The sequence below is a fragment of the Pseudomonas sp. GD03944 genome (genome assembly GCF_029839275.1).
GTDB lineage: Bacteria > Pseudomonadota > Gammaproteobacteria > Pseudomonadales > Pseudomonadaceae > Aquipseudomonas.
In genome coordinates, this window is sequence record NZ_JAOCAH010000002.1 from 396,028 (window position 1) to 495,824 (window position 99,797).

Sequence of the window (99,797 nt, forward strand, 5' to 3'; positions counted from 1 at the left end):
GGCTCAGTTCGGAGGTGAATTCGCCGCCCGGGACGACGATCGAGAAGAATTCGAGAAACTCGTCGTGGGGCGCCGAGACCATGGAATAGGCGCGCCAGACCACGGAGCCGTCGGCTTTCGTCACCCCGAGCCGGGCGAATTGCCCGGCGCGGAAGCGGAAGCCCTGGCCGCGCGTGGTGCGCAGGGTGAACAGGCTCGGCGTCAGGGTCTGCACGTCGAGCAGGGTTTCGCGGGTGAATTTCTCTTCACTGGCGGACATGGGGGCTCCCGGTCTGGTTCATGCCCCCAGTGTCGCGCAAAGGCCGCCGGCGAAACACCCGCAACCTCAAGGGCCTTTGCAGCCGATCAGCGACGGTTGACGATCTGCGCGGCGCGGATCACGTCGGCACCGATGTCCGCTTCGAAGGTTTTCCACAGCGGGCGCATGGCAGCGCGCCAGGCTTCACGCTCGGCCTCGGTCAGGGTGACCAGCTTGCTGTGGCCGCCGGCAGCGATCTGCTCACGGCTCTTCTGGTTCAGCGCCTCGGCTTCCTGGTTCACCGCGAAGGACACTTCTTCGATGATCGACTCCAGCTGCACGCGCACCTGGTACGGGATGCTGGTCCAGAACTTGGTGTTGCTGATCAGCATGTAGTTGAGCGAACCGTGGTTGCTCTCGGTGATGAACGACTGCACGGTGTCCAGGCGCTGGCTGGCCAGGTTCGACCAGGGGTTCTCGGCACCTTGCACCGAGCCGTTCTGCAGGGCCTGGTACATGTCGCCGAAGGCGATCTTCTTGCTGGTCGCACCGATCGCGCCGAACTGCGCCTCGATCACCGGCGACGGCTGGATACGGAAGGCCAGGCCCTGGGCGTCGGTGGGCACGTGCAGGGCGCGGGTCGCGGAAAGCTGCTTCATGCCGTTGTTCCAGTACGCCAGGCCATAGATGTCGTGCTTGGCCATGGAGCGCAGCAGTTCACGGCTCTTTTCCCGCTTCTGGAAGCGCTTGACCGCCTCCAGGTCGTCGAACAGGAACGGCAGGTCGAACACCTGCAGCTGCTTGGTGTACTGGTCGAACTTGGACAGCGACGGCGCCAGCAGCTGCACCTTGCCGGCGCGCAGGGCTTCCAGCTCGTCGGCATCGCCGAACAGCGTCGAGTTCGGGTAGACCTCGACCTTGACCTGGCCGCCGAGGCGCTCGTCCACCAGTTTCTGGAACATCAGGGCACCGCGCCCCTTCGGTGTGTCGTCGGCCACCACGTGGGAGAACTTGATGACGATCGGTTCGCGGGCGTTCGCGGTCGAGGCGAACGCCAGGGTCGTGGCGAGGACGGCGGTAAAAACGGACTTGAGCATGGTGCACCCTTGAGCAATAAAACATCGGCAAGCGAGCGCACAGGCGCTGGCCCGACATGGAAAAAGTTGGCGGTATGGAGCGGCGAGAGCCCGGTCAGGCGCTGCGCGTCCAAGGAGATACTGGGTCTGTTCAGGCTGCTGGAGCCGACGCCCAGTTATTGTTGGCATGCTGCCCGGGGGGATGACTTGTCAGTCTTCGACGCGCCCCATGCGGACAGGTGGGTGATTTTTCGTGAAGTGGCGCTGCACGACAAGTGCGCATAACTCCAACCAACTCGCACTTTAAGGAAAATTCTCACGCGCCCGTGCCAAAATACCCGGCTGATGCCGCCCCTTCGTCTTGCGAGCCCCTTCGATGCCGTTATTCGTCACCCCCTTCGCCCAGCTCGACCTGGTTCGCCAGCCCGAGCAGCAGGCCGACCCACTGCAGGCCTTCGATGCCGCCGACGAGTACCTGCTCGCCCACCTGCATGAACAGGGCCTGGCCCCCGACGCGCGGGTATTGGTGCTCAACGACAGCTTCGGCGCCCTGGCGGCCAGCCTGGCCGGCCGTGCCACGGTCATCAGCAGCGGCGACTCGCACCTGGCGCACCTGGGTCTGACACTCAACCTGGCGCGCAATGCCCTGCCGGCGCAGGCCGTCGAGTTCGTGCCGGCCAGTGCCGTGGCCCAGGGGCCGTTCGACTGGGTGCTGATCCGCGTGCCCAAGACCCTGGCCCTGCTCGAAGAACAATTGATCCGCCTGCATGGGCAACTGGCGCCGGGCGCGCGGGTGGTGGCGGCCGCCATGATCAAGCACCTGCCCCGGGCTGCCGGCGACCTGCTGGAAACCTACGTCGGCCCGGTCCAGGCCTCGCTGGCGGTAAAGAAGGCCCGCCTGCTGCACGCCACGCCGAGCGAGCGTCCGGCGCCGCAATCGCCCTACCCGACCCGCTACCGCGTGGACAAACCAGCACTGGAGCTGCTCAACCACGCCAACCTGTTCTGCCGCGAAGGCCTGGACATCGGCACCCGAGCCTTTCTGCCGCACCTGCCCAAGCACCTGAGCAAAGTACGTGCGGCCGACCTCGGCTGCGGCAACGGCATCCTGGGCATCGCCTATGCGCTGGGCAGCCCGCAGGCCGAGCTGACCCTGGTGGACGAATCGTACATGGCCGTGCAATCGGCCCAGGTGAACTGGCAAGCGGCGCTGGGCGAGCGTCCCGTGACGGTACGGGCCGGGGATGGCCTGGCCGAACAGCCGGCCGATTCACTGGACCTGGTGCTGTGCAACCCGCCGTTCCACCAGCAGCAGGTGGTCGGCGACTTCCTGGCCTGGCGCATGTTCCAGCAGGCCCGCGCCGCGTTGGTCACCGGGGGAGAATTGTGGATCGTCGGCAACCGCCACCTGGGTTACCACGCCAAGCTCAAGCGCCTGTTCCGCGGCGTCGAGCAGGTGGCGGCCAACCCCAAGTTCGTGGTGCTCAAGGCGACCAAATAGGTTCGTGCCCAGCGGCCCGGCCACCTGCCGCAAACCGTAGGGTGGGTTAGCGGCACCGTACGCTTGCCTCAATGCCACACTGCCATTCGCGTGCCGCGTAACCCACCAGACAGGCTCAAACCCAACAACCGCTGGCGGGTTACGGCGCGACAGGGATAGGTGTGGGCTGAAGCCCACCCTACGGGGGAAACGGCTGCTGCCTGTAGGGTGGGCTTCAGCCCACCTGAACTGTGCGCAACGCCTACTTTCCAGACATGCACCTGACCCACCCTACGAACAACCAGATCGTTGCACCCGGCAGAAGCGCCAACCGGCCGAGCCTTATGGCGTGCCCATCCCCGCGGCCTGCATGAACTGGCGCAGCAGCCAGGACACCGTGCCGAGCGCCAGCACGCTGCCGGTCCAGATCACCACCAGCCAGCCGAGGCGCTGCCAGAGCGGCTTTTTCTCCGAATGATCGCTCATCGCACGCCCCTCAGTGGTAGCCGTCATCCTGGGTCACCTTGCCGCGGAACACGTAGTAGCTCCAGGCGGTGTACATCAGGATGATCGGGATGATGAACAGCGCACCGACCAGCATGAAGCCCTGGCTCTGAGGCGGCGCCGCGGCTTCCCAGATGCTGATCGACGGCGGGATGATGTTCGGCCACAGGCTGATGCCCAGGCCGCTGTAGCCCAGGAAGATCAGGGTCAGGGTCAGGATGAACGGCCGGTAGTTGGCGTTATCCGCCACCGCCCGCAGCAGTTGCCAGGTGCACAACAGCACCAGCACGGGCACCGGCATGAACCAGAACAGGTTCGGCAGGCTGAACCAGCGCTCGGCGATATCGGCGTGGGCCAGCGGCGTCCAGATGCTGACGACACCGGTGACGGCCAGCACCACGAACACCAGCGGGCGCGCCAGGTCGTGCATCTGCTTCTGCAGGCGGCCTTCGGTCTTCATGATCAGCCAGGTGCAGCCGAGCAAGGCATAGGCCGCGATCAGCGCCACGCCGCAGAAGATCGAGAACGGCGTCAGCCAGTCGAACGCGCCACCGGCATAGGCCCGGTCCACCACCTGGAAGCCATCGATGTAGGCCCCCAGCGCCACCCCCTGGAAGAAGGTCGCCGCCAGCGAACCGCCGATGAAGGCCTTGTCCCAGATGTGCCGCTTGTTGGCCTTGGCCTTGAAGCGGAACTCGAACGCCACGCCACGGAAGATCAGCCCCAACAGCATGAAGATCAGCGGCAGGTAGAGCGCGCTCAGCACCACCGCGTAGGCCAGCGGGAAGGCACCGAACAGCGCCGCGCCGCCCAGCACCAGCCAGGTTTCGTTACCGTCCCAGACCGGTGCCACAGTGTTCATCATCACATCGCGCTCCCCTTCGTCCTCGACGAAGGGGAAAAGGATGCCGATGCCCAGGTCGAAGCCGTCCATGACCACGTACATCATGATCCCGAAGACAATGATCACGGCCCAGATCAGCGAGAGATCGATACCCATATTCAGCTCCTTTCCCGGGTGGCGTCGTCGGTACCGCCGTCATCGAGGTCTTCCTTGGCGGCGGACAGCGGACGGGCAGGTGTGCGTTTCTGGCCCGGTCCGCCATCGGCGGTTTCCTTGCCTTCGTCGGTGATCGGCCCTTTGCGCACCAGGCGCAGCATGTAGCTGATGCCCACGCCGAACAGGGCGAAATAGACCACCACGAACATGATCAGGGTCAGGCTCATCTGCGCGAAGCTGTGCCCGGACGACGCATCGGCGGTGCGCATCAACCCGTGAATGATCCAGGGCTGGCGACCGATCTCGGTGGTGTACCAGCCGGCCAGGATGGCGATGATGCCCGATGGTCCCATCCACAGCGCCATGTGCAGGAACGGCCGGCTCTGGAACAGGCGCCCGCGCAAACGCAGCCACAACGCCCAGATACCGGTGACGATCATCAGCATGCCGAGGCCGACCATGACCCGGAAGGTCCAGAACACGATGGTCGAGTTGGCCCGGTCTTCCGGGGCGAACTCCTTCAGCGCGGGCACCTGTTTATCCAGGCTGTGGGTCAGGATCAGACTGCCCAGGGCAGGAATCTCGACCTTGAAGCGGGTTTCCTCGCGTTCCATGTCCGGCCAGCCGAACAGGATCAGCGGGGTCGGCTCGTCGCCGACGTTTTCCCAGTGCCCCTCGATCGCCGCGATCTTGGCCGGCTGGTACTTGAGGGTATTGAGGCCGTGGAAGTCGCCGATCACGGCCTGGACCGGCGCTACCAGCAGGGCCATCCACATCGCCATCGACAGCATCTTGCGAATCGCCGGGTTATCGCGGCCACGCAACAGGTGCCAGGCCGCCGAAGCGCCGACGAAGAACGCCGTGGCGAGGAACGCCGCCGTGGCCATGTGCGCCAGGCGATACGGGAAGGACGGGTTGAACACCACCGCGAACCAGTCCACCGGGATAACACGGCCGTCGATGATTTCGTAGCCCTGCGGGGTGTGCATCCAGCTGTTGGAGGCGAGAATCCAGAAGGTCGAGACCAGCGTGCCCAGGGCCACCATCACCGTGGAGAAGAAGTGCAGGCCCGGGCCGACGCGGTTCCAGCCGAACAGCATGACCCCCAGGAAGCCGGCCTCCAGGAAGAACGCGGTCAACACCTCATAGGTCAGCAGCGGCCCGGTGATCGCACCGGCAAAATCGGAGAACGCGCTCCAGTTGGTGCCGAACTGGTAGGCCATGACCAGGCCAGAAACCACCCCCATGCCGAAGTTGACGGCAAAGATCTTGGACCAGAAATGGTAGAGGTCGCGGTAGACGTTTTCGTGAGTTCGCAGCCATAGGCCTTCCAGTACCGCCAGGTAACTGGCCAAGCCGATGGTGATCGCCGGGAAGACGATGTGGAAGGAGATGGTGAACGCGAACTGGATTCGGGCGAGATCTAACGCCTCTAAACCGAACATAGAACATCCTCAGTCAGGTTACTCGGAGCACTGTCCTGTGCAAGGGTTGGAACTTGATTGCACGGAATTGTTCTTGTTTTTCAGCGGGGATGATTGAAGAACGAAGCCCAGCGGGCTCACCATCAAAAACCGAAGCGCGGTTTTGACCTGGATCAACCATGCCACAAAGAGTACCCCCAGCCACCCCGTGCACCGCTGTGGTTATTTGTCGCGCAAGTCGCACCGATGCAACAGTGTTTCCCTCCCCAACCATGAAACCCAAGCCCTGCAGTCATGCTAGGCTGGCCATCCTTTCCAATAGCTAGCTATCTATCCATGAGCACCCACGGCACGCTTCTCCTGCGTCACCACCGGCCATTCATCTTCTTCTGGCTGGCCCGCGTGTTCACCGCCAGCGGCTTCCAGATGATCACCGTGGCCATCGGCTGGCAGATGTACACCCTCACCGGTAGCGTGCTCGACCTGGGCCTGGTGGGGCTGATCGAATTCTTGCCGAAGATCCTTTTCATCCTGATTACCGGGCATGTCGCGGACCGCTTCGACCGGCGCAAGGTCGCCGCGCTCTGCCAGGGCGCCCAGGGGCTGATTGCCATGGCCCTGCTGATCGGCAGCAGCACCGGCGGCATCAGCCGCGAGATGATCTTCGCCATTGCCTTCCTGCTCGGCACCGCCCGTGCCTTCGAGATGCCCACCACCCAGGCACTGCTGCCGAACATCGTGCCGCCGGGCCTGTTCCCCGCGGCCGTGGCCGCTTCCGCCTCGGCGATGCAGAGCGCGACCATCATCGCCCCGGCCCTGGGCGGCCTGCTCTACGCCGTGGACTCGGCCTGGGTCTACGGCCCGGCCATGGTGCTGTACGTCATCGCCCTGAGCCTGATGCTCAGCCTGCCGTCGCAACAGAAGCCGCTGAAGCAGAAGGTTTCGGTGGAGTCGCTGCTGGCCGGCTTCCGCTTCATCCGCAGCCGGCCGGAAGTGTTCGGCGCGGTGTCCATGGACATGGTGGCGGTGCTGCTCAGCGGCGCCACCGCCCTGCTGCCGGTGTTCGCCAAGGACATCCTGCTGACCGGCCCCTGGGGCCTGGGCCTGCTGCGCTCGGCCCCGGCAGTGGGCGCGTTGCTGATGTCGATCTGGCTGGCACGCCACCCCATCGAGCGGCGGGTCGGCCCGGTGATGTTCACCTCGGTGGCGATCTTCGGCGTCGCCACCATCGGCTTCGGCCTGTCCACCTCGCTGTGGTTCAGCCTGGCGACCCTGGTGGTGCTCGGTGCCGCCGACATGATCAGCATGGTGATCCGCGGCGCCTTCGTGCAGTTGCAGACCCCGGATGAAATGCGCGGCCGCGTGGGGGCGGTGAACGGCCTGTTCATCGGCGCCTCCAACCAGCTCGGCGACTTCCGCGCGGGCCTCACCGCCAGCTGGTTCGGCACCGTACCGGCGGTGATGATCGGCGGCGTCGGTGCGCTGGTGGTGACCGGGCTGTGGATCAAGCTGTTCCCGGCCCTGGCCACCCGCGATCACATGCGTGATCCGCTGGTGGGCGATACCAAGGCGCCCTGAGGCGCCCTCTCGGTTACGGTGCCTGCCACTCGGCAGGCGCCTGCTCCACCCCCTCCATCACATCACGCACCATTCGCCTGGCCTCGTCGCAGGCCTCCTGGGCTGCCCTGTCCGACCGCTGCAGAGCGCCAGCGGGTCCCATGACAGGGGCGTATTCACCTCGCGCTCCTGCTGCTTCGATTCGATCACCCTCCGTGACAACGCGAAGGCCAGCGCCAGGATCACCACCCAGACCAGAATCTGCTTGCCCACTGGGGCCATCTGCCGCCAGACGAGTACTGGCCAGGCAGCCGGCGCGCCACCGCGCGAAGCGAGATCGAGGAAGCAAGCACAGGGTGAACGTCAGCAGCCCCAGCACGGCCGACAGGATCGGCCCGACACCCAGTCGGCCGCGGGAAAACGCACCGGGATCGGGTCGCGCATCACACGGTGCACCCTGTCGGCACCGTGCCCAGAGAAGACGCACCGACGGCTAGCCGACCAGCATGGCCTCCGCCACCTGGCGCCGGGTGCCTTTGCCGCGCAACTGCTCGACCAGGGTCAGGGCGAATTCCAGGGCGGTGCCAGGGCCCTGGCTGGTGATGCAATTGCCGTCGACCACCACCGGCTGGTCGACGAAGGTGCAGCCGCTCAGGCGGTCGCTGAAGCTCGGGTAGCAGGTCATGCGCCGCTGCCTGAGCACACCGTACTGCTGCAGGGCCACGGCAGGCGCGGCGCAGATGCCGGCGAACAGCTTGCCGGCCTTGGCCTGCTGGCGCACCCGTTCGGCCAGCGGTTCGTGCTCGGCCAGGCGCTGGGCGCCCGGCATGCCGCCGGGCAGCACGATCAGGTCGAAATCCTGGGCCAGCACATCGACCAGCATGGCATCGGCGGTCAGCCGGGTGCCGCGGGCGCAGGTGATCATCCGGCGGCCTTCGATGCTGGCCACCACCACCTCGACCTCGGCGCGGCGCAGCACATCGATCAAGGTCACGCATTCGAGGTCTTCGACCCCATCGGCAACGGTGATTACGGCACGTGTGGTCATGGCCTTCTCCTTGCGATACAGAACCCGAACAGCCCGTCCGGTCATAAATTCACCGGCCCGGGGCATGCTGTTATGATGCGCGCCTTTTTTCTGATCGGCAGCACAATCCTGCATCTGGCCCGGGATGTGCTTTGCTTTCGATCAGTTAGTCAACGGCGCGATTGCCGCCCTGGGGAGCCCAGCATGCTGGAAAGACTGTTCCAACTCCAAGCCCACAACACCAACGTGCGTACCGAGGTGCTCGCGGGCGTTACCACCTTCCTGACCATGGCCTACATCCTGTTCGTCAACCCGAGCATCCTCGGCGAAACCGGCATGGACAAGGGTGCGATCTTCGTCGCCACCTGCCTGGCGGCCGCGTTCGGCTCGGTGGTCATGGGCCTGATCGCCAACTACCCGATCGCCCTGGCACCGGGCATGGGCCTCAATGCCTTCTTCACCTACACCGTGGTGCTGGGCATGGGCCACACCTGGCAGGTGGCACTGGGCGCGGTGTTCCTCTCGGCGTGCCTGTTCTTTCTGCTGTCGATCTTCAAGATCCGTGAATGGATCATCAACAGCATTCCGCTGGAGCTGCGCTCGGCCATCGCCGCCGGCATCGGCCTGTTCCTGGCGCTGATCGCCCTGCAGAACGCCGGCATCGTCGTTGCCAACCCGGCCACCATGGTCGGCATGGGCGACATGGGCAGCCCACAGGCGCTGCTGGCAATCCTCGGTTTCTTCCTGATCATCGGCATGGAGGCCATGCGCGTGACCGGCGCCGTGCTGATCAGCATCCTGGTGGTCACCGGCCTCAGCATCTGGCTTGGCGTCAGCGAGTTCGGCGGCGTGGTGTCGATGCCGCCCTCCCTGGCCCCGACCTTCATGCAGCTGGACATCGCCGGCGCGCTGGATGTGGGCCTGATCAGCGTGATCTTCGCCTTCCTGTTCGTCGACCTGTTCGACAACTCCGGCACCCTGATCGCCGTGGCCAAGAAAGCCGGCCTGATGCGCAAGGACGGCCACCTGCCGAAGATGGGCCGCGCCCTGATCGCCGACAGTACCGCGGCGCTGGGCGGCTCGCTGCTGGGCACCAGCACCACCACCAGCTACATCGAATCGGCTGCCGGCGTCAGCGCGGGCGGACGTACCGGCCTGACCGCCATCGTGGTCGCCGTGCTGTTCCTGTTCGCCCTGTTCTTCGCCCCGCTGGCCGGCAGCGTGCCGCCCTTCGCCACCGCACCGGCGCTGCTGTTCGTCGCCGTGCTGATGGCCTCGGGGATGGCCGAGATCGACTGGGACGACATCACCGTCGCCGCCCCCGTGGTCGTCACCGCGCTGGCCATGCCGCTGACCTACTCCATCGCCACCGGCATCGCCTTCGGCTTCATCACCTGGGTGGCCGCCAAGACCCTGGCCGGCCGCGCCCGCGAGCTGAACGGCATGCTGGTGGCACTGGCGGTGTTCTGCGTGATCAAGCTGGCGCTGTTCTGAGTCCCTGGTGGGCTGAAGCCCACCCTACAGCCAGCAGCCACTCCCCCGTAGGGTGGGCTTCAGCCCACCACACAAGCAGCAGCCACTCCCCGTAGGGTGGGCTTTAGCCCACCACACAGCCAGCAGCCATTCCCCGTAGGGTGGGCTTTAGCCCACCACACAAACAGCAGCCATTCCCCGTGGGGTGGGCTTCAGCCCACCACACAAACACCACCCCGCCTGATCGTTCCCACGCCCCGCGTGGGAACGACTCCCCGGAGCTCCGCGTCCCGCCTCACCGATGATCGACGACGGCGGCACGCTGGCAAGGGAATCGCTACAATGGCGCCCCGTTTTCCTGCCCCATGAGTGACCGATGAGCCGCCCTGCATTCGACCCTGCCCTCTATGACGCCCAACTCGCCGAGAAGAAGGCCCGCCTGGTCGAACTGCTGGCGCCGTTCGACGCCCCCACCCCCGAGGTGTTCGAATCGCCGCGCGAGCACTACCGCCTGCGTGCGGAGTTCCGCCTGTGGCGCGAGGGCGAGGACCGGCACTACGCCATGTTCGAAGCCGGCGACAAGCACACGCCGATCTTCTTCGACGACTTCCCGATCGCCAGCGCCCGCATCAACGAGCTGATGCCGCGCCTGAAAGCGGCCTGGCAGGGCAGCAAGGCCCTGGGTTTCAAGCTGTTCCAGGTCGAGTTCCTCACCACCCTGTCCGGCGACGCCCTGATCACCCTGTGCTACCACCGCCCGCTGGACGACGCCTGGCAGGCGGAAGCCGAGAAGCTGGCCGCCGCGCTGCAGGTGAACCTGGTCGGCCGCTCCCGCGGCAAGCGCATCGTCGTTGGCAAGGACTACGTGGAAGAAGCCCTGCAGGCCGCGGGCCGGACCTTCCGCTACCGCCAGCCGGAAGGTGCCTTCACCCAGCCCAACGGCGAGGTGAACCAGAAGATGCTCGGCTGGGCCTACGAGGTGCTGGGCGAGCGCCAGGACGACCTGCTGGAGCTGTACTGCGGCAACGGCAACTTCACCCTGCCCCTGGCCACCCGCGTGCGCAAGGTGCTGGCCACCGAGATCAGCAAGTCCTCGGTCAACGCGGCCCTGGCCAACCTGGACGACAACGGGGTGGATAACGTGACCCTGGTGCGCCTGTCCGCCGAGGAGCTGACCGAAGCGCTGAACGAGGTGCGCCCGTTCCGCCGCCTGGCCGACATCGACCTGAAAAGCTACGACTTCGGCAGCGTGTTCGTCGACCCGCCGCGCGCCGGCATGGACCCGGATACCTGCGAGCTGACCCGGCGCTTCGAGCGCATCCTCTACATCTCCTGCAACCCGGAGACCCTGGCCGCCAACATCGCCCAGCTCAACGACACCCACAAGGTCACGCGCTGCGCCCTGTTCGACCAGTTCCCCTACACCCACCACATGGAAAGTGGCGTGCTGCTGGAGCGGCGCTAGTCGCGGTCCAGGCCGCGTAGCGCCCAGAAGCACAGCCCGGCCGACACCACCTCCAGCAACAGGGCATAGAGGTTGAAAGTCTGCTGGGTGCCGCCGTCCAGCCACAGGCCGCCGATGCGCGCCATGGCCAGCGCGCAATAGAGCAACACCATCAGCATCAGCGCGCCCCGCATCAGTTCCAGGCGGCTGAGCGACAACGCCAGGAAGGCCGCCAGGCCGATCTGCAGCCCGCCGTAGTAGGCCCGCACATCGGTGGCCGCCGCCGGCGCCAGCAACAGCATGCCGCTCAGGTTGGCCATTTCATGGGGCCGGATGAAATACGCCAGCCCCAGGCCCGCCAAGGCCAGGATCTGGATGATCAGGATCACGCGTGCGAGCAGCATGGCCGGTTCACCTCGGGGTCATCGTGTTCGCAGCATAAGCCCCCGGGGCCCATCCGCAAACCACGGCCCTTGGGGCCGTGCTGTCGGCGCGCTATGCTCGCCTCTTTATCCTCAGGAGTAAGCCGCATGCGCCCGATCATGATGCTCACCGCCCTGTTCGCCGGGTTCGTCCAGGCCGCCGAGCCCTTGACCATCGACGTGCACCGCGACGCCAACTGCGGCTGCTGCACGGCCTGGATCAGCCACCTGCAGGACAACGGTTTCACCGTCAACGACCACGTCGAGCCGGACATGGCCGCGGTCAAGCAGCGCCTCGGCGTACCGCCGCGCCTGGGGTCCTGCCACACGGGTGTGATCGACGGCAAATTCGTCGAGGGCCACGTGCCCGCCGCTGACATTCTCAAGCTACGCGCCCGGCCGGATCTGCTGGGCGCCGCCGTGCCCGGCATGCCCACCGGTTCCCCGGGCATGGAGCGCGGTAACATCCGTGACGCCTACCAGGTCATCGGCCTCGACAAGCAGGGCGGCGAACAGGTGATCACCGCCTACCCGGCCCAGTGATGCGCTGACGGCCGGGCTGGCGCGCCCGCCGGACTGCGACGACACTGAGGAACGGGATTGGCAGCAGGAGCCGGGCAATGCGCTGGAAACGGGCACGACGCAGCGACAACGTAGTGGATGCGCGCGGCAGCGGTGGCGGCATGCGCATGGGCGGTGGCAAGGGCCTGAGCCTGGGCGGCGTCGCCATCGTGGTGATCGTCGGCCTGCTGATGGGCCAGGACCCGCTGCAGATTCTCGGGCAACTGGCCGGCCAGGCCACCCAGAACAGCGCCCAGGCCCCTCGGCAGGCGCCACCGGCCAACGACGAGCAATCGGAATTCGTCCGGGCCATCCTCGGCGACACCGAAGACACCTGGCGCGAAATCTTCCAGGGCGCCAACCGTCAGTACCGTGACCCGACCCTGGTGCTGTTCAGCGGCGGCGTGAATTCCGCCTGTGGCTTCGCCAGTTCGGCGGTCGGTCCCTTCTACTGCCCGGGCGACCAGCAGGTGTACCTCGACCTGGAGTTCTTCCGCGAGCTGGAGCAGCGCTTCGCCGCGGCCGGCGACTTTGCCCAGGCCTACGTCATCGCCCATGAGGTGGGCCACCACGTGCAGACCCTGCTGGGCGTGTCGGCCAAGGTCAACACCGCGCGCCAGCGCGGCGAGAAAATGGAGGGGGACAACGGGTTGCTGGTTCGTCAGGAGCTGCAGGCCGATTGCCTGGCCGGGGTCTGGGCCCACCACGCCCAGCAGCGCCTGGACTGGCTGGAGCCGGGGGACCTGGAGGAAGCGCTGAACGCCGCCAATGCCATCGGCGACGATCGCCTGCAGAAACAGACCCGTGGCCAGGTGGTGCCGGACTCCTTCACCCACGGCACCTCGGCGCAGCGCATGCGCTGGTTCAGGCTGGGCTTCGACGAAGGCAACGTCGCGCGCTGCGACACCTTCCAGGCGGCCCGCCTGTAACCCTCAGCGCATCCAGGGCGGCGTCGGTTCCTCGCCCTGGGGCGCGTCTTCGGCATTGAGCAGGGCCTGGCGCCGCGCCTCTTCGGCCAGCGCCGCCTTGATCTCGCGCATCACGGCGTCCACGTCGGCGCTGTCTTCCTCGTCCTTGAATTCGCCGGTCAGCGGGGTGTCCGGGGTCAGTTTGCCTTCCTCGTACAACGCCCACATTTCCTTGGCGTACTTGCTGTACTTGAGCTCGGGCGCGTACTGGCCGAAATAGGCCGCCATGTTGCCGACGTCGCGCTCCAGCATGCGGAACGCGTGGTTGTTGCCGGCCGCGTCCACCGCCTGGGGCAAGTCGATGATCACCGGCCCTTCCGGGCCGAGCAGCACGTTGAATTCGGACAGGTCGCCGTGCACCAGGCCGGCGCACAGCATCTTGACGATTTCCTGGATCATGAACGCGTGGAACTCGCGGGCATCCTCGGGCAGCAGGTCGACGTCGTTGAGGCGCGGCGCCACATCGCCCTCGCCATCGGTGACCAGCTCCATCAACAGTACGCCTTCGAGAAAGTCGTAGGGCTTGGGCACGCGCACGCCGGCGTTAGCCAGACGAAACAGCGCCGCCACTTCGGCGTTCTGCCAGGCTTCTTCCTGCCCCTTGCGCCCGTACTTGGAGCCTTTGGCCATGGCGCGCGCGTCACGGCTGTTACGAACCTTGCGGCCCTCCTGGTACTCGGCGGCCTGGCGGAAACCCCGCTTGTTGGCTTCTTTGTAGACCTTGGCGCAGCGCAACTCGTTGCCACAGCGCACTACGTAGACCGCCGCCTCTTTGCCGCTCATCAGGGGGCGTATCACCTCATCGACCAGACCGTCTTCGACCAGGGGTTCTATACGTTTTGGCGTCTTCATCAGCTTTGACCGCGGATCCTTTGTTGCCCAGTTCCTGTTTGTTGCCCGTTATACGGCAATCCTCCGGCAGCGCCCAGCCCATGGCGGGCCTCAGGTCTCAACCGTTGAACAAATGCCGGCGCAATGCCTCGATGGCATAACGGACCTTGGCCGGCTGCGCATCCCGGCGTGGCGTGACCAGGTACACCCCGGAAGCCGGCAGGTGCCACTGCGGCAGCAATTCCCTCAGGCTGCCGCTCGTCAGTTCTTCGCGCACTTCCTGCTCCGGCTGCAGCGAGATGCCCATGCCCGCGAGGGTGAAATGGCGCACCGCGAGGATGTTGTTACAGCCTACACGACTCTCGACGCGCAGCTTCTGCACCTCGCCGTCGGTGGCATGCTGCAGGCTTAGCACGCTGTTGTGGGGCGCACCGTTGAGCGTTACCCAATCCTGCCCGATCAGGTCTTCAGGGTGGTTGATCGGCGCTCTGCGCGCCAGGTAGGCGGGGGCTGCGCACAGCAGCATGCGGGTATCGCCGATATGCCGCGCCACCAGGCTGGAGTCCTCCAGGGTGCCCACCCGGATGGCCAGGTCGATGCGCTGTTCGATCAGGTCGATCTGCTCGTCCTGGAAGAACAGCTTGATGCTGAGCCCGCTGTGGGCCTGCAACAGCGGCGCCAGGGCGGCACTGATCGGCCGGCCGGAAAACCCCACGGGCGCGGCGATGCGCAACTCCCCCACCGGCGCGTCGCGCAACTCGGCCAGGCGCTGTTCGGCCTGCTGCGCCAGGGCCAGGACCTGGGCGCAGCTCTGGTAAAAGGTATGCCCCGCCTCGGTCAGGGTCAGCTTGCGGGTGGTGCGGTGCAGCAGGCTGACCTGGGTGCTGTCCTCCAGCTTGCGGATCTGCTGGCTGACCGCCGAGGCCGTCATGCCCAGCACCTCGGCCGCCGCCACCATGGACCCGCGATCGACCACCGTGGCGAAGATCGCCATGCGCTTTAGCTGTTCCATTAATAAGATCCGCTTAATAGTCAAAGCAGTTTTAGCCTATTTTTCCGCCATTTATCCAGCTGTCATTATCTTTCCACCTCAACACAAGCGGATAACCCCCTATGAAAATCGCCTTGATCGGCGCCAGCGGCTTCGTTGGTGCAGCCGTCCTGCAAGAAGCCCTGGACCGCGAACACCAGGTCACCGGCATCGTGCGCAACCCGCAGAAACTGCCGCAGCATGCCGCCCTCACGGCGGTTGCTGGCGACGTGCATGACGCAAGCGCCCTGGCGGCGCTGATCGCCGGTCACGATGCGGTGATCCATGCCTTCAACCCGGGCTGGGGCAATGCCAACATTCGCGCCGAGTTCATCCAGGGCACCGAGGCCATCTATGCCGCCGCCAAACAGGCCGGCGTGAAGCGCCTGCTGGTGGTCGGCGGTGCCGGCAGCCTGTACGTGGCGCCCGGCCTGCAACTGATCGACACCCCGGACTTCCCGGCCGAATACAAGGACGGTGCCGAAGGCGCACGCCAGGCCCTGAACCTGCTCAAGACTGAAACCAGCCTGGACTGGAGCTTCATCTCACCGCCCGCCCACCTGCACCCCGGCGAGCGCAGCGGCCAGTTCCGCATCGGCGGCGACGAGCTGCTGATGAAGGGCGACGAGCCGGCCGGCATTTCCGTGGCCGACCTCGCCGTGGCGATCATCGATGAACTGGAACGCCCGGCTCACGTCCAACAACGCTTTACCGTCGGTTATTGATCCACCGTGCGGGCGTGGCACCGGCCACGCCCGCGCAACCTGCGAGGAACTTCCATGCTGTCCAGCAGTGCATTCGTCACCACCGAAACACCCGGGCGCTACATCGGCCGCCTGTGCAAACACTTCGCCCACAAGATCCCCGTCGAATTCGACGAGCAGCACGGGCGCATCGAATTCGAAATGGGCCTCGCCCTGCTCACCGCCGAAGCCGGCGGCCTGCGCCTGAGCGTGCAGAGCAACGACGCCGCCGGCCTGGAAAAACTCCAGCACGTGGTCGCCAGCCACTTCGAACGCTTCGCCTGGCAGGAAGCCCTGACCCTGGACTGGCAGTAGCCATCCATCCCAGGATCGCCTCAGACCGTGGGAGGGGCTTCAGCCACGACAGGCTGCGCGGCCTCCCGTACCGGCAGCAGTTGGGCGATGCACCAGGCGAGTTCGAGGGCCAGGAATACCGCGATCAGCACCGTGGCGCCCTGGCTCAGGGCGTAGGCCTGCCAGGTGGCGAACAGCAGGCGGCCGGCGGCGTCGTAGCGGCCGAAGAGGATCTGTGGCTGGCGGATGCGCAGTACCGACCAGACGCAGACGATCGAGCCCATCAGGTTGGCCATCAGCATGTGCATCGGCTCGAACGGCGGCAGCGTGCCCGGCAGATCCAGGCTGCGGCTGATCAACTGCAACGCGCCGTGCAGGGCGGCGAAGCTCCAGGGCGTGACGAAGGCGATGGTCACCAGCAGGTCGTACCAGCCGCTGACCCGCACCAGGCGGCGGTAACGTTCGGGGGTCCACATGGGTACAGCTCCATTGATGTGAGGAGCCGCGAGGCTAAAGCCTGGAGTACACTCCAAGGTCAAGCCCCTTCGAGTTCACCCCATGCGCATCGGACAACTGGCCCAGGCCTGCGATGTCAGCCGCGACACGCTGCGTTTCTACGAGCAGCGTGGGCTGATCGCCGCCCGGCGCACCAGCAACGGCTACCGGGATTACCCGGCCGACATGGTGCAACTGGTGCTGTACATCAAAACCGCCCAGCGCCTGGGCTTCACCCTGGGCGAGATCGGCGACAGCGTCGGTGCGCTGTGGCAGGCGAGCGACCCGGACAGCGCCGTGACCCGCCTGCTGCAGGACAAGCTGGCACTGATCGAGACCCGCATCGCCGAGCTGGAACACCTGCGCCACGAACTGCGACAACGGCTCGGCCAGGCCTGCCCGTTGAATCCCGAACCCCGCTAATACTGCTTTCATGCCAGGGCGATGGCCCGGCGGCATGAAGCCCGTTTCGTTATCAGGAGAAACCCCATGCGTTCGACCCGAACCGCTCTGATCATCGGCGCCTCGCGCGGCCTTGGCCTGGGCCTGGTGCAGCAGCTGCGCGCCAACGGCTGGCAGGTCACCGCCACCGTGCGCGACCCGCAACGCGCCGACGCCCTGCGTGCCGTGCCCGAGGTGCGCATCGAAACCCTGGACATCGACGACGGCGCCTCACTCGATGCCCTGGTCACCCGCCTGGACGGCCAAGTGTTCGACCTGCTGTTCGTCAACGCCGGCATCCTCGGCCCCGACCACCAGTCGGCCAGCGGCGCCACGGCCGCCGAACTGGGCCAGCTGTTCATGACCAACGTGGCAGCACCGATCCGCCTGGCCGAGCGCTTCATCGGGCAACTGCGGCCCCAGGGCGCGGTGCTGGCATTCATGAGTTCGGGACTGGGCAGCGTGGCCAACCCGGAAGGCAACAACCTGGCGCTGTACAAGGCGAGCAAGGCGGCGCTCAACTCGTTGACCAACAGCTTCGTCTGCACCCTGGCCGAGCCACGCCCCACCGTGCTGTCGCTGCACCCCGGCTGGGTCAAGACCGACATGGGCGGCGACGGTGCCGAACTGGAAATCGTCGACAGCTGCCGCGGTCTGGTGGCCCAGGTCGAGGCCTACAGCGGCCGCGGCGGCCACCACTTCATCGACTACCAGGGCCAGACCATCCCCTGGTGATTGCCCCTTGCGACGATGCCGCCTGTGCGCGTATCGTCGCCACCACGCCCTCACCGGGCGCACCTGGATCAGCAGACAGGGTCAACACTGAGCTGGCTTACCTGAACTCACCCTCAGAGGAGCCTGCTCAATGGCAGCTACCCGCACCCGTATCTGGATCAAGAACCCCCTCGCTATTTTCACCGCCAATGACCTCGACGCCGCCGGCGGTCTGGTCATCGAGAACGGCGTCATCGTCGAATTGCTCGGCGCCGGCCAGCGTCCTTCGACACCCTGCGACCAGACCTTCGATGCCCGCGAGCATGTGGTCCTGCCGGGCCTGATCAACACCCATCATCACTTCTACCAGACCCTGACCCGCGCCTGGGCGCCGGTGGTCAACCAGCCTCTGTTTCCCTGGCTCAAGACCCTGTACCCGGTGTGGGCGCGCCTGACGCCCGAGAAGCTGGCGCTGGCCAGCAAGGTGGCCCTGGCCGAGCTGCTGCTGTCCGGTTGCAGCACCGCGGCCGACCACCACTACCTGTTCCCCGGCGGCCTGGAGAACGCCATCGACGTGCAGGTCGAGGCGGTCCGCGAGCTGGGCATGCGCGCCATGCTGACCCGTGGTTCCATGAGCCTGGGCGAGGCGGACGGCGGCCTGCCGCCGCAACAGACCGTGCAACAGGGCGAGGTGATCCTGGCCGACAGCCAGCGCCTGATCGAGCGGTATCACGAGCGTGGCGACGGCGCGCAGATCCAGATCGCCCTGGCGCCCTGCTCGCCGTTCTCGGTGACCCAGGACATCATGCGCCAGAGTGCCGAGCTGGCCGAGACACTCGACGTGCGCCTGCACACCCACCTGGCGGAAACCCTCGACGAAGAAGACTTCTGCCTGCAGCGCTTCGGCCTGCGCACCGTGGACTACCTGGACAGCGTCGGCTGGCTCGGCCCGCGCACCTGGCTGGCCCACGGCATCCACTTCAACCCGGATGAAATCGCCCGGCTCGGTGAAGCGGGCACCGGCATCTGCCACTGCCCGAGCTCGAACATGCGCCTGGCCTCCGGTATCTGCCCGACCGTGGACCTGGAAGCCGCCGGCGCACCCATTGGTCTCGGGGTCGACGGCTCGGCGTCCAACGATGCCTCGAACATGATCCTCGAAGCCCGTCAGGCCCTGTACATCCAGCGCCTGCGCTACGGCGCCGAGAAGATCACCCCCGAGCGAACCCTGGGCTGGGCCAGCAAGGGCTCGGCGCGGCTGCTGGGGCGCAGTGACATCGGCGAGCTGGCGGTAGGCAAACAGGCCGACCTGGCCTTCTTCAAGCTCGACGAACTGCGCTTCTCCGGCAGCCACGACCCGCTGTCCGCCCTGCTGCTGTGCGGCGCCGACCGGGCCGACCGGATGATGATCGGCGGCACCTGGCGGGTCATCGACGGGCAGATAGAGGGGCTGGACGTGGCGCAACTGATTGCCGACCACCGCCAGGCGGCCCGTGAGCTGATCGCGGGGTGATGGGCTGGGCGCTTCGCGGTGATCCACGCTCTGCAAGAGAAGCGCATCGCCGCTGAAGCGCCTCCCTCGGGATGGGGTTGCTGCCCGTGACGCCAGCCGTCGCGGCTGGCGTCACGGGGCGAGGCGAAATCCTGTCCTAGCGGTTAAACTTTGCGGCTAACCCGCCTGATTGATGAGATACGCCCCCATGTACGACTGGCTCAACGCCCTGCCGAAAGCCGAACTGCACCTGCACCTCGAGGGGTCGCTGGAGCCCGAGCTGCTGTTCGCCCTGGCCGAACGCAACAAGATCGCCCTGCCCTGGAACGACGTCGACAGCCTGCGCAGCGCCTATGCGTTCAACAACCTGCAGGAGTTCCTCGACCTCTACTACCAGGGCGCCGACGTGCTGCGCACCGAGCAGGACTTTTACGACCTGACCTGGGCTTATCTGCAGAAGTGCAAGGCGCAGAACGTCATCCACACCGAACCGTTCTTCGACCCGCAGACCCACACCGACCGTGGCATTCCCTTCGAGGTGGTGCTGCGTGGTATCCAGCAAGCGCTGGTCGACGGCCAGAAGCAACTGGGCATCAGCCACGGTCTGATCCTCAGCTTCCTGCGCCACCTGTCCGAGGAAGAAGCCTTCAAGACCCTGGAACAGGCCATGCCCTTCCGTGACGCCTTCGTCGCCGTCGGCCTGGACAGCTCCGAGATGGGTCACCCGCCGAGCAAGTTCCAGCGGGTGTTCGACAAGGCACGCAGCGAGGGCTTCCTGACCGTCGCCCACGCCGGCGAAGAAGGCCCGCCCGAGTACATCTGGGAAGCCCTGGACCTGCTGAAGATCCAGCGTATCGACCACGGCGTGCGCGCCATCGAGGACGAGCGCCTGATGCAGCGCATCATCGACGAGCAGATCCCGCTGACCGTGTGCCCGCTGTCCAACACCAAGCTCTGCGTGTTCGACCACATGGGCCAGCACAACATCCTCGACATGCTGGAGCGCGGCGTGAAGGTCACGGTCAACTCCGATGACCCGGCCTACTTCGGCGGCTACGTCACCGAGAACTTCGCGGCCCTGCACGAGCATCTCGGCATGACCGAAGACCAGGCCAAGCGCCTGGCCCAGAACAGCCTGGACGCCCGTCTGGTCTGATCGCCGGATCGTCAGGGCCACCTCACCGCGGCGGCCCTGGCGAACGGATCAATGGTGGTGCTGGTGCTCGGCCGCCGGCGCATCGCTCTGCACCGCGACTTCCACCTCCACCTTGCCCGCCTTCTCGAAGGTCAGGGTCAGCGGAAAGCGCTCGCCGTCCTTGGCCTGCTGCTTCAGGTTGAACAGCATCACGTGGTAGCCCATGGGCTCGAACTTCACCTCGCCGCCCGCCGGGATGTCCACCGTCTGCACGTGCTGCATCTTCATCACGCCATCGGCATGCACGTGCTCGTGCAGCTCGGCCTTGCCGGCCACCGGAGTCTGCACGCTGAGCAGGCGGTCGGCGCCCTGCCCCTTGTTCTGCACCACGAAATACGCGGCGGCGGTTGGCGCCACCGGCGGCATGGCCCGCGACCACGGGTGTTCGATGTGCAGCTCACCAACGCTGTAGTCGTGGGCGTTGGCCAGCAGGCTGGTGCCCATCATCACGGCGGCCAGCAGGGTTTTCTTCAACATGCTCTTCCTCCAGAAATGGACCCAGGGTCCATGACACAACGTTTCATGTAAAGGCACGCAACGGCGCCACCTGGGCAGCGCCGGCCGCGTCGAATCAGTTACGCACCGCCCGGTTCCAGGTGGCCAGGCGCGACAGCACCAGCCAGTCCAGGGCCCAGATCGCCACCAGGGAAGCGCCCACCAGCGGGAATGCCACGCCCAGCAGGACCATGATGACGATGGCGGTCTTCCAGCGCGGCAGGTCATGGCGCAGCGGCGGTACGCCGAAGCGGCCTTGCGGGCGACGCATCCACCACATCACCAGACCGCTGATGGAGCTGAGCAGGATCAACAGGCAGATCGCCGCCATCACCAGTTGATTGGCCAGGCCGAACAGCTTGCCTTCATGCAGCATCACCCCGGTTTCCACGGTGCGCGCCACCAAGCCGTAGTCCTTCCAGCGCACGTCCGCCAGCACCGCACCGCTGTACTGGTCGAGGTGCAAGGTGGCGTCATTGCGCGGGTCATTGGCGAACAGCGCCACGCTGTAGACCCCGGTTTCACTGGTGGGCAGGGTGATGCTGTAGCCCGGCCAGACGCCCCGCTCGCTGGCGGTGTCCACCACCTGCTGCAGGCCGACCGTCGGTGCGGCGGCCGGCGTATGGCCAGCGCCATGCCCCTTGTGCGCAGCATGCGGGTCCGACTCGGGCAGCGGCGTGGTTTCCACCGCCCAGGCCACGGTCTGCCGGGTGCTGGTGTTGAGGCTGCCGGCCAGCTGCTCGGATTTCGGCACGTCGTCCCACATGGCCGCCGGGAAGTGGTTCCAGGCCCCGGCGAACTGGGCGCCCCAGTAACCGGTCCAGGTCATTCCGGTGAGCAGCATGAACAGCAGCAACAGCGAGCCCCAGAACCCGGTCACCGCGTGCAGGTCGCGCCAGAACAGGCGCCCGCGGGCGGCCAGGCGCGGCCACAGCACACCGGCGCCGCTGCTGCCCCGGGGCCACCAGAGGTACAGCCCCGACACCACCAGCACGACGCCCCAGCCGGCGGCCAGCTCGATCAGCCGGTCGCCCAGGGTGCCGATCATCAGCTCGCCGTGCAGCTTGCGGGCGATGGCCTGCAGGTTGTCCTCGGCGTCCTGGCTGCCAAGCAGCGTGCCGCGGTGCGGGTCGACAAAGACGTTCAGGCCCTGGCCTTCGTGGTCGATGACGAACTGCGCGCTGCGCCCGGCGTCCACCGGCGGCAGGTACTGCTTGATCGTCGCCTGCGGGTAGGCCTGGCGCACCGCCTCCAACTGCTGGTCGGCGCTCAGGCGCTGCTCGGCCACCGGCACCTGCAGCAGATCGGCGTACATCAGTTGGTCCAGTTGTGGCTTGAACAGGTAGATGATCCCGGTCACCGACAGCAGGATCAGGAAGGGAATGACGAACAGGCCGGCATAGAAGTGCCAGCGCCAGGCCAGGTTGTAAAACGAAGGAGCACCTTGGCTCATGATCGACTCCGATAGCTTGCGAACGCCGTCCCGTCAGCACGCGTGCGCGGGTGAACGGCAGGAAGGTCCGGGGCACGGCACAGGGGCCACGCCAGAAGCGGGGGTCAGATCGACGGGGAGGCGCGGGGGTTGGCCGAGGGCCACAGGTAGCGGGCGGGTCGTGGCGCGAACAGCGGCGCGGCGAGCAGCGGGCGGCTGGCCGCCAGCAACCCGAGCAGGCCGAAGAAGGCGGCCAGGATCAGGGCACTGAAGCTGGAGCTGAGCGAGCATCCGGCATCGGACGCCGGGTTCGGGGCCACCACGCCGGAGCCGGTGAGGTCCGCGCCAGCGCCAAAGTTGCCCTCGAAGGAGCAGTACTGGCCATCCAGGCCACTGAGCTGCAGGCCGGCCATCTGCCCATGACTGATGCTGCAGACGAACGCACTGAACAGGACGCTGAAATACAGCATCCAGGCAATCAGTGAGCGGTCGTTACGGGCCAGTTTCATGGGGCGCGACTCTAACATTGGGGCAGGTGCATCCCGCGCCAGGCGGCTGCGATGAATTGCCGCAACCGTATTTCGGCAAGTCTAGTGCTGCCACGGAGGGTTCGCCAGCAGCTCGGCGCACCGCGCCTGGACGAACTCGCGCAGCAGGTGCACCGGCTTGCTCAACTGCGCACGGTGGGCGCAGATCAGGTTGAGCGGCGTGGCCTCCCCCTGCCACTGCGGCAGCACCACGGTGAGCCGCCCGGCGGTAACGTCACCTGCCACGTCGAGCCAGGACTTGTACACCAGCCCGGCACCCGCCACCGCCCAGCGCCGTACCACGTCGGCATCGTCGCTGACCCGGTCGCCGCGCACCGTCACCGCGGCCTCGCGCTTGCCGGCCTGGAAGCGCCAGCGCTCATGCACCCGCCCGCCGAGCATGTACAGCAGGCAGTTGTGCTCGGCCAGCTCCTCCACGCTTTGCGGCTCGCCCCGTCGCGCCAGGTAGTCCGGCGCGGCGCACAGCACCCGGCGGTTGCCGGCGGCCACCGGCAGGGCCACCAGGCTGGAGTCCTCCGGCGCTCCGTAGCGCAGGGCGATGTCCACCGGCTCGCGGAACAGGTCGGTGACCCGGTCGCCCAGCAGCAGGCGCAGGTGCAGATGGGGGTGGATCCGCTGAAATTCATCGAGCCACGGCAGCAGCGTGTTGCGGCCGAAATCCGACGGCGCCGACAGCTGCAGCAAGCCGCTGATGCCGGACTTGCTCCCGGCCAGTTGCTGGCGGCCGTCTTCCAGGCTGGTCAAGGCCTGGCGCGCGTGCACCAGGAACGTCTCGCCTTCCGGGGTCAGGCGCAGGCTGCGGGTGGAACGGGCGAACAGCCGCGCTTCCAGCTGCTGCTCCAGGCGTTTCAGCGCGGCGCTGGCCACCGCCGGCGAGATGTCCAGCAAACGGGCGGCCGCCGACAGGCTGCCGACTTCGGCGGTGCGCACGAACACCTGCAGATCATCCAGACGCAGCACGGCGGCCTCACTTTCAAAAAAAAATTGAAAGAGACTCTACTTGCCCGCTGTTTTTCTTGCCACGCAAATAAACGAGCATGGCTCCACCTTACAGCGGAGCTCCACCATGACCCTGACTCTGGTTGCCACCATCACTGCCAACGACGGCCAGGCCGACACCGTCGAAGCCGGGCTGCGCGAACTGGTCACCGCCAGCCGTGCCGAGGCCGGTTGCCTGCAGTACGACCTGCACCGCCACCAGGACGATTCCCACGTCTTCGTGATGATCGAGCAGTGGCAGGACGCTGCCGCCCTCGCCTTTCACCAGAACACCGCCCACTACCGCCATTTCAAGGCCACCTGCGGCGACGCGCTGCACGGTGTCGCCCTGCAACCCCTGAACCGTATCGCCTGATCCCGAGGAACCCATGAAAGCCATCGCCTATTACCAATCCCTGCCGGCGGACAACGCCGAATCCCTGCAAGACGTCCAGCTCGCCGAGCCGACGCCCGGCCCCCGCGACCTTCTGGTCGAGGTCAAGGCCATCTCGGTCAACCCGGTGGACACCAAGATCCGCCGCAACGTCGCCCCGGAAAACGGCGAGGCCAAGGTCCTCGGCTGGGACGCCACCGGCATCGTCAAGGCGGTCGGCGCTGACGTCACCCTGTTCCAGCCCGGCGACCGCGTGTTCTACGCCGGCGCCATCCACCGTGCCGGCGCCAACAGCGAACTGCACGTGGTGGACGAGCGCATCGTCGGCCGCATGCCGAGCAGCCTGTCCTTCGCCGACGCCGCCGCCCTGCCGCTGACCGCCATCACCGCCTGGGAACTGCTGTTCGAACGCCTGCAGGTGGCCGAAGGCCGCGAAGACCAGGGCCAGAGCCTGCTGATCGTCGGCGCCGCCGGCGGCGTGGGTTCGATCCTGGTGCAGCTGGCCCGCCAGCTCACCGGCCTGACCGTGATCGGCACCGCCTCGCGCCCCGAAACCCAGGCCTGGGTCCGCGAGCTGGGCGCCCACCACGTGATCGACCACCGCCAGCCGCTGGCTACGGAACTCAAGCGCATCGGCATCGACCAGGTGACCCACGTGGCCAGCCTGACCCAGACCGACCAGCATTTCGATCAACTGGTCGAGGCCCTGGCCCCGCAAGGCCGCCTGGCCCTGATCGACGACCCGGCGCAGCCGCTGGACATCATGAAACTCAAGCGCAAGAGCCTGTCGCTGCACTGGGAGCTGATGTTCACCCGCTCGCTGTTCGACACCCCGGACATGATCGAGCAGCACCGCCTGCTCAACCGCGTGTCGACCCTGGTGGACGATGGCGTGCTGAAGACCACCCTGGGCGAGCACTTCGGCACCATCAACGCGGCCAACCTGCGCCGCGCCCACGGCCTGCTGGAAAGCGGCACCGCCAAGGGCAAGATCGTCCTCGAAGGCTTCTGACGCCTGCCGTCAGGCAGCGTCTCGCCGTACCGACGCCCGGGAAATCCCGGGCGTTTTTATTCGTACCCGCGTACACATTCCCCCGCATTTCACGGGAGCCCTACTAGACTCAGTTCTATCGTTCCAACTCCCGATCCTTCTTCCGGCGGCGATCATCAATGCGAGCCGACTTCACTGCCCCCCTGCGCCTCGCCGGCGTCTACATCCTGTTCAGCGCGATCTGGATTCTCTCCAGCGACAACCTGCTGGTGGCCCTGGTCGGCGACCACGAATGGGTGGCCCGCCTGCAGACCCTCAAGGGCCTGGCCTTCGTGCTGCTCAGCAGCCTGCTGATCTTCTACGTCAGTTACCGCGACCGCCGCGCCCACCGCCACCTGCTCGACGCCCTGCGGCGCAACACCCGGCTGCTGGTGCAGGCCCAGCGCAATGCCGCCCTGGGGCTGTGGGAATACAACGGGCATTTTCGCTGGAGCACCGAGGCCTTGCAGTTGCTCGGCCGCGACGAAGGCAGCGGCGTCGGCAACCTCGAACAGTTCCTGACCTGGCTGCACCCCACCGACCGGCCGGCGGTGCAGCGCGCCCTGCTCGCGCTGTTCGAACAGCGCACACCGCTGCGCATCGCCGTGCGCCTGTACCAGCCGCACCGCAGCCAGACCACCTGGCTGATGCTGCGCGGCGACGCCGACGAACAGGGCCAGGTCCTCGGTACCCTGCAGGAGATTAGCAACCAGAAACGCGACGAGGTCGCCCTGCGCGAAAGCGAGCAGCGTTTTCGCCAACTGTTCGAGCAGACCCCACGCATCGCCGTGCAGGGCTACGACAAGGACCGCCGGGTGATCTACTGGAACCAGGCCAGCACCCTGCTGTACGGGTTCACCTTGCAGGAGGCGATGGGCAAGCACCTGGAAGAGCTGATCGTGCCGCCCGGCGCGCGCAAGCAGGTGGCCCACGCGGTCAACAACTGGCTGCTCGGCGGCCCGCCGATCCCGGCGGCAGAGGTGCAACTGCAACGCAAGGACGGCGCCAGGCTCTGGGTCTATTCCAGCCACCTGATGCTACGCAACAGCCGCGACCAGCTGGAGATGTACTGCGTCGACATCGACCTCACCGAGCAGAAGCAGATCGACAACGAACTGCGGGTCAGCGAGGCGCGCCACCGCGAACTGGTAGAGCAACTGAGCGACGTGATTTTCGTCACCGACCTCGGCGGCCACCTGACCTTTCTCAACCCGGCCTGGGAAAAGCTCAGCGGCTACGTTGGCTATGAAAGCCTGGGGCGTCCGCTCAGCCAGTTCTTCGACGGTCCCGATGCCGCCCGCCTGCAACAACAGATGAGCGCCGTCGCCGGCCGCGAACGCCTGATCATCCGCGGCGAGTTCCGCCTGCTGACGCGCCAGGGACAACTGCGCTGGGTCGAGGTGCAGGTGAGCAACACCCTGCCCGATGACAGCCTGCGCGGCAGCCTGCGCGACATCCACGAGCGTTACCAGGCGCAGCAGCTGCAACAGGCGCGCAACGCGGTGCTCGACGAGCTGCTCGCCCGCCATCCGCTGAAACAGATACTCGAAGGGATCAGCCTGAGCCTGCAGGACCTCAACCCGCACATGCTGGTGTCGATCATGTTGCTGGACGAGGCCTTTCGCCTGCACGTCGCCTCCGGCCCCGACCTGCCGCCGGACTACCGGGCGGCCATCGACGGCATCAAGGCCGACCTGGAGGTGGGCTCCTGCGGCCACGCCGCCCGCAGCGGGGAACTGGTGATCGCCGAAGACCTCAGCACCCACCCTTACTGGAAGGCGTTCCGGGAACAGACCCAGCTCGCCGGCTTGCGGGCCTGCTGGTCGCTGCCCTTCAAGGATGAGAGCGGCCGGGTGCTGGGCACCTTCGCCGTCTACTACCGCAAGCCGGTGCGCCCGAGCGCCTCGGATATCGCCCTGGTCACCGAATTCACCCGGCTGGCCGGCCTGGCGGTGCGCCAGGGCATGCCGGATCACCCGTCGGCGATCGACCCGTTGCGCGACTAGCGGACGTGGCTGCGGGCCACCAGGCGGATGCTGTTGCGCCCACCGCGCTTGGACTCGTACAGCAGGGTGTCGCCCTGTTCGATCAGCGCCGCCAGGCTGGCCGGCGGCTGGTCGAACAGGTTGGCGCCGATGCTCAGGGTCACCGGCTCGGGGGTGACGAAGGACTGCGTCGCCTCTCGCTGGAAGCGCTCGCGCAGGGTGCTGCCCAGGGCCATGATCCGTTCGCTCGAGGCGTCGCTGAGCAGGATGACAAACTCGTCACCGCCCAGGCGCGCGACCAGCGCGCCCTGGGGCAGCACGGCGCGGATCATCTCGCCCAGGGCCACCAGCAGCCGGTCGCCGGCGGTGTGGCCGTAGAGGTCGTTGACCAGCTTGAAGTTGTCGATGTCGATCAGCAGCAGCGCGCCCGGCTGCTCGGGCGTGGCCTTGGCCAGCAGGCGCGGGGCGCGCAGGTCCAGGGCACGGCGGTTGTAGAGCCCGGTCAGCGGGTCGCGGGCGGCCAGCCGGGCGATCCGCTGCTCGCGCCGGTAGCGCTCGGAGCCGGTCATCGACAGGGCGATCAGCATGATCGCCATCACCCCTTCCACCAGGGAAATGCGGATGATCTCGCCACCGAAGGCCGCCAGGTCGATCAGGGTGCCCGGGATCACCACGCTCAGGGCCTTGCCCACGTAGAAGATGCCGTGCGCCAGCAGCACGTAGCGCAGCTGCACCGCGCCCACGCTCAGCGAGCGGCCATGGGGCCGCAGCAGGTAGCTGGCCCAGAGCGTCGGCAGGGCCACCAGCAGGGAGTTGACCACCAGCATCAGCTTCGACCACGGCTGATCGCCCGGCAGCAGGAGCAGGGCGAACCAAGCCGCGGGCACCAGGAACCAGCTGCGCGACAGGCGCGCCTGGGTGAAGCGGGCCACCCCCAGCAGGAACAGCCAGTGAGCCAGCACCAGCAGGCCGTTGGCGAACCAGATGCCGACCAGCAACAGGCCGTTCATCCGCAGCAGCGACAGGGTCGAGCCCACGGCGATCGTGGCGAACCCGGCGCTCCAGCACAGCAGTGACGGCTCGCGCACGGTGCGCCATTCGACGGCCATATAGAGGGCGGCGGAAGCGGCAAGGGCGATCGTCAGTATCAATATCGTGGGGGGATCGAGCGCCAACACCTGACGGTTCTGCCTGCAAGAAAAAAGGGGCGCGATTGTACGCGCTTGCGCCATTTCTTAGCAGCGGCCGCACGGGCGGACACTGACAAACGGCGGGCCGTCGGTCGCCGACCACAAGATTGATCTGCATCAGGGCACATTCCCGCGCAGTGACTAGACTGGGGGTCCCACGTTGGAGGTGCCGATCATGCTTATCCGCATACAACCGCTGACCCAATCCGGCCGTACCTGCTGGCAGGTGCAACTCGGTGCCCATTGCGTGACCTTCCGCAGCGAGGAGGAAGCGCGGCAGTTCCTTGAGACCCTCCAGGCCCGTCTGCAGGCGCCGCACCAGCTGCCGGCCGCCGAACGGCGCCTGGCCGGTTGAGCCGGGTCGCTCAGCCGGTGGGGTGGCCCGCGCGCCGCTCGGCCCAGTAGGTCAGGCGCGAGAACACCACCGCCAGCAGGGCGCAGCCGCCCACCACCATGGCCATGGGCGTGGCGCTGCCGTCGTGCAGCACCCCAACCAGCGCCGCGGCCGTGGCGGCAATGCCGAACTGCAGGCTGCCGAGCAGTGCCGAGGCGCTGCCGGCGTGGCGCCCCTGACCGGCCATGGCGCAGGCCGAGGCATTGGGCAGCAGCACGCCCAGGCAGGCGATGCAGGCGAACAGCGGGATCAGCAGCGGCCACAGTTGCGTCGGCTGGGCCAGTGCCACCAGCAGCAACCCTGCCCCACCGAACAGGTAGAACCAGACGATCCGTCGCAACCAGTAGCCTGGGCCGTGGCGTGCCACCAGCCAGGCGTTGAGCTGCGCCATCAGGATGAAACCCAGCGCGTTGCTGCCGAACAGCCAGCCGTAGTGCTCGGCCGGCACCCCGTACAGCTCGATGAAGACGAAGGGCGAACCCGCGATGTAGGCGAACATCCCGGCCACCGACACGCCGCCGGTCAGGGCGTGACCGAGGAACGGCAGGTCACCGAACAGTCTTAGGTACTCGCGCCCGGCCCCGCGCAATGGCGCCGCCGGCACGCTGCGGTCCAGGGTTTCCGGCAGCCACGCCGCCACAGCGGCCAGGCACAGCGCGCTGAACAGCGTCAGGCAGACGAAGATTGACGGCCAGCCGTAGCTGTTGAGCAACAGGCCACCGGCCAGGGGCGCGAGGATCGGCGCCAGGCCCATCACCAGCATCAGTTGGGAAAACACCTTGGCCGAGGCGATCGGGTCGCACAGGTCGCGCACCACAGCCCGCGACACCACCATCCCGGCGCAGCCACCCAACGCCTGGACGAAGCGTGCGGCGATCAGCCATTCCAGGCTGGTGGCCAGGGCGCAGGCCAGCGACGCCAATGTGAACAGGGTGACACCGATCAGCAGCGGCAGGCGCCGTCCGTAGCGGTCGGCCAGCGGGCCGTAGACCAGTTGGCCGATGGCCAGGCCGATGAAGTACGCCGAGAGCGACAGCTGCACGTGCTCCACGTCGGTGGCGAACACCGCGGCCAGGGTCGGAAAGCTCGGCAGGTAGAAATCGATAGCCAATGGGCCGAAAGCGCTGAGGGCGCCGAGGATCAGCAAGATACGCAGGTTCATGAACATCCAGACAGTCAGAAAGCGGTCGCCCGAAGGCGGTGAACACCGGAAACGGCCAGCGCCGTTTCCGGTCGGTCGGCCTAGTGGCCGTGCCCGGGGGCCTCGGGGGTCCCGGTGGGCTTCTTGCGGCGGTTGGCGACTTTTTCCGCCAGCGATTCTACCAACAGGTAGAACATGGGGATCATGAAGGTCGCCAGGATCGTGGCCGCCAGCATACCGCCGATTACCCCGGTGCCGATCGAGTGCCGGCTGGCCGAGCCGGCCCCGCTGCTGATGGCCAGCGGCACCACGCCGAGGATGAACGCCAGCGAGGTCATGACGATCGGCCGGAACCGCAGGCGCGACGCCTCCAGCGCCGACTCGAAGATGCCCATGCCCTGGTGCCGGCAGAGCACGGCGAACTCGACGATGAGGATCGCGTTCTTCGCCGCCAGGCCGATCAGCGTCACCAGGCCGACCTGGAAGTACACGTCGTTCTCGATGCCGCGCAGCCACACCGCGAGAATCGCCCCGAACACCGCGAACGGCACGGCGGTGACCACCGCCAGCGGCAGGGTCCAGCGTTCGTACTGGGCGGCCAGGATCAGGAACACCATGATCAGGCCGAAGACGAACGCCTGGCTGCCGGAGCCCTGGGTCGCCAGCTCCTGGTAGGCCGAGCCGACCCAGCCGATGCTGTATTCGCTGCCCAGCACCTCGTCCGCGATTTCCTGCACCGCCGCCAGGGCCTGGCCCGAGCTGTAGCCCGGTGCCGGCCCGCCGAGGATCTTGGCGGCCGGGTAGACGTTGAAGCGCGCGTAGGTTTCCGGCCCGAGGATGCGCTCGACCTTGACCAGGCTCGACAGCGACACCAGGTCACCACCGGAGGAACGCACGTAGACCTGGGACAGGTCCTCCGGCTTGCGGCGGAACTCCGACTCCGATTGCAGGCTGACCTGGAAGATCCGCCCGTACAGGCTGAAGTCGTTGACGTAGTAGCTGCCGAAGGTCGCCTGCATGGCGGTGAACACGTCGCTGATCGTCACCCCCAGCGCCCGCGCCTTGGTGCGGTCCAGGTCGATGTAGTACTGCGGCACGTCGGCGCTGAAAGTGGTCTGCACCCCGGCCAGCTCGGGCCGCTTGTGCGCCGCTTCGAGGAACGCCGCCACACGGCCCGCGAGCTGCGCGGTGCCGGCGCCACTGCGGTCCTGGATGAAGCCCTCGAAACCACCGGTGGTGCTCATGCCGGTGATCGGCGGCGGGTTGAAGGTCAGCACCAGGCCGTCCTTCTGCGCGGCGCCCATGCCCATGAAGGTGCCGGTCAGGTTGCGTGCGTCCAGCTCCGGCGTGGTGCGCTCGCTCCAGTCCTTGAGCGGCACGAACGACACCCCGGCGTTGCTGCGCGTGCCGAAGGTCAGCACGTCGAAGCCGGCGAAGGTCACCACGTCCTGCACCGCCGGGTGTTCCATCAGTTGTTTGGTGACGGTGCTGGAAAGCTCTTCGGTGCGGGTCAGCGACGCCGCCGGCGGCAGGATGTAGGCATTGATCACGTAGCCCTGGTCTTCGTCCGGCACCAGCGAGCCGGGCACCCGGCCGAACAGCACCACCAGCAGGGCGATCATCCCGCCGAACAGCACCAGCCCCACCAGCGAGCGCTTGAGGAAAAAGCGCACGCCGGCCGTGTAGCCGTGGGTGATGCGGTCGAAGAACCGGTTGAAGACGCGGAACGGCGCGATCGGTTCGTGGTGCCCGGGTTTGAGCAGCAAGGCGCACAGCGCCGGGCTCAGGGTCAGCGCGACGATGCCGGAAATCACCACCGACACGGCAATGGTGATGGCGAACTGTTTATACATCTCCCCCGCCAGGCCGCCGAGGAAGCCCACCGGCACGAACACCGCGCAGAGCACCAGGACGATGGCGATGATCGGCCCGGTCACCTCCTCCATGGCCTTGATCGTCGCCTCCCGCGGGCCGACCTTGTCGGCGGCCATGACCCGCTCGACGTTCTCGATCACCACGATCGCGTCGTCCACCACGATGCCGATGGCCAGCACCATGCCGAACAGGGTCAGCAGGTTGATGGAGAAGCCCAGCAGGTACATGCCGGCGAAGGTGCCGACCAGCGACACCGGGATCGCCAGCACCGGGATCAGCGTGGCGCGCCAGTTCTGCAGGAAGATGAAGACCACCAGGACCACCAGCACCAGGGCCTCGAAGAAGGTGTGGATCACCTCCTCGATCGACACCTCGACGAACTTGGTGGTGTCGTAGGGAATCTTGTAGGTGATGCCCTCGGGGAAGTTCTTCGACATGCGCTCCATCGCCGTGCGAATCGCTTCGGCGGTGTCCAGGGCGTTGGCCCCCGGCTGCAGGTAGACCCCGAACGCCGCGTTCAGCTGGCCGTTGAGCGAGGTCATCAGCGAGTAGTCCTGGGCCCCCAGTTCGATGCGCGCCACGTCCTTGAGCAGCAGGCTGGCGCCGGTGGGGTCGCTGCGCAGGATCACGCTCTCGAACTCCTCCGGCTCGGTGAAGCGCCCCTGGGTGGTCACCGTGTAGGTGAAGTCCTGTTTCTGCTCCAGCGGCTGCTGGCCGAAGCTGCCGGCGGCGAACTGCGAGTTCTGCTCGCGGATGGCGTTGACCACGTCGGTCGGTGTCAGGTTGTACTGCGCCAGCTTGTCCGGGCGCAGCCAGATGCGCATGGAGTAGTCCTTGGAACCGAACTGGCTGACGTCACCCACCCCCGGCAGGCGCTTGAGCTCGTCGATCACGTTGATCAGCGCGTAGTTGCTGATGTACACCGGGTCGCGGGAGCCGTCCGGGGAAAACAGCGTGACCACCTGGAGAATGTCGGAGGATTTCTTCTCGACCTTCACCCCCTGCCGGCGTACCTCCTCCGGCAGCTTGGCCAGGGCCGCCTGGACCCGGTTGTTGACGTCGATGGTGGCCTGGTCGGGATCGCGCCCCACCTCGAAGTACACCGACAGGCTCATGGCGTTGCCGCCCGAGTTGGACTGCTGGTAGATCATCCCCTCGACGCCGTTGATCGACTGCTCCAGCGGCGCGGCCACCGTCTCGGCGATGACCTGGGCGCTGGCCCCGGCGTAAGTCGCGCTGACCGCCACCTGGGGCGGCAGGATCTGCGGGTACTGCGCGATGGGCAGCGCGCGCATGGCCATCAGGCCGGCCAGGACGATGATGATCGAGATGACCGCGGCGAAGACCGGGCGGTCGATGAAGAATCGTGAGATCACCGCCGGCGCTCCCTATGATTGCTTGGCAGGCTGGGCGGACGCCTCGGCGACCTTGACCGGCGAATCGGGGCGCACCTTGGGCAGCCCGTCGACGATCACCCGGTCACCCTCGCTGACCCCCGACTCGATGACCCAGCGCCCGCCGGACGTGCGGCCGGTCCTGACCTCGCGCATGCGCGCCTTGTCCTCGCCGTCGACCACGTAGACGAAGGTGCCGCGCGGTCCCTGGGCCACCGCCCGCTCGGGCACGGTAATGGCGCGGGGCACGCTGATGCCGGTGACCATCACCCGCACGAACTGGCCCGGCAACAGCTTCTGCTCCGGGTTCGGGACCACCGCCCGGGCGCTGACGGTGCCGGTGGTACGGTCGACCAGGCTGTCGGTGAAATCCACCTTGCCCTGCAGCGGGTAGCTGGAGCCGTCGCCGAACATGATCTTCACCCCCATCTGCTTGCCTTCGAGCAGCAGCTCGCCGCTCTGCAGGCCGCTGCGCACCATTTCCACGTCGCTGTCCGGGGCGGCGAAGTTGACGTAGATCGGGTCGAGCTGGGTGATGTTGGTCAGTAGGCTGGCGTTGGGGTCGCCGGCCACCATCAGGCTGCCCTCGGACACCGTTTCCTTGCTGGTGATGCCCGAAATCGGCGCCTTCACCGTGGTGTAGTCGAGGTCGATCTGCTTGGACTGCACCTCGGCCTCGGCGGCCTGGATGTTGGCCTTGCTCTGCTCGAAATTGGAGATGGCGTTGTCCAGCTCGCTTTCGCTGGCGAAGCCCTTCTTCTGCAGCTCACGGATGCGCTTGAGGTCGCGCTCGGTCTGGCGGTAGCGCGCCTGCTCCTGGGCCAGGGCGCCCTTGGCCCGGGCCAGGGCTGCCTGGTAGGTGCGCGGATCGATGCGGAACATCAACTGGCCCTGGGTCACCTGGCTGCCTTCCAGGTAGGTGCGGGCCTGCAGGATGCCGCTGACCTGGGCGCGCACCTGCACTTCGCGAAACCCGGCGGTGCGGGCGGAGTACTCCAGCTCCAGCGGGAACGGCGCGACCTTGGCGGTTTCCACCACCACCTCCGGCGGCGGTGGTGTACCGCCGGCCAGGGCCACCGAGACCAGGCCGCTGGCAACGAAGAGCGAGAAGGCAAACGCGTGCTGGCGAACGGAAACCATAAACCTCTCCGACAGATCGATGATCGGGGGTATGGGACCTTGGGTTCGTTTACATACAACTACGTTCGTAAACTGACCACTGTGCTTAAATTCATTACACTCTGTCCCCCATCGCTGAGCCTAGACAGAAATTTTCCCGCTGCCATGCGCCGAACCAAAGAAGAAGCTGAAAAGACCCGAAGCACCATTCTCGAGGCGGCCGAAGTGCTGTTCCTGGAGAAGGGCGTGGCGCACACCAGCCTGGAGCAGATCGCCCGGCAGGCCGGCGTGACGCGGGGCGCGGTGTACTGGCACTTCGAAAACAAGGCGCACCTGTTCCACGAGCTGCTCAGTCAGGTCCGCCTGCCGCCGGAACAACTGGCCGAGCGCCTGGGCTGCTGCGCCGAGCACGACCCGCTGCTGGGATTGCGCGCGTTGTGCGTCGAGGCCATCGAAAGCCTGCCCCATGACGAACAGCGCCGCCGCATCTTCACCATCCTGCTGCGCCGCTGCGAATTCACCGAAGAGCTGCGCGAGGCCGAGCAACGGCACGAGGCCTTCATCAACCAGTTCATCGAGCTGTGCGAAAGCCAGTTCGCCCACCCCCGGGTGGTCACCCGCCTGCAACCGGGCATGACCCCGCGCCTGGCGGCGCGCGCGCTGCACGCGATGATCGTTGGCCTGTTCAGCGACTGGCTGCGCGACCCCAAGCTGTTCGATGCGCAGGCCGACACCGCACCGATGATCGACGCCTGCTTCCGCGGGCTGATCCGCGACTGGCCGGACGTGGCCGCCCTGCCCCGCCCGCCGGTCGCCTGACACCTACGCCTGGACGGCGGTGTACCCCTCGGCCAGGATCGCCTCGAGCACCTTGTCCACCGCCAGCTCGCTGTCCACCCGGACCTCGGCGCCGGCCAGGTCGACCGCCACCTTCGCCTGCGGATCGCGGGCCTGGATGCTGCGCTCGATGGCCCGCACGCAATGCCCGCAGGTCATGCCCTGCACCTTGAATACCTGCATGGTTCACCTCCGTCGTCGGGCCCGGGATCAGGCCCCGTTTGTCTGGATGCAGGCAGTTTCAGGCTTGCCACAGTGGCAAGGTCAAGCCCCGGGCTTGTCCTATCGCCCGACCTCGACCAAGCTCAATCCGTTGGAGCCCTTTGGGGAGAACGTCATGCTCCGTCCGTATGCCCTGATCCTGCTCGGCGCGCTGGCATCCGCCCCGCTGCACGCCCAGGTCCTGTCCACCCTGCTGCCTCAGGCCGATGGGTACGCGGTGCTCATCGTGTCCCGCGAGCGCCTGGAAGTCGCCACGCCCTGTGAGGTCGGCCTGTACCTGCAGGACCAGCTCGCCGCCCGCATCTACCAGGGCCAGGCCGTGTCGTTCAACCTGCCACCGGGCGATGTCTCGGTGCGCCTCGGGGTGATCGGTACCGGCGTGTGCGAGCCGGGCATCGTCCAGCTCAAGGGCCAGCACCTGCAGTTGGAGGCTGGGGAAGTCCGGCGCCTGCGCGTGGCCCTGAGCACCTCCGGCCTGTACCTGATTCCCGCCCCGGCACTGCAATAGGCATTCAGGGCTTGACCTTGCCCCTATGGCAAGGTTGATTCTGGGGGTGAGTTCACTGCCCCACAGGAAGCATGCCCCATGGCCACCCTGTCCACCTTCGACCTGCCGATCAGCGGCATGACCTGCGCCAGCTGCGCCGGGCGTGTCGAGCGCGCCCTGCGCAACCTGCCGGAGGTCGCCACGGCCAGCGTCAACCTGGCCACCGAACAGGCACGCATCGAAGCCCCGGCGGACAGCCTCGACCGGCTGATCGCCGCCGTGCAGCACGCCGGCTACCAGGTCCCCAGCACGCGCCTGGACCTGCAGATCGGCGGCATGACCTGCGCCAGTTGCGTCGGCCGGGTCGAACGGGCCCTGGCCCGGCAACCCGGGGTGCTTGGTGTGAACGTCAACCTGGCCACCGAGCAGGCGCAGGTGAACATCGCCCCGGGTACCGACAGCGCCGACCTGCTGGCCACGGTGCGCGAAGCGGGCTACACCGCCCAGCTCGTGGACGACGCCCCGCCCAGCGCCGAACACGACGCCGACCGCGCCCTGCGCCAGGAGCGCTGGCGGGTCGGTGTTGCCCTGCTGCTCGCCGCCCCGCTGGTGCTACCCATGCTGCTGAGCCCCTTCGGTATCCACTGGATGCTGCCGGCCTGGGCCCAGCTGGCCCTGGCCACGCCGGTGCAGTTCATCCTCGGCGCGCGCTTCTACCGCGCCGCCTGGCGGGCCCTGCGCGCAGGCGCCGGCAACATGGACCAACTGGTCGCCATCGGCACCAGCGCCGGCTACGGCCTGAGCCTCTACCAGTGGTCGATCACCCCGCCGGGCATCACGCCCCACCTGTATTTCGAAGCCTCGGCGGTGATCATCGCCCTGATCCTGCTCGGCAAGTACCTGGAAAGCCGCGCCAAGCGCCAGACCAGCAGCGCCATCCGTGCCTTGCAGGCGCTTCGCCCGGAGCGCGCCCTGCGCCTGCAGGACGGCCGCGAGGAATGGGTCGCCCTCGGCGAGCTGGCCCTCGGCGACCGCATCGTGGTCAAGCCCGGCGAACGCTTCCCGGTGGACGGCCAGGTGCTGGAAGGCCGCAGCCACGCCGACGAAGCCCTGATCAGCGGCGAAAGCCTGCCCCAGGCCAAGGAGCCGGGCGATGCGGTCACCGCCGGGGCGATCAACGGCGAAGGCCGCCTGCTGCTGGAAACCACCGCCCTGGGTGCGGAGACCGTGCTGGCGAAAATCATCCGCCTGGTGGAAGACGCCCAGGCCGCCAAGGCGCCCATCCAGAAGCTGGTGGACCGGGTCAGCCAGGTCTTCGTGCCGGTGGTGCTGCTGATCGCCCTGGGCACCCTGGTGGCCTGGATGATGCTCGGCGCACCGTTGCAGGTGGCGCTGCTCAACGCCGTGGCAGTGCTGGTGATCGCCTGCCCCTGCGCCCTCGGCCTGGCCACTCCCACCGCGATCATGGCCGGCACCGGCGTGGCCGCCCGCCACGGCATCCTGATCAAGGACGCCGAAGCCCTGGAGGTCGCCCACAGCGTGACCGCCGTGGCCTTCGACAAGACCGGCACCCTCACCTCCGGCAGCCCGAAAATCGCCCACCTGCAAGCTGCCGATGGCGACGAGCAGGCGCTTTTGCGCCTGGCCGGCGCCCTGCAGCGCGGCAGCGAACACCCGCTGGCCAAGGCGGTGCTGGAACGCTGCACCGACCAGGCACTGCCGGACGCGCAGGACAGCCGGGCCCTGCCGGGCCGCGGCATCAGTGGCCAGGTCGAGGGCCAGCAACTGGCCCTGGGCAACGCTCGTCTGCTGACGGACAGCGGCCTGGCGCCGGGCGAACTGGGCGACACCGCCAGCGCCTGGGAAACCCAGGGGCGCACCGTGTCTTGGCTCATCGAGCAGGCGCCGGACGCCCGGATACTGGGCCTGCTGGCCTTTGGCGACACGCTGAAGGACGGCGCCCTCGACGCCGTGCAGCAGTTGCACGCCCAGGGCATCCACAGCCACCTGGTCAGCGGCGACAACGCGGGCAGCGCCGCGGCGGTGGCCAACACCCTGGGCATCGATTCGGTACACGCCAACGTGCTGCCGGCGGAAAAGGCCGCGCTGATCGCCGACCTGAAACGCCAGGGCGTGGTGGCCATGGTCGGCGACGGCATCAACGACGCGCCGGCCCTGGCCGCGGCGGACGTGGGCATCGCCATGGGCAGCGGCACCGACGTGGCCATGCATGCAGCCGGCATCACCCTGATGCGCGGCGACCCGCGCCTGGTCCCGGCTGCCCTGGACATCAGCCGACGCACCTACGCCAAGATCCGCCAGAACCTGTTCTGGGCCTTCGTCTACAACCTGATCGGCATTCCCCTGGCCGCCTTCGGCCTGCTCAACCCGATGCTGGCCGGCGCCGCCATGGCCCTGTCGAGCGTCAGCGTGGTGAGCAATGCCCTGCTGCTGAAAACCTGGAAACCGCGCATGACCGGAGACGATCGATGAACATCGGCCAAGCCGCCCGCAAGACCGGCCTCAGCGCCAAGATGATTCGTTACTACGAGCAGATCGAACTGCTGCCCAGCGCCGGGCGCAGCGACAGTGGTTACCGCCAGTACAACGAACAGGACTTGCACCGCCTGGCGTTCATCAAGCGCTCACGGGACCTGGGGTTTTCCCTGGCGGAGGTGGCCAGGCTGCTGACCCTGTGGCAGGACCGCCAACGCGCCAGCGCCGATGTGAAGGCCCTGGCCGCCGAACACATCGTCGAGCTGAACCGCAAGATCGAAGAAATGAGCAGCCTGCGCGACACCCTGCAGGAACTGATGGACCACTGCCAGGGCGACCACCGCCCGGACTGCCCGATCCTCAAGGACCTGGAGTCCGGTGGGTGTTGCTGAGCCTGTAGCCCGGAGCACCTGAGCGGCGTTCAACCTGGCATCGGCGGCGCCCCCGTGGTGGATGAAAAGAGCGTCATCCACCCTACGGCAGCCTCCCGGGTTCTGGCTTACCACTGGGGATAAAACGGATTCGTAGCCTGGGTCGAGCGAAGCGATACCCGGGTATCGCCAGGCTCAACCCAGGCTACGGACTGAGCGGCGTTCAACCTGGCATCGGCGGCGCCCCCGTGGTGGATGAAAAGAGCGTCATCCACCCTACGGCAGCCTTCCGGGCTCTGGCTTACCACTGGGGATAAAACGGATTCGTAGCCTGGGTCGAGCGAAGCGACACCCGGGTATCGCCAGGCTCAACCCAGGCTACGGGCTGGAGCAATTGCGAGGTCAGGCCGGGGCGAGTGTCTGCACGGCCTGTTGCAGGGCGTGGCAATCCGGCGCGAAGTGGTCGGTCAGTTCGGGCCAGGGGTTGTCCGGCAGGTTGACCAGTACGCTGGTGGCACCCGCCGCCCGGGCGCATTCCAGGTCGAAGCGGTAATCGCCCACCATCACCAGCGCCTCGGGCGCCACCTGCCAGCGCGCGGCCAGGTGCAGCAGGCCACCCGGGTCGGGCTTGGGCGGCACCTCGTCGCGGCCCAGGATGTCGTCCACCGCGAAGCAGTCGTCCAGGCCGATGGCCTGCAGGGTCAGCAGCGCCAGGCAGTGGGCATTGCGGGTCAGCACGCCGAGCCGGCAGCCGCGCTCGCGCAGGGTCCGCACCAGCTCAACCGCTCCCGGGGCCGGGCGCGCCGCCAGGGCCAGCTCGTGCTCGTGCTCCATCAACCAGGCGTGCTTGATCGCCGCTTCATGCGCCGGCAGGGCCGCCAGGTGGTGGAGGATGTCCGCCGTGAGGGGGATGTCCAGGGCGCGCTTGATCGCCTCGAAGTCATGCACCGCCAGGGTCAGGGTGCCGTCCATGTCGAACACCCAGTGGCGAGCGACCTTCAGGTTCACTTCCAGTCCTCGCGCACCCGGGTCAGCCCTTCCTGGGCCACCGAGGCCACCAGTTGCCCCTGGCGGTTGAAGATGCTGCCGCGGGAGAAGCCGCGGGCGTTGCCGGCCCACGGGCTGTCCATGGCGTAGAGCAGCCAGTCGTCCATGCGCAGGTTGCCGTGGAACCACAGCGAATGGTCGAGGCTGGCCACCTGCATGAACTTCTGCCACACCGACACGCCGTGGGGCAGCATCGAGGTGGTCAGCAGGTTGAAGTCACTGGCGTAGCCCAGCAGGTACTTGTGCAGCTGCGGGTCATCCGGCAGGTCGCCGGCGGCGCGGAACCACACGTACTTCACCGGCTCGCTCGGCTCCGGAGCGAAGGGGTTGCCCACGGTCACCGGGCGGATCTCGATCGGCTTGTCGCTCACCGCGCGCTCGCGCATGCGCTCCGGCAGGGAGCCCGCCACCAGGCGCGCCAGCTCGGTTTCCGAGCGCAGGCCTTCGGGGCCCGGCACGTCGGGCATGAGGTTCTGGTGGTGGAAGCCCTCTTCGTCGTACTGGAACGAAGCGCTGCAGGTGAAGATCGGCTTGCCCTTCTGGATCGCCATCACCCGGCGGGTGCTGAAGCTGCCGCCATCGCGCACCCGGTCGACCTGGTAGACCACCGGCAAGGTGGCATCCCCCGGTCGCAGGAAGTAGCCGTGCAGCGAGTGCACGTGGCGGTCGGCCTCCACGGTCTGGCTGGCCGCCGACACACACTGCCCCAGCACCTGGCCACCGAACAGCTGGCGGAAGCCCAGGTCCTGGCTGACGCCACGGAACAGGTTTTCCTCGATGGATTCCAGGGTCAGCAAGGCAACCAGTTCATCCAATACGTGACTCATGCAGTCTCTCCCCAATCGCCGCTCACGGGTGCGGCGGTCTTCTCAAATCGTCGTAGGCAGGCAGGGACAGCAAGCGCTCATCCCACACCGCACGGCCAAGGGTGAAATGGTAAAGGCTTTGCCAGCGGCTGTCGGCAAGTCCCAGCAATTCGTGCACCGCTTCGTCGAAATAACAGCCGATGCCGGTGGCGGACAACCCGGCGGCCTCGGCTTCCAGGTACAGCAGCTGACCAATCTGCCCACACTCCCAGTAAAGCCGCGGATAACGCCAGGCGCCGCCCGCCAGCGCAGAATCGAAGCGCGCCAGCATGGCCACGGCCAGGCAGCCGTCACTGGCGATGTCCTGGCCGCACGAAAGGAACGCCGCCAGGCCCCGGGCATCGCCCTCCAGCAGGCGGTACAGGGGGAGTTCGTCGTGCACCCGCTGCCAGGTGAAATCCTCACGCAGGCCGGCCTGGGCCTGGCCATCGCACCGGGCCAGCCAGTACAGCCCCGGGGTCAGGTCGCGCACCCGGTGGACGAACAGCAGCAGGTCGACCTCGGGCGGCTCGCCGGTCACCGCGAAGGGCACCGGGGAGTTGGCCGGCATCAGGCGCTGCAACCAGGCGAACAGCAGCTCGGCGGTGATTCCGGCCTTGCCGTCCATGTCCTGGGCACTGCGTCGACGGTGCAGGATCGGCCGCAGCGGCAGCCCCGGGTTGTCCGCCACCTGGCGCCCCGGAGCCGCTTGCCAGGGAACCGGCGGCAGCGCCGGCGCCCGGCACAGGGTATGCACCCGCGCCAGCTCCGGCCAATCCCGGTACTGCCGCGACAGGCGATTGGGACGGCCGCTCAGCTCCAGCGCCGCCAGGCTGTTCAGCAGGCTCGTCGGCAGCGTGAGCTCGCGGTCCCGGGCCGGGCCGATCCACAGCAGGCAGTCGATGTGTTCCGCCTCGTGGAAGCCCTCGCGGTCCAGGCCGAACGCGCCGTCCAACCGGACCTCGGGAACGCTGCGCAGCAGGCGCACCTGCCAGCCCAGGGCACTGGCGGCAATCGCCAGGGCTGCCAGGGCGTGGCCGAGGTCGTGCTGGCAGTAGCGGTAGGCCCGCTCGCCGTACTTCCAGGCTTCGCGCCAGGGAATGCTGGCTAACGCCAGCAGGCAACCGTCGGCCGGCAACGCGCTCCCCAGGGCTGGCGGCAGCTCGGCCCGCACCTCCAGCGCGTGCACGTCGGCGCTGTAGTGGGCCAGCAGCGCGCCCTCTTCCAGTACGCCCGGGGGCAGCAGCAGGTAGGCCTCGGTGGGGTGCAGGTTGCCCGACGAGGGATTGACCCGCAGCGCCCAGCGGCTGCCGCCCGCCTCCTTCCAGGCGGACAGCGCCAGGCTGTCGTAGAGCAGTTGCGACAGGCTGGCGCGGTTCATCGGCTGCACGGTGGCACTCGGCGCAGCGAACACCGAATCGAAGGGTGGCGACTCCTCCTGCGGGCGGTGCCACAACTCGATCAGCCGCGCCCCGTCATAGCGGCGGAACGGCGCAGGCTGGGTGGCCCAGTCCAGTCGCCCGGGGCCGGGGGCAAACTGCTCGGGGCGGTGTTTGCTGAGCTGGTGATAGGCGCGGACGTCGTCGCTCATGGCAGCGCCTCCCAGTCACGGCGTGTCAGTCGGTAGAGCACATGGCGGCGCAACGGGTGGCCCACGTCGAGGGCCGGGTGGTCGAAGTCGCCGGCCGGGTCGTGGCGCATGCCGATGGCCTGCATCACGCCTTGCGACGGCCGGTTTTCCCGCGTGGTGAAGGAGACGATCTGCGCCAGCCCCAGGTCCCGGAAACCACTGGCCAGGGCCGCGCTCGCCGCCTCCCGGGCAAAGCCCTGGCGCCAGCGGGCACGTGCCAGGCGCCAGCCGATCTCCACCGCCGGCACGAAGGGCGCGGCAAAACCCACATGCATCAGCCCGGTGGCACCGATGAAGGCCCCGCTGTCCCGGTGCTGCACCACCCACCAGCCAAAGCCGTGCTCGGCCACATGACGCTGCACCCGCTCGACCAGCGCGTCGCTCTGCCCCCGGTCCAGACAGGCGGGGAAATAGCGCATCACCTCGGGGTCGGCGTTCAGCGCGGCGAATTCGGCCCGGTCCTCGTCACGCCAGTGGCGCAGGATCAGCCGCGGGGTATGCAGTTCGGTGGGTGATGCCATGCTGACTCCGCTTGAATGAGGTCCGACAACGCCGCCATACTCGGCGCTCGCCATCCGAGCCCAGTGTATGCGCCTGCCTCTCGTCTATCACGACGACTACAGCCCGCCCTTCCCGGTCGAGCACCGTTTTCCCATGGAGAAGTTTCGCCTGCTGCGCGATCACCTGGTCGACAGCGGCCTGACCACCGACGCCGACCTGCTGCGGCCCGAACCGTGCCCGGTGGATATTCTCCGCCTGGCCCACTGCCCTGACTACATCGAACGCTTTCGCCACGGCCAACTCAGCCGCGACGAACAGCGCGTGCTGGGCCTGCCCTGGAGCGCGCCGCTGGCCCAACGCACCGTCCGCGCCGTGGGCGGCTCGCTGCTGGCGGCCGAGCAGGCGCTGCAACACGGCCTGGCCTGCCACCTGGCAGGCGGCACCCACCATGCGCATTACGATCACCCGGCGGGTTTCTGCATCTTCAACGACCTGGCGGTGGTCAGCCAGTACCTGCTGGCCAGCGGTCGCGTGCAGCGGGTGCTGATCTTCGACTGCGACGTGCACCAGGGCGACGGCACCGCCCGCCTGTTGGCCGACACCCCCGAGGCGATCACCGTGTCGCTGCACTGCGAAAAGAACTTCCCGGCACGCAAGGCCAACAGCGACTGGGACATCCCCCTGCCGATGGGCATGGGCGATGACGACTACCTGCAGGTGGTGGACGACGCGCTGAACTACCTGCTGCCGCTGTACCAGCCGGACATCGTGCTGTACGACGCCGGGGTCGACGTGCACAAGGACGACGCCCTCGGCTACCTCAAACTGACCGATGCCGGCGTCGCCGCCCGCGACGAGTGCGTGCTGAACCAGTGCCTGGGCCGTGACATCCCGGTGGTGGGGCTGATCGGTGGCGGCTACGACCGGGACCGCCAGGTCCTGGCCCGGCGCCACGGCATCCTCCACCACAGCGCCGGGCGGGTCTGGCAGGCACGCGGCCTGGGCTAGCGACTATCATGAGCGGCAGATCGCTCAAAAAAGGATGTTCGACCGTGCGACGATTTCTTACCGCCCCCCCCACGACTCTCGCTCTGTGCACCCTGCTGCTGGCCAGCCCCGCCACCAACGCGCGCGACCTGACGGCCGCCGTGAACGCCACCATCGAACCGCTGATGCAGGCCCATGACATTCCCGGCATGGCCGTGGCGATCACCCACAACGGCCAGGGCCAGGCCTTCTACTACGGCCTGGCCAACCGCGAAACCCGCCAGGCCGTCGGCCCCGACACGCTGTTCGAGATCGGTTCGGTGAGCAAGACCCTCACCGCCACCCTCGCCGCCCTCGCCCAGGAACAGGGCAAGCTGTCGCTGACCGACACGGTCGAACGCCATGTACCGGAGCTGCAGGGCAGCGCCCTGGCCCAGGTGCCCCTGCTCGACCTCGGCCTGTACACCGCCGGCGGCCTGCCGCTGCAATTCTCGGAGAACGTGACCGACCACGAATCGATGGTCGCCTACTACCGCCAGTGGCAACCCGAACACAGCCCCGGCACCTCCCGGCGCTATTCCAACCCCAGCATCGGTCTGCTCGGCTACATCACCGCGCAACGCCTGGAAGCACCTTTCGCCAGCGCCCTGGAAACCCACCTGCTGCCGGCCCTGGGCATGCGCCACAGCTACGTCCAGGTGCCGAGCGCGCAGATGCCGCATTACGCCTCCGGCTACAGCCGGGACAACCAGCCGGTGCGGGTCAACCCCGGGATGCTCGACGGCGAGGCCTACGGGGTGAAGACCACCGCTGCCGACCTGCTGCGCTTCGTCCACGCCAACCTGCAACCCGGCGCCCTGGAGGGCCCGCTGAAAGGGGCGATCGCCACCACGCAGCGCGGTTACTACCAGGTCGGCGACATGACCCAGGGCCTGGGCTGGGAGTTCTACGCCTACCCCATCCCTCTGGAGCGCCTGCAGGCCGGCAACTCGTCCGCCATGGCCCTGGACGCCCACCCGGTGGCCGAACCCCAGGTGCAGACCGGCGAGGTGCTGTTCAACAAGACCGGCTCTACCGGTGGCTTCGGCGCCTACGTCGCCTTCATTCCTGCTCGTGGCCAGGGCGTGGTGCTGCTGGCGAACAGAAACTACCCCAACGAGGCGCGGGTGGAGGCGGCGCTGAAGCTACTGCACGCCCTCGACGACACCGCCCGCTGATCCCTGCCCGAGTCGCGCACCGCACGCCTCGGGTAGAATGCCGCCCCCTTTTATCCAGAACCGCGCCCCCACCATGCCCAACGCTGCCCGCCCCTCCGTTCCCTGTGTCGCCATCGTCGGCGGTGGCCCTGCCGGGCTGATGGCCGCCGAGGTGTTGGCGCAAGGCGGCGTGCGCGTCGAGCTGTTCGATGCCATGCCCTCGGTGGGGCGCAAGTTCCTGCTGGCCGGCGTGGGCGGCATGAACATCACCCACTCCGAGGCCAAGCCGGCCTTCCTCGGCCGCTACGCCGAGCGCCAGCAAGAAGTCGCCGAGCTGCTGCGGGATTTCGACGCCGACGCCCTGCGCGCCTGGATTCACGGCCTGGGTATCGAGACCTTCGTCGGCACCTCCGGCCGGGTCTTTCCCACCGACATGAAAGCCGCGCCGCTGCTGCGTGCCTGGCTCAAGCGCCTGCGCGAACTGGGCGTGCAGATCCACACCCGGCACCGCTGGCTCGGCTGGGACGACAGCGGCGCCCTGCGCCTGGCCATGGCAGAAGGCGAACGCACCCTGCAGGCCGATGCCACCCTGCTGGCCCTGGGCGGCGGCAGCTGGGCGCGGCTCGGCTCGGACGGTGCCTGGGTGCCGCTGCTGCAGGCACGCGGGGTCGCCGTCGCGCCCCTGCAACCGAGCAACTGCGGCTTCGACGTGGCGGCCTGGAGCCCCTTCCTGCGGGACAAGTTCGCCGGTGCGCCGCTGAAGAACGTCGGCCTGTGCCTGGACGACGACACCCCGCGCCTGGGCGAATTCGTGCTCACCGCCCAGGGTATCGAGGGCAGCCTGGTGTACGCCCTGTCGGCGCGGATTCGCCAGCGCATCGCCGAAACCGGCAGCGCCACGGTCAACCTCGACCTGCTGCCGCAACACAGCCTGACCAAGGTGCAGACGGCGCTGGGCAAGCCGCGGGGCTCGCAGTCCATGGCCAAGTTCCTGCACCGCCAGCTCGGCCTCGACGGGGTGAAGGCCGCGCTGCTGCGCGAGCGGGCGCCCGCCGAATTGTTCAATGACCCGGTGCAGCTGGCCCTGGCGATCAAGCACCTGCCGCTGGTCCTGGTCCGCCCCCGCCCTCTCGACGAGGCGATCAGCAGCGCCGGCGGCGTGTCCTTCGAGGCGCTGGATGCCCAGCTGATGTTGCGCGAGCTGCCGGGGGTGTTCTGCGCTGGCGAAATGCTCGACTGGGAAGCGCCCACCGGCGGCTACCTGCTGACCGCCTGTTTCGCCAGCGGCCGCGCCGCCGGCCTGGGCATCCTGCGCTGGCTGCAGCGCGGCGCCTGAGCCCGCTCTCCAGCCAATCAGCAACTATGCTTGCAGGACAGCGCCCGCCGGCGGCGCCTTCCCTGCACAGGTCCTGACCCGATCGTGATTGCCCTGCTGGTCTGCGACGACTCGAACATGGCGCGCAAGCAACTGATCCGCGCGCTGCCCGCCGAATGGCCGGTTGCCCTGAGCCAGGCCGGCAATGGCCAGGAAGCCCTGGAAGCGATTCGCCAGGGCAAGGGCCAGGTACTGCTGCTCGACCTGACCATGCCCGTGCTCGACGGCTACCAGACCCTGGCCGCGCTGAAGGCCGAAGGCTTGCAGAGCCAGGTGATCGTGGTGTCCGGCGACGTGCAGGACGACGCCATCCGCCGGGTCAAGGAACTGGGCGCCCTGGCCTTCCTGAAGAAACCCGCCGACCCGCAACAGTTGCGCGACACCCTGATCGGACTGGGCCTGTTCATCCCCGACGCCGCGCCGGCAGTACCCGCCCCGACGGCGCCCCTGGACGACTTCAAGGTCAGCTTCCGCGATGCCCTGCGCGAGGTCAGCAACGTCGCCATGGGCCGCGCCGCCGCTCTGCTGGCCAAGGTGCTGGGGGTGTTCGTGCAACTGCCGGTGCCCCAGGTGAACATCTTCGAAGTCAGCGAGCTGCACATGACCCTGGTCGACGCCCAGCGTGGCGAACGCCTGAGCGCGGTGTGCCAGGGCTTCATCGGCGACGCCATCGCCGGCGAGGCGCTGCTGCTGTTCCACGATTCGGAAGTGGCGGACATGGCGCGCCTGCTCAAGTGGCAGCCGCAGGACGATACCGAGACGTCGGAAATGCTCCTGGACCTGTCCAGCATCCTGATCGGCGCCTGCCTGGCCGGCATTGCCGAGCAGATCGACGTGCGCTTTTCCCAGGGCCACCCGATGCTGCTGGGCCAGCACGCGGCCATCGAACAGCTGATCCAGCTCAACCGCCAGCGCTGGAAGAAAACCCTGGCCGTGGAGATCAGCTACAGCCTGGAGGAGCACGACATCCACTTCGACCTGCTGCTGTTGTTCACCGAAGACTCGATAAAGCGCCTGAACGACAAGATCCATTACCTGATGAGCTGACCCCATGCCCACCCAGATCGACATCAAAGAGGTCCACTGGCTGCTCGACATCGTGCAATGCATCGACGTCGGGGTGATCGTGCTCGACCGCCAGTACCGGGTGGAGGTGTGGAACAGCTTCATGGAAAACCACTCCGGCCTGGGCCCCGACGAGGTGCACGGACGGCCACTGTTCGAGCTGTTCCCGGAGATCGACCGGGCCTGGCTCACGCGCAAGGTGGACACCGTGGTGCAGCTCGGCACCCGCGCCTTCAGCCTGTGGGAGCAGCGGCCCTACCTGGTGCACTTCAAGAACTACCAGCCGATCACCGGCCAGGAGCCGTTCATGTACCAGAACGTCACCCTGCTGCCCCTGGCCGGCGCCAGCGGCGCGGTGGAGCACCTGTGCGTGGTGATCTACGACATGACCGCCGCCGCGACCCACAAGAAACAGCTGGAAGCGGCACGGGCCCAGCGCTAACCTGCCGCTTCGCCAGGCCCCGCCAGAGGGCCGGCATGACCGGATGAACAGCCTGTGAACACCACCGTCGACAAGGGTCCCGTGATGTTGCAGAGCGTCGAACTGAAAACCTTCGTCCCGGCCCGGGACTATGAACGGAGCAAAGCCTTCTACCTGGCCATGGGCTTCAAGCCCGGCTGGGCCGATGACCAGCTGGCCTACTTCAGCCATGGCGACCATTGCGCCTTCCTGCTGAAGAATTTCTACGTCAAGGAGCTGGCCGACAATTTCGTCATGCACCTGCTGGTCGAGGACGTCGATGCCTGGTGGGACACCCTCATGCAGGCGAAGCTCGACGAGCGTTTCGGCAGCCGCCTCGTACCGCCCCAGGACCAGCCCTGGCGCATGCGCGAGTTCATGGTCACCGACCCCAGCGGCGTGCTCTGGCGCATCGCGCAGAACACCTAGGGCGAAAAACCGCAAAGCATTTTCCACCAGATGATCTGCTGTGCCTGTCGGTTACGGCGGACAAGCTTCGCGTTGTCCGCCCACACTCTGGTGCCATCTCAAGGCCACGTAGGGTGGAAAACCGCGCAGCGTTTTCCACCACTCGGCAGGTATCACCGCTCCCGTTGACCGGCTTGCCTGCGGGTTACGCCCTGGGCGTCGCCCGTCCTACGGTTTCTTGCCGCCCTTCTTCGGCTTGCCGCCGAAGCTCGGCACCTTGCGCACGGCCTTGGGCGCCGGGGTGTCGTCGGACTCGAACCAGTTGCCCAGGTGGATCTTGCCCTTGCCGGCGCCGGGCACGGTTTTCTGCTTGAGCTTCTTCGGCTTCTTCACCACCACGCCACCCGCCACGGTCTGCGGCACGCGGTGATCCGGGATGAAGTCCGGCTCGTCGACCCGCGGCAGCACCTGCTGGATCAATGCCTCGATGGCCGACAGGAGCTGCACCTCGTCCGCGCACACCAGGGACACCGCCTGGCCCGTGGCGCCGGCACGGCCGGTGCGGCCGATGCGGTGCACGTAGTCCTCGGCGACGATCGGCAGGTCGAAGTTGACCACCAGCGGCAGGTCGTCGATGTCCAGGCCGCGGGCCGCCACGTCGGTGGCCACCAGCACCTTGACCTCGCCGGCCTTGAAGCGCTGCAGGGCGCGCAGGCGGGTCGGTTGCGGCTTGTCGCCGTGGATCGAGTCGGCGGCGATGCCCTGGCGCAGCAGCTCGTTTTCCAGCTCATCCACGCCCTTGCGGGTATTGGCGAACACCAGCACCTGGCTCCAGCGCTTGCTCTGGTAGAGGTGCAGGAACAGCTCGGTCTTGCGCTTCTTGTCCACCGGAATCAGCCACTGCTTGACCGACTTGGCCGCCGCGTTGCGCGGGCTGACCTCGATCGACAGCGGGTCGCGCAGCAGCTCGCCGGCCATGGCGCGGATGGCGTCGGAGAAGGTGGCGGAGAACAGCAGGGTCTGGCGCTTCTTCGGCAGCGCGACGAACAACTCGTCCAGCTCGCGGGCGAAGCCCAGGTCGAGCATGCGGTCGGCTTCGTCGAGCACCAGGGCCTGCAGCTGGTTGAACTTGACCGCGTTCTGCCGGTACAGGTCGAGCAGCCGACCGGGGGTGGCGACCAGCACGTCCAGGCCCTTGCGCAGCTTCATCATCTGCGGGTTGATGCTCACGCCGCCGTACACCGCGTAGCTGCGCAGCGGCAGGTCCTGGCCGTAGGTGAGGAAGCTCTGCTGCACCTGCTCGGCCAGCTCGCGGGTCGGCACCAGCACCAGGGCGCGCACCGAATTGCTGGCGACCTGCGGCCCCTCCATCATCAAGCGCTGCAACAGCGGCAGGGCAAAACCGGCGGTCTTGCCGGTGCCGGTCTGCGCCGCCGCCATCAGGTCGCGGCCCTTGAGGATCGGCGGGATGGCCTGGGCCTGCACGGGCGACGGGGTCTTGTAGTCGAGGCTTTCGAGGGTGCGCAGCAGCGGCTCGATCAGGCCAAGGGAGGCAAAGGTCATAGGTTCCAACCGGACGGGGCAGTAAGCGATGGCGCACAGTTTATCCTGCCTGCACCCCGCAAGCCCGCCTTCTTCAACGGGCAATGGCGGATAACCCGCTTGGTGGGAGGGGCTTCAGCCGCGACCGCGACCAAGGCCGCGACGCTAGGCGCCGCGGATGCGCTGCAGGGTCTGCGCCATCTTCGCCGCCGGCACTTTCTGCAGGCTGCACAGCAGGCCGTGGGACAGCTCGGCGATGCCGTGCCGCTCGCGCAGCAGTGCGCCCATGAAGCACAGCAGGTTGGCCGCCATCTCCGCATCGGCCAGGGCCCGGTGCGCCTTGCCGGTGTCCGGCAGTTGCGCCCAGCGGTTGAGGTTGCCCAGCTTGTGGCTGGGTGCCTGGGGCAGCAGGCGCCGCGACAGCAGCAGCGAACAGGCGAAAGCCTGGCGGCGCTGACGGCGGATCAGCCCCAGCTCGGCGTCCCAGAATTTCTGGTCGAAGGCGGCGTTGTGCGCCAGCAGCGGGATATCGCCGACGAAATCCGCCACCTCGTTCATCACCTGCTCGGCCGGCGGCGCGGTGCGCAGCATGGCGTTGCTGATGCCGGTGAGCTGTTCGATGAACGGCGGCACCCAGGCGCCGCTGTTCATCAGGCTCTGGTAGCGGTCGACGATGCGTCCGTCCTCGACGATGGCCACGCCGATCTCGGTCGCCCGGGCCTGCTGCGCCGGGGACATGCCGGTGGTTTCGAAATCGATGACGGCAATGCGTTCTGCAAACATGGTTCAGTTTCTCAACAACAGAGCGCCCTCGATGGGCACGTAGCGGCTGGCGGCGCGCACCAGCGATTGCGCGGTCAGGCCGGGCACGCCGTAGGCCACGGCCTCGACACCCTGGCTGCTGCGGATCTTCTCCAGCAACAGGTCGAAGTCGCCGTCGCCGGAGGCCAGCACCACCGTGTCGACCCGGGGCGCGGCGTCCATGATGTCGATGGTGATGCCCACGTCCCAGTCGCCCTTGGCCGAGCCATCGCTGCGCTGGATGAAGGGTTTCAGCTTCACGGTAAAGCCGAGGTTGCGCAGGATCTGCTGGAATTGCTGCTGCTTGGCATCGCCGCGATCGATGGCATAGGCATAAGCCTCGACGATCTGCCCGTGCTGGCTGATGTCGGCCCACAGTGCGGCGTAGTCGAAGTGGCAGCCGTAGGCCTGGCGCACGGTGTAGTAGAGGTTCTGGACATCGGCGAACACAGCGATTTTCTTCACCGGGGATCCTCGGCGGGCAGCGGGCGGGTTAAAGTCGGCGCCCAGTATGACAGCCTCCGGCACAGGACAGTCGACATGCAGCTCCATGAATCGCTCGGCGCCCTGCTGATCATCGACATGCAGCAAGGCATCCAGCAGACCGGCAAGCCGCGCAACAACCCCGATGCCGAAGCGCGCATCGCCCGGTTGCTCACGCACTGGCGACACGCCGACTGGCCCCGCGTGCATATCCGCCACATCTCGCGGCAGGCCGACTCGGTGTTCGCGCCGGGACAGCCCGGGGTGCTGTTCCAGCCCGCGCTGGCGCCCTTGCCCGACGAAGCCGTGTTCGAAAAGAACGTCACCGATGCGTTTATCCACAGCGGCCTGGAACGCTGGCTGCACGCCCGCGGCATTCGTCGAGTAGTCATCGTCGGCGTCGCCAGCGAGAACTCGGTGGAGGCCACCGCCCGCACCGCCAGCAACCTCGGGTTCGTCACCCAGGTGGTGGCGGACGCCTGCTACACCTTCGCCAAATGCGACCTGGCCGGGCGCCTGCGCAGTGCCGAAGAGGTGCACGACATGGCCATGGCCAACCTGCGCGACGAGTACGCCCAGGTGCTGGGTTGTCACGAATTGCTACCGGGTGCGTTTGGAGCCCCCCGGACGATCGGCTAGAGTGGCGGCCTGTCCACCGAGCCCGACTACGCCCCGATGAATGCTTTCCACGCCCTGCGCGACACCTGGTTCTTCTTCAGCACTCACCTGGTGTCGATCGCACGACTGTGCCTGCCGCTGGTGTTCCTCGAGACCCTGGTGCAGTACCAGGTCAGCGAGGCCCTGGGCAACGACTCCAACGCGCCCCACGGCCTGCTCGTCGGCCTGTTCTTCTACCCGCTCTATACCGGGGCGCTGATCCTGTTCCTCAACGCCCGCAGCAGTGGCGGCGAAATGCCCAGCGACCGCGAGCTGCTGGCCCGCAGCCTGCAACTGTGGCCACGCTTCGCCATCCTCGCCGGCGCCACCACCCTGGCCACCCTGGCGGGGGTGTACCTGTACGTGCTGCCGGGCATCTGGATCATGATCAAGCTGGCCTTCGCCGATTACCTGCTGGTGCTGCGCGGCGTGACCCCGCTGCGCGCGCTGTACCAGAGTTTCACGCTCACCAGCGGCTTCTTCTGGCCGATCCTGCTGTGCGTGCTGTGCGTCATGCTGCCGGTCTGGGGCTTCGAGCTGTGGCGGGTCCAGGGCGATGGCAGCGAGCCGAACGCACTGGCCGAGCTGCTGTTCGGCACCATCGGCCGCTTCTTCCAGCTGTTCTCCACGGTGGTGCTGTTCCGCCTGTTCATGTTGCGCGACGCCCTGCCGCAGCGGGCCTGACCGCGCCGGCCCGGGGGCCTGCTAGGCTTGGGGATCGTCACCCAAGGAGCACGCCCCATGGCGGATACCAACCCGAGCATCCTGTCGCACATTTCCATCGGCACCAACCGCTTCGACGAGGCGGTGGCCTTCTACGACCAGGTGCTGCAATGCCTCGGCTGCAAACGCATTCTCGCCCACCCCGGCGCCGTGGCCTTCGGTCGCGAGTACCCGGAGTTCTGGGTGCAGACGCCGATCAACGGCCAGCCGGCGAACGTCGGCAACGGCACTCACTTCGGCTTCGTGGCCCCGGACAAGGCCGCCGTGCATGCCTTCCACGCCGCGGCGCTGGCCGCCGGGGCCACCGACGAAGGCGCCCCGGGCCCGCGCCCCGAATACGGCGAACCCTACTACGGCTGTTTCGTCAGGGACCTGGACGGGCACAAGATCGAGGCGGCGTTCTGGGACCTGGCGCTGATCGAGGCGCTGTACGGCACGCCCCACGAACACTGATCAGGGCGTCTCGCCCTGGTAGCGGCGCGCCGCGCGGGTGATCCAGCCCTCGGCGCGCAACTGCTCGAGGGCCTCGCTGAGGGTGCGGTATTCGACCTGCCGGTTGCGCAGACGGGAAAAGCCGATGTACAGCTCGGTGCGCGCGTCCGGCTGGTAGACCGCCTTGGCCACCTGGCCGCGCCAGGCCGACTCCTGCAGCTGGTAATCGACCTGGCAATCGGTGCCGATCACCGCCTGCAGGCGCCCGCGGGTCAGCATCTCCAGCAACTGGGTCTCGGTGGTCACCGCCACCTTGTTCAGGCGCGTGTCGGAATCGAACGGTTCGAAATAGGCCGACTCCAGCACGTAGCCGATGCGCAGCCCGTTCAGTTGCTCGTAGCGGTTAAGCGAGGCGGCGTGCACCGGTGTGGCGTAGAAGCGGGGCGAACAGGCGTAGTAGGGCTGCGCCAGGTAGTGGATGTAGGCCTCACGCTCGGGGGTTTTCGCCAGGCCGGTCATCAGGTCGGCACGCCCCTGCTGCAGTTCCGCCAGACCCCGCGCCCAGGGCGCGCGCTGCACATCGAAGCGCAACCCGGTGCGTGCGCTCAGTTCATTCAGCAGGTCGATGTCCAGGCCCTGCAGCGAGCCGTCCGCCCCCTGCATGCGGAACGGGGGCCAGAGGTCGGTCATCACCACCAGTGGCGCTGGCTCGGCTGCCCGCAGCGACAGGCTGAACAGCAGCAGGCACAGCAGCCACGGCGCACGCATCAGGGGCGTCCCGCACGCACAGCGGGCAAGGGCGGCAACACCGCCTTGCGGTCGAACACCTCGCGATACATGAACGCTCCCCGGATGACGCAAAAAAGTGACGGCGTGCAGGCAGGCGGCAGGGACCTGCTCTTTTTTGTCGGCAACAATACCGCGTGGCGTGCCGTTGTGCATGATATCTCAATGACATCCATTCGCCGCCAGGGGCCTGAGCACCGGCGCTGCCGGCGATCTGCCGCCGCCGATGGCCGGTTTGCCTGCAGCGAGGCATCGGCGTTCTCGGGTATGCTCGGCGCCATGCCAGCCCCTGACCACGCCCGTCCATGACCGCCTCCCGTTTTCTGCGCCGTACCCTGATCGCCCTGCTCATCCTGTGCGGCCTGGTGCCCGTGCTGTTCTACGCCCTGGCCTGGCGCCCCGCCCCGCAGGAGGACGTGGCCGTGAGCTGCACCGGCAAGGCGCCGCTGCTGCAACCGGGCCAGGCCCTCAAGGTGATGACCTGGAACGTGCAGTACCTGGCCGGCAAGCGCCATGTGTTCTGGTACGACCTGGCCAGTGGGGATGGCCCGGACAGCCGCCCCAGCAGCGACGACCTGGCCCGCACCCTGGACGAGGTGGTGCGGGTGGTGCGCGAGGAGCAGCCGGACATCCTGCTGCTGCAGGAACTGCACGACGGCGCCAAGGCCAGTGACTACCAGGATCAACTGGCCCTGCTGCAGGAGCGCCTGCAGGGCGTCTACCCCTGCAGCGCCCAGGCCTTCTACTGGAAGTCCGCCTTCGTCCCGCACCCGCGCATCCTGGGCAGCGTCGGCATGAAGCTCGGCACCCTGAGCCGCTACCGCATCGAGCGGGCCGAACGCCTGCAATTGCCGGAGATGCCTGGCACCCTGCTGAGCCGGCCGTTCGACCTGAAACGCGCTCTGCTGGTCAGCTACCTGCCGCTGCGCGACGGCGGCCGCCTGGCGGCGATCAACACCCACCTCGATGCCTTCGCCCAGGGCGACGACACCATGCAGCGCCAGGTGGCGATGACCACCGCCCTGCTCGACCGGCTGCAGGCCAAACGCACGCCCTGGCTGCTCGGCGGCGACTTCAACCTGCTGCCGCCGGGCCAGTACCGCCAACTGCCGCCTGAACAACGCAGCTGGTACGCCCCGGAAGGCGAACTGCGCGGCCTGGCCGAGCGCTACCCGATGGTCCCCGACCTGCACCAGGCCAGCGGGCCGCAGCGGGCCCAGTGGTACACCCATTACCCCAACGACCCTGGCGTGAAGGGGCCTGACCGGACCCTCGACTACCTGTTCCACAGCCCGCAGCTCACGCGCCTGGACGCCAGCGTGCGCCAGCACGACACCCTGGCCATTTCCGATCACCTGCCGGTCCTGGCGCGCCTGCTGCTGCCGCTCGAGTGAGCGGCAACCGGCCGGCTGGACGGCACTGGACAAAGCCTCTGGCACTTCGCCATGCTCGACTACGCTGAAACAATGACAAGACGGTCGTGAGCCGCTACCTGATCCATGCGAACCATTTCGTGCCTGCTACTCGCCCTGGGCCTCTGGGCCAGCCCCGGCCATGCGCAACCCGCCCCCGACGACACCAGCCCCCTGGTCAGCGTCGGCTATTACGAATTTCCGCCCTATTCCTACAGTGACAGCAAAGGCCGCCCCCGGGGCGCGATCCTCGACCTGACCCTGCGCCTGCTGGAACACGCCGGCTACCGCGCCGAGCTGCGTTCCTACCCCGGCGCCCGCCTGTACGGCGCCCTGCAGGACGGCAGCGTGCAGCTGTGGCCCGGCGCCCCCGGCAAGCCGGAACTGGTCGACCACACCCTGGAAGGCCGCACCCAGCTGGGCGAGATGGTCCTCAACCTGTATTTTCGCCGCGACACCCTGCTGCCGCGGATTCCCGAGGACCTGAAGGGCCGAGGGGTGATCCTGATCAGCGGCTACACCTACTGGCGCCAGAGCAACGACCTGATCAACGACCCGGCCCTGGGCATCACCCAGCACCGCACCCGCACGCACACCGCGGCGTTGGAAATGCTGCAACGGCGCCGGGCGGACTTCCTGCTGGATTACCAGGCACCGGTGGAACAGGCCCGCCGGCGGCTGGGCATGAGCGAGCTGCCGTTCGTGCAACTGCAGCGCATGCCCATGAAATTCATCCTGTCACGCCACGCCCCGGGGGCCGAAGCGCTGCGCGATGCCCTGGACCGCGCGTATGAGGAATTGCAGGCCGCGGGTGAGGACCTCAGCCTGCCGATCCCCTGAGCACGGCCTACACCGGCCGGGCGTTGAGCTGGACGCGGCTGCGGAACTGCCCCGGGGCGATATCGAACTTTTCGCGGAAGCATCGGTGAAAGTGCGAGACGGTGGCGAACCCGCACGCCACCGAGATTTCCAGGTGGGAACGGTTGGTGTGCTGCAGCAGTTGCCGGGCGTGGGTGAGCCGCAGCTCCAGGTAATAGCGCGGCGGCGTGGCATGCACATGGCGCTGGAACAGCCGCTCCAGATGACGCCGGGAAATGCCGCTGTAGCGGACGATCTCGGCGATCTCGATGGGGTCTTCGATGTTGTTGTGCATCAGCTCCAGTGCGACCTTGAGCGCCTGCGGCAGCGTCGGATGAAGCCCGATCGGCACCACCGAGACATCGGTGATCTCCGGTTTCTTGTCGCAGCCCAGCACCTCCTCGACCGCATTGCGCACCTCCGGCCCGACGATGCTGCCGACCACTTCCAGCATCATGCCCAGCGAGCTGTTGGCCCCGGCGCAGCTGATCCGCCGGGACGAATGGGCGAACGACAGGTTGGTCACCCGGACCCGCGGAAACAGCTCGGCGACCATCGCCCGGCCATCGGGGTGGAAGGCGCAGTCATGCCCGTCCAGCAGGCCGGCCTCGGCCAGGAAGTAGGCACCGTTCCACAGCCCGCCAAGCATCGCGCCGGCAGTATCGGCACGGCGCAGTTTGCTGCGCAGCAGGGGTTCGCTGTCCAGGCGCACGCGGAAACCGCCGCAGACGATGAGGATGTCCGCCTGCTTCTCATCCAGCTCGGCCAGGGACACGTCGGTGGAAATGGCGATACCCAGGTCGCTGACGACCTGCTTGCTGTCGCCGCCGACCACCTGCACCTGGAACACCGGCGATGGGCTCATCAGGTTGGTGGTCACCAGCGCATCCACCGCGCCGGTGAAGGCCATCATGGAAAAGTGCTCGCGCAGGATGAACGAAACCCGCCGCACCGGCGGGTTCGTGGGCGTACTGGCGGCCTTGTCCAGGTGCATGAGGTTCTTGCACTTGAGGACACTTTCGAATGAGGTCTTCATGGTGGGCTCGTGTGAAGGCGACGGTCGAATCGGCACTATGCCTCGTCGCCCCCTCCGCGCACAGCCCCCGCGCCGCCTTGCACCACCCGCAGGTTCCAACCACTAGCCGTTGCTGATGCAGACACTGGCTTCTTTCAGAAACGTCAGGGTCTCGATGTCCCCGCGGGAGGTCTCGTAGGTCATCGTGGCCTGCACCACCTCGCAGGTCGTCGGCTGCGGTTCTTCGATACGGATGACCCGGGCCACGTCCAGCTCGCTGCCGTAGCGGTAGGCCGGGGTGTCGGAGCGTTCTTCGGCGAACAGCGACGGGCTGGCCAGGACGACGACCAGCAGGCCAGCGAAGGAAAACGGACGGATGTTCATGTGCACTCCACAACGGCTGATGACCCGCAGCCTGAACGGTTCTGATGTGGGTGACACGTTAAGGGGGGGCCGCTGACGTCAGGGTGACTGCCGCCTGACAGGAAGATGTCAACCGCCTGGGTCCGGGCGAACGCAGGCGGTGACGGGAGGATCAGCCGAGGGATTCGCTGGTCAGGGAAAAGCCGAAGGTGTTCAGGCCGGCCTCGCTGCGGGCGAACACCCGGCCGCCGTGCATGGACGCCACGGCGCGCACGATGGACAGGCCCAGGCCATGGTGCGCGTCGCTGCGCGCCCTGGCCGCGTCGGCGCGGTAGAAGCGTTCGAACAGGTGCTCCAGGTGCACGCTGTCGATGGGCTCGCCGGCGTTGGACACGCTCACCTCGGCCTGCAGGCCGTTGCTCACCAGGCTGACGGTGATGGTGCTGTCCGGCGCCGCGTAGCGTGCCGCGTTCTGCAGCAGGTTGGCCAGGGACCGGTGGAACAGGCGCCGGTCGATGCGCACCCGCATGTCCCCTTCGATCACCACCGTCAGTTGCTTGTCGAGCAGCACCGGCTCCAGGTACTCCACCGTCTTGGACGCTTCCTCGTACAGCGATACATCGCTCAGTTCGGTGGCCCGTTGGCCGCTTTCGGCACCGGCCAGGAACAGCATGTCGTTGACGATGTTGCCCATGCGTTCCAGTTCTTCCAGGTTCGATTGCAGCAGGTCCTGCAGCTCGTTCAGATCGCGCTCGTGGGCCAGCGCGACCTGGGTCTGGCCGATCAGGTTGGTCAACGGCGTGCGCAGTTCATGGGCGACGTTGGCATTGAAACCTTCGAGCTGGCACCAGGCGGTCTCCTGGCGCGCCAAGGCGCCGTTGAACGACACCGCCAGCTCCAGCAGCTCGTGGGGCAGCGCGCTGGTGTCCAGGCGCTGCTTCGAATCGCCGGGCGGCAGGCTATTGGCCTGGCGGCTCAGGCGCTGCACCGGCCCCAGGCCGAACCGGGCGATCCAGTAGCCGAGCAGGGCCACCAGCACCACGCCCAGGGCCGAGGTCAGGACCAGGGTTTCGGTGAAGGTGCTCAGGGTGGCCATGAAGGGGGTCGAATCCAGGGCGACGATGAAGCGCAGCTCCGGGCGGCTGCCCATGGCCGGGATGGTCTTGGTCAGCAGCACCATGGGGCAGTGCTGTTCCGGCACCTCCATGATGGAAAAACCGTCCGGCTGCCGCGAGCGGTCTTGGCCATCGGGCATGGCGCCGCCATAGCTGTAGTTCGAATCGTCGCTGAGCACCCAGTAGCGCACGCGCTCGTCGGTGGGCGTCAGGCTGTCCAGTTTCTGGTGCACGCCGACCCAGACCGCGGGCGACTCATACTTGGAGAGCAACGGGTCGAGCACCGAATGGCGCAGGACCAGTTCGTTGTGCATCTGCGTTTCCAGCGACTGCTGCAGCGAGCAGCGCAGCAGCACCGCACTGACTGCCGTGATCAGCAGCACGGCCATGGCGAACATCAGCGCCAGGCGCTTGGCGATCGAGCCCCTCATCCGGCGACACTGCCCTGCCGCGGCTGTTCTTCGCGGCTTTCCAGCACGTAGCCCATGCCACGCACGGTATGCAGCAGCTTGCGCGCGTAGGGGGCGTCGACCTTGGCGCGCACGCGCTTGATCGCCACTTCCACCACGTTGGCGTCGCTGTCGAAATTCATGTCCCAGACCTGCTCGGCAATCATCAGCTTGGAGAGGATTTCGCCCTGGTGCCGCGCCAGCAGGCTCAGCAGCGAGAACTCCTTGGCGGTGAGGTCCAGGCGCATCCCGGCGCGGGTCACCTTGCGCGCCTGCAGGTCCATTTCCAGGTCGTCGATGCACAGGTGCGTGAGGTCGGCGGTATCGGCAGCGCGACGGCGGATCAGCGCCTGGATGCGCGCCACCAGCTCGGCGAAGGAAAACGGCTTGCCCAGGTAATCGTCGGCGCCCTCGCGCAGGCCGCGCACGCGATCGTCCACGGTGCCGCGGGCCGAGAGCATGATGACCGGGGTCTTCTTCTGCAGGCGCAGGCCCTGCAGCACGCCGTAGCCGTCCTTGCCCGGCAGCATGACGTCGAGGATCACCACGTCGTAATCGATCTCCAGCGCACAGTGCAGCCCGTCGATGCCATTGTGCGCGACGTCGACGATATACCCGAGCTCGCTCAAGCCCCGATGCACATATGAGGACGTCTTTTCTTCGTCCTCGACCATGAGCAAACGCATTCGGCAACTCCTCTGTAAGTGGCGGTATACGACACGCGAACCGGCGCGCGCGCAACCAGCAGCCGACCGGCTGCTGCTCACCGCGCTCTCCAGTCTATACAGGCCAGGGTGTCCGCCGGCTGACCGCTTCCTGACAATTTTGTCAGGAAGGCGCACATGGCCCTCACGCCGCGCAGGATCAGGCAAGCATTCCGGAGTTTTGGCGCTGTTCCCGGGCGGCGCCGGCACCGACAATCGCGCATCATCCTCGGCCAGGGCCGCCATGAACACACCCCGTTTATCCCTGCTTCTCGCCGCCCTGGCCATCGCCCAGGTCGACGCCGCTCATGGCCAGGGCGCCTCGCTGCCCCTGGGGCAGACCAGCTTTGCCGCCTACCGGGAGCAAACCCGCCAGTGGCTGCAGCACGCCCGTGAGTTCCAGAGCCCTGACCACGCCGCCGAACTGGACTGGAACGCACCCCAGGAATGGCGCCCCGAGCAACCGCCCAGCCGCGGCATCCTGCTGGTCCATGGCCTGGGCGACTCGCCCTGGTCGTTCAGCGACCTTGGCCCGAGTCTGGCCCGACAAGGCTTTCTGGTCCGCACCCTGCTGCTGCCCGGCCATGGCAGCAAACCCGCCGACCTGCTGGACACCCGCATCGAACAATGGCGCCAACTGCTGCGCGAACAGGCCGCCGTGCTTGCCCGTGAGGTACCGAATGTCTACCTGGGCGGGTTTTCCACCGGGGCCAACCTGGTGCTGGACTACGCCTACGAACACCCGGAGGTCGACGGCCTGCTGCTGTTCTCGCCGGCGTTCAAGTCCGACACCGCCTATGACTGGCTGCCCTCGATGATCGCCTGGGCCAAGCCCTGGCTGCGCGCCCCAGGCCCCGGCCGGCCATCACAGACGCCGGTGCGCTACCTGAATGTGCCGACAAACGCCTTCGCCCAGTTCTACCGCAGCAGCGTGGCGGTCCAGGCCCGGCTGAACACCGGCAGCTACGACAAACCGGTGCTGGTGGTGGCCGCCCAGCATGATTCGGTGCTGGACACCGCGCACATCCGCGACACCTTTACCCGGCGCTTCACCCACCCGGCCAGCCGCCTGGTGTGGTACGGCAGCCCAGTTCCAGACATGCCCCAGACTCCACGGGTACTGACGCGCAGCGACGCCCTGCCCGAACAGCGGATCAGCCAGTTTTCCCACATGGGCGTGCTGTTCTCGCCCGGCAACCCGCTCTACGGCGCGAACGGCGCGCAGCGGATCTGCTGGAACGGCCAGGACGACCAGGGCATGGCGGCGTGCCAGGCGGGCGAGACCGTCTGGTACTCGGACTGGGGTTACCGCGAGGCCGGGAAATTCCATGCCCGGCTGACCTACAACCCGTACTTCGAATGGCAGAACGGCGTGATGTTCGAGGTGCTGAATGCCGCCGCACCGGCCCTGCCGCTCACGCCGAAAGCAGGTGGAGAGAATCAGGCAACTGCCTTGCAGTAATGGACTAACAGGCCCTGCCGGGCGCTCTTCATACTGGCCCCAGAACCTAGAGATGGAGACCTGCCCCATGCGAACCAAACTGCTGATGACCACCCTGGCCCTGACCTTGCTGGCCGCCGCCCAGTTCAGCACCGCCGAAGAATCCCCGGCCTTCGTGGCCCGCACCGAAGCCCTGCAGCAGAAACACCAGTCAGCGGCCCAGGCGCAAGCCGTCGCCGACAACAACGCTGCGCGCAAGGCGGAGAAAACCAAGGACTGCTGAAACACCCCCTGCTTCCTGTGGCCCGAGACCCTGCTTCGCTCCCGTAACTCGGTGCCATATTCCGGCCGCTTTGGATAAGCGGCCTTTTTTTGCCCGCTCGACAGCCGCGATGGCAGCCATAAAAAAACCGGGCACTGAGGCCCGGCAATGGCAGAACGGATGAAGCTTGTTCGATCAGAGGCTCGCACGCCGCAATGCCACGATGTGGTTGCGCGGCGAGGCACCGAAGAAGCGGCTGTACTCACGGCTGAACTGCGACGGGCTTTCATAGCCCACGCGGTAACAGGCCACCGAGGCCTCGACCCGCTCCTGCAGCATCAGCCGGTGCGCCTCTTCCAGGCGCAGCCGCTTCTGGTACTGCAGCGGGCTCATGCCGGTCATTTCCTTGAAACGGTGGTGCAGGCTGGAGGTGCAGAGGTTGATGCGCTGGGCCAGTTCCTCGATGCGCAACGGCTGGCGGAAATGCTGGTTCAGCCACTCCACCGCCTGCGCTACCCGGTGGTTCTGGGAATTGACCATGACCACGTCGCGCAGCTGGTGACCGTGCTGGCCACGCAGCAGCCGATAGAGGATTTCCTTGTAGGCCAGGGGCGCCAGCATGGCGATGTCCTGGGGCGTGTCCAGCAGGCGCAACAGGCGCAGCATCGCCTCCAGCAACGGCAGGTCGAGCGGTTCGACATGCAGCCCGGAAGACGGCTTTTTCTTCAGCAGGTGCTTGAGGTCGGCGTCGAAGATCAACTGGCTGATGATCGCCGGCTCGATGTCCAGCCGGATCAGCAGCAGCGGACGGCTCTGCGACGCCTCTTCGGAGCGAAACACCAGCGATTGCGCCTGGGTGACCAGCAGGCACTCCAGGCTGCCGAAGCGGTAGCGCTCGTCCCGCAGACGCACTTCCTGCTGCCCCTGGATGACCACGTACAGGGCCGGTTTCTGCTCCGCCTGGAACGTCTCGACCATGGCGCCGTTTCGGATCAGTTGCAAAGGTGCGATCGGCGTGCGGTGCGCACCGTCGCTCGGCGCGAAACGCGACAGGATCGCCGTCATTTCCAGCAACGGCTCGGACAGGTCATCGGTAACCGAGTAACGGAATTGGCTCACCACAGCCTCCTTCTACGAAGTTCCCACGACCGGCGTGCCGTCGTTCAGCCGCACCGGTCAGGTCGAAGGTTGCAGTCTAGGGAGCGCCACGTGTCCCGGAGCTGACCGCTTCCTGACAATTTTGTCAGGAGAGGCCCGGGACGCCACGGATGCCTCAGCGCAGCAATCGGGCGAGGTGGCGAGCCGCGGTCTTGGCCTGCACCCGGGTCAAGGCGGCAAACCCCAGTACGAACGCAGGCGCCAGGTCGATGGTGCGGCAGTACTGTCGAAGGGGTTGCAGCAGTATCCCCAGTGTCTCGGCCTCCCGGACCAGGGCGTCCTGATCCTGGTCCGGCGACAGCCAGAGGATCAGCTGGAACCCCGCGTGCTCGCCGCTGATGCGGTAGCGCCCCGGAGCTTCGGCCTTCAAGGTGTCGAGCACGGTATCGCGCAGCACCTGGTACTCCTGGCGGGCTCGGCGCAGGTGCCTGAGGAACGCCGGCCCCTGCATGAACGCCGCCAGGCCGAGCTGCTCCGAAACACCCACGCTACGCCCTACCGTGTGCCACAAGGTCAGGATGCGCTGATGCAGCTCCGGTGGCGCCACCATGTAGCCGAGCCGCAGGTTGGAGAACAGCGCCTGGTTGAAACTGCCGCAGTAGATGACGCGGTTCATCGAATCAATGGATTTCAAGGCCGGCAGCGGCGCACTCTGGTAATTGAACTCACTGTCGTAGTCATCCTCGATGACCCAGGCATTCTGGCGCTGCGCCCAGTCCAGCAGCTCCAGGCGGCGCGTGGCCGACATGATCACCCCCAGGGGCGACTGATGGGCGGGCGTGACATAGGCCAATCGGCAGTCGGCCAGGTTGGGGACGCCGCGCAGGTCGATTCCGGCCTGATCGATCGGGGCGTAAGACAGCGTGGCGCCGGCCTTCTCGAAGATCCGATGGACAGCGGTGTAGCCGGGGTCTTCGACACACACGGGGTCCCCCGGCGCCAACACACAGCGCGCCACCAGATCGATGCTGTGGCGAATGCCGTTGGTGATCAGCAATTGTTCGGCGTCGCAGTCGATCCCACGGTGATTGCGCAAGTACCTGGCAATCTGGCTGCGCAGGGCCAACGCGCCCTGTGGCTCGATCCTGCACATCTGCTCGGGCTGCATCGACGCCATGGCCCGCTGCAGGTGCGCGGCCCATTCGACAGGCGAGATGAGCAACGGATTGGCCAGCCGCGCGACGAACGGCACCCCCACCTGAGCCCGGTAATCGCGCACCTGCTGGACCGGTGCCTGCTCGACCGGCTCACGCGACGGCGCGTCCGTCCGCCCATCGTCAACGGCCTTCAGGTAGTTGTCTGGCACGACCGCACTGACCAGGCTGCCGCAACCGACCTTGCGCACGATGTAGCCCTCGAGCTGCAGGCGCTCGAAGACACTTTCCACGGTGCCCCGCGAGACGCCCCAGCGCTGCGCCAGCACACGCGACGACGGCAATCGGTCAGCCGCCTGGAGCAGGCCGTTGAGAATGGCATCGCGGATGGCCTGGTAGGCCTGCTCCTGCTTCGTTACGCCCGGCGCGCTCACCGGCAGCGGAAGGTCCACACCCGACGAAAATTTACCCTTGCCCATAATGGTCCATAGCAATTTCGCTTATATGGCCCTACCTGCCGGACCACTTTGTTCCTAGTGTACCGACTCCCTCTGCGGAGTTCGCCCACCCGGTCCGGGCGCCAGCTCGGCGGGATGGTTCCGGACTCAGGTTCACGCGGCGGCCAGCGTAGTGAGTGATTTCCCAATCAGGCAGCAGATGTCCACCGGTGGAACCGGCCGCCGTGCGGGCGCGGCGCTGGCCATCCCGCTGCTCCTGGCCTGTCTGTCACTGTGCAGTGCGTCGGTCACGGCGTCTGGCAGTTCACTGGACAGGCGCGAGCATCACCGCTGGACCGTCGCCGATGACGGCCCCAGCCAGGTCGGCGCGCTGGCGCAGACCCGGGATGGCTATCTCTGGCTCGGCACCAACGACTCGCTCTACCGCTTCGATGGCCTGCACTTCACACGCTACACCCCGCCCGACGGCAAGCCGCTGGGCATCGTTTCCGCACTCAAGGCAGCCGATGAAGGCTTGTGGGCCGGCCTGCGAACCGGGGGCATGAGCCTGATCACCGAGACCGGCCTGGTCAGTTATCCGGTCAGTGCCGGGTTGCCCGGTGGCGTGATCTACGGCATCGCGAAGGATCACAGCGGCGCGGTCTGGGTCGCGGCAAACGATGGCTTAGCGCGTTTCGACGGTACAGCCTGGCAACGCATCGGTGCCGATTGGAACATGCCGGGAGAAAATGCCCGCGCCGTATTCGTCGACCGCGAGGGGACGCTGTGGGCAGCCAATGAGAACCGCCTGCTCTACCTGCCGCCTGGCGCCCGCGCGTTCATCGATGCGGACATCGAGGTCGGCTGGGTGAGCCAGATGGCCCAGGCCCCGGATGGCTCCATCTGGGTGATGGAACGCTTCGGCGACTCGCTGCGCCGAATCCTGCCCGCCACGAGCGGTGAGCCGATCCAGGTGAACGTCATCGATCACACCAACGGCCTGTTGTTCGATGGCACCGGGGCGATGTGGATCGGTACGAGCGGCAAGGAGATTAGTCAGGTGCCTCCCCCGGCACCGCAGATACAGGAACGCGACCACAAGGCGTTCATGGCCAAGGGCGGTTTGAGCGCCGAGGAAACGGTGCTCCGCTTCAGCATCCAGCCAGTCTTCTACCGCACCCCGCTCTTTCTGGTGCTGAGCGGCATCGTCGTGGCGGGCATCCTGTGGTTGCTGCATCGGTTCAACGTGCGCCGGTCCGCCGAGCACCTGCACGCCCGCCTCGAGGAGCGGCACACCGAGCGTGAGCGCATCGCCCGCGAGCTGCATGACACCCTGCTGCAAGGCGTGCAGGGGCTCATGCTGAGTTTCCAGGTCGTGACCGAGCAGATCCCCAGTACGCATCCCGCACGCTGCAAGATGGAGAAGGCAATGGACCGTGCGGACCAGGTCCTGGCGGAAGCCCGCGACCGCGTCAATGACCTGCGGGACCTGAACGAACCGACGCAGGACCTGGTGGATGCGCTGTCCGCCGTCACCTGCGAGCTACAGCGAGAGGGCAATGCGCACTTTGTCCTGAGCAGCCAGGGCTCGCCACGCCCGCTGCACCCGATCGTCTGGGAAGAAAGCTACCGGATCGGCCGCGAAGCGCTCGTGAACGCCGCCCGGCATGCCCATGCGCAGAACGTGGAAATCCGCATCCGCTACACCCGCTACGCCTTTCAGCTGACGATTGCCGATGATGGCAAGGGCATCGACCCGCGGTTCCTGCCACCCAATGCCCGCCCCAGGCACTGGGGCTTGTGCGGCATGCAGGAGCGCACCCGCAAGATCGGCGGACGCCTGTCGATTCAGCGAGGCGCCCAGTGTGGCACCGAAATCCAGCTGACCGTGCCGGCGCCCACGGCCTATCGGCACGTCCCGCGACGCTTCACGCTGCGGCTGCCCGCCTGGATTCGACGGTGACCCAACCGCAGAGGGAACAGGACTGCCGCAGCGCCGATCAGGAACGGGGCTTGGCCCGGGCAGTGGGCTCGGCGATCAGCGGGTCGTCCGGCCAGTAGTGCTTAGGGTACCGGCCCTTGAGGTCTTTCTTGACCTCGGCATAGGTGCTGGCCCAGAAGTTCGCCAGGTCCTGGGTCACCTGCACCGGGCGACGTGCCGGAGACAGCAGGTGCAGAAGCACCTGCTGGCGGCCGTTGGCGATGCGCGGGGTCTGCGCCAGGCCGAACAGCTCCTGCAGGCGCACCGCCAGCACCGGCGGCTGCTCGCTGTAGTCCAGGCCGATGCGCGAACCGGACGGCACCGCCAGGGCCTTGGGCGCCAGTTCGTCGAGGCGCTGCGGCAGGGGCCAGGGCAGCAGGTTGTGAAGGATGCTGGCCAGTTCCAGGTTGGCGAAGTGACTGAGCCGGTTGACCTTGCCCAGGTACGGCGCCAGCCAGGTCTCCAGGCTGGCACGCAGGGCCGGGTCGGAGACGTCTGGCCATTCGCTTTCGCCTTTCTCCGCCAGGTCGAGGCCGCGCAGCAGCGTCACCCGCGCCTGCCACTGGCGCAACTCGGGGGTCCAGGGCAGCAGTTCCAGCCCTTTGCGCCGCACCAGGCCGACCAGGGCGCGGCCCCGGGCTTCGTCATCCAGCCCCGGCAGGGCTTCGCGCGCCAACACCAGCTCCCCCAGCTTGCGCTGGCGCTCGGCGCGCAGCACGCCTTCACGCTCGTCCCAGTCGAGCACCTGGTGGTCGCGGATCAACTCGGCCAGTACACCGTCGAACAGCGCCGGGTCGAGCGCCGCCGCCAGGTAGATGCGTTCTTCCCGCTGGCCCTGGCGACTGCCCAGGTCGGCCACCACCAGCCAGGGTTCCTTCATCAGCCCATCGGGCTCGCCGAACTGGGCCGCGCGACCGTTGGCCAGTCGGTACTCGGCGCCGCCCTCACGCCGCTGCTGGGCGACCCGGTCCGGGTAGGCGAACGCCAGCAGGGCCCCCAGCCAGCGCGGGTGATCGGGATCGGCCACCGGCGTGGTCACCGGTACGCCCTTGAGGTAGCCCTGGAACTGCCGGGCCAGTTGCCGGGTGCGCTGTACGCCACTGGCGGCGCCCCGCGACGCCTTGCTTTCGCCGGACAGCAAGGCCAGGCGGCTGTGCAGGTCGGCACCGGCGCCGCGCAGGATGTCGCGCTCACCCAGCAGGGCCGCCAGGTCGCAGGCCAAGGCCCCCAGCCCCAGCGCCTGGGCCCGCAACAGCAGGTGGGCGATGCGCGGGTGGGCGGGCAGCTCGGCCATGGCCTGGCCGTGGGCGGTCAGGCTGCCCCGCTCGTCCAGCGCCCCCAGGCGCCCGAGCAGGTCGCGGGCCTGGGCAAACGCCGCAGCCGGCGGTGGGTCGAGCCAGTCCAGCTCGTCCGGCTGAACGCCCCAGCGGGCCAATTGCATGGCCAGCCCGGCGAGGTCGGCCTGAAGGATTTCCGCCGACGAATAGGCCGCCAGTTGCTCATGCTGCGCCTGCGACCACAGGCGGTAGCAGGCGCCCGGCTGCAGGCGTCCGGCCCGGCCGGCGCGCTGTGTCGCCGAAGCCCGGGAAATCCGCTGGGTGTCGAGGCGGGTCATGCTGCTGCCCGGGTCGAAGCGCGGCACCCGTGCCAGGCCGGCGTCCACCACCACGCGCACGCCGTCGATGGTCAGGCTGGTCTCGGCGATGTTGGTCGCCAGCACCACCTTGCGCAGGCCCGCCGGGGCCGGTTCGATGGCCTGGCGCTGGGCGGCCAGGGCCAGGTCACCGTGCAGCGGGCACAGCAGGATGTCGCTACGCCCCGCCAGGGCCTCTGCCAATTGTTCGGCCACCCTGCGGATCTCCGCCTGCCCCGGCAGGAACACCAGCACGCTGCCCGGCTCCTCTGCCAACACCTGGAGCACGGTGGACAGCACCCGCGGCTCGACCCACTCCCCGGCCTGGTACGGCGCGCCCCAGTTCATGGTCACTGGGAACATCCTCCCCTCGCTGCGCAGCACCGGCGCATCGTCGAGCAGCCCGGCCAGGCGCTCGCCTTCCAGGGTTGCCGACATCAGCAGGATCTTCAGCGGCGGCTCGCCGGCGTCCTCACCGCGGAACATCGCCCGGCCATTGAGCGCCAGGGCCAGGGCCAGGTCGGCATCCAGGCTGCGCTCGTGGAATTCGTCGAAGATCAGCAGGCCGATGCCTTCCAGGGTCGGGTCGTCCTGCAGGCGCCGGGCAAGGACACCTTCGGTCACCACTTCGATGCGAGTGCGAGCGCTGACCTTGCTTTCCAGGCGGATGCGGTAGCCCACCGTCTCGCCCACGGCCTCGCCCAGCTCGCTGGCCAGGCGCTCGGCGGCGGCCCGTGCGGCCAGGCGCCGGGGCTCGAGCATGATGATGCGCTGCCCGGCCAGCCAGGGCTCGTCCAGCAGCGCCAGCGGCACCCGGGTGGTCTTGCCGGCACCGGGCGGCGCCTCCAGCACTGCCTCGTCGCGGTGGGCCAGGGTCTCGCGCAGGGCGGGCAGCAGAACATCGATAGGCAACGAAATCATGGACACTCCAATCAGGCCGGCGATTATACCGGCGAACTGCCAGTGCGCTTCGGTGGTCTTAGTACCGTCACCCGCAGCGGTAGCGGTTTTGCCATTACCGGCTTGCTATAGTGGCGCGAATTTTTCTGGAGGTGCTTCATGCGCACGAAATCCCGCATTATCGGTGGTGTTGTCGCCGCCACCCTGATCACGCAACTGACTGCCTGCGGCACGATTTTCTTCCCGGATCGCCGTGGGCAGATCGAAGGAAAGATCGACCCGGTGGTCGCCGCCCTGAACGCCATCGGCATCCTGTTCTATGTCATTCCCGGCCTGATCGCCTTCGGTGTCGACTTCGCCACCGGCGCCATCTACCTGCCGGGTGGCCAGACCGCCCAGGTCGACCCGCAGGAGCTGAAGAACGTGGTGGATGCCGAGGGCAAGGTCGACCAGGCCAAACTGAAAGCCCTGATCGAAGTGCAGACCGGCCACACCCTGCCACTCGATGACCCGCGCCTGATCCAGCACAGCGGCAGCGCCGAGCAACTGGCCGCCTACGGCCTGCGCCCCGCCGCCTGATGAACCGCCTGGCCACCTGCTCTGGTGCAGGCGGCCAGGCCGATCTGCTGTTGCACCTGCGCGCCCTGGCACGCATCATCCCGCCAGACCAGCGCGGCCCTGACGGCCCGCTCCCGTTCTCGACTCTGTACGACCCGCCATGAGCATTCTTCCCCATCACGCCCGGCTGATGCGCCTGGCCACCTTCGCCGCGCTGACGGTCGCCCTGATCCTGGTGCTGGCGAAAGCCGTGGCCTGGTGGCTGAGCGGCTCCGTGAGCCTGCTCGCCGGTCTCACCGACTCGCTGCTGGACAGCGCCGCCTCGCTGCTGAACCTGATCGCCGTGGCCATCGCCCTGCGCCCGGCGGACGATGACCACCGCTACGGCCATGGCAAGGCGGAAGCCCTGGCCGGGCTGGGCCAGGCGTTGTTCATCGGCGCCAGTGCGATCCTGGTCGGCATCCAGGGCATCGAGCGGCTGCGCGCCCCGGAACCGCTGAGCGGGGAAGGCCTGGGGATGGCGGTGATGGTGCTGTCGCTGGCGCTGACCCTGGCGCTGCTGCTGTTCCAGCGCCACGTGGTACGGGTCACCGGCTCCACCGCCATCCACGCCGACTCGCTGCACTACCGGTCGGACCTGCTGCTCAACGGCAGCATCCTGCTGGCCCTGGCGCTGACGGCCTTCGGCTGGCAGCAGATGGATGCGCTGTTCGCCATCGGCATCGCCTTCTACATCCTGTGGAGCGCCATCAGCATCGTCCGCGAAGCGGTGGCCGTGCTGATGGATCAGGAACTGTCCCCCGAGGTCAGCGAGCAAATGCACCAGCTGGCATGCGCCGTACCGGGCGTGCTCGGCGCCCACGACCTGCGCACCCGGGTGTCCGGCACCCGCTGGTTCGTCCAGTTGCACCTGGAGCTGCCCGGCGAGCTGAGCCTGTCCGAAGCGCACCAGCGCTGCGTCGACGTGGAAAACGCGATCCGCGGCCAATTCCCCCGTGCCGAAGTGCTGGTGCATGCCGATCCCTCCGACGCCGTGCAGCCCGCGCCCCAGGCGACGCTCTAGCCATACCCGCGCGGGCGACGCACCGCGCAAATACCCCGGGCGGTTCTAGACTCAACTCCGACACCCCGTGCTGATCAAGGAGTTCCGTCATGTCGCTCTCTCCCAGTGCCTGCGCGCTGCTCGGCTTGGTCGCCTGGACCTTGCTGTTGCTGGTCCTGCTCCTCAACCAGCGCGGCCTGCTGGTGCTCAGCGGCAAGCTCGCGATCAACGGCTTCGCCCCGGACGGCAGCAATATGCCCGGCGGTTTCGGCCTGCGCGTGGTCCGCGCCCACGCCAACTGCGTGGAAAACCTGCCGCTGTTCGCCGCCGTGCTGCTGTACGCCATGGTGGTCGACCAGACGCTGGTCACCGACCCGCTGGCGCCGGTGCTGCTCGGCGCGCGGATCTTCCAGTCGGTGATGCACCTGATCAGCACCAGCCCGCTGTTCGTCTGGCTGCGCTTCACCGCCTTCCTGGTGCAACTGGTGATCCTCGCCTGGTGGCTGCTGCGCCTGGGCGGGTTGCTGTAACGCAGGCAACAAAAAAGGAGGCCTCTCGGCCTCCTTTCGGGAATGTGTCCTGTGCTGGCAATGATGTCGCCGCTTTCGTCGCCCGCCTGGTTGGGCAGTGCGGACTCGGATGCCATGACGACCCTGTAGGACCGCTGGCGCCTGCTCGCCTGATTGGGTGAGCCGGTTGGACGTGTCGTCCGAGCCGTGAAACTGAGGTAAAGCTTACGCCTGCCCGCGCGACGAAAGATTGCGAAAATTGCTCACAGACACACCTATTGCGCAATTTTCTGTCTTTCAGTAAAACTATTCGGCAATTATCTAAAACAAAAAGCCGAACATGAACAAACTCGACCGATACGACCTGAACATTCTTGCCGAATTGCAGCGCGACGCGACCCTGTCCAACCAGGACCTGGCCGAGCGCATCGGCCTGTCGCCCTCCCCCTGCTCGCGCCGGGTCAAGCAACTGGAAGACGACGGCTACATCCTGGGCCAGGTGGCGCTGCTGGACCGCAAGAAGCTGGGCCTGAGCCTGACCGCCTACGTGTTGATCGGCATGGACCGGCACACGCCGGAGCGCTTCGAGCATTTCCAGGAAGTGATCCGCAAATGCCCCGAGGTGCTCGAATGCTCGCTGGTCACCGGCATGGACGCGGACTACCAGCTCAAGGTGGTGGTGCCGGACATGGACCATTACCAGAAGCTGCTGCTCGGCACCCTGACCCGCATCGATGGCGTGTCCAGCGTGCGCTCCAGCTTCGTCCTGCAGCAGGTGCTGTCCAGCACCCAGTTGCCGCTGCAGCACCTGCGCAGTTGATCCGCCTGCGACCTCCTGGTCGCTGACATTGTCGCCAGCAGGCGTATAATCGCCTGCATTCCGCTGTGCCCCGCGTTGCCTGCCATAAGCGCTTTCGCGCAATCCACAAGAACGCTCGCCCCGCCCCTGCGTCCTCTGGCGCACAGCCTGTTGTCAGTCAATCGAGGTCACGATGGATCCGAAAGTATTCGAAGAGTTGATGATGACCGCGCTGGTCGGCGGCCTGGTGCTGTTCATGGCGTTCATCGTCTGGGACCTGGCGAAGAAGTCCAAGGCCGGCCGTTTCGGCACCATGATCCTGTTCCTCGCCCTGGGCCTGGGCGTGCTGGGCTTCATCATCAAGACCTTCGTCATCGCCGGTCTCGAAGGCGTCTGACCCGCTTCGGCGCGCCGCCTACAGGCGCGCCTCGACCTCACGCCACTCGCCGGGCTGCAAGCCGTCCAGGGCCCAGGGCCCGATGCGCACCCGCACCAGACGCAGGGTCGGCAGGCCCACCGCCGCCGTCATGCGCCGCACCTGACGGTTACGTCCTTCACGGATGACCAGCTCCAGCCAGGACGTCGGCACGCTCTTGCGAAACCGCACCGGCGGGTTGCGCGGCCACAGCGACGGCTCGTCGAGCCGCCGCGCCTCGGCCGGCAGGGTCGGCCCGTCGTTCAGTTCCACCCCTTCACGCAGACGCTGCAACTGCGCCTCGTCCGGCTCGCCCTCGACCTGCACCCAATAGGTTTTCGCCAGCTTGTGCCGCGGATCGGCGATGCGCGCCTGCAGGCCGCCGTCGTTAGTGAGCAGCAACAGGCCCTCGCTGTCGCGGTCCAGGCGGCCGGCCGGGTAGACGCCCGGCACAGTCACGAAGTCCTTGAGCGTGGCCCGCCCCTGGTCGTCGTTGAACTGGGTCAGCACGTCGAACGGCTTGTTCAGCACCAGCAGGCGCGGCGTGGCGGGTGGGGCCTTGGCCACACGGCGAGGCGCCGGCTTGCCGGCCGGGCGTGAAGGAGGTGGGGTACGGGTAGAGCGTGACATCGGGCATCCGGGTGCGGCGTGACAAGGGCGCAGTGTAACCGAGGCCATGCCCGTCCCATCACCCACCTTTATCGAGGGTTCGCCCCGCGTGCCGGGCGTCTATGCTGCGTCGATCATGTGTCTGCCAGGAGGAATGCCCCATGAGCACAACCGCACCGGAATCCACCCTGTTCACCGGCTGGGCCGCCAACGCCCCGGGCGAAGCCCTGGTACCCCACCGTTTCGACCCAGGCCCCCTGGGCGCCGAAGAGGTGGAAGTGGCGGTGGAGTACTGCGGCATCTGCCATTCGGACCAGTCGATGATCGACAACGAATGGGGCAACGCCCGTTATCCCTTCATCCCCGGCCACGAAGTGGTGGGCCGCGTGGTGCGCCTCGGTGAGCAGGCGCGCGGGCTGAAGGTCGGCCAGCGGGTCGGCATCGGCTGGAACAAGGGCAGTTGCATGCACTGCCAGGCCTGCATGGAAGGCTCGCACCAGCTGTGCGGCTCGGTGAAACCCACCATCGTGGGCGGCAACGGCGGCTTCGCCGACCGCCTGCGGGCACACTGGGCCTGGACCATCCCGCTGCCGGACAGCCTCGACCCGAGCCTCGCCGGCCCGCTGTTCTGCGGCGGCTCGACGGTGTTCAGCCCGCTGCTGGAACTGGACGTGAAGCCCACCGACCGGGTGGGCGTGGTGGGCATCGGCGGCCTCGGGCACCTGGCCCTGCGGTTTCTCAATGCCTGGGGCTGCGAAGTGACCGCCTTCACCTCGTCGCTGAGCAAACAGGAAGAAGCCAGGCGCCTCGGCGCCCACAAGGTGGCCGCCTCGAACGACAAGGCTGCGCTCAAGGCCATGGCCGGCAGCCTGGATTTCCTCCTGGTGACCGCCAGTGCCGACCTCGACTGGGCCGCCCTGATCGGCACCCTGGGCGGCAAGGGCCGCCTGCATTTCGTCGGCATCGTGCCCAGCGCCATCCCGGTGCACGTGTTCAACCTGATCCCGCGCCAGCGCAGCCTGTCCGGTTCCCCCGTCGGCTCGCCGGCGCACATGGCGACCATGCTGGAGTTCTGCGCGCGTCATCAGATCCTGCCCCAGGTGGAGCATTTCCCCATGAGCCGGGTCAACGATGCCATCACCCACCTGCGCGCCGGCAAGGCCCGCTACCGGATCGTGCTGGACGCCAGCTGCTAGGCGCTCACCAGCGTCGCCGCGGTTGGCCGCGTCCAGCGCAAGCGGCGTGAGACCAGCACTTCGGCGGCGATGAACGCCAGCAACAGGCCCACCTGGACGAACAGGGCGATATACAGGGGCTTGAAGATCCACTGGACCTGTTTTCGCAGCAGGTCCAGCAGGAAGTCCGCGTGGAACAGTTGCTCGACGCGGGCGTCCAGCGCCTGGCCCAGCACCTGCTTGTCCAGGCTGGTGTAATAAGCGACCTCCCCCACCACGCGCTCACCCACCAGTTGGCCGATCAGGCTGGCGCGCAGCCGGTCGTACAGGTTCAGCGAGACACGCTCGAACAGCGACGCCTCCTCCAGCTGCTGCGCTTCGTCCTGGCGCATCTCGCGCAGGTAATCCAGCGCCACCTGGCCAAGCACCTGCTGCACGGTCTTGTGCTGCAGCTCGTCCAGCAGCGCGGTCTGGTCCTGTTCGGCCAGGTAGGCGTCGAAACTCACCCGCACGCTGTCGGCCATCTCCTGCACCAGCGGCGCGTAGCTGTTCATGTGGCGATAGATCTGCTGCTGGGTGCCATACAGGCTGCCGGCCTGGAACCCGAGGAGGCCGCCGGCCATCGGCAACAGCAGAAAATAGAGCTTCAACACACCGTGGTGCCAGCGGTTGCGCCGCGCCAGCCAACCCCGCCGTTGCAGCAGGATCGCCAGGATCAACCCGATCAGCGTGAAGATAACGGTCCCCGCACTGGCGTACAGAAACAGCATGAAGGTGTTGAACGGCTCCCAGAGCCGGAGAAGCAGTATCTGAGCATGATCCATTGCAAAGGCCTTCGATCGTCCATGAAACCGCGAATGTTACACCGCCCGATCGCCCGGTTCGGCGACAGCGGGCCGGCCTTGTGCACCAGCACACACCCTGCGCGCCTCGGCACGGCGTGCCGGTTGCTGACAAGCCCGCAGCACACCGGCACACTGCGGGCCTTTCCCAGGGAAGGTCCGCCATGCCCCCTCGTATCGACACCCCGACGCCCCTCGATTTCCCCCGCATGCTCGACGTCTGGGAGGCCGCCGTACGGGCCACCCATGACTTTCTGCCGGAGAGCGACATCGAACTGATCCGCCCGCTACTGAGCAGCCAGTACTTCCCCAACCTGGCGCTGACCTGCGTGCGTGACGCCAGCGGCCAGGTCGTCGGTTTTCTCGGCGGTGCCGAAGGCAAGGTGGAAATGCTCTTCGTCGATCCCGCCGCCCACGGCCAGGGCATCGGTCGCGCCCTGCTGCACCACGCCATCGAGCAGGACGGCGCGCACCAGGTGGATGTCAACGAACAGAACCCGAAGGCCCTGGGCTTCTACCTCAGCCAGGGCTTCGTGGTGGAAAGCCGCTCACCGCTGGACGGCGGCGGCCGGCCCTACCCCATCCTGCACCTGCGCCTCGACCCCGCCGTGCAACGCGCTACCTGACCTGATGCCTCATAGAAACGGCGGCGGCATGACCGCGCCGAACGGTGGCAACGGTCAGCGTGCTCATGACATCGCCCCGCTCAGCGGCCAGGCGGGCTGCTGCTGGGTGATGCAATGCACCCCGCCACCACCGTGGGCCAACTGGTTGATCCGAACCGGCACTACTTCACGGCCGGGAAAGGCCATGCGCAGTGTCGTCACCGCCTCCTGATCGGCGGCAATCCCGTAGGCCGGCATGATGATCGCGCCGTTGCAGATGTAGAAGTTGGTGTAAGACGCGCAGAACACCTCGACCTCGGTGTCCACGGCATCAGTCGCGTCGAACAGCTCGAGCAGCTCGAACTGACGGCCACGGGCATCAGTGGCCAACTCGAGGGCACGGCGGTTCTCGCGCACCACCTCGGCATACACTGAGCCGTGGTCATGGGTCGCGTCCACCAACAAGGCACCGGGCCTGGCAAAGGCACACACGCCGTCGACATGGCCGTCAGTCACATCGCCCGTCACGTACTGCGGATCACCTGGCAGCCAGATGGTTTTCTTCACGCCCAGCAGGCGGGCAAAGACTTCCTCCATCTCGGCCTTGTTCATCCCCGGGTTGCGGTTGGGGTTGAGCAGCACCGACTCGGTGGTGATCAGGGTGCCCTCGCCATCCACATGAATCGCCCCGCCCTCGTTGCAGAGCGGCGTGCCGAAGCACTCCATACCCAAGCCGTTGAGAATGCGCCGAGCCAGCCCCTCGTCCTGGTCATGTTCGGATTTGCCACCCCAGGCATTGAAGCGCCAACTGACGCCCGCCAGGCCATACCGAGGGTGACAAACGAAGCTCGGTCCGGAGTCGCGGCACCAGCTGTCGTTGACCGGCAGCTCGACCAGTTCGATGTGCGGGGCGCACAGCGCACGGGCACGCGGCACCGCCGACGGGTCGACCACCATCTTCACCGGTTCGAAGCGGGCGATGGCGTTGGCCACCCGGGCGAAGTCGACCTGTACCTCAGCCAGGGTTACGCCCCAACCGAACTCCCACAGCTCCCGGTTATGCGGCCAGACCATCCAGGTGGCGGCATGGGGTCCCCACTCGGCGGGCATGAACCACGCGTTTTCTGCGACTGAACTCTGCTGCATACAAGCACCTTCAATTGAATATTTTTTATCAATTAAAACCGCGAATGCGGTAATGGCTTGCATGCTAAGCCTGTAAAAATGCGGCAACAAACGATAGATTTTGCAGGCATTCGATTAGACAAACTTATCAATCATGCTCAAACACTGGCCCCCGCTAAACGCCCTGCGCGGCTTCGAAGCCGCCGCTCGCCTCGGCAGCTTTCACAAAGCCGCCGAAGAGCTGCACCTTACCCAGTCTGCCATCAGCCAACAGATTCGCAGCCTGGAAGGCTTTCTCGAACAGCCGCTGTTCCACCGCAGCGGCCGTAGCGTCAGCCTGACCGATGCAGGGCATGACCTGCTCAGCACCACACAGTCACTGTTGCAGCAACTGGCCGTGGGGATTCGTCGCCTGGAGCAGTACCGCAAACCCAACCAGCTGGTGGTCAATACCACCCCCGCATTCGCTCGCCATTGGCTGGTGCCGCGCCTGGGCGAGTTCCACCGCCTGCATCCGGAGATCGATCTGTGGCTGTTCACCACGGACGAAATGCCTGACATGGCGACCCAGACCGTCGACGTGGCTGTGCGCGACGACCTCTCGGCACAGGCCGAATGCAGCTTTCGCATCCTGCTGGAAGATCGCCTCTATCCAGCCGCCCACCCCAGCCTGATGACGCAACAGCCAGACGAACGCTGCACCTTGCACGGTGAGCGCGAAATGGACTGGAGCCACTGGGCGATACAGGGGGGAGCGGATGTGGGTCAGCAGAGCCACGGACTGAACTTCTCAGACCCCGGCCAACTGCTGGATGCGGCCAGCCAGGGATTGGGAATTGCCTTGGTCAGCCAATTGCTGGCTGACCAGGCGCGGCGCAATGGCGTGCTGCAACCACTGGTGGAACAGCGCGTACGCGGTCCCAACTGGGCCTGGCTGATACACCGCGACAGCGAAAGCGACCCGCTGACCCGCAGTTTCTGCAACTGGCTGCAGACAGCTCTGGCTCGCGAGACACCTTAACGGAACGGCGGCTCGTCGAAGCTGCGCAGCTTGCGCGAGTGCAGCGAGTTGAGCTGGCTGCGCATCAGTTCCAGGGCGGCGATGCCGATGTGCAGGTGCTGGGTCACGGCGCGCTCGTAGAAGGCACCGGCGGCGCCGGGCAGCTTGATCTCGCTGTGCAGCGGCTTGTCCGACACGCACAGCAGCGTGCCGTACGGCACCCGCAGTCGGTAGCCCTGAGCGGCGATGGTGCCGCTTTCCATGTCCACCGCCACGGCACGCGACAGGTTGATCAAGGGGCGCTCCTGGGCCCAGCGCAGCTCCCAGTTACGGTCGTCGTAGGTCAGCACGGTGCCGGTGCGCAGGCGCTTCTTCAGCTCGTCGCCCTGCTCGCCGGTGACCAGCTTGGCCGCCTCCTGCAGCGCCTGCTGCACCTCGGCCAGAGCCGGCAGCGGAATGTGCGGCGGCAGCACGCGGTCGAGGATGCCGTCGCGGCGCATGTAGGCGTGGGCCAGCACGTAGTCGCCGATGGTCTGCGACTGACGCAGGCCGCCGCAGTGGCCGATCATCAGCCAGCAGTGCGGGCGCAGCACGGCCAGGTGGTCGGTGATGTTCTTGGCGTTGGACGGGCCGACGCCAATGTTGACCAGGGTGATGCCGTGACCGTCCTCGGCCTGCAGGTGGTAGGCCGGCATCTGGTAGCGGTGCCAGACCACGTTTTCGATGATCGCCTGCATCTCGCCCTCGGCCATGCCGCGTTCGACCACCACGTTGCCCGGCAGCACCATGCGGGTGAACCGCGAGTCGCCCACCAGCATGTCCAGGCCATGGCGGATGAACTGGTCGACGTAGCGGTGGTAGTTGGTCAGCAGGATCCATGGCTGCACATGGCGCCAGTCGCTGCCGGTGTAGTGCACCAGGCGGCGCAGGGAGAAATCCACCCGGGCGGCGTCGAACAGCGCCAGGGGCAGCGGATCGGTGTTTTCCCAGTCATACAGGCCATCGGCCGTGCCATCGGTGGCGGCGGACAGGTCGGTGCTGGGGAACACCCGCGCCAGTTCGGCGGCGGTAACGCCGGAGCCGGCCAGCTCATCGCCCTGCTCGACCACGTAGGGGTAGGGAATGTTCTGCTGGCTCATGCCGACTTCGACCCGCACGGTGAAGTCGCTCATCAGCGGTCGCAGCTGTTCCAGCAGGTATTTGCGGAAGGCCGCCGGCTGGGTGACGGTGACGCTGTAGGTGCCCGGCACCTGCACTTTGGCGTAGGCGCGCACGGTGGTCGGCACCTCGCCCTGGCACAGGTAGGTCAGGCGCAATTCGGGGTAGCGGAACTGGCATTGCTGCTGCGCGTCGGGGCGGATGCGCTCCTTGAGGTAACGCTTGAGCGCCCGGCTGAGGCCCTGGGTCGCTTGCTGGTGCAGCGCGGCCAGACGGTCGACCGCCTCTTCCGCACTGTTGGCAACGATGAAGTCTTCGGAACAAGTCACGGCGTGCATTCCTGGCTGGACGAACGCGCCTATCTTGCCTGTATCCGCCCGGCTTGGCATAGCCGCTCGTAAGGCCGCACCCACCCGGGGCGGATGGGCGCGGCCGACGATCACACCACGTGCGGCGTGCTGCGGGCCACCAGTGCTTCGACGTCCAGGCCCCGCGGCAGGGTGCCGTAGACGCGGCCGCCCTGTTCCAGGCGGCTGGCGATGAAGGCGTCGGACACCACGGCATTGCCCGTTTCCAGCAGCAGCTTGGCCTGCAGGGCCAGGGCCACGTCTTCGGTCAGTTGGCGGGCGCGGTACTGGATGTCGGCGGTGTCGCGGAAATCCGCCTGCAGGCGCTGGATGTGCGCGGCCAGGCGCTTGTCGCCGTGGCCGTCACCCAGCTCGGCGAACAGCGCGTCGAGTACGCCTGGCTCTTTCGACAGGGCGCGCAGCACGTCGAGGCACTGCACGTTGCCCGAGCCTTCCCAGGTCGAGTTGACCGGCGCCTCGCGGTACAGCCGCGGCAGGATGCTGTCTTCGACATACCCGGCGCCGCCCATGCACTCGGCGGCCTCGTTGATCATGGCCGGCGCCCGTTTGCAGATCCAGTACTTGCCCACGGCGGTGACCAGGCGGGCAAACTTGTCTTCCTGCTCGTCGTGCGGGTTGTCCAGGGCCTTGCCCATGCGCATGGTCAGGGCCAGGGCCGCTTCGCTTTCCAGCGCCAGGTCGGCCAGGACGTTCTGCATCAGGGGTTGCTCGCTGAGCACCCGGCCACCGACCTGGCGGTGGGCGCAGTGGTGCGCGGCCTGGGTCAGCGCCTGGCGCATCAGGGCGCTGGAGCCGACCATGCAATCGAAGCGGGTCAGGGAAACCATCTCGATGATGGTCGGCACGCCGCGGCCCTCTTCACCAATCATCCAGGCCAGGGCGCCGCGGTACTCCACCTCGCTGGAGGCATTCGACTGATTGCCCAGCTTGTTCTTCAGGCGCTGGATGTAGAACGCGTTGCGCTGGCCGTCCGGTCGATGACGCGGCAGCAGGAAGCAGCTCAGGCCCTTGTCGGTGTAGGCCAGGGTCAGGAAGGCATCGCACATTGGCGCCGAGCAGAACCACTTGTGCCCGACCAGCTCGTACGCCTGCCCCGGCCCGCCGATGCCCACCGGGTAGGCACGGGTGGTGTTGGCCCGCACGTCGGTGCCGCCCTGTTTCTCGGTCATGGCCATGCCGATGGTGGCGCCGGTCTTCTGCTCGATGGGCAGGTTGCGCGAGTCGTACTGGGTGGACAGGATCTTGGGCAGCCATGTGTCCGCGACGTCGCCCTGCAGCTTGAGCGCCGGGACGCAGGCGTAGGTCATGGTCAGCGGGCAGCCGGTGCCCGCCTCGGCCTGTGAATGCAGGTAACTCAGTGCTGCCCGGGCGACCTGGGCGCCGCTGCGCGGGTCGGTCCAGGGCATGGACGGCAGGCCATGGGCAATCGCCGCCTCCATGAGCTGGTGGTAGGCCGGGTGGAACTCCACCAGGTCGAGGCGGTGCCCGTAGCGGTCATGGCTCTTGAACACCGGCTTGTTTTCGTTGGCGAGGAACCCCGCGGCCATCAGCTCGCCGCCCGCCAGTGCACCGTAGGCGTCCAGGCGCGACTCGGCCCAGCTACCGCCGAAGCGGCGGGTCCATTCCTGCAGAGGCAGGTCGACGCGGTACAGGTTGGCGCCATCGAGGGGCGGCACCTGGTTGAAGACGTCATGGGTTTCGGCTTGCAGGGCAGGGTTCATGGTTTCAGCTCCTCGGCACCAACGGCACGCAGACAGAAGGTCACCAGGCTCTGGCAGACCTCATCAAGATCCAGGGACAGCTGCCCGGCTTCGCGGGCGGCACGGGCGGGCGGCGACAGCGGGCCGACCAGGGCTTCGGCGATGGCGCCCACCAGGCAGGCGGCGATCAGGCTGATGTGCCGAACCTGGAAGGCGCCCTGGGCCACGCCGTCCTCCAGCAGTTCGATGAACAGCTCGGCGTAGGCTTCGCGGTACAGCAGGCGCTGTTCGTCGACCTCGGGGTCGACCGGCTCGGCGATCAGGGCGAAGGCCAGGCGCCGGCTGTCCCAGGCACGGGCCGCGAACTGGCGCAGGCCGGCATTCAGGCGTTCGGCAGGTGTGCCCGGCCCGCGCAGGGCGGTGGCCAGGGCATCGACCTCGCGCTGGCTGGCGCTGGCGAAGACTTCGGCGGCCAGTTCACCCTTGCTGTGGAAGTGCCGGTACAGGCTGCCGGTGGCGATGCCCACGCGTTCGGCCAGGCTTTGCATGGTCAGCGCGGCGAAACCGCCCTCGGCGACGCACTCCAGGGCGCAGGCCAGGATGCGCTCGCGCAGTACCTGGTCGCGGTCGAGACGAAGGGCGGTGGTGCGATAGACCATGATCTGAATCCCGATTCACGTTTTCATCAGTGAATCAGCATTCAGACTTTGCTCAAAGGGGCATTTCGGACAAAACCGCTGCCGAACCGTCGCCGGTTCGGCAGCACGGGATCAGGCGATCTTCGGGCGGCACAGCACCCAGTCGTGCAGCAGCGCACGCAGGGTGTCGAACTTCACCGGCTTGGCCAGGTAGTCGCTCATGCCGGCCGCCAGGCAGCGCTCGCGGTCGCCGCTGTGGCTGTGGGCGGTGATCGCCAGGACCGGCAGGTCGGCGCAGTCCGGCAGGTTGCGCAGGGCCCGGCAGGTGGCGAAGCCGTCCATCATCGGCATCTGGCAATCCAGCAGGATCGCGTCCACCGACTCGCGCCCCAGGACCTCCAGCGCCTCCATGCCGTTGTCGGCGGTGCGCACCTGGTAGCCCAGCTTGAGCAGCATGCCGCGGGTCACCAGCTGGTTGATGGCGTTGTCCTCGACCACCAGCACCACGCACTGCTCCGGACGGCGCACGGCCTGGGCGCTGGCGCGCCGTACCGGCGCCGCCTGGGCCACGTTCTGCACCGGCAGGGTCAGCGGCACGTTGAGCTGGAAGCGACTGCCCTGCCCCACCTGGGATTCGTGTTCCAGGCTGCCGCCCAGCAGGTCGACCAGTTGCCGGCAGATCGCCAGGCCGATGCCCAGGCCGCCGTATTCCCGGGTCATGGACCCGTCCAGCTGACGGAAACGCTGATACAGCGGGCCATCCTGATCGGCGCTGAAACCGACCCCGGTGTCGACCACTTCGATGCGCAGCGGCAGGCTGGCGCCGGGCTCGCCCACCCGGCTGACGCGCAGGCTGACCGAGCCGTGGGCGGTGAACTTGATGGCGTTGTCGAGCAGGTAGCCCAGGGCCTGGGCGAGCTTGCCGGCGTCGCCTTCCAGGGTGTCCGGCAGTTCTTCGTCCAGCTCCAGCACGAACGCCAGGCCCTTGTCCTCGGCCCGCGGCGCGTACTGCGCGCGCAACCCATCGAACAGGCCGCGCAGGCTGAAGGGCTCGCGGCGGGGGTAGAGCTTGCCGGCCTGCAGCTCGGTCAGGGCCAGGATGTCGTTGACCATGCGCATCATGTCCCGCGCCGAACTGGCGGCGGTCTTCTGGTACTGCGCCAGTTCGATGTCGAGATTGACCGTCTGCATCAGCTCCAGGGAGCCGATCACCCCGTTCATCGGGGTGCGCAGTTCGTGGGTCACGGTGGACAGGAATTCGTCTTTCAGGCGGTTGCTGTTGGCCAGTTCTTGGTTCAGCGTTTCCAGCTTGCGCCCGGCCTCCTGGAGGATGCGCGTGCGCTCTTCCTTCATGGCGTTGATGCGGTCGGCCAGGGCCAGGGACAGCAGCCCGACTTCCAGCGCCGAGCCGATCTGGCTGGCGTACATGGTCAGGAACACGTTGGGCAGGTAACCCAGCACCATCAGGGTGTTGATCGCCCCGCCGACCAGGAAGGCGGTCCAGGCGATGATGAAGTAACGTGCCACGCGCATGCCGCGCAGCCAGGCGAGCACCCCGGAAACGAAGATCATCACGGTGAAGATCAGCGCCAGGTAGGTGGCCAGGCGCAGCGACACCGCGTAGCTGGCGGTCAGCGCCAGCACCATCACCACCGCGCCGCTGCCCATCAGCAACAACAGGATGCGGTCCACCCAGGGGCTGTGCTCGGCGGTGTGCAGGAAGCTGCGGGCGAACTGGCAGCCGAACAGCGCCGCCGAGCCGATCAGGAACGGCGTGGCCGCGTTCGCCCACCAGGGGCTGTTGGGCCAGAAATACTCGATGCCGGCGCCGTTGACCGAGACCTGGTAGAGGCCGAACGAGGCGATATAGAGGATGTAATAGAGGTAACTGGTGTCGCGGACGCTGAGGTAGATGAACAGGTTGTAGATCAGCATCACCAGCAACACGCCATAGATGATGCCGAGCACATAGATGCGCCCCGGCTGCTCTTCCAGGTAGGCATTGGGCGACCACAGCGCCAGCGGCGCCTGGATCGAGCCCTGGCTTTCCAGTCGCAGGTAGACGCGCTCGGGCTGGTTGGGCTGGAGCTTGAGTTCGAACAGGTAGTTGTTCTGCTTGATCTGCCGGCTGGAGAATGGCAGTGCGTCACCGGTGCGCTGGATCAGCTGGAAGTTGCCCTGGCCGTCGTCCTGGTACAACTCCAGGTGGTCCAGCGGCGGGTAGGCCAGCTCCAGCAGCCAGGGCTGCTGCCCGCCCAGGCTCTGGGGGCGGTACTCCAGGTCCAGGCGCAACCAGAACACCGAACGCGAGTAACCGGCGTTCAGCACGGGCTTGTCGTGCCGCCGGAAACTGCCCTGCAGGGCCGGCGACGCGATGTCGTTGATGGTCGAATCCCCGCGCACGTCCTCGAAGACGTACATGTCCTGACCCAGGGGTAACGAGCGGGTGTACTCGTCGAATGTCACCGCCCCGGCCAATACCGGCCAGACGGCGAGCAGGAAAATCACGATGTTGCGCATGCAGCCCCGCATAAACCCTGTCGAACGATACCGGAGAGCCCCACCTCTCGCGGACGGCATCGCCACGCACGGTCTGGTTGTTCGAATGCCAGTCACTCTAGCACAGCGCCACCGCGGAAAAACCCAGTGCTCACGGGCAATTTAATCGCCTTCCGCCGCTCTAGGACGGCCGATCCACCCGAATAGAACCCTCTACCGACTACCTGACATGTCGTTCAGGAACATGTGCTGTCGGCGACAGGAAGGCTGCGCCGGCACGGCCCAAATCGGCGGTTTAGTGGTAAGCTCGCGCACCATGAAAATGCCTACCTCCCGCCCCGTAGTACTCTGCCTCTCCGGTCATGACCCCAGTGGGGGGGCCGGTCTGCAGGCCGATATCGAAGCCCTGCTCGCCCAAGGTTGCCACGCGGCACCTGCCGTCACGGCACTGACCGTGCAGGATACCGTCGACGTGTCCGACTTCCGTGTGCTCGATCGCGACTGGGTGCTGGCCCAGGCCAACGCCGTGATCGCCGACCTGCCGGTGGCGGCCGTGAAGCTCGGCATGCTCGGCTCGGTGGAGATGGTCGAGACCGTATTGATGGTCATGGACAAGTTGCCCGGCGTACCGCTGGTCTGCGACCCGGTGCTGCGTGCCGGTGGCGGCGGCGCCCTGGGCAAGGACGAAGTCGGCTATGCCATGCGCGAGCGGCTGTTCGCGGTATCCACCATTGCCACGCCGAACCTGCCGGAAGCGCGCATCCTCGCTGAATTGCCCGACGGCACGGCGGACGAGTGCGCCGAAAAGCTGCTGCCCTACATTCGTCACCTGCTGATCACCGGTGGCCACGGCGACGAGCACGAAGTGCACAACCGCCTGTACGCCCGCGACGGCAGCCGCCACACCTTCACCTGCCAGCGCCTGCCCGGCAGCTACCACGGTTCGGGCTGCACCCTGGCCAGCGCCCTGGCCGGTCGCCTGGCCCTGGGCGAGGAACTGGTCAGCGCGGTGAAGTCGGCCCTCGATTACACCTGGCGCACCCTGCGTGACGCCGAGCAGCCCGGCCACGGCCAGTACGTGCCACGGCGCCTGCCCCTGGATTTCTGCTGATGGAGCACCGGCCATGACCCTGCGCGGTCTGTACGCCATTACCGACAGCCAGCTCCTGGCCGGCGGCCGTTTGCTGCCATACGTCGAGGCGGCCCTGAAGGGCGGCGCGAAACTGCTGCAGTACCGCGACAAATCCGGCGACGAGGCCCGTCGCCTGCGTGAGGCCGAAGCCCTGCGCGAACTGTGCGGCCGCTATGGCGCGAGCCTGATCATCAATGACGATGCCGAGCTGGCCGCCCGTTTGGGCGTCGGCCTGCACCTCGGCCAGGGCGACGGTTCGCTGTCCGCCGCCCGCGCCCTGCTCGGTCGCCGGGCCGTGATCGGCGGGACCTGCCACGCGCAGCTGGAGCTGGCCGAAAACGCCGTCAAGGAAGGCGCCAGCTACGTGGCCTTCGGTCGCTTCTTCAATTCCACGACCAAACCCGGCGCCCCCGCCGCCACGCTCGAGCTGCTGGCGCAGGCCAGGGAGCGCCTCGACGTGCCCGTGGTCGCCATTGGCGGCATCACCCTGGACAACGCGGGCGAACTGATCGCCCAGGGCGCCAGCATGGTGGCCGTCATCCACGCCCTGTTTGCCGCGGACTCGGCCACGGAAGTCGAACGCCGAGCCCGTGCCTTTTCTACCCTGTTTGCCACGACCTGATCGTTTCTGGGGCGGCATGGCCGCTCCGACCTGACTCAAGAGGCCCATCATGTCCCGTTCCGAAACCCTTTTCGCCGACGCCCAGAAGCACATCCCCGGTGGCGTCAACTCGCCCGTGCGCGCCTTCAAGAGCGTGGGCGGCACGCCGCTGTTCTTCAAGCACGCCGCAGGCGCCTACGTCACCGACGAAGATGACAAGCGCTACGTCGACTACGTCGGCTCCTGGGGCCCGATGATCCTCGGCCACAGCCACCCGGACGTGCTCGAGGCGGTGCGCAACCAGCTGCAGCACGGCCTGTCCTACGGCGCCCCGACCGCCATGGAAACCGAAATGGCCAACCTGGTGTGTAGCCTGGTGCCGTCGATCGAAATGGTGCGCATGGTCAGCTCCGGCACCGAGGCGACCATGAGCGCCATCCGCCTGGCCCGTGGCTACACCGGCCGCGACAGCATCATCAAGTTCGAAGGCTGCTACCACGGCCACTCCGACAGCCTGTTGGTAAAAGCCGGCTCCGGCGCCCTGACCCAGGGCGTACCGAGCTCAGCCGGCGTACCGGCGGCGTTCGCCAAGCACACCCTGACCCTGCCCTTCAACGACATCGCCGCGGTCGAGCAGATGCTCAGCGAGGTCGGCAGTGAAGTCGCCTGCATCATCGTCGAGCCTGTGGCCGGCAACATGAACTGCGTGCCGCCGGCCCCGGGCTTCCTCGAAGGCCTGCGCAGCCTGTGCGACCAGCACGGCGTGGTGCTGATCTTCGACGAAGTGATGACCGGTTTCCGTGTGGCCCTGGGCGGCGCCCAGGCGTACTACGGCGTGACCCCGGACCTGACCACCTTCGGCAAGATCATCGGCGGCGGCATGCCGGTCGGCTGTTTCGGCGGCAAGCGCGCGATCATGGAGCGCATCGCTCCGCTGGGCCCGGTCTACCAGGCCGGCACTCTGTCGGGTAACCCACTGGCCATGGCCGCCGGCCTGACCACCCTGAACCTGATCAAGCGCCCGGGCTTCCACGCCGAGCTGAGCGACTACACCCAGCGCATGCTCCAGGGCCTGCAGGACCGCGCCGATGCGGCGGGCATCCCGTTCGTCACCACCCAGGCCGGCGCCATGTTCGGCCTGTACTTCAGCGGCGCCGACGACATCGTCACCTTCGAGGACGTGATGGCCAGCGACGCGGAACGTTTCAAGCGCTTCTTCCACCTGATGCTCGACGGCGGCGTCTACCTGGCACCGAGCGCCTTCGAAGCCGGCTTCACCTCGATCGCCCACGGCGACGCCGAGCTGAAGATCACCCTGGATGCGGCTGAGCGCGCCTTCGCCGAACTGAAGAAGGACTGATCCCCGCCACGCCGAAAACGCGCCGCCCCTCTCTATAGATGCAGGGGCGGCGTAGCGCGGTCGACCGCTCCGCTCCGACAGAGACCTCCCATGCAGTACAGCACCGCACTCTCCGACGGCGTCCTCGCTCTGGCCTGCCTGGCCTGCGTGATCGCCATCGGCAAGGCTCGCAAGCACTACCCGGAAGCCGATCAACCCGCCCTGTTCTGCGCCCTGCTCGGATTTCTGATGCCGGCGGCCGCCGCCTTCGCCGGCACCGTGCGCTATGCCATTGACCCGGGCTGGATCGAAGCCCACCAGTGGTTGACCCAGGCCAGCACCTTCATGGCGCTGCCGCTGCTGGGGTTCTGCGCGCTGGTGCTGGGCCGTGGCTGGGTCTGGAGCCGGCCGAACTGGGGCCGGGTGATTCTCGGTCTGTGCGCCTTTTTCGAACTGTTCCGCCAAATGAATATGCTCGACGACTACCGCCTGGTCCTGAGCACCGGGGCGTTGTTGCTGATCCTGTATGCCGGCGCCGTGCAATGGCCGCGCCGCCTGCCGGCCCTCGCCGGGCTCATGGCGGTAGGCCTGTTTCTGGTCGCCGGGCTGGTGGTGGGCACCGAGGGTGTTATCGGCCCGATACGCCGCGTCGACCTGTTTCACGCCCTGCTGACCGCGGCCTACCCGCTGATCGCCTGGCTGTTGCTGACCCTGCCAGCCAGCCATACGACAGAAAACCCCGTAAAGACTTTGTAAGAACCCCACTGCTTATTTCATAATGTGATGGCTGACGCGTTTCGTCGGCCGGGCCTGGCGCCCGCACTGCCTCAGAGGTACACGGATTTTCATGAACTGCACCGGCCGCACCCTGTCACTGGGCTGCCTGTTGCTCCTTCTCCCTCTGCTCGCGCTCGCGGGCGGCAACTCCTTGCTGATCCCGGCAACCGGCAGTTGCGCCCTGAACACGGCCCCCGAAGACCTGCCAGACGCCCTCACCGCCTGTGAAGAAGCCGCCCGCAATGGCGACCTGCAGGCCGAATACGAGTTGGGCGAGTTCTACTACGACGGCAAGCGCGCGCCCCGCGACCTGGCTCAGGCGCTGAACTGGTTCGAGCAGGCATCCCTGCAGGGCCACGCCCAGGCCCAGTACCGCCTGGGCATGATGTTCTTCAATGGCGAGGGTGTGCCGGCGAACAACGTGCAGGCCTACATCGTGCTGAAGATGGCCGCGGTCAATGGCTCGGACGAAGCCATGGACAGCGCCGACCAGGTGTCGGCGCAGATGCCGCGCAATGAACTGGAGATCGCCAGCCAGGTGCTGGGGCAGATCTTCCGCAACTACCTGCTGGAATTGCAGACCCGCGACACCCCGTCGTCGCCGTTCTCGCCACTGCCCTGAGCAGCCGCGCCGGCGACGCGAATCCCGTGCTTACTTGTCAGGCATCGGCATCGGGAACGGCATGATGTTGCCGCCACCCTTCGCCTCGCTGATCTTCGGCGTGCCCAGTCGCTCGACTTCATCGATGCGGATGATCGCGTGCATCGGCACGAAGCTGCGCACCACGCCATCGAACTGGGCCTTGAGCTTTTCTTCGCTGGGGTCGACCACGACCTGGGTGCGCTCGCCGAAAACGAATTCCTCCACTTCCAGAAACCCCCACAGATCGCTCTGGAAGATCTGCTTGGCGTACATCTCGTAGACCTGGCCCTGGTTGAGGAAAATGACCTTGTAGATAGGCTCGCGCTTGCTCATGGATGACAACGAATACCGCGGAAAAAGAGGGCGCGGATCATAGCACAGGCACCGAATCACAGCGCCCGCTCGTCCCCTGCCCTAGAATGGCCCTGCCTCGACAAGGACGTACCATGCCCAGCACATCGCCTTTCCCCGCCTGCTCGCCCTGCTGTTGAGCGCCGCCCTGCCATTCTGCGCCGCAGCGGGCGACAACGAGTGCTCACCCGAAGGGCTCGCCCGCCCGACGGTGGAACCACTGTTCGCCAGCAAGCAGTACGAAACCGCCATCGCACGCCTGGAGAAAACACGGGCGGCCCAGGACCGCTGCCCAGGGCAGCCCCTCGATACCGCCTGGTACTGGCTGCGCAGTGACCTGTCGCTGGCCTACCTCAAGGCCGGGCGCGAACAACAATGCCTCGCCCTGCTGGCCCCGCTGGTCGACAACCCGCGCAGCCCGCTGGATACCCAGCACAACTTGGAAGACGGTAACCGCGTCGTCCGTGCCCTGCAGACCAACCAGCGCCTGTGCCTGGCGGCCCATGAGGCACGCCTGCAGCATTACCTCGCCGCCCCTTGCCCGGATGCACCGGCGGCCGCGCTGGACAGCGTGACGGTCGCTCCCTGCCAGTGCCTGGCGCTCATGCCCGCCAGCGAGCCCGGCCGTTGCCCCAGCCTGGAATCCGTCAAGAACGGCCAGCGGCAGGGCACGCTGCTGGTGGTCGATGCCGAGCAGCGTTCGCCGCTGGCAGATACGTCGCGCTGCTGCAGCATCCAGTCGCTACGCCTGTCACAGCAGGCCGGGCAGCAGAGCGTGCGCCTGCAGGGCGAAGGCCGCGACTGCTTCGGCGGCACCGCCTACGACCGGATCGACACGCTCTACGGTTGGCAGGGCGATCAACTCAAGCCCCTGGCCGACTATTCGCGCACCGATTGAGCGCGCCATACGGCGGTGGCACCCGGCACGACGCGCGCATATAATGCGCGGTCATTTTTTAGCCAGACCAGATCGCGCCATGACCAAGAAGCTCTATATCGAAACCCACGGTTGCCAGATGAACGAGTACGACAGCTCGCGCATGGTCGACCTGCTGGGAGAGCATCAGGCGCTGGAAGTGACCGAGCGCCCGGAAGAAGCCGATGTCATCCTGCTCAACACCTGCTCGATCCGTGAAAAGGCGCAGGACAAGGTGTTCTCGCAGCTCGGCCGTTGGCGCGAACTGAAACTGGAAAACCCGGACCTGGTGATCGGCGTCGGTGGCTGCGTGGCCAGCCAGGAAGGCGCGGCGATTCGTGATCGCGCGCCCTACGTCGACGTGGTGTTCGGCCCGCAGACCCTGCACCGCCTGCCCGAGATGATCGACGCCGCGCGCAGCACCAAGACCGCCCAGGTGGACATCTCCTTCCCCGAGATCGAGAAATTCGACCGCCTGCCGGAGCCCCGGGTCGATGGCCCGAGCGCTTTCGTGTCGGTCATGGAAGGCTGCAGCAAGTACTGCACCTTCTGCGTGGTGCCCTACACCCGCGGCGAAGAAGTCAGCCGCCCGATGAACGACGTCCTGGGTGAAATCATCCACCTGGCCGAGAACGGCGTGCGCGAAGTGACCCTGCTCGGGCAGAACGTCAACGGCTACCGCGGCGACACCGAAGACGGCCAGATCTCCGACTTCGCCGAACTGCTGTACGCCGTGGCGGCCATCGACGGCATCGACCGCATTCGCTACACCACCAGCCACCCGCTGGAGTTCTCCGACGCGCTGATCCAGGCCCACGCGGAGATCCCGGAGCTGGTCAAATACCTGCACCTGCCGGTGCAATCGGGTTCCGACCGCATCCTCGCGGCCATGAAGCGCAACCACACCGCCCTGGAATACAAATCGCGCATCCGCAAGCTGAAGGCCGCCGTGCCGGACATCCTGATCAGCAGCGACTTCATCATCGGTTTCCCCGGTGAGACGGAAAAAGACTTCGAACAGACCATGAAGCTGGTCGAAGACGTGGCCTTCGACTTCTCCTACTCCTTCATCTACAGCTCGCGCCCGGGCACCCCGGCGGCCGACCTGCCCGATGACACGCCGGACGAGCTGAAGAAGCAGCGCCTGCAGATCCTGCAACAGCGCATCAACCAGCAGGGCTTCGAGAACAGCCGCCGCATGGTGGGCAGCGTGCAGCGCATCCTGGTCAGCGACTATTCGAAGAAAGACCCCGGCATGCTCCAGGGGCGCACCGAGAATAATCGAATCGTCAACTTCCGCTGCGACAATCCCCGCCTGATCGGCCAGTTCGTCGACGTGCACATCGATGACGCCCTGCCGCATTCGCTGCGTGGCACCCTGCTGGCACAGGGCAGCCTGCACTGAGCCGAACGGCCGGAAAAGGACCCCTTGTGATGCCGCAACAAGCCCCGGTCGTCGGGCAGCTGAACGTCATTGCCGCCGGGCTTCGCATGGGGCCCATGGCGACCGAGACCATGCCCCGGGCCGGGTTCGCCGCTTGGCGACGCGCGGCCCGCGACGTCCTGTCCCGTTTCCCCCAGCAGCCCGAGCTTTCCCCTTCCGGCCACTGGGGTTATTCTTCAGTTCACTCTCCCAGCCGACTGGCGGCCATCCCAAGACCTTGAACGCACCCATAGAACCGCATCGTTTTGTCCTCGAACCCTTCGAGGCCCGTCGCTTCGCCAACCTCTGCGGGCAGTTTGACGAGCACCTGCGCTTGATCGAACAACGCATGGCCATCGAAATCCGCAACCGCGGCAACCAGTTCGAGTTGCTCGGCGCCCCGGAACAGACCTCTTCGGCGGAACAGCTGCTCAAGCGCCTGTACCGCGAGACCCAGAGCACCGAACTGTCCCCCGACATGGTGCACCTGTTCCTGCAGGAATCCGGCCTCGAAGAACTGGCCAGCCCCACCGTCGAGGCCAGCGTGGCCCTGCGTACGCGCAAGGGCATGATCCGTCCGCGCGGCGCCAACCAGCAGCGTTATGTCCGGGCAATTCTCGACCACGACATCAACTTCGGCATCGGCCCGGCCGGCACCGGCAAGACCTACCTGGCGGTGGCCTGCGCCGTGGACGCCCTGGAGCGCGAGCAGATTCGCCGCATCCTGCTGGTGCGTCCGGCGGTCGAAGCCGGCGAAAAACTCGGCTTCCTGCCGGGTGACCTGTCGCAGAAGATCGACCCCTACCTGCGCCCGCTCTACGACGCGCTGTACGAGATGCTCGGCTTCGAGCAGGTGGCCAAGCTGATCGAGAAGCAGGTGATCGAGGTTGCCCCGCTGGCCTACATGCGCGGCCGCACCCTGAACAACAGCTTCATCATTCTCGACGAAAGCCAGAACACCACGCTGGAACAGATGAAGATGTTCCTCACGCGGATCGGCTTCGGCTCCACCGCCGTGATCACGGGCGATGTCACCCAGGTCGACCTGCCGCGCGGCACCAAGAGCGGCCTGAAGCACGTGATCGAGGTGCTCAAGGACGTGCCGGGCATCAGCTTCACCCACTTCCAGCCCAAGGACGTGGTCCGCCACCCACTGGTGCAACGCATCGTCGAAGCCTACGAGCGCTACGACGAACGCCAGCAGGCACTCCGTCCGCACACGACAGCCGATAACGATCCAGGCGCACGCCGCGATGATTGAACTGGACCTGCAGGTGGCCAGCGAGGCCGACCTGCTCCCCACCGAAGCCCAGTTCCGCGCCTGGTGCGAACTGGCCCTGCGCCAGCGCAGCGCCGACTCCGAGCTGACCATCCGCCTGGTGGATGAGGCCGAAGGCCGCGAGCTGAACCACACCTACCGCCAGCGCGACTACGCCACCAACGTGCTGTCGTTCCCCGCCGACCTGCCTGACGAGCTGGACGGTGTTGCGCTGCTGGAAATCCCTCTGCTCGGCGACCTGGTCATCTGCGCCCCGGTGGTCGAGCGCGAAGCGCACGAACAAGCCAAAAGCCTGGAAGCCCACTGGGCCCATCTGGTGATTCACGGCTGCCTGCACCTCCTCGGCTACGACCACATCGAGGATGAAGAAGCCGAGGAAATGGAAACGCTGGAACGTAAATTGCTCGCAGAACTGGGTCATCCCGACCCGTATGCCGACGACTGATTGCCCACAAGCAAGGACCCCGAGTAAACACTCATGAGCGAAGACCGATCGAGCAACGAGCCGAAGTCCTGGTTGAACAAACTGACCCAGGCTTTTGCTCACGAGCCGAAAAACCGCCAGGAACTGCTGGAAGTTCTGCGCGACGCCCACCAGAACAAACTTCTCGACACCGAGGCGCTGTCCATCGTTGAAGGCGCCATCCAGGTGGCAGATCTGCAAGTACGCGACATCATGGTTCCGCGTTCGCAGATGATCAGCATCAAATCCACCCAGACGCCCCGGGAATTCCTGCCAGCGGTGATCGAAGCGGCTCATTCGCGCTATCCGGTGGTGGGCGAAACCCTCGACGACGTCGTAGGCATCCTGCTGGCCAAGGACCTGCTCCCGCTGATCCTTCAGGGCGAGCAACCGAACTTCAACATCAAGGACATGCTGCGCCCGGCGACCTTCGTCCCCGAGTCCAAGCGCCTGAACGTGCTGCTGCGCGAGTTCCGCGCCAACCACAACCACATGGCCGTGGTGATCGATGAGTACGGCGGCGTCGCCGGCCTGGTCACCATCGAAGACGTGCTGGAGCAGATCGTCGGCGACATCGAGGACGAGCACGACGTCGAGGAAGACAGCTACGTCAAACCGCTGCCCAGCGGTGATTTCCTGGTCAAGGCGCTGACCCCGATCAGCAACTTCAACGAAGCCTTCGACACCGAGTTCTCCGACGACGAGTTCGACACCGTCGGCGGCCTGGTGATGAGCGCCTTCGGCCACCTGCCCAAGCGCAACGAAATGACCGAGATCGGCGAGTTCCGCTTCCGCGTGCTGAACGCCGACAGCCGCCGCATCCACCTGCTGCGCCTGACCCCGCTGACCCGCTAAGCATCTTGAGAAGCAGGCCCGGGGCGCCGTGATGAATGCGACCCGGGCATCTCGCCCTTCCCCCCTTTCGCATTCCCCTCTACCCTTGCGCCACCGTTCTCCAAGGACCTGCGCTCAATGCACTGGATTACCCGCCCCGGCTGGCCGGGCAACCTGATCAGCCTGGTGGCCGGGGCCATCACCACCCTGGCCCTCGCCCCCTTCGACCTGTGGCCGCTGGCCATCCTGTCCATCGCCCTGTTCTACCTGGGCCTGCGCGACCTGCAACCGCGCCAGGCCGCCTGGCGCGGCTGGTGGTACGGTTTCGGCCTGTTCGCCGCCGGCACCAGCTGGGTCTACGTCAGCATTCACGATTACGGCGCCGCGTCACCGCCCCTGGCCGCCTTCCTGACCCTGGGCTTCGTCGCCGGACTGGGCCTGTTCTTCACCCTTGCCGCCTGGCTCTGGGCGCGCTGGATTCGCCGGGTCGAAGCGCCCCTGGCCGATGCCCTGGCCTTCGCCGCCCTGTGGCTAGCTCAGGAAGCCTTTCGTGGCTGGTTTCTCACCGGTTTCCCCTGGCTCTACGCCGGCTACAGCCAGCTCGACGGCCCACTGGCCGGCCTCGCCCCGATCGGCGGCGTGTGGCTGCTGTCGTTCAGCCTGGCCCTGAGCGCCGCCCTGTTGGTCAACCTGCCGCGCCTGCGCGCGGACAAACGCTTCCTGGCGGCCGGCATCGTCCTGCTGCTGGCGCCCTGGGTCGCCGGGATCGCCTTCAGTGGCCACGCCTGGACCAAACCCGCCGGCCAGCCACTGAAGGTGGCGGCCATGCAGGGCAACGTCCCGCAGAACCTCAAGTGGGACCCGGCGCAGCTCAACGCCCAGTTGGCGCGCTACCGTGACATGAGCCTCAGCGCCGAGCCCACCGACCTGATCGTCTGGCCGGAAACCGCCGTGCCAGTGCTCAAGGAACAGGCCATCGGCTACCTCAGCGTGATGGACCGCTTCGCCAGCGACCGTCAGGCCGCGCTGATCACTGGCGTGCCGCTGCGCCAACCCAACGAGCGCGGCGAGATGCGCTACTACAACGCCGTCAGCGTGATCGGCCAGGGCAGCGGCGATTACCTGAAACAGAAGCTGGTGCCGTTCGGTGAGTACGTGCCCCTGCAGGAAGTGCTGCGCGGCCTGATCGAATTCTTCAACCTGCCGATGTCGGATTTCGCCCGCGGCCCGTCCGAGCAGCCGCTGCTGGAAGCCAAGGGTTACCGGATCGCGACCTACATCTGCTACGAGGTGGTCTACCCCGAGTTCGCGGCGGAACTGGCGGCCAGGAGTGACCTGCTGCTGACCGTCAGCAACGATGCCTGGTTCGGCCGTTCGATCGGCCCCCTGCAGCACCTGCAGATGGCGCAGATGCGTGCGCTGGAAGCCGGCCGCTGGATGATCCGCGCCACCAACAACGGCATCACCGTACTGATCGACCCGTTCGGACACATCACCGAGCAGCTGCCGCAGTTCGAGCAAGGCGTGATGTATGGCGAGGTCCAGCCGATGCAGCACCTGACACCGTACCTGCAATGGCGCGCCTGGCCGATGGTCATTCTCTGCGCGCTGCTGTTCGGCTGGGCATTGCTGGCCAGCCGCATGGCCAAGACTGTCTGACACCGGTGACGGGCGGGCAGCATCACGCTGCCCGTCCTCGCACACTCAGGGCGTGCCGTTAAGCACGGGATAGAGCGCCAACCCAATCACCTCGTTGAGCAGCAGACCGCTCTGCCACAGCGCCTTGCCCTCCGGCAGCCAGCCCCCGAACGGGCGACCGTTCGGCACGCCGAGAAATCCCACCGGTGCCGCGATCACCTCGAACCCTGCCTGCTCGAAGCACCAGCGAGCCCGGGGCATGTGCCAGGCCTGGGTCACCAGCAACACCCGACGTATACCCTGCGGCTGCAATAGGGCGGCACTCAGTTGGGCGTTCTCCCAGGTGGTGCGGCTCGCCTCTTCCCGCCAGCGCACGGCCACGCCGAAATCCTCCTCCAGAACCTCCGCCATCAGCGCGGCCTCGCTGGGCGGCTGGCCGAAGTGCAGACCGCCGGTGGCCGCCAAGGGCAGACCGGACGCCTTACTCAGGCGTGCGGCGTAACGCATCCGCTCCAGCGCCAGCAGGCTCGGCTGATCACCGTTCCAGGCCGGATCCCCCTGGGCGCGCCCGGCACCGAGCACCACGATCGCATCGGCCCGCTGCGCCAGCGTGCCCCACTGCGCCTCGACCAACGCCGGCTCGCGTTCCAGCAGGCGCGCCGCCCATTCGACGGAGACCGGCAGGCTCATGACCCACAGACCGCCCAGCCCCGCCACGAAACAGGTGGCGGCGAAACGAGGGAAACGCCGACGCGTCCACCAGGCCAGCACCAGCAGCAGGAACAGCACGCCTGGCGGCATGAAGATCTGTTTGAGCATGTAGCGAATCGGCATCGGTTCTCTCCCTGACCGGCCAAGCCTATCAGAGAGCCGACCCGGGCTCGGAAAGGAGAAGTATCAGCGCGGGCTGCCGACCCTGAAGAGCTGTGAACCGCAGGCCAGGCAGGCCTGCACGCCGCGCCCGGCCTGCCATTCGGCCGCCGCGCCGCACAGCGCGCAATGCAGCGGCATGCGCCGCTTGGGCAGGATCTTGTAGCGACCCAGCACCTTGGCGCCGGACTTGAGTGCGGGGCGTGACGGTTTGGCGGTGCGGGCTGCCGGCCACTGCTCGATCAGCGCCAGCTCCTCGGCGGCGGCATGCCAGCCGCGCAGCCATTCGAGGTCACGGTCCAGGTAAGCGCGGATCAGCTCCAGCTCGGCCGAGGTCAGGTCCCTCAACTCCAGCTCACGCAACGGCTCGCCCGAGAGCCGATTGAGGTTGTCGGCCTCATCCAGCGCCAGGGCAAGGCGTTGCAACAGCCGCTCGTACAGACCGCCGCACGCCTCTGCTCGTCGCAGTTCACCCATCCATTCACCTCATGAGGGCTCGCCCCTGCAGCCCTACTACAAGCTTAGCGGTCCGCCTCCGCCGGGTGAGAAGCCGCGACAAACGGCGGCATCCGCCGCACCCGGCACGGCCTGGCCTGCAATCAGGGTTTCCCTCAGTCAAGGGGGGTCATGTATGCTACGGCGTTTCCCGAACGCCTCCATTCTCCAGCGCCAGTAGCCATGCACGAACAGTATCAGCCACGCGAAATCGAAGCCGCCGCGCAGTCCCACTGGGACGCGCAGAATTCCTTTGTAGTCAGCGAGCAGCCCGGCAAGGACACCTTCTATTGCCTGTCGATGTTCCCCTACCCGAGCGGCAAGCTGCACATGGGGCACGTGCGCAACTACACCATCGGTGACGTGATCGCCCGCTACCAGCGCATGCAGGGCAAGAACGTGCTGCAACCGATGGGCTGGGACGCGTTCGGCATGCCGGCGGAAAACGCCGCCATGAAGAACAAGGTCGCGCCGGCCAAGTGGACCTACGAAAACATCGCGTACATGAAGACCCAGCTCAAGAGCCTGGGCCTGGCCATCGACTGGTCCCGCGAAGTGACCACCTGCAAGCCGGACTACTACCGCTGGGAACAATGGCTGTTCACCCGCCTGTTCGAGAAAGGCGTGATCTACCGCAAGAACGGCACGGTCAACTGGGACCCGGTCGACCAGACCGTCCTGGCCAACGAGCAGGTCATCGACGGCCGCGGCTGGCGTTCCGGCGCGCTGATCGAGAAGCGCGAAATCCCCATGTATTACTTCAAGATCACCGCCTACGCGGATGAACTCTTGAGCAGCCTGGACGAACTGGATGGCTGGCCGGAACAGGTCAAGACCATGCAGCGCAACTGGATCGGCAAATCCCGTGGCATGGAAGTCAGCTTCCCCTACGACGTGGCCAGCATCGGCACCGAGGGCGCGCTGAAAGTCTTCACCACCCGTCCCGACACCCTGATGGGCGCGACCTACGTTGCCGTGGCCGCCGAACACGCGCTGGCCGGCATCGCCCTGACCAGCCTGCCCGCCGACAAGGCTGCCGAGCTGCAAGCCTTCATCGACGAGTGCAAGCGCGGCGGCGTCGCCGAAGCCGACATCGCCACCCAGGAAAAGAAAGGCCTGCCGACCGGCCTGTTCGTGGAGCACCCGCTGACTGGCGAGAAGCTGCCGGTATGGGTCGCCAACTACGTGCTGATGCACTACGGCGACGGCGCGGTGATGGCCGTTCCGGCCCACGACGAGCGCGACTTCGAGTTCGCCCATAAGTACAACCTGCCGGTGAAGGCCGTGGTCCGCACCGCCGCAGGCGATGAAACGCCTGCACCGTGGCAGGCCGCCTATGGCGAGCACGGCGAGCTGATCAACTCCGGCGAATTCGACGGCCTGGACTTCCCCGGCGCCTTCGACGCCATCGAAGTGGCCCTGCTGAAGAAGAACCTCGGCCAGGCCCGCACCCAGTTCCGCCTGCGCGACTGGGGCATCAGTCGCCAGCGCTACTGGGGCTGCCCGATCCCGATCATCCACTGCGACAGCTGCGGCGATGTGCCCGTGCCGGAAGACCAGCTGCCGGTGGTCCTGCCTGAAGACGTGGTGCCGGACGGCGCAGGCTCGCCCCTGGCGAAAATGCCCGAGTTCTACACCTGCACCTGCCCGAAATGCGGTGCACCGGCCAAGCGCGAAACCGACACCATGGACACCTTCGTGGAGTCGTCCTGGTACTTCGCCCGCTACGCCTCGCCCCAGTACGACAAGGGCATGGTCGACCCGGCCGCGGCCAATCACTGGCTGCCGGTGGACCAGTACATCGGCGGTATCGAACACGCGATCCTGCACCTGCTCTACGCGCGCTTCTTCCACAAGCTGATGCGCGACGAAGGCCTGGTCAACTCGAACGAGCCGTTCAAGAACCTGCTGACCCAGGGCATGGTGGTCGCCGAGACCTACTACCGCCTGGCCGATAACGGCGGCCGGGACTGGTTCAACCCGGCCGACGTCGAAGTCGAGCGCGATCCCAAGGGCAAGATCATTTCGGCGAAGCTCAAGAGCGACGGCCTGCCGGTGGAAATCGGCGGCACCGAGAAGATGGCCAAGTCGAAGAACAACGGCGTCGACCCGCAATCGATGATCGACGCCTACGGCGCCGACACCTGCCGCCTGTTCATGATGTTCGCCTCGCCGCCCGACATGAGCTGCGAGTGGTCGGACGCCGGCATCGAGGGCGCCAACCGCTTCCTGCGTCGCGTCTGGCGCCTGGCCCACGGCCACGTCGCCGCCGGCCTGCCGGGCGCACTGGATGTCGCCAGCCTCAACGACGAGCAGAAAGCCGTCCGCCGCGCCATTCACCTGGCCATCAAGCAGGCGAGCAACGATATCGGCCTGCACCACAAGTTCAACACCGCCGTCGCCCAGGTGATGACGCTGATGAACGTGCTGGAAAAAGCCGCCACCGCGACCGAGCAGGACCGTGCGCTGGTCCAGGAAGGCCTGGAAACCGTCGCCCTGATCCTCGCCCCGATCACGCCGCACATCAGCCATGCGCTGTGGCGCGAACTGGGCAAGCAAGGCGAAGTGATCGACGCCAGCTGGCCGAAGGTCGACGAATCCGCCCTGGTGCAGGACAGCCTGACCCTGGTGGTCCAGGTCAACGGCAAGCTGCGCGGCCAGATCGAAGTGCCGGCCAGCGCCAGCCGCGAGGAGGTGGAAGCCGCGGCCCGTGGTAACGAGAACGTCCTGCGCTTCACCGAAGGCCTGAGCATTCGCAAGGTCATCGTGGTACCGGGCAAACTGGTCAACATAGTCGCCAACTGATTACGCTTGGCGCGACCGCCCAGCGGCGCGCCGGCAAGCTCGACAAGGGGATAACAAGATGATGAAGCGGAATCTGTTGGTAATCGGCCTGGCGACCCTGCTCAGCGCATGCGGCTTCCAGCTGCGCGGCACCGGCGACACCGAGTTCGCGCTCAAGGAGCTGGACGTCAGCGCACGCAATGCCTATGGCAACACCGTCAAGGACGTCAAGACGGCCCTGGAGTACAACGACGTGCGCGTCTACCCGGGCGCACCGTACAGCCTGATCATCAGTGACGAGCGCGAAACCCAGCGCACCGCCAGCTACACCAGCGCGGCCCGTAGCGCCGAACTGGAACTGACCACCTCGATCACCTACGAGATCCGCGGCTCCAAGAACCTGCTGCTGATGAGCAACCAGCTGGACGTGCAGAACTTCTACGTGCAGGACGGCAACAACCTGATCGGTTCGGGTGAAGAAGCCACGATGATCCGCACCGAAATGCGCCGCGACCTGGTGCAGCAGCTGGTTCAGCGCCTGCGCCTGATCACCCCGGAACGCCTCGACGAGCTGCAGCAAGTCGCCGAAGCCAAGGCCAAGGCGGAAGCCGACGCCCTGGAAGCCGCCCGCCAGCGTGAAGCCGCGCAGCCGC

At 66.9% G+C, this 99,797-nt stretch carries 99 protein-coding genes (1 of these 99 running past the window's edge); 55 read left to right on the top strand and 44 right to left on the bottom strand.

All coding sequences use genetic code 11. The features are described 5' to 3' along the window. Positions 1-259: the 5' end (the start) of a ferredoxin--NADP reductase gene (locus tag N5C28_RS05540; protein ID WP_279820911.1), read on the bottom strand. 518 nt of this gene lie to the left of the window's left edge; only the first 259 of its 777 coding nucleotides appear in the window; it begins with the start codon at positions 257-259; the stop codon falls past the left edge of the window. An 86-nt stretch (positions 260-345) separates the two neighbouring features. After that, a complete protein-coding gene (locus tag N5C28_RS05545; protein ID WP_279820912.1) occupies positions 346-1,335 on the bottom strand; it encodes a DctP family TRAP transporter solute-binding subunit in 990 nt (329 codons plus the stop codon). Between the two features lie 355 nt (positions 1,336-1,690). On the opposite strand from N5C28_RS05545, the gene N5C28_RS05550 reads away from it, so the two are divergent. Beyond that, positions 1,691-2,815, top strand: a complete 1,125-nt coding sequence (locus N5C28_RS05550; protein WP_279820914.1) for a class I SAM-dependent methyltransferase — start codon at positions 1,691-1,693, stop codon at positions 2,813-2,815. Between the two features lie 321 nt (positions 2,816-3,136). On the opposite strand, the gene N5C28_RS05555 is transcribed toward N5C28_RS05550, so the two are convergent. The 3 genes from N5C28_RS05555 to N5C28_RS05565 are packed head-to-tail and all read right to left on the bottom strand — an operon-like array spanning position 3,137 to position 5,743. Continuing rightward, positions 3,137-3,280, bottom strand: coding sequence for a DUF2474 domain-containing protein (locus tag N5C28_RS05555; protein ID WP_279820915.1), 144 nt, complete (start codon positions 3,278-3,280; stop codon positions 3,137-3,139). Between the two features lie 10 nt (positions 3,281-3,290). Continuing rightward, a complete protein-coding gene (gene cydB, locus N5C28_RS05560; protein WP_279820917.1) occupies positions 3,291-4,298 on the bottom strand; it encodes a cytochrome d ubiquinol oxidase subunit II in 1,008 nt (335 codons plus the stop codon). Positions 4,299-4,300: 2 nt separating this feature from the next. Next, a complete protein-coding gene (locus tag N5C28_RS05565) occupies positions 4,301-5,743 on the bottom strand; it encodes a cytochrome ubiquinol oxidase subunit I (protein ID WP_279820918.1) in 1,443 nt (480 codons plus the stop codon). Positions 5,744-6,058: 315 nt separating this feature from the next. Here N5C28_RS05565 and N5C28_RS05570 point away from each other — a divergent pair, with 315 nt between their 5' ends. Beyond that, positions 6,059-7,300 carry an MFS transporter gene (locus tag N5C28_RS05570; RefSeq protein WP_279820920.1) on the top strand — a complete coding sequence of 414 codons (1,242 nt, stop codon included), beginning with the start codon at positions 6,059-6,061 and terminating at the stop codon, positions 7,298-7,300. A gap of 472 nt (positions 7,301-7,772) precedes the next feature. On the opposite strand, the gene N5C28_RS05575 is transcribed toward N5C28_RS05570, so the two are convergent. Further along, entirely contained in the window at positions 7,773-8,327 is a 555-nt protein-coding gene (locus N5C28_RS05575) for a DJ-1 family glyoxalase III (RefSeq protein ID WP_279820922.1), read from the bottom strand. 183 nt (positions 8,328-8,510) lie between these two features. On the opposite strand from N5C28_RS05575, the gene N5C28_RS05580 reads away from it, so the two are divergent. Further along, positions 8,511-9,800 (top strand): NCS2 family permease, encoded by a 1,290-nt coding sequence (locus N5C28_RS05580; protein WP_279820924.1) that lies wholly within the window; start codon positions 8,511-8,513, stop codon positions 9,798-9,800. Between the two features lie 355 nt (positions 9,801-10,155). After that, a complete protein-coding gene (gene trmA / locus N5C28_RS05585; RefSeq protein WP_279820926.1) occupies positions 10,156-11,244 on the top strand; it encodes a tRNA (uridine(54)-C5)-methyltransferase TrmA in 1,089 nt (362 codons plus the stop codon). Here the strand turns inward: trmA and N5C28_RS05590 are convergent. Then, on the bottom strand, positions 11,241-11,627 hold the full coding sequence (locus N5C28_RS05590) for a DUF4345 domain-containing protein (protein ID WP_279820927.1): 387 nt from the start codon (positions 11,625-11,627) through the stop codon (positions 11,241-11,243). The genes trmA and N5C28_RS05590 overlap by 4 nt on opposite strands. Positions 11,628-11,753: 126 nt before the next feature. On the opposite strand from N5C28_RS05590, the gene N5C28_RS05595 reads away from it, so the two are divergent. Then, a complete protein-coding gene (locus tag N5C28_RS05595) occupies positions 11,754-12,188 on the top strand; it encodes a DUF411 domain-containing protein (RefSeq protein ID WP_279820929.1) in 435 nt (144 codons plus the stop codon). Between the two features lie 77 nt (positions 12,189-12,265). After that, complete coding sequence (locus N5C28_RS05600; RefSeq protein ID WP_279820930.1) at positions 12,266-13,135, top strand: neutral zinc metallopeptidase; 870 nt, start codon at positions 12,266-12,268, stop codon at positions 13,133-13,135. 3 nt (positions 13,136-13,138) lie between these two features. On the opposite strand, the gene N5C28_RS05605 is transcribed toward N5C28_RS05600, so the two are convergent. Both N5C28_RS05605 and N5C28_RS05610 read right to left on the bottom strand, forming a co-directional pair. Beyond that, positions 13,139-14,026, bottom strand: coding sequence for a PA4780 family RIO1-like protein kinase (locus N5C28_RS05605; protein WP_279820932.1), 888 nt, complete (start codon positions 14,024-14,026; stop codon positions 13,139-13,141). Between the two features lie 97 nt (positions 14,027-14,123). Beyond that, entirely contained in the window at positions 14,124-15,017 is an 894-nt protein-coding gene (locus N5C28_RS05610; protein ID WP_279820933.1) for a LysR family transcriptional regulator, read from the bottom strand. Positions 15,018-15,118: 101 nt separating this feature from the next. Between N5C28_RS05610 and N5C28_RS05615 the strand changes: the two genes are divergently transcribed. After that, on the top strand, positions 15,119-15,760 hold the full coding sequence (locus tag N5C28_RS05615; RefSeq protein ID WP_279820935.1) for an NAD(P)-dependent oxidoreductase: 642 nt from the start codon (positions 15,119-15,121) through the stop codon (positions 15,758-15,760). Positions 15,761-15,814: 54 nt separating this feature from the next. Then, a complete protein-coding gene (locus N5C28_RS05620; RefSeq protein WP_279820936.1) occupies positions 15,815-16,093 on the top strand; it encodes a DUF2218 domain-containing protein in 279 nt (92 codons plus the stop codon). 20 nt (positions 16,094-16,113) lie between these two features. On the opposite strand, the gene N5C28_RS05625 is transcribed toward N5C28_RS05620, so the two are convergent. After that, positions 16,114-16,548, bottom strand: a complete 435-nt coding sequence (locus tag N5C28_RS05625) for a hypothetical protein (protein WP_279820937.1) — start codon at positions 16,546-16,548, stop codon at positions 16,114-16,116. Positions 16,549-16,630: 82 nt separating this feature from the next. Here N5C28_RS05625 and N5C28_RS05630 point away from each other — a divergent pair, with 82 nt between their 5' ends. The 4 genes from N5C28_RS05630 (at position 16,631) to N5C28_RS05645 (ending at position 20,370) form a co-directional block, all read left to right on the top strand. Further along, on the top strand, positions 16,631-16,990 hold the full coding sequence (locus tag N5C28_RS05630; protein ID WP_279820938.1) for a MerR family DNA-binding transcriptional regulator: 360 nt from the start codon (positions 16,631-16,633) through the stop codon (positions 16,988-16,990). 66 nt (positions 16,991-17,056) lie between these two features. Beyond that, positions 17,057-17,743 carry an SDR family oxidoreductase gene (locus N5C28_RS05635; RefSeq protein WP_279820939.1) on the top strand — a complete coding sequence of 229 codons (687 nt, stop codon included), beginning with the start codon at positions 17,057-17,059 and terminating at the stop codon, positions 17,741-17,743. A 130-nt stretch (positions 17,744-17,873) separates the two neighbouring features. Further along, positions 17,874-19,235 (top strand): 8-oxoguanine deaminase, encoded by a 1,362-nt coding sequence (locus tag N5C28_RS05640; protein WP_279820940.1) that lies wholly within the window; start codon positions 17,874-17,876, stop codon positions 19,233-19,235. Between the two features lie 187 nt (positions 19,236-19,422). After that, a complete protein-coding gene (locus N5C28_RS05645; RefSeq protein ID WP_279820942.1) occupies positions 19,423-20,370 on the top strand; it encodes an adenosine deaminase in 948 nt (315 codons plus the stop codon). Between the two features lie 48 nt (positions 20,371-20,418). Here the strand turns inward: N5C28_RS05645 and N5C28_RS05650 are convergent, their stop codons facing one another. From N5C28_RS05650 to N5C28_RS05665, 4 genes are all read right to left on the bottom strand, one after another. After that, positions 20,419-20,886, bottom strand: a complete 468-nt coding sequence (locus N5C28_RS05650; protein ID WP_279820944.1) for a copper chaperone PCu(A)C — start codon at positions 20,884-20,886, stop codon at positions 20,419-20,421. A 94-nt stretch (positions 20,887-20,980) separates the two neighbouring features. After that, positions 20,981-22,357 carry a PepSY domain-containing protein gene (locus N5C28_RS05655; RefSeq protein ID WP_279820945.1) on the bottom strand — a complete coding sequence of 459 codons (1,377 nt, stop codon included), beginning with the start codon at positions 22,355-22,357 and terminating at the stop codon, positions 20,981-20,983. A 104-nt stretch (positions 22,358-22,461) separates the two neighbouring features. Further along, positions 22,462-22,845: a DUF2946 domain-containing protein gene (locus N5C28_RS05660; protein WP_279820946.1), complete on the bottom strand. Its 384-nt coding sequence runs from the start codon at positions 22,843-22,845 to the stop codon at positions 22,462-22,464. Positions 22,846-22,926: 81 nt separating this feature from the next. Next, the gene (locus tag N5C28_RS05665; protein WP_279820947.1) at positions 22,927-23,844 is read right to left on the bottom strand and encodes a LysR family transcriptional regulator; all 918 of its coding nucleotides are present in this window, start codon (positions 23,842-23,844) and stop codon (positions 22,927-22,929) included. Between the two features lie 106 nt (positions 23,845-23,950). Here N5C28_RS05665 and N5C28_RS05670 point away from each other — a divergent pair, with 106 nt between their 5' ends. The 3 genes from N5C28_RS05670 to N5C28_RS05680 all read left to right on the top strand — a co-directional run bounded on the left by N5C28_RS05670 (position 23,951) and on the right by N5C28_RS05680 (position 27,292). Next, positions 23,951-24,238, top strand: a complete 288-nt coding sequence (locus tag N5C28_RS05670) for a putative quinol monooxygenase (RefSeq protein ID WP_279820948.1) — start codon at positions 23,951-23,953, stop codon at positions 24,236-24,238. Positions 24,239-24,251: 13 nt separating this feature from the next. After that, positions 24,252-25,268 carry a zinc-binding alcohol dehydrogenase family protein gene (locus tag N5C28_RS05675; RefSeq protein WP_279820949.1) on the top strand — a complete coding sequence of 339 codons (1,017 nt, stop codon included), beginning with the start codon at positions 24,252-24,254 and terminating at the stop codon, positions 25,266-25,268. Positions 25,269-25,426: 158 nt separating this feature from the next. Continuing rightward, positions 25,427-27,292, top strand: a complete 1,866-nt coding sequence (locus N5C28_RS05680; RefSeq protein ID WP_279820950.1) for a PAS domain S-box protein — start codon at positions 25,427-25,429, stop codon at positions 27,290-27,292. On the opposite strand, the gene N5C28_RS05685 is transcribed toward N5C28_RS05680, so the two are convergent. Continuing rightward, positions 27,289-28,446: a GGDEF domain-containing protein gene (locus tag N5C28_RS05685; protein ID WP_279821077.1), complete on the bottom strand. Its 1,158-nt coding sequence runs from the start codon at positions 28,444-28,446 to the stop codon at positions 27,289-27,291. The genes N5C28_RS05680 and N5C28_RS05685 overlap by 4 nt on opposite strands. Positions 28,447-28,636: 190 nt before the next feature. Here N5C28_RS05685 and N5C28_RS05690 point away from each other — a divergent pair, with 190 nt between their 5' ends. Then, positions 28,637-28,816 (top strand): hypothetical protein, encoded by a 180-nt coding sequence (locus tag N5C28_RS05690; protein WP_279820951.1) that lies wholly within the window; start codon positions 28,637-28,639, stop codon positions 28,814-28,816. 10 nt (positions 28,817-28,826) lie between these two features. On the opposite strand, the gene N5C28_RS05695 is transcribed toward N5C28_RS05690, so the two are convergent. The 3 genes from N5C28_RS05695 to N5C28_RS05705 form a co-directional block, all read right to left on the bottom strand. Beyond that, positions 28,827-30,017: a multidrug effflux MFS transporter gene (locus N5C28_RS05695; RefSeq protein ID WP_279820953.1), complete on the bottom strand. Its 1,191-nt coding sequence runs from the start codon at positions 30,015-30,017 to the stop codon at positions 28,827-28,829. An 80-nt stretch (positions 30,018-30,097) separates the two neighbouring features. After that, positions 30,098-33,247: an efflux RND transporter permease subunit gene (locus N5C28_RS05700; protein WP_279820955.1), complete on the bottom strand. Its 3,150-nt coding sequence runs from the start codon at positions 33,245-33,247 to the stop codon at positions 30,098-30,100. A 12-nt stretch (positions 33,248-33,259) separates the two neighbouring features. Beyond that, the gene (locus tag N5C28_RS05705) at positions 33,260-34,405 is read right to left on the bottom strand and encodes an efflux RND transporter periplasmic adaptor subunit (protein ID WP_279820957.1); all 1,146 of its coding nucleotides are present in this window, start codon (positions 34,403-34,405) and stop codon (positions 33,260-33,262) included. A gap of 144 nt (positions 34,406-34,549) precedes the next feature. On the opposite strand from N5C28_RS05705, the gene N5C28_RS05710 reads away from it, so the two are divergent. Further along, complete coding sequence (locus N5C28_RS05710; protein ID WP_279820958.1) at positions 34,550-35,203, top strand: TetR family transcriptional regulator; 654 nt, start codon at positions 34,550-34,552, stop codon at positions 35,201-35,203. Positions 35,204-35,206: 3 nt separating this feature from the next. On the opposite strand, the gene N5C28_RS05715 is transcribed toward N5C28_RS05710, so the two are convergent. After that, positions 35,207-35,404 (bottom strand): cation transporter, encoded by a 198-nt coding sequence (locus N5C28_RS05715; protein WP_279820960.1) that lies wholly within the window; start codon positions 35,402-35,404, stop codon positions 35,207-35,209. 154 nt (positions 35,405-35,558) lie between these two features. Between N5C28_RS05715 and N5C28_RS05720 the strand changes: the two genes are divergently transcribed. From N5C28_RS05720 to cueR, 3 genes are all read left to right on the top strand, one after another. Further along, the gene (locus N5C28_RS05720) at positions 35,559-35,951 is read left to right on the top strand and encodes a hypothetical protein (protein WP_279820962.1); all 393 of its coding nucleotides are present in this window, start codon (positions 35,559-35,561) and stop codon (positions 35,949-35,951) included. 78 nt (positions 35,952-36,029) lie between these two features. After that, the gene (locus N5C28_RS05725) at positions 36,030-38,423 is read left to right on the top strand and encodes a heavy metal translocating P-type ATPase (RefSeq protein ID WP_279820964.1); all 2,394 of its coding nucleotides are present in this window, start codon (positions 36,030-36,032) and stop codon (positions 38,421-38,423) included. Continuing rightward, a complete protein-coding gene (gene cueR, locus N5C28_RS05730; RefSeq protein ID WP_279820966.1) occupies positions 38,420-38,818 on the top strand; it encodes a Cu(I)-responsive transcriptional regulator in 399 nt (132 codons plus the stop codon). Before N5C28_RS05725 ends, cueR begins: the two co-directional genes overlap by 4 nt. A gap of 381 nt (positions 38,819-39,199) precedes the next feature. Here cueR and N5C28_RS05735 read toward each other — a convergent pair whose 3' ends face one another. From N5C28_RS05735 to N5C28_RS05750, 4 genes are read right to left on the bottom strand one after another with little or no spacing between them, the layout of a single operon-like run. After that, complete coding sequence (locus N5C28_RS05735; protein ID WP_279820968.1) at positions 39,200-39,805, bottom strand: HAD family hydrolase; 606 nt, start codon at positions 39,803-39,805, stop codon at positions 39,200-39,202. Then, the gene (tesB, locus tag N5C28_RS05740; RefSeq protein WP_279820970.1) at positions 39,802-40,671 is read right to left on the bottom strand and encodes an acyl-CoA thioesterase II; all 870 of its coding nucleotides are present in this window, start codon (positions 40,669-40,671) and stop codon (positions 39,802-39,804) included. Before tesB ends, N5C28_RS05735 begins: the two co-directional genes overlap by 4 nt. Before the next feature lie 22 nt (positions 40,672-40,693). Next, positions 40,694-42,280 carry a SagB/ThcOx family dehydrogenase gene (locus N5C28_RS05745; protein ID WP_279820971.1) on the bottom strand — a complete coding sequence of 529 codons (1,587 nt, stop codon included), beginning with the start codon at positions 42,278-42,280 and terminating at the stop codon, positions 40,694-40,696. Continuing rightward, positions 42,277-42,840, bottom strand: coding sequence for a GNAT family N-acetyltransferase (locus N5C28_RS05750; RefSeq protein WP_279820973.1), 564 nt, complete (start codon positions 42,838-42,840; stop codon positions 42,277-42,279). The genes N5C28_RS05745 and N5C28_RS05750 overlap by 4 nt, the downstream gene beginning before the upstream one ends. A gap of 67 nt (positions 42,841-42,907) precedes the next feature. On the opposite strand from N5C28_RS05750, the gene N5C28_RS05755 reads away from it, so the two are divergent. From N5C28_RS05755 to N5C28_RS05780, 6 genes are all read left to right on the top strand, one after another. Beyond that, positions 42,908-43,828, top strand: a complete 921-nt coding sequence (locus N5C28_RS05755; RefSeq protein WP_279820975.1) for a histone deacetylase — start codon at positions 42,908-42,910, stop codon at positions 43,826-43,828. Between the two features lie 44 nt (positions 43,829-43,872). Further along, positions 43,873-45,024, top strand: a complete 1,152-nt coding sequence (gene ampC / locus N5C28_RS05760) for a class C beta-lactamase (protein ID WP_279820976.1) — start codon at positions 43,873-43,875, stop codon at positions 45,022-45,024. A gap of 73 nt (positions 45,025-45,097) precedes the next feature. Next, positions 45,098-46,339: a TIGR03862 family flavoprotein gene (locus N5C28_RS05765; RefSeq protein WP_279820978.1), complete on the top strand. Its 1,242-nt coding sequence runs from the start codon at positions 45,098-45,100 to the stop codon at positions 46,337-46,339. Positions 46,340-46,423: 84 nt separating this feature from the next. Beyond that, on the top strand, positions 46,424-47,425 hold the full coding sequence (locus tag N5C28_RS05770; protein ID WP_279820979.1) for a response regulator: 1,002 nt from the start codon (positions 46,424-46,426) through the stop codon (positions 47,423-47,425). Between the two features lie 4 nt (positions 47,426-47,429). Continuing rightward, positions 47,430-47,885: a PAS domain-containing protein gene (locus N5C28_RS05775; RefSeq protein WP_279820980.1), complete on the top strand. Its 456-nt coding sequence runs from the start codon at positions 47,430-47,432 to the stop codon at positions 47,883-47,885. Between the two features lie 54 nt (positions 47,886-47,939). Then, on the top strand, positions 47,940-48,332 hold the full coding sequence (locus N5C28_RS05780; RefSeq protein ID WP_279820981.1) for a VOC family protein: 393 nt from the start codon (positions 47,940-47,942) through the stop codon (positions 48,330-48,332). A gap of 207 nt (positions 48,333-48,539) precedes the next feature. Here the strand turns inward: N5C28_RS05780 and N5C28_RS05785 are convergent, their stop codons facing one another. The 3 genes from N5C28_RS05785 to N5C28_RS05795 form a co-directional block, all read right to left on the bottom strand. Further along, on the bottom strand, positions 48,540-49,874 hold the full coding sequence (locus N5C28_RS05785) for a DEAD/DEAH box helicase (RefSeq protein WP_279820982.1): 1,335 nt from the start codon (positions 49,872-49,874) through the stop codon (positions 48,540-48,542). A gap of 144 nt (positions 49,875-50,018) precedes the next feature. After that, complete coding sequence (locus N5C28_RS05790; RefSeq protein WP_279820983.1) at positions 50,019-50,636, bottom strand: 3'-5' exonuclease; 618 nt, start codon at positions 50,634-50,636, stop codon at positions 50,019-50,021. 3 nt (positions 50,637-50,639) lie between these two features. Beyond that, positions 50,640-51,119 carry an NYN domain-containing protein gene (locus N5C28_RS05795; RefSeq protein ID WP_279820984.1) on the bottom strand — a complete coding sequence of 160 codons (480 nt, stop codon included), beginning with the start codon at positions 51,117-51,119 and terminating at the stop codon, positions 50,640-50,642. Positions 51,120-51,194: 75 nt separating this feature from the next. Here N5C28_RS05795 and N5C28_RS05800 point away from each other — a divergent pair, with 75 nt between their 5' ends. The 3 genes from N5C28_RS05800 to N5C28_RS05810 are packed head-to-tail and all read left to right on the top strand — an operon-like array spanning position 51,195 to position 52,970. Beyond that, the gene (locus N5C28_RS05800) at positions 51,195-51,776 is read left to right on the top strand and encodes a cysteine hydrolase family protein (RefSeq protein ID WP_279820985.1); all 582 of its coding nucleotides are present in this window, start codon (positions 51,195-51,197) and stop codon (positions 51,774-51,776) included. 36 nt (positions 51,777-51,812) lie between these two features. Further along, on the top strand, positions 51,813-52,478 hold the full coding sequence (locus tag N5C28_RS05805; protein ID WP_279820987.1) for a hypothetical protein: 666 nt from the start codon (positions 51,813-51,815) through the stop codon (positions 52,476-52,478). 57 nt (positions 52,479-52,535) lie between these two features. Beyond that, positions 52,536-52,970 carry a VOC family protein gene (locus tag N5C28_RS05810; RefSeq protein ID WP_279820989.1) on the top strand — a complete coding sequence of 145 codons (435 nt, stop codon included), beginning with the start codon at positions 52,536-52,538 and terminating at the stop codon, positions 52,968-52,970. Here the strand turns inward: N5C28_RS05810 and N5C28_RS05815 are convergent, their stop codons facing one another. After that, positions 52,971-53,717, bottom strand: a complete 747-nt coding sequence (locus N5C28_RS05815) for a transporter substrate-binding domain-containing protein (protein WP_279820990.1) — start codon at positions 53,715-53,717, stop codon at positions 52,971-52,973. It abuts the gene before it with no gap. A gap of 323 nt (positions 53,718-54,040) precedes the next feature. Here N5C28_RS05815 and N5C28_RS05820 point away from each other — a divergent pair, with 323 nt between their 5' ends. Together N5C28_RS05820 and N5C28_RS05825 are read left to right on the top strand one after the other, a co-directional pair. Further along, the gene (locus N5C28_RS05820) at positions 54,041-55,129 is read left to right on the top strand and encodes an endonuclease/exonuclease/phosphatase family protein (protein ID WP_279820992.1); all 1,089 of its coding nucleotides are present in this window, start codon (positions 54,041-54,043) and stop codon (positions 55,127-55,129) included. A 105-nt stretch (positions 55,130-55,234) separates the two neighbouring features. Continuing rightward, a complete protein-coding gene (locus tag N5C28_RS05825) occupies positions 55,235-55,987 on the top strand; it encodes a transporter substrate-binding domain-containing protein (protein WP_279820993.1) in 753 nt (250 codons plus the stop codon). Positions 55,988-55,994: 7 nt separating this feature from the next. On the opposite strand, the gene N5C28_RS05830 is transcribed toward N5C28_RS05825, so the two are convergent. From N5C28_RS05830 to N5C28_RS05845, 4 genes are all read right to left on the bottom strand, one after another. After that, complete coding sequence (locus N5C28_RS05830; RefSeq protein WP_279820995.1) at positions 55,995-57,041, bottom strand: GlxA family transcriptional regulator; 1,047 nt, start codon at positions 57,039-57,041, stop codon at positions 55,995-55,997. Positions 57,042-57,143: 102 nt separating this feature from the next. Further along, positions 57,144-57,404: a DUF2790 domain-containing protein gene (locus N5C28_RS05835; protein WP_279820997.1), complete on the bottom strand. Its 261-nt coding sequence runs from the start codon at positions 57,402-57,404 to the stop codon at positions 57,144-57,146. A 151-nt stretch (positions 57,405-57,555) separates the two neighbouring features. After that, positions 57,556-58,929 carry a heavy metal sensor histidine kinase gene (locus N5C28_RS05840; protein WP_279820999.1) on the bottom strand — a complete coding sequence of 458 codons (1,374 nt, stop codon included), beginning with the start codon at positions 58,927-58,929 and terminating at the stop codon, positions 57,556-57,558. Then, positions 58,926-59,633, bottom strand: coding sequence for a heavy metal response regulator transcription factor (locus tag N5C28_RS05845; protein ID WP_279821001.1), 708 nt, complete (start codon positions 59,631-59,633; stop codon positions 58,926-58,928). The genes N5C28_RS05840 and N5C28_RS05845 overlap by 4 nt, the downstream gene beginning before the upstream one ends. 262 nt (positions 59,634-59,895) lie before the next feature. Here N5C28_RS05845 and N5C28_RS05850 point away from each other — a divergent pair, with 262 nt between their 5' ends. Together N5C28_RS05850 and N5C28_RS05855 are read left to right on the top strand one after the other, a co-directional pair. Further along, the gene (locus N5C28_RS05850) at positions 59,896-61,113 is read left to right on the top strand and encodes an alpha/beta fold hydrolase (RefSeq protein ID WP_279821003.1); all 1,218 of its coding nucleotides are present in this window, start codon (positions 59,896-59,898) and stop codon (positions 61,111-61,113) included. A 67-nt stretch (positions 61,114-61,180) separates the two neighbouring features. Beyond that, positions 61,181-61,375, top strand: coding sequence for a hypothetical protein (locus tag N5C28_RS05855; RefSeq protein ID WP_279821004.1), 195 nt, complete (start codon positions 61,181-61,183; stop codon positions 61,373-61,375). A 174-nt stretch (positions 61,376-61,549) separates the two neighbouring features. Here the strand turns inward: N5C28_RS05855 and N5C28_RS05860 are convergent, their stop codons facing one another. Together N5C28_RS05860 and N5C28_RS05865 are read right to left on the bottom strand one after the other, a co-directional pair. Then, positions 61,550-62,419, bottom strand: a complete 870-nt coding sequence (locus N5C28_RS05860) for an AraC family transcriptional regulator (protein WP_279821078.1) — start codon at positions 62,417-62,419, stop codon at positions 61,550-61,552. A 208-nt stretch (positions 62,420-62,627) separates the two neighbouring features. Beyond that, positions 62,628-64,085, bottom strand: a complete 1,458-nt coding sequence (locus N5C28_RS05865; RefSeq protein ID WP_279821006.1) for a PLP-dependent aminotransferase family protein — start codon at positions 64,083-64,085, stop codon at positions 62,628-62,630. A gap of 178 nt (positions 64,086-64,263) precedes the next feature. On the opposite strand from N5C28_RS05865, the gene N5C28_RS05870 reads away from it, so the two are divergent. Further along, on the top strand, positions 64,264-66,006 hold the full coding sequence (locus N5C28_RS05870; protein WP_279821008.1) for a two-component regulator propeller domain-containing protein: 1,743 nt from the start codon (positions 64,264-64,266) through the stop codon (positions 66,004-66,006). Between the two features lie 37 nt (positions 66,007-66,043). On the opposite strand, the gene hrpB is transcribed toward N5C28_RS05870, so the two are convergent. Next, positions 66,044-68,578, bottom strand: coding sequence for an ATP-dependent helicase HrpB (gene hrpB, locus N5C28_RS05875; protein ID WP_279821009.1), 2,535 nt, complete (start codon positions 68,576-68,578; stop codon positions 66,044-66,046). Between the two features lie 138 nt (positions 68,579-68,716). On the opposite strand from hrpB, the gene N5C28_RS05880 reads away from it, so the two are divergent. The 5 genes from N5C28_RS05880 (at position 68,717) to N5C28_RS05900 (ending at position 71,862) form a co-directional block, all read left to right on the top strand. Continuing rightward, positions 68,717-69,136: a polyribonucleotide nucleotidyltransferase gene (locus N5C28_RS05880; protein ID WP_279821011.1), complete on the top strand. Its 420-nt coding sequence runs from the start codon at positions 68,717-68,719 to the stop codon at positions 69,134-69,136. Between the two features lie 139 nt (positions 69,137-69,275). Beyond that, the gene (locus N5C28_RS05885) at positions 69,276-70,178 is read left to right on the top strand and encodes a cation diffusion facilitator family transporter (protein WP_279821013.1); all 903 of its coding nucleotides are present in this window, start codon (positions 69,276-69,278) and stop codon (positions 70,176-70,178) included. A gap of 89 nt (positions 70,179-70,267) precedes the next feature. Then, complete coding sequence (locus N5C28_RS05890; protein ID WP_279821015.1) at positions 70,268-70,687, top strand: MAPEG family protein; 420 nt, start codon at positions 70,268-70,270, stop codon at positions 70,685-70,687. Positions 70,688-71,006: 319 nt separating this feature from the next. Continuing rightward, complete coding sequence (locus N5C28_RS05895; protein WP_279821016.1) at positions 71,007-71,486, top strand: Lrp/AsnC family transcriptional regulator; 480 nt, start codon at positions 71,007-71,009, stop codon at positions 71,484-71,486. A 172-nt stretch (positions 71,487-71,658) separates the two neighbouring features. After that, the gene (locus N5C28_RS05900; RefSeq protein ID WP_279821017.1) at positions 71,659-71,862 is read left to right on the top strand and encodes a DUF2788 domain-containing protein; all 204 of its coding nucleotides are present in this window, start codon (positions 71,659-71,661) and stop codon (positions 71,860-71,862) included. A gap of 18 nt (positions 71,863-71,880) precedes the next feature. Here N5C28_RS05900 and N5C28_RS05905 read toward each other — a convergent pair whose 3' ends face one another. Beyond that, entirely contained in the window at positions 71,881-72,447 is a 567-nt protein-coding gene (locus tag N5C28_RS05905) for a pseudouridine synthase (protein ID WP_279821079.1), read from the bottom strand. A gap of 203 nt (positions 72,448-72,650) precedes the next feature. Between N5C28_RS05905 and N5C28_RS05910 the strand changes: the two genes are divergently transcribed. After that, the gene (locus N5C28_RS05910) at positions 72,651-73,685 is read left to right on the top strand and encodes an NAD(P)-dependent alcohol dehydrogenase (protein WP_279821019.1); all 1,035 of its coding nucleotides are present in this window, start codon (positions 72,651-72,653) and stop codon (positions 73,683-73,685) included. Here the strand turns inward: N5C28_RS05910 and N5C28_RS05915 are convergent. Continuing rightward, on the bottom strand, positions 73,682-74,488 hold the full coding sequence (locus N5C28_RS05915; RefSeq protein WP_279821020.1) for a hypothetical protein: 807 nt from the start codon (positions 74,486-74,488) through the stop codon (positions 73,682-73,684). The two genes, N5C28_RS05910 and N5C28_RS05915, sit on opposite strands and share 4 nt — an antisense overlap. A 182-nt stretch (positions 74,489-74,670) precedes the next feature. Between N5C28_RS05915 and N5C28_RS05920 the strand changes: the two genes are divergently transcribed. After that, positions 74,671-75,132, top strand: a complete 462-nt coding sequence (locus N5C28_RS05920; RefSeq protein WP_279821021.1) for a GNAT family N-acetyltransferase — start codon at positions 74,671-74,673, stop codon at positions 75,130-75,132. 63 nt (positions 75,133-75,195) lie between these two features. Here the strand turns inward: N5C28_RS05920 and N5C28_RS05925 are convergent, their stop codons facing one another. After that, the gene (locus N5C28_RS05925; protein WP_279821022.1) at positions 75,196-76,257 is read right to left on the bottom strand and encodes an agmatine deiminase family protein; all 1,062 of its coding nucleotides are present in this window, start codon (positions 76,255-76,257) and stop codon (positions 75,196-75,198) included. Between the two features lie 133 nt (positions 76,258-76,390). Here N5C28_RS05925 and N5C28_RS05930 point away from each other — a divergent pair, with 133 nt between their 5' ends. Beyond that, positions 76,391-77,257 (top strand): LysR substrate-binding domain-containing protein, encoded by an 867-nt coding sequence (locus N5C28_RS05930; RefSeq protein ID WP_279821023.1) that lies wholly within the window; start codon positions 76,391-76,393, stop codon positions 77,255-77,257. Here N5C28_RS05930 and amn read toward each other — a convergent pair. From amn to N5C28_RS05950, 4 genes are all read right to left on the bottom strand, one after another. Further along, positions 77,254-78,732 carry an AMP nucleosidase gene (gene amn, locus N5C28_RS05935; RefSeq protein WP_279821025.1) on the bottom strand — a complete coding sequence of 493 codons (1,479 nt, stop codon included), beginning with the start codon at positions 78,730-78,732 and terminating at the stop codon, positions 77,254-77,256. The two genes, N5C28_RS05930 and amn, sit on opposite strands and share 4 nt — an antisense overlap. A gap of 101 nt (positions 78,733-78,833) precedes the next feature. After that, positions 78,834-80,483, bottom strand: a complete 1,650-nt coding sequence (locus N5C28_RS05940) for an acyl-CoA dehydrogenase family protein (RefSeq protein ID WP_279821027.1) — start codon at positions 80,481-80,483, stop codon at positions 78,834-78,836. Further along, a complete protein-coding gene (locus N5C28_RS05945) occupies positions 80,480-81,121 on the bottom strand; it encodes a TetR/AcrR family transcriptional regulator (protein WP_279821029.1) in 642 nt (213 codons plus the stop codon). Before N5C28_RS05945 ends, N5C28_RS05940 begins: the two co-directional genes overlap by 4 nt. Positions 81,122-81,232: 111 nt before the next feature. Continuing rightward, positions 81,233-83,620 (bottom strand): hybrid sensor histidine kinase/response regulator, encoded by a 2,388-nt coding sequence (locus N5C28_RS05950; protein WP_279821031.1) that lies wholly within the window; start codon positions 83,618-83,620, stop codon positions 81,233-81,235. A 295-nt stretch (positions 83,621-83,915) separates the two neighbouring features. On the opposite strand from N5C28_RS05950, the gene N5C28_RS05955 reads away from it, so the two are divergent. The 5 genes from N5C28_RS05955 to N5C28_RS05975 all read left to right on the top strand — a co-directional run bounded on the left by N5C28_RS05955 (position 83,916) and on the right by N5C28_RS05975 (position 88,070). After that, the gene (locus N5C28_RS05955; RefSeq protein ID WP_279821033.1) at positions 83,916-84,710 is read left to right on the top strand and encodes a hydroxymethylpyrimidine/phosphomethylpyrimidine kinase; all 795 of its coding nucleotides are present in this window, start codon (positions 83,916-83,918) and stop codon (positions 84,708-84,710) included. Positions 84,711-84,723: 13 nt separating this feature from the next. Continuing rightward, entirely contained in the window at positions 84,724-85,353 is a 630-nt protein-coding gene (gene thiE / locus N5C28_RS05960) for a thiamine phosphate synthase (RefSeq protein ID WP_279821035.1), read from the top strand. Positions 85,354-85,402: 49 nt separating this feature from the next. Next, positions 85,403-86,692 carry a glutamate-1-semialdehyde 2,1-aminomutase gene (hemL, locus tag N5C28_RS05965; protein ID WP_279821037.1) on the top strand — a complete coding sequence of 430 codons (1,290 nt, stop codon included), beginning with the start codon at positions 85,403-85,405 and terminating at the stop codon, positions 86,690-86,692. Between the two features lie 90 nt (positions 86,693-86,782). Next, complete coding sequence (locus N5C28_RS05970) at positions 86,783-87,427, top strand: hypothetical protein (RefSeq protein WP_279821038.1); 645 nt, start codon at positions 86,783-86,785, stop codon at positions 87,425-87,427. Between the two features lie 91 nt (positions 87,428-87,518). Beyond that, positions 87,519-88,070, top strand: a complete 552-nt coding sequence (locus N5C28_RS05975) for a tetratricopeptide repeat protein (protein ID WP_279821040.1) — start codon at positions 87,519-87,521, stop codon at positions 88,068-88,070. 30 nt (positions 88,071-88,100) lie between these two features. Here the strand turns inward: N5C28_RS05975 and N5C28_RS05980 are convergent, their stop codons facing one another. Beyond that, positions 88,101-88,424, bottom strand: coding sequence for a DUF1820 family protein (locus N5C28_RS05980; protein WP_025167604.1), 324 nt, complete (start codon positions 88,422-88,424; stop codon positions 88,101-88,103). Positions 88,425-88,578: 154 nt separating this feature from the next. Between N5C28_RS05980 and N5C28_RS05985 the strand changes: the two genes are divergently transcribed. The 6 genes from N5C28_RS05985 to lnt all read left to right on the top strand — a co-directional run bounded on the left by N5C28_RS05985 (position 88,579) and on the right by lnt (position 95,016). Then, positions 88,579-89,340, top strand: coding sequence for a hypothetical protein (locus N5C28_RS05985; RefSeq protein WP_279821043.1), 762 nt, complete (start codon positions 88,579-88,581; stop codon positions 89,338-89,340). A 79-nt stretch (positions 89,341-89,419) separates the two neighbouring features. Further along, positions 89,420-90,763 (top strand): tRNA (N6-isopentenyl adenosine(37)-C2)-methylthiotransferase MiaB, encoded by a 1,344-nt coding sequence (gene miaB, locus N5C28_RS05990; protein ID WP_279821046.1) that lies wholly within the window; start codon positions 89,420-89,422, stop codon positions 90,761-90,763. 256 nt (positions 90,764-91,019) lie between these two features. Next, the gene (locus tag N5C28_RS05995; protein WP_279821048.1) at positions 91,020-92,042 is read left to right on the top strand and encodes a PhoH family protein; all 1,023 of its coding nucleotides are present in this window, start codon (positions 91,020-91,022) and stop codon (positions 92,040-92,042) included. Next, a complete protein-coding gene (gene ybeY / locus N5C28_RS06000) occupies positions 92,035-92,505 on the top strand; it encodes an rRNA maturation RNase YbeY (protein ID WP_279821050.1) in 471 nt (156 codons plus the stop codon). The genes N5C28_RS05995 and ybeY overlap by 8 nt, the downstream gene beginning before the upstream one ends. Before the next feature lie 33 nt (positions 92,506-92,538). Continuing rightward, entirely contained in the window at positions 92,539-93,378 is an 840-nt protein-coding gene (locus N5C28_RS06005) for an HlyC/CorC family transporter (protein WP_279821051.1), read from the top strand. A 117-nt stretch (positions 93,379-93,495) separates the two neighbouring features. After that, positions 93,496-95,016 (top strand): apolipoprotein N-acyltransferase, encoded by a 1,521-nt coding sequence (gene lnt, locus N5C28_RS06010; RefSeq protein WP_279821052.1) that lies wholly within the window; start codon positions 93,496-93,498, stop codon positions 95,014-95,016. A gap of 45 nt (positions 95,017-95,061) precedes the next feature. Here lnt and N5C28_RS06015 read toward each other — a convergent pair whose 3' ends face one another. Together N5C28_RS06015 and N5C28_RS06020 are read right to left on the bottom strand one after the other, a co-directional pair. Then, positions 95,062-95,829 carry a YdcF family protein gene (locus N5C28_RS06015; protein ID WP_279821053.1) on the bottom strand — a complete coding sequence of 256 codons (768 nt, stop codon included), beginning with the start codon at positions 95,827-95,829 and terminating at the stop codon, positions 95,062-95,064. A gap of 63 nt (positions 95,830-95,892) precedes the next feature. Then, positions 95,893-96,342 (bottom strand): hypothetical protein, encoded by a 450-nt coding sequence (locus N5C28_RS06020; protein ID WP_279821054.1) that lies wholly within the window; start codon positions 96,340-96,342, stop codon positions 95,893-95,895. A 201-nt stretch (positions 96,343-96,543) separates the two neighbouring features. Here N5C28_RS06020 and leuS point away from each other — a divergent pair, with 201 nt between their 5' ends. Both leuS and lptE read left to right on the top strand, forming a co-directional pair. Then, positions 96,544-99,165 (top strand): leucine--tRNA ligase, encoded by a 2,622-nt coding sequence (leuS, locus tag N5C28_RS06025; RefSeq protein WP_279821055.1) that lies wholly within the window; start codon positions 96,544-96,546, stop codon positions 99,163-99,165. Between the two features lie 58 nt (positions 99,166-99,223). Next, positions 99,224-99,797 (top strand): LPS assembly lipoprotein LptE (gene lptE / locus N5C28_RS06030; protein ID WP_279821056.1); only part of this gene is annotated, 574 nt, incomplete at its 3' end.

Coding starts and splice junctions, on each gene's coding strand:
- N5C28_RS05545 (WP_279820912.1), bottom strand. CDS start 1,335: ATGCTCAAGTCCGTTTTTACCGCCGTCCTCGCCACGACCCTGGCGTTC.
- N5C28_RS05550 (WP_279820914.1), top strand. CDS start 1,691: ATGCCGTTATTCGTCACCCCCTTCGCCCAGCTCGACCTGGTTCGCCAG.
- N5C28_RS05555 (WP_279820915.1), bottom strand. CDS start 3,280: ATGAGCGATCATTCGGAGAAAAAGCCGCTCTGGCAGCGCCTCGGCTGG.
- cydB (WP_279820917.1), bottom strand. CDS start 4,298: ATGGGTATCGATCTCTCGCTGATCTGGGCCGTGATCATTGTCTTCGGG.
- N5C28_RS05565 (WP_279820918.1), bottom strand. CDS start 5,743: ATGTTCGGTTTAGAGGCGTTAGATCTCGCCCGAATCCAGTTCGCGTTC.
- N5C28_RS05570 (WP_279820920.1), top strand. CDS start 6,059: ATGAGCACCCACGGCACGCTTCTCCTGCGTCACCACCGGCCATTCATC.
- N5C28_RS05575 (WP_279820922.1), bottom strand. CDS start 8,327: ATGACCACACGTGCCGTAATCACCGTTGCCGATGGGGTCGAAGACCTC.
- N5C28_RS05580 (WP_279820924.1), top strand. CDS start 8,511: ATGCTGGAAAGACTGTTCCAACTCCAAGCCCACAACACCAACGTGCGT.
- trmA (WP_279820926.1), top strand. CDS start 10,156: ATGAGCCGCCCTGCATTCGACCCTGCCCTCTATGACGCCCAACTCGCC.
- N5C28_RS05590 (WP_279820927.1), bottom strand. CDS start 11,627: ATGCTGCTCGCACGCGTGATCCTGATCATCCAGATCCTGGCCTTGGCG.
- N5C28_RS05595 (WP_279820929.1), top strand. CDS start 11,754: ATGCGCCCGATCATGATGCTCACCGCCCTGTTCGCCGGGTTCGTCCAG.
- N5C28_RS05600 (WP_279820930.1), top strand. CDS start 12,266: ATGCGCTGGAAACGGGCACGACGCAGCGACAACGTAGTGGATGCGCGC.
- N5C28_RS05605 (WP_279820932.1), bottom strand. CDS start 14,026: ATGAAGACGCCAAAACGTATAGAACCCCTGGTCGAAGACGGTCTGGTC.
- N5C28_RS05610 (WP_279820933.1), bottom strand. CDS start 15,017: ATGGAACAGCTAAAGCGCATGGCGATCTTCGCCACGGTGGTCGATCGC.
- N5C28_RS05615 (WP_279820935.1), top strand. CDS start 15,119: ATGAAAATCGCCTTGATCGGCGCCAGCGGCTTCGTTGGTGCAGCCGTC.
- N5C28_RS05620 (WP_279820936.1), top strand. CDS start 15,815: ATGCTGTCCAGCAGTGCATTCGTCACCACCGAAACACCCGGGCGCTAC.
- N5C28_RS05625 (WP_279820937.1), bottom strand. CDS start 16,548: ATGTGGACCCCCGAACGTTACCGCCGCCTGGTGCGGGTCAGCGGCTGG.
- N5C28_RS05630 (WP_279820938.1), top strand. CDS start 16,631: ATGCGCATCGGACAACTGGCCCAGGCCTGCGATGTCAGCCGCGACACG.
- N5C28_RS05635 (WP_279820939.1), top strand. CDS start 17,057: ATGCGTTCGACCCGAACCGCTCTGATCATCGGCGCCTCGCGCGGCCTT.
- N5C28_RS05640 (WP_279820940.1), top strand. CDS start 17,874: ATGGCAGCTACCCGCACCCGTATCTGGATCAAGAACCCCCTCGCTATT.
- N5C28_RS05645 (WP_279820942.1), top strand. CDS start 19,423: ATGTACGACTGGCTCAACGCCCTGCCGAAAGCCGAACTGCACCTGCAC.
- N5C28_RS05650 (WP_279820944.1), bottom strand. CDS start 20,886: ATGTTGAAGAAAACCCTGCTGGCCGCCGTGATGATGGGCACCAGCCTG.
- N5C28_RS05655 (WP_279820945.1), bottom strand. CDS start 22,357: ATGAGCCAAGGTGCTCCTTCGTTTTACAACCTGGCCTGGCGCTGGCAC.
- N5C28_RS05660 (WP_279820946.1), bottom strand. CDS start 22,845: ATGAAACTGGCCCGTAACGACCGCTCACTGATTGCCTGGATGCTGTAT.
- N5C28_RS05670 (WP_279820948.1), top strand. CDS start 23,951: ATGACCCTGACTCTGGTTGCCACCATCACTGCCAACGACGGCCAGGCC.
- N5C28_RS05675 (WP_279820949.1), top strand. CDS start 24,252: ATGAAAGCCATCGCCTATTACCAATCCCTGCCGGCGGACAACGCCGAA.
- N5C28_RS05680 (WP_279820950.1), top strand. CDS start 25,427: ATGCGAGCCGACTTCACTGCCCCCCTGCGCCTCGCCGGCGTCTACATC.
- N5C28_RS05690 (WP_279820951.1), top strand. CDS start 28,637: ATGCTTATCCGCATACAACCGCTGACCCAATCCGGCCGTACCTGCTGG.
- N5C28_RS05695 (WP_279820953.1), bottom strand. CDS start 30,017: ATGAACCTGCGTATCTTGCTGATCCTCGGCGCCCTCAGCGCTTTCGGC.
- N5C28_RS05705 (WP_279820957.1), bottom strand. CDS start 34,405: ATGGTTTCCGTTCGCCAGCACGCGTTTGCCTTCTCGCTCTTCGTTGCC.
- N5C28_RS05710 (WP_279820958.1), top strand. CDS start 34,550: ATGCGCCGAACCAAAGAAGAAGCTGAAAAGACCCGAAGCACCATTCTC.
- N5C28_RS05715 (WP_279820960.1), bottom strand. CDS start 35,404: ATGCAGGTATTCAAGGTGCAGGGCATGACCTGCGGGCATTGCGTGCGG.
- N5C28_RS05720 (WP_279820962.1), top strand. CDS start 35,559: ATGCTCCGTCCGTATGCCCTGATCCTGCTCGGCGCGCTGGCATCCGCC.
- N5C28_RS05725 (WP_279820964.1), top strand. CDS start 36,030: ATGGCCACCCTGTCCACCTTCGACCTGCCGATCAGCGGCATGACCTGC.
- cueR (WP_279820966.1), top strand. CDS start 38,420: ATGAACATCGGCCAAGCCGCCCGCAAGACCGGCCTCAGCGCCAAGATG.
- tesB (WP_279820970.1), bottom strand. CDS start 40,671: ATGAGTCACGTATTGGATGAACTGGTTGCCTTGCTGACCCTGGAATCC.
- N5C28_RS05745 (WP_279820971.1), bottom strand. CDS start 42,280: ATGAGCGACGACGTCCGCGCCTATCACCAGCTCAGCAAACACCGCCCC.
- N5C28_RS05750 (WP_279820973.1), bottom strand. CDS start 42,840: ATGGCATCACCCACCGAACTGCATACCCCGCGGCTGATCCTGCGCCAC.
- N5C28_RS05755 (WP_279820975.1), top strand. CDS start 42,908: ATGCGCCTGCCTCTCGTCTATCACGACGACTACAGCCCGCCCTTCCCG.
- N5C28_RS05765 (WP_279820978.1), top strand. CDS start 45,098: ATGCCCAACGCTGCCCGCCCCTCCGTTCCCTGTGTCGCCATCGTCGGC.
- N5C28_RS05775 (WP_279820980.1), top strand. CDS start 47,430: ATGCCCACCCAGATCGACATCAAAGAGGTCCACTGGCTGCTCGACATC.
- N5C28_RS05785 (WP_279820982.1), bottom strand. CDS start 49,874: ATGACCTTTGCCTCCCTTGGCCTGATCGAGCCGCTGCTGCGCACCCTC.
- N5C28_RS05790 (WP_279820983.1), bottom strand. CDS start 50,636: ATGTTTGCAGAACGCATTGCCGTCATCGATTTCGAAACCACCGGCATG.
- N5C28_RS05800 (WP_279820985.1), top strand. CDS start 51,195: ATGCAGCTCCATGAATCGCTCGGCGCCCTGCTGATCATCGACATGCAG.
- N5C28_RS05805 (WP_279820987.1), top strand. CDS start 51,813: ATGAATGCTTTCCACGCCCTGCGCGACACCTGGTTCTTCTTCAGCACT.
- N5C28_RS05810 (WP_279820989.1), top strand. CDS start 52,536: ATGGCGGATACCAACCCGAGCATCCTGTCGCACATTTCCATCGGCACC.
- N5C28_RS05815 (WP_279820990.1), bottom strand. CDS start 53,717: ATGCGTGCGCCGTGGCTGCTGTGCCTGCTGCTGTTCAGCCTGTCGCTG.
- N5C28_RS05820 (WP_279820992.1), top strand. CDS start 54,041: ATGACCGCCTCCCGTTTTCTGCGCCGTACCCTGATCGCCCTGCTCATC.
- N5C28_RS05825 (WP_279820993.1), top strand. CDS start 55,235: ATGCGAACCATTTCGTGCCTGCTACTCGCCCTGGGCCTCTGGGCCAGC.
- N5C28_RS05830 (WP_279820995.1), bottom strand. CDS start 57,041: ATGAAGACCTCATTCGAAAGTGTCCTCAAGTGCAAGAACCTCATGCAC.
- N5C28_RS05835 (WP_279820997.1), bottom strand. CDS start 57,404: ATGAACATCCGTCCGTTTTCCTTCGCTGGCCTGCTGGTCGTCGTCCTG.
- N5C28_RS05840 (WP_279820999.1), bottom strand. CDS start 58,929: ATGAGGGGCTCGATCGCCAAGCGCCTGGCGCTGATGTTCGCCATGGCC.
- N5C28_RS05845 (WP_279821001.1), bottom strand. CDS start 59,633: ATGCGTTTGCTCATGGTCGAGGACGAAGAAAAGACGTCCTCATATGTG.
- N5C28_RS05850 (WP_279821003.1), top strand. CDS start 59,896: ATGAACACACCCCGTTTATCCCTGCTTCTCGCCGCCCTGGCCATCGCC.
- N5C28_RS05855 (WP_279821004.1), top strand. CDS start 61,181: ATGCGAACCAAACTGCTGATGACCACCCTGGCCCTGACCTTGCTGGCC.
- N5C28_RS05860 (WP_279821078.1), bottom strand. CDS start 62,419: ATGACGGCGATCCTGTCGCGTTTCGCGCCGAGCGACGGTGCGCACCGC.
- N5C28_RS05865 (WP_279821006.1), bottom strand. CDS start 64,085: ATGGGCAAGGGTAAATTTTCGTCGGGTGTGGACCTTCCGCTGCCGGTG.
- N5C28_RS05870 (WP_279821008.1), top strand. CDS start 64,264: ATGTCCACCGGTGGAACCGGCCGCCGTGCGGGCGCGGCGCTGGCCATC.
- hrpB (WP_279821009.1), bottom strand. CDS start 68,578: ATGATTTCGTTGCCTATCGATGTTCTGCTGCCCGCCCTGCGCGAGACC.
- N5C28_RS05880 (WP_279821011.1), top strand. CDS start 68,717: ATGCGCACGAAATCCCGCATTATCGGTGGTGTTGTCGCCGCCACCCTG.
- N5C28_RS05885 (WP_279821013.1), top strand. CDS start 69,276: ATGAGCATTCTTCCCCATCACGCCCGGCTGATGCGCCTGGCCACCTTC.
- N5C28_RS05890 (WP_279821015.1), top strand. CDS start 70,268: ATGTCGCTCTCTCCCAGTGCCTGCGCGCTGCTCGGCTTGGTCGCCTGG.
- N5C28_RS05895 (WP_279821016.1), top strand. CDS start 71,007: ATGAACAAACTCGACCGATACGACCTGAACATTCTTGCCGAATTGCAG.
- N5C28_RS05900 (WP_279821017.1), top strand. CDS start 71,659: ATGGATCCGAAAGTATTCGAAGAGTTGATGATGACCGCGCTGGTCGGC.
- N5C28_RS05910 (WP_279821019.1), top strand. CDS start 72,651: ATGAGCACAACCGCACCGGAATCCACCCTGTTCACCGGCTGGGCCGCC.
- N5C28_RS05915 (WP_279821020.1), bottom strand. CDS start 74,488: ATGGATCATGCTCAGATACTGCTTCTCCGGCTCTGGGAGCCGTTCAAC.
- N5C28_RS05920 (WP_279821021.1), top strand. CDS start 74,671: ATGCCCCCTCGTATCGACACCCCGACGCCCCTCGATTTCCCCCGCATG.
- N5C28_RS05925 (WP_279821022.1), bottom strand. CDS start 76,257: ATGCAGCAGAGTTCAGTCGCAGAAAACGCGTGGTTCATGCCCGCCGAG.
- N5C28_RS05930 (WP_279821023.1), top strand. CDS start 76,391: ATGCTCAAACACTGGCCCCCGCTAAACGCCCTGCGCGGCTTCGAAGCC.
- amn (WP_279821025.1), bottom strand. CDS start 78,732: ATGCACGCCGTGACTTGTTCCGAAGACTTCATCGTTGCCAACAGTGCG.
- N5C28_RS05940 (WP_279821027.1), bottom strand. CDS start 80,483: ATGAACCCTGCCCTGCAAGCCGAAACCCATGACGTCTTCAACCAGGTG.
- N5C28_RS05945 (WP_279821029.1), bottom strand. CDS start 81,121: ATGGTCTATCGCACCACCGCCCTTCGTCTCGACCGCGACCAGGTACTG.
- N5C28_RS05950 (WP_279821031.1), bottom strand. CDS start 83,620: ATGCGCAACATCGTGATTTTCCTGCTCGCCGTCTGGCCGGTATTGGCC.
- N5C28_RS05955 (WP_279821033.1), top strand. CDS start 83,916: ATGAAAATGCCTACCTCCCGCCCCGTAGTACTCTGCCTCTCCGGTCAT.
- thiE (WP_279821035.1), top strand. CDS start 84,724: ATGACCCTGCGCGGTCTGTACGCCATTACCGACAGCCAGCTCCTGGCC.
- hemL (WP_279821037.1), top strand. CDS start 85,403: ATGTCCCGTTCCGAAACCCTTTTCGCCGACGCCCAGAAGCACATCCCC.
- N5C28_RS05970 (WP_279821038.1), top strand. CDS start 86,783: ATGCAGTACAGCACCGCACTCTCCGACGGCGTCCTCGCTCTGGCCTGC.
- N5C28_RS05975 (WP_279821040.1), top strand. CDS start 87,519: ATGAACTGCACCGGCCGCACCCTGTCACTGGGCTGCCTGTTGCTCCTT.
- N5C28_RS05980 (WP_025167604.1), bottom strand. CDS start 88,424: ATGAGCAAGCGCGAGCCTATCTACAAGGTCATTTTCCTCAACCAGGGC.
- miaB (WP_279821046.1), top strand. CDS start 89,420: ATGACCAAGAAGCTCTATATCGAAACCCACGGTTGCCAGATGAACGAG.
- ybeY (WP_279821050.1), top strand. CDS start 92,035: ATGATTGAACTGGACCTGCAGGTGGCCAGCGAGGCCGACCTGCTCCCC.
- N5C28_RS06005 (WP_279821051.1), top strand. CDS start 92,539: ATGAGCGAAGACCGATCGAGCAACGAGCCGAAGTCCTGGTTGAACAAA.
- lnt (WP_279821052.1), top strand. CDS start 93,496: ATGCACTGGATTACCCGCCCCGGCTGGCCGGGCAACCTGATCAGCCTG.
- N5C28_RS06015 (WP_279821053.1), bottom strand. CDS start 95,829: ATGCCGATTCGCTACATGCTCAAACAGATCTTCATGCCGCCAGGCGTG.
- N5C28_RS06020 (WP_279821054.1), bottom strand. CDS start 96,342: ATGGGTGAACTGCGACGAGCAGAGGCGTGCGGCGGTCTGTACGAGCGG.
- leuS (WP_279821055.1), top strand. CDS start 96,544: ATGCACGAACAGTATCAGCCACGCGAAATCGAAGCCGCCGCGCAGTCC.